Source organism: Flavobacterium endoglycinae (assembly GCF_017352115.1).
Taxonomy (GTDB): Bacteria; Bacteroidota; Bacteroidia; order Flavobacteriales; family Flavobacteriaceae; genus Flavobacterium; species Flavobacterium endoglycinae.
Map to the genome: position 1 here is coordinate 173,015 of NZ_CP071448.1, position 115,343 is coordinate 288,357.

The 115,343-nt window shown below is 34.9% G+C and carries 94 protein-coding genes, 1 pseudogene and 1 riboswitch (1 of these 96 cut by a window edge); of the genes and pseudogenes, 55 read left to right on the plus strand and 40 right to left on the minus strand.

Annotation, left to right across the window (positions count from 1 at the left end; translation table 11 throughout):
* From J0383_RS00720 to J0383_RS00750, 7 genes are all read left to right on the plus strand, one after another.
* Positions 1-827 carry the 3' portion of a hypothetical protein gene (locus tag J0383_RS00720; protein WP_207296545.1) on the plus strand. 7 nt of this gene lie to the left of the window's left edge, so 827 of the gene's 834 nt are visible here — the last part of the coding sequence; its start codon lies beyond the left edge, outside the window; its stop codon occupies positions 825-827.
* A gap of 65 nt (positions 828-892) precedes the next feature.
* The gene (locus J0383_RS00725) at positions 893-1,816 is read left to right on the plus strand and encodes a hypothetical protein (RefSeq protein ID WP_207296546.1); all 924 of its coding nucleotides are present in this window, start codon (positions 893-895) and stop codon (positions 1,814-1,816) included.
* Entirely contained in the window at positions 1,806-3,170 is a 1,365-nt protein-coding gene (locus J0383_RS00730) for an ATP-binding protein (protein WP_207296547.1), read from the plus strand. Before J0383_RS00725 ends, J0383_RS00730 begins: the two co-directional genes overlap by 11 nt.
* Before the next feature lies 1 nt (position 3,171).
* Positions 3,172-3,729 (plus strand): hypothetical protein, encoded by a 558-nt coding sequence (locus J0383_RS00735; RefSeq protein WP_207296548.1) that lies wholly within the window; start codon positions 3,172-3,174, stop codon positions 3,727-3,729.
* 35 nt (positions 3,730-3,764) lie between these two features.
* Positions 3,765-4,043: a hypothetical protein gene (locus J0383_RS00740; protein ID WP_207296549.1), complete on the plus strand. Its 279-nt coding sequence runs from the start codon at positions 3,765-3,767 to the stop codon at positions 4,041-4,043.
* Between the two features lie 16 nt (positions 4,044-4,059).
* On the plus strand, positions 4,060-5,391 hold the full coding sequence (locus J0383_RS00745) for an eCIS core domain-containing protein (RefSeq protein WP_207296550.1): 1,332 nt from the start codon (positions 4,060-4,062) through the stop codon (positions 5,389-5,391).
* A 29-nt stretch (positions 5,392-5,420) separates the two neighbouring features.
* Positions 5,421-7,439 (plus strand): eCIS core domain-containing protein, encoded by a 2,019-nt coding sequence (locus tag J0383_RS00750; protein ID WP_207296551.1) that lies wholly within the window; start codon positions 5,421-5,423, stop codon positions 7,437-7,439.
* Between the two features lie 203 nt (positions 7,440-7,642).
* Here J0383_RS00750 and J0383_RS00755 read toward each other — a convergent pair whose 3' ends face one another.
* On the minus strand, positions 7,643-8,788 hold the full coding sequence (locus tag J0383_RS00755; protein WP_207296552.1) for a DUF5074 domain-containing protein: 1,146 nt from the start codon (positions 8,786-8,788) through the stop codon (positions 7,643-7,645).
* The gene (locus J0383_RS00760) at positions 8,785-10,935 is read right to left on the minus strand and encodes a TonB-dependent receptor (RefSeq protein WP_239023203.1); all 2,151 of its coding nucleotides are present in this window, start codon (positions 10,933-10,935) and stop codon (positions 8,785-8,787) included. The genes J0383_RS00755 and J0383_RS00760 overlap by 4 nt, the downstream gene beginning before the upstream one ends.
* Positions 10,936-10,947: 12 nt before the next feature.
* A riboswitch (cobalamin riboswitch) is annotated at positions 10,948-11,147 on the minus strand.
* Positions 11,148-11,750: 603 nt separating this feature from the next.
* On the opposite strand from J0383_RS00760, the gene J0383_RS00765 reads away from it, so the two are divergent.
* Positions 11,751-13,565 (plus strand): T9SS type A sorting domain-containing protein, encoded by a 1,815-nt coding sequence (locus tag J0383_RS00765; RefSeq protein WP_207296553.1) that lies wholly within the window; start codon positions 11,751-11,753, stop codon positions 13,563-13,565.
* A gap of 52 nt (positions 13,566-13,617) precedes the next feature.
* Complete coding sequence (locus J0383_RS00770; RefSeq protein ID WP_239023204.1) at positions 13,618-15,108, plus strand: hypothetical protein; 1,491 nt, start codon at positions 13,618-13,620, stop codon at positions 15,106-15,108.
* 115 nt (positions 15,109-15,223) lie between these two features.
* Here J0383_RS00770 and J0383_RS00775 read toward each other — a convergent pair whose 3' ends face one another.
* Positions 15,224-17,086: a TonB-dependent receptor plug domain-containing protein gene (locus J0383_RS00775; RefSeq protein ID WP_207296554.1), complete on the minus strand. Its 1,863-nt coding sequence runs from the start codon at positions 17,084-17,086 to the stop codon at positions 15,224-15,226.
* 68 nt (positions 17,087-17,154) lie between these two features.
* Here J0383_RS00775 and J0383_RS00780 point away from each other — a divergent pair, with 68 nt between their 5' ends.
* The 3 genes from J0383_RS00780 (at position 17,155) to ligD (ending at position 21,904) form a co-directional block, all read left to right on the plus strand.
* Entirely contained in the window at positions 17,155-18,639 is a 1,485-nt protein-coding gene (locus tag J0383_RS00780; protein ID WP_207296555.1) for an aminotransferase-like domain-containing protein, read from the plus strand.
* Between the two features lie 206 nt (positions 18,640-18,845).
* Entirely contained in the window at positions 18,846-19,289 is a 444-nt protein-coding gene (locus tag J0383_RS00785) for a hypothetical protein (protein ID WP_207296556.1), read from the plus strand.
* A 26-nt stretch (positions 19,290-19,315) separates the two neighbouring features.
* Complete coding sequence (ligD, locus tag J0383_RS00790) at positions 19,316-21,904, plus strand: DNA ligase D (protein ID WP_207296557.1); 2,589 nt, start codon at positions 19,316-19,318, stop codon at positions 21,902-21,904.
* Here the strand turns inward: ligD and ku are convergent.
* The 4 genes from ku to J0383_RS00810 all read right to left on the minus strand — a co-directional run bounded on the left by ku (position 21,901) and on the right by J0383_RS00810 (position 25,865).
* Entirely contained in the window at positions 21,901-22,680 is a 780-nt protein-coding gene (gene ku / locus J0383_RS00795; RefSeq protein WP_207296558.1) for a non-homologous end joining protein Ku, read from the minus strand. The two genes, ligD and ku, sit on opposite strands and share 4 nt — an antisense overlap.
* A gap of 247 nt (positions 22,681-22,927) precedes the next feature.
* The gene (locus tag J0383_RS00800) at positions 22,928-24,157 is read right to left on the minus strand and encodes a PQQ-dependent sugar dehydrogenase (protein WP_207296559.1); all 1,230 of its coding nucleotides are present in this window, start codon (positions 24,155-24,157) and stop codon (positions 22,928-22,930) included.
* 164 nt (positions 24,158-24,321) lie between these two features.
* Positions 24,322-24,708: a DoxX family protein gene (locus tag J0383_RS00805; RefSeq protein WP_207296560.1), complete on the minus strand. Its 387-nt coding sequence runs from the start codon at positions 24,706-24,708 to the stop codon at positions 24,322-24,324.
* A gap of 143 nt (positions 24,709-24,851) precedes the next feature.
* Complete coding sequence (locus tag J0383_RS00810) at positions 24,852-25,865, minus strand: zinc-binding alcohol dehydrogenase family protein (protein WP_207296561.1); 1,014 nt, start codon at positions 25,863-25,865, stop codon at positions 24,852-24,854.
* Between the two features lie 279 nt (positions 25,866-26,144).
* Here J0383_RS00810 and J0383_RS00815 point away from each other — a divergent pair, with 279 nt between their 5' ends.
* The 10 genes from J0383_RS00815 to J0383_RS00860 all read left to right on the plus strand — a co-directional run bounded on the left by J0383_RS00815 (position 26,145) and on the right by J0383_RS00860 (position 34,913).
* Entirely contained in the window at positions 26,145-26,699 is a 555-nt protein-coding gene (locus tag J0383_RS00815) for a GNAT family N-acetyltransferase (protein ID WP_207296562.1), read from the plus strand.
* A gap of 98 nt (positions 26,700-26,797) precedes the next feature.
* Positions 26,798-27,667, plus strand: coding sequence for a helix-turn-helix domain-containing protein (locus J0383_RS00820; RefSeq protein ID WP_207296563.1), 870 nt, complete (start codon positions 26,798-26,800; stop codon positions 27,665-27,667).
* A 75-nt stretch (positions 27,668-27,742) separates the two neighbouring features.
* Positions 27,743-28,156, plus strand: coding sequence for an OsmC family protein (locus tag J0383_RS00825; protein ID WP_207296564.1), 414 nt, complete (start codon positions 27,743-27,745; stop codon positions 28,154-28,156).
* Between the two features lie 32 nt (positions 28,157-28,188).
* On the plus strand, positions 28,189-29,238 hold the full coding sequence (locus J0383_RS00830; protein WP_207296565.1) for an alpha/beta hydrolase: 1,050 nt from the start codon (positions 28,189-28,191) through the stop codon (positions 29,236-29,238).
* Positions 29,239-29,608: 370 nt separating this feature from the next.
* On the plus strand, positions 29,609-30,043 hold the full coding sequence (locus J0383_RS00835; protein WP_207296566.1) for a DoxX family membrane protein: 435 nt from the start codon (positions 29,609-29,611) through the stop codon (positions 30,041-30,043).
* A 258-nt stretch (positions 30,044-30,301) separates the two neighbouring features.
* Positions 30,302-31,138, plus strand: a complete 837-nt coding sequence (locus J0383_RS00840; protein WP_207296567.1) for a sulfite exporter TauE/SafE family protein — start codon at positions 30,302-30,304, stop codon at positions 31,136-31,138.
* A complete protein-coding gene (locus J0383_RS00845) occupies positions 31,125-31,532 on the plus strand; it encodes a DUF1634 domain-containing protein (RefSeq protein ID WP_207296568.1) in 408 nt (135 codons plus the stop codon). The genes J0383_RS00840 and J0383_RS00845 overlap by 14 nt, the downstream gene beginning before the upstream one ends.
* 116 nt (positions 31,533-31,648) lie before the next feature.
* On the plus strand, positions 31,649-32,671 hold the full coding sequence (locus J0383_RS00850) for an LLM class flavin-dependent oxidoreductase (RefSeq protein ID WP_207296569.1): 1,023 nt from the start codon (positions 31,649-31,651) through the stop codon (positions 32,669-32,671).
* Between the two features lie 222 nt (positions 32,672-32,893).
* Positions 32,894-34,174, plus strand: coding sequence for an acetyl-CoA C-acetyltransferase (locus tag J0383_RS00855; RefSeq protein ID WP_207296570.1), 1,281 nt, complete (start codon positions 32,894-32,896; stop codon positions 34,172-34,174).
* Between the two features lies 1 nt (position 34,175).
* Complete coding sequence (locus J0383_RS00860; RefSeq protein WP_207296571.1) at positions 34,176-34,913, plus strand: hypothetical protein; 738 nt, start codon at positions 34,176-34,178, stop codon at positions 34,911-34,913.
* A gap of 53 nt (positions 34,914-34,966) precedes the next feature.
* Here the strand turns inward: J0383_RS00860 and J0383_RS00865 are convergent, their stop codons facing one another.
* Entirely contained in the window at positions 34,967-35,578 is a 612-nt protein-coding gene (locus J0383_RS00865) for an FMN-dependent NADH-azoreductase (protein ID WP_207296572.1), read from the minus strand.
* A gap of 108 nt (positions 35,579-35,686) precedes the next feature.
* Between J0383_RS00865 and J0383_RS00870 the strand changes: the two genes are divergently transcribed.
* Both J0383_RS00870 and J0383_RS00875 read left to right on the plus strand, forming a co-directional pair.
* A complete protein-coding gene (locus J0383_RS00870; protein ID WP_239023206.1) occupies positions 35,687-36,067 on the plus strand; it encodes a winged helix-turn-helix transcriptional regulator in 381 nt (126 codons plus the stop codon).
* Positions 36,068-36,353: 286 nt separating this feature from the next.
* A complete protein-coding gene (locus tag J0383_RS00875) occupies positions 36,354-39,272 on the plus strand; it encodes a PQQ-dependent sugar dehydrogenase (RefSeq protein ID WP_207296573.1) in 2,919 nt (972 codons plus the stop codon).
* Between the two features lie 67 nt (positions 39,273-39,339).
* On the opposite strand, the gene J0383_RS00880 is transcribed toward J0383_RS00875, so the two are convergent.
* A complete protein-coding gene (locus tag J0383_RS00880; RefSeq protein WP_207296574.1) occupies positions 39,340-40,089 on the minus strand; it encodes a dihydrodipicolinate reductase C-terminal domain-containing protein in 750 nt (249 codons plus the stop codon).
* Positions 40,090-40,494: 405 nt separating this feature from the next.
* On the opposite strand from J0383_RS00880, the gene J0383_RS00885 reads away from it, so the two are divergent.
* The 15 genes from J0383_RS00885 (at position 40,495) to J0383_RS00955 (ending at position 60,762) form a co-directional block, all read left to right on the plus strand.
* On the plus strand, positions 40,495-40,929 hold the full coding sequence (locus J0383_RS00885) for a DUF1810 domain-containing protein (protein ID WP_207296575.1): 435 nt from the start codon (positions 40,495-40,497) through the stop codon (positions 40,927-40,929).
* 150 nt (positions 40,930-41,079) lie between these two features.
* Positions 41,080-41,427 (plus strand): hypothetical protein, encoded by a 348-nt coding sequence (locus J0383_RS00890; protein WP_207296576.1) that lies wholly within the window; start codon positions 41,080-41,082, stop codon positions 41,425-41,427.
* A gap of 160 nt (positions 41,428-41,587) precedes the next feature.
* Positions 41,588-42,283: an ABC transporter ATP-binding protein gene (locus tag J0383_RS00895; protein ID WP_207296577.1), complete on the plus strand. Its 696-nt coding sequence runs from the start codon at positions 41,588-41,590 to the stop codon at positions 42,281-42,283.
* A 1-nt stretch (position 42,284) separates the two neighbouring features.
* Complete coding sequence (locus J0383_RS00900) at positions 42,285-44,735, plus strand: TonB-dependent siderophore receptor (RefSeq protein ID WP_207296578.1); 2,451 nt, start codon at positions 42,285-42,287, stop codon at positions 44,733-44,735.
* A gap of 132 nt (positions 44,736-44,867) precedes the next feature.
* Positions 44,868-46,319, plus strand: a complete 1,452-nt coding sequence (locus J0383_RS00905) for an ABC transporter permease (protein WP_207296579.1) — start codon at positions 44,868-44,870, stop codon at positions 46,317-46,319.
* A gap of 2 nt (positions 46,320-46,321) precedes the next feature.
* On the plus strand, positions 46,322-47,668 hold the full coding sequence (locus tag J0383_RS00910; protein WP_207296580.1) for a DUF3526 domain-containing protein: 1,347 nt from the start codon (positions 46,322-46,324) through the stop codon (positions 47,666-47,668).
* A gap of 235 nt (positions 47,669-47,903) precedes the next feature.
* Positions 47,904-48,524: a hypothetical protein gene (locus J0383_RS00915; protein ID WP_207296581.1), complete on the plus strand. Its 621-nt coding sequence runs from the start codon at positions 47,904-47,906 to the stop codon at positions 48,522-48,524.
* Between the two features lie 234 nt (positions 48,525-48,758).
* Positions 48,759-49,358, plus strand: coding sequence for an RNA polymerase sigma-70 factor (locus tag J0383_RS00920; RefSeq protein WP_207296582.1), 600 nt, complete (start codon positions 48,759-48,761; stop codon positions 49,356-49,358).
* Positions 49,359-49,427: 69 nt separating this feature from the next.
* On the plus strand, positions 49,428-50,531 hold the full coding sequence (locus J0383_RS00925; protein WP_207296583.1) for a FecR family protein: 1,104 nt from the start codon (positions 49,428-49,430) through the stop codon (positions 50,529-50,531).
* A 10-nt stretch (positions 50,532-50,541) separates the two neighbouring features.
* Positions 50,542-53,904: a SusC/RagA family TonB-linked outer membrane protein gene (locus tag J0383_RS00930; protein ID WP_207296584.1), complete on the plus strand. Its 3,363-nt coding sequence runs from the start codon at positions 50,542-50,544 to the stop codon at positions 53,902-53,904.
* A gap of 4 nt (positions 53,905-53,908) precedes the next feature.
* Positions 53,909-55,387 carry a RagB/SusD family nutrient uptake outer membrane protein gene (locus tag J0383_RS00935; RefSeq protein WP_207296585.1) on the plus strand — a complete coding sequence of 493 codons (1,479 nt, stop codon included), beginning with the start codon at positions 53,909-53,911 and terminating at the stop codon, positions 55,385-55,387.
* Positions 55,374-56,843, plus strand: a complete 1,470-nt coding sequence (locus J0383_RS00940) for a hypothetical protein (RefSeq protein WP_207296586.1) — start codon at positions 55,374-55,376, stop codon at positions 56,841-56,843. The genes J0383_RS00935 and J0383_RS00940 overlap by 14 nt, the downstream gene beginning before the upstream one ends.
* Positions 56,844-56,958: 115 nt before the next feature.
* The gene (locus J0383_RS00945) at positions 56,959-58,101 is read left to right on the plus strand and encodes a cytochrome-c peroxidase (RefSeq protein WP_239023207.1); all 1,143 of its coding nucleotides are present in this window, start codon (positions 56,959-56,961) and stop codon (positions 58,099-58,101) included.
* A gap of 343 nt (positions 58,102-58,444) precedes the next feature.
* Positions 58,445-59,095 carry a VOC family protein gene (locus tag J0383_RS00950; RefSeq protein ID WP_207296587.1) on the plus strand — a complete coding sequence of 217 codons (651 nt, stop codon included), beginning with the start codon at positions 58,445-58,447 and terminating at the stop codon, positions 59,093-59,095.
* 77 nt (positions 59,096-59,172) lie between these two features.
* Positions 59,173-60,762 (plus strand): hypothetical protein, encoded by a 1,590-nt coding sequence (locus J0383_RS00955; protein ID WP_207296588.1) that lies wholly within the window; start codon positions 59,173-59,175, stop codon positions 60,760-60,762.
* Positions 60,763-60,801: 39 nt separating this feature from the next.
* Here J0383_RS00955 and J0383_RS00960 read toward each other — a convergent pair whose 3' ends face one another.
* From J0383_RS00960 to J0383_RS00980, 4 genes and pseudogenes are all read right to left on the minus strand, one after another.
* On the minus strand, positions 60,802-62,802 hold the full coding sequence (locus tag J0383_RS00960; RefSeq protein WP_207296589.1) for a heavy metal translocating P-type ATPase: 2,001 nt from the start codon (positions 62,800-62,802) through the stop codon (positions 60,802-60,804).
* Between the two features lie 399 nt (positions 62,803-63,201).
* Positions 63,202-64,464, minus strand: coding sequence for an efflux RND transporter periplasmic adaptor subunit (locus tag J0383_RS00965; RefSeq protein ID WP_207296590.1), 1,263 nt, complete (start codon positions 64,462-64,464; stop codon positions 63,202-63,204).
* Between the two features lie 13 nt (positions 64,465-64,477).
* Positions 64,478-68,890: pseudogene (locus tag J0383_RS00975) on the minus strand (CusA/CzcA family heavy metal efflux RND transporter).
* Between the two features lie 108 nt (positions 68,891-68,998).
* Positions 68,999-69,271, minus strand: coding sequence for a hypothetical protein (locus J0383_RS00980; protein ID WP_207298633.1), 273 nt, complete (start codon positions 69,269-69,271; stop codon positions 68,999-69,001).
* A 366-nt stretch (positions 69,272-69,637) separates the two neighbouring features.
* Between J0383_RS00980 and J0383_RS00985 the strand changes: the two genes are divergently transcribed.
* Both J0383_RS00985 and J0383_RS00990 read left to right on the plus strand, forming a co-directional pair.
* A complete protein-coding gene (locus J0383_RS00985) occupies positions 69,638-70,759 on the plus strand; it encodes a hypothetical protein (protein WP_207296593.1) in 1,122 nt (373 codons plus the stop codon).
* Positions 70,760-70,769: 10 nt separating this feature from the next.
* A complete protein-coding gene (locus J0383_RS00990) occupies positions 70,770-71,543 on the plus strand; it encodes a porin family protein (protein WP_207296594.1) in 774 nt (257 codons plus the stop codon).
* A 2-nt stretch (positions 71,544-71,545) separates the two neighbouring features.
* Here the strand turns inward: J0383_RS00990 and J0383_RS00995 are convergent, their stop codons facing one another.
* From J0383_RS00995 to J0383_RS01015, 5 genes are all read right to left on the minus strand, one after another.
* Positions 71,546-72,127, minus strand: coding sequence for a chemotaxis protein CheB (locus J0383_RS00995; protein WP_207296595.1), 582 nt, complete (start codon positions 72,125-72,127; stop codon positions 71,546-71,548).
* The gene (locus tag J0383_RS01000) at positions 72,109-72,918 is read right to left on the minus strand and encodes a CheR family methyltransferase (RefSeq protein ID WP_207296596.1); all 810 of its coding nucleotides are present in this window, start codon (positions 72,916-72,918) and stop codon (positions 72,109-72,111) included. Before J0383_RS01000 ends, J0383_RS00995 begins: the two co-directional genes overlap by 19 nt.
* 7 nt (positions 72,919-72,925) lie before the next feature.
* Complete coding sequence (locus tag J0383_RS01005; protein WP_207296597.1) at positions 72,926-73,291, minus strand: response regulator; 366 nt, start codon at positions 73,289-73,291, stop codon at positions 72,926-72,928.
* 99 nt (positions 73,292-73,390) lie between these two features.
* Complete coding sequence (locus J0383_RS01010) at positions 73,391-76,966, minus strand: response regulator (RefSeq protein ID WP_207296598.1); 3,576 nt, start codon at positions 76,964-76,966, stop codon at positions 73,391-73,393.
* 18 nt (positions 76,967-76,984) lie between these two features.
* Positions 76,985-78,199, minus strand: coding sequence for a hybrid sensor histidine kinase/response regulator (locus J0383_RS01015; protein WP_207296599.1), 1,215 nt, complete (start codon positions 78,197-78,199; stop codon positions 76,985-76,987).
* A 347-nt stretch (positions 78,200-78,546) separates the two neighbouring features.
* Between J0383_RS01015 and J0383_RS01020 the strand changes: the two genes are divergently transcribed.
* Together J0383_RS01020 and J0383_RS01025 are read left to right on the plus strand one after the other, a co-directional pair.
* On the plus strand, positions 78,547-79,395 hold the full coding sequence (locus J0383_RS01020) for an SDR family oxidoreductase (RefSeq protein ID WP_207296600.1): 849 nt from the start codon (positions 78,547-78,549) through the stop codon (positions 79,393-79,395).
* A gap of 130 nt (positions 79,396-79,525) precedes the next feature.
* Complete coding sequence (locus tag J0383_RS01025) at positions 79,526-79,789, plus strand: SemiSWEET family sugar transporter (RefSeq protein ID WP_207296601.1); 264 nt, start codon at positions 79,526-79,528, stop codon at positions 79,787-79,789.
* 175 nt (positions 79,790-79,964) lie between these two features.
* Here the strand turns inward: J0383_RS01025 and J0383_RS01030 are convergent, their stop codons facing one another.
* Both J0383_RS01030 and J0383_RS01035 read right to left on the minus strand, forming a co-directional pair.
* Positions 79,965-80,783: a hypothetical protein gene (locus tag J0383_RS01030; RefSeq protein WP_207296602.1), complete on the minus strand. Its 819-nt coding sequence runs from the start codon at positions 80,781-80,783 to the stop codon at positions 79,965-79,967.
* Positions 80,784-81,145: 362 nt separating this feature from the next.
* The gene (locus J0383_RS01035) at positions 81,146-81,484 is read right to left on the minus strand and encodes a hypothetical protein (RefSeq protein WP_207296603.1); all 339 of its coding nucleotides are present in this window, start codon (positions 81,482-81,484) and stop codon (positions 81,146-81,148) included.
* A gap of 221 nt (positions 81,485-81,705) precedes the next feature.
* Between J0383_RS01035 and J0383_RS01040 the strand changes: the two genes are divergently transcribed.
* A complete protein-coding gene (locus tag J0383_RS01040; RefSeq protein WP_207296604.1) occupies positions 81,706-84,516 on the plus strand; it encodes a PAS domain-containing sensor histidine kinase in 2,811 nt (936 codons plus the stop codon).
* Between the two features lie 60 nt (positions 84,517-84,576).
* Here J0383_RS01040 and J0383_RS01045 read toward each other — a convergent pair whose 3' ends face one another.
* A complete protein-coding gene (locus tag J0383_RS01045) occupies positions 84,577-85,005 on the minus strand; it encodes a response regulator (protein WP_207296605.1) in 429 nt (142 codons plus the stop codon).
* Positions 85,006-85,231: 226 nt separating this feature from the next.
* Between J0383_RS01045 and J0383_RS01050 the strand changes: the two genes are divergently transcribed.
* Positions 85,232-85,735, plus strand: coding sequence for a pyridoxamine 5'-phosphate oxidase family protein (locus J0383_RS01050; protein ID WP_207296606.1), 504 nt, complete (start codon positions 85,232-85,234; stop codon positions 85,733-85,735).
* A gap of 175 nt (positions 85,736-85,910) precedes the next feature.
* On the opposite strand, the gene J0383_RS01055 is transcribed toward J0383_RS01050, so the two are convergent.
* The 3 genes from J0383_RS01055 to J0383_RS01065 all read right to left on the minus strand — a co-directional run bounded on the left by J0383_RS01055 (position 85,911) and on the right by J0383_RS01065 (position 88,000).
* Positions 85,911-86,624, minus strand: coding sequence for a DUF72 domain-containing protein (locus J0383_RS01055; RefSeq protein WP_207296607.1), 714 nt, complete (start codon positions 86,622-86,624; stop codon positions 85,911-85,913).
* The gene (locus tag J0383_RS01060; protein WP_207296608.1) at positions 86,621-87,355 is read right to left on the minus strand and encodes a DNA-formamidopyrimidine glycosylase family protein; all 735 of its coding nucleotides are present in this window, start codon (positions 87,353-87,355) and stop codon (positions 86,621-86,623) included. The genes J0383_RS01055 and J0383_RS01060 overlap by 4 nt, the downstream gene beginning before the upstream one ends.
* Positions 87,356-87,427: 72 nt before the next feature.
* Positions 87,428-88,000: a YciE/YciF ferroxidase family protein gene (locus J0383_RS01065; RefSeq protein WP_207296609.1), complete on the minus strand. Its 573-nt coding sequence runs from the start codon at positions 87,998-88,000 to the stop codon at positions 87,428-87,430.
* Between the two features lie 188 nt (positions 88,001-88,188).
* Between J0383_RS01065 and J0383_RS01070 the strand changes: the two genes are divergently transcribed.
* A complete protein-coding gene (locus J0383_RS01070) occupies positions 88,189-88,755 on the plus strand; it encodes a hypothetical protein (RefSeq protein ID WP_207296610.1) in 567 nt (188 codons plus the stop codon).
* A 42-nt stretch (positions 88,756-88,797) separates the two neighbouring features.
* Here the strand turns inward: J0383_RS01070 and J0383_RS01075 are convergent, their stop codons facing one another.
* From J0383_RS01075 to J0383_RS01100, 6 genes are all read right to left on the minus strand, one after another.
* Positions 88,798-89,445, minus strand: a complete 648-nt coding sequence (locus J0383_RS01075; RefSeq protein ID WP_207296611.1) for a DUF5661 family protein — start codon at positions 89,443-89,445, stop codon at positions 88,798-88,800.
* An 86-nt stretch (positions 89,446-89,531) separates the two neighbouring features.
* Positions 89,532-89,693: a DUF1328 family protein gene (locus tag J0383_RS01080; RefSeq protein WP_035644678.1), complete on the minus strand. Its 162-nt coding sequence runs from the start codon at positions 89,691-89,693 to the stop codon at positions 89,532-89,534.
* 78 nt (positions 89,694-89,771) lie between these two features.
* On the minus strand, positions 89,772-90,857 hold the full coding sequence (locus J0383_RS01085; protein ID WP_207296612.1) for a DNA topoisomerase IB: 1,086 nt from the start codon (positions 90,855-90,857) through the stop codon (positions 89,772-89,774).
* Between the two features lie 20 nt (positions 90,858-90,877).
* On the minus strand, positions 90,878-91,117 hold the full coding sequence (locus tag J0383_RS01090; protein WP_207296613.1) for a DUF7218 family protein: 240 nt from the start codon (positions 91,115-91,117) through the stop codon (positions 90,878-90,880).
* Positions 91,118-91,344: 227 nt separating this feature from the next.
* Positions 91,345-91,983: a hypothetical protein gene (locus J0383_RS01095; protein ID WP_207296614.1), complete on the minus strand. Its 639-nt coding sequence runs from the start codon at positions 91,981-91,983 to the stop codon at positions 91,345-91,347.
* A gap of 97 nt (positions 91,984-92,080) precedes the next feature.
* Entirely contained in the window at positions 92,081-92,950 is an 870-nt protein-coding gene (locus J0383_RS01100; protein WP_207296615.1) for an XAC2610-related protein, read from the minus strand.
* Positions 92,951-93,412: 462 nt separating this feature from the next.
* On the opposite strand from J0383_RS01100, the gene J0383_RS01105 reads away from it, so the two are divergent.
* Entirely contained in the window at positions 93,413-94,000 is a 588-nt protein-coding gene (locus J0383_RS01105; protein ID WP_207296616.1) for a DUF4142 domain-containing protein, read from the plus strand.
* Positions 94,001-94,107: 107 nt separating this feature from the next.
* On the opposite strand, the gene J0383_RS01110 is transcribed toward J0383_RS01105, so the two are convergent.
* Positions 94,108-94,524 carry a cupin domain-containing protein gene (locus tag J0383_RS01110; protein ID WP_207296617.1) on the minus strand — a complete coding sequence of 139 codons (417 nt, stop codon included), beginning with the start codon at positions 94,522-94,524 and terminating at the stop codon, positions 94,108-94,110.
* Positions 94,525-94,837: 313 nt separating this feature from the next.
* Complete coding sequence (locus tag J0383_RS01115) at positions 94,838-95,710, minus strand: helix-turn-helix domain-containing protein (RefSeq protein WP_207296618.1); 873 nt, start codon at positions 95,708-95,710, stop codon at positions 94,838-94,840.
* Between the two features lie 126 nt (positions 95,711-95,836).
* On the opposite strand from J0383_RS01115, the gene J0383_RS01120 reads away from it, so the two are divergent.
* From J0383_RS01120 to J0383_RS01130, 3 genes are all read left to right on the plus strand, one after another.
* On the plus strand, positions 95,837-96,427 hold the full coding sequence (locus J0383_RS01120) for a TetR/AcrR family transcriptional regulator (protein WP_207296619.1): 591 nt from the start codon (positions 95,837-95,839) through the stop codon (positions 96,425-96,427).
* An 81-nt stretch (positions 96,428-96,508) separates the two neighbouring features.
* Entirely contained in the window at positions 96,509-96,961 is a 453-nt protein-coding gene (locus J0383_RS01125) for a PaaI family thioesterase (protein ID WP_239023210.1), read from the plus strand.
* A 71-nt stretch (positions 96,962-97,032) separates the two neighbouring features.
* The gene (locus J0383_RS01130) at positions 97,033-98,583 is read left to right on the plus strand and encodes a DHA2 family efflux MFS transporter permease subunit (protein WP_207296620.1); all 1,551 of its coding nucleotides are present in this window, start codon (positions 97,033-97,035) and stop codon (positions 98,581-98,583) included.
* Positions 98,584-98,628: 45 nt separating this feature from the next.
* On the opposite strand, the gene galA is transcribed toward J0383_RS01130, so the two are convergent.
* Positions 98,629-101,457: a beta-galactosidase GalA gene (gene galA / locus J0383_RS01135; protein ID WP_207296621.1), complete on the minus strand. Its 2,829-nt coding sequence runs from the start codon at positions 101,455-101,457 to the stop codon at positions 98,629-98,631.
* A gap of 213 nt (positions 101,458-101,670) precedes the next feature.
* Here galA and J0383_RS01140 point away from each other — a divergent pair, with 213 nt between their 5' ends.
* From J0383_RS01140 to J0383_RS01150, 3 genes are read left to right on the plus strand one after another with little or no spacing between them, the layout of a single operon-like run.
* Positions 101,671-102,054, plus strand: coding sequence for a hypothetical protein (locus J0383_RS01140; RefSeq protein ID WP_207296622.1), 384 nt, complete (start codon positions 101,671-101,673; stop codon positions 102,052-102,054).
* Between the two features lie 14 nt (positions 102,055-102,068).
* Positions 102,069-102,935: a chromate resistance protein ChrB domain-containing protein gene (locus tag J0383_RS01145; protein ID WP_207296623.1), complete on the plus strand. Its 867-nt coding sequence runs from the start codon at positions 102,069-102,071 to the stop codon at positions 102,933-102,935.
* A 57-nt stretch (positions 102,936-102,992) separates the two neighbouring features.
* The gene (locus J0383_RS01150; RefSeq protein ID WP_207296624.1) at positions 102,993-103,487 is read left to right on the plus strand and encodes a hypothetical protein; all 495 of its coding nucleotides are present in this window, start codon (positions 102,993-102,995) and stop codon (positions 103,485-103,487) included.
* Positions 103,488-103,633: 146 nt separating this feature from the next.
* On the opposite strand, the gene J0383_RS01155 is transcribed toward J0383_RS01150, so the two are convergent.
* Together J0383_RS01155 and J0383_RS01160 are read right to left on the minus strand one after the other, a co-directional pair.
* Positions 103,634-104,038 carry a lysozyme inhibitor LprI family protein gene (locus tag J0383_RS01155; RefSeq protein ID WP_207296625.1) on the minus strand — a complete coding sequence of 135 codons (405 nt, stop codon included), beginning with the start codon at positions 104,036-104,038 and terminating at the stop codon, positions 103,634-103,636.
* Between the two features lie 89 nt (positions 104,039-104,127).
* Positions 104,128-104,619: a TlpA family protein disulfide reductase gene (locus J0383_RS01160; protein ID WP_207296626.1), complete on the minus strand. Its 492-nt coding sequence runs from the start codon at positions 104,617-104,619 to the stop codon at positions 104,128-104,130.
* Between the two features lie 365 nt (positions 104,620-104,984).
* Here J0383_RS01160 and J0383_RS01165 point away from each other — a divergent pair, with 365 nt between their 5' ends.
* The gene (locus J0383_RS01165) at positions 104,985-105,287 is read left to right on the plus strand and encodes an ArsR/SmtB family transcription factor (protein ID WP_207296627.1); all 303 of its coding nucleotides are present in this window, start codon (positions 104,985-104,987) and stop codon (positions 105,285-105,287) included.
* A 7-nt stretch (positions 105,288-105,294) separates the two neighbouring features.
* A complete protein-coding gene (locus tag J0383_RS01170; RefSeq protein WP_207296628.1) occupies positions 105,295-106,401 on the plus strand; it encodes an NADH:flavin oxidoreductase in 1,107 nt (368 codons plus the stop codon).
* A 198-nt stretch (positions 106,402-106,599) separates the two neighbouring features.
* Here J0383_RS01170 and J0383_RS01175 read toward each other — a convergent pair whose 3' ends face one another.
* The 5 genes from J0383_RS01175 to J0383_RS01195 form a co-directional block, all read right to left on the minus strand.
* Complete coding sequence (locus J0383_RS01175; RefSeq protein WP_207296629.1) at positions 106,600-107,718, minus strand: acyltransferase family protein; 1,119 nt, start codon at positions 107,716-107,718, stop codon at positions 106,600-106,602.
* A gap of 160 nt (positions 107,719-107,878) precedes the next feature.
* Positions 107,879-108,526: a DUF1349 domain-containing protein gene (locus J0383_RS01180; RefSeq protein WP_207296630.1), complete on the minus strand. Its 648-nt coding sequence runs from the start codon at positions 108,524-108,526 to the stop codon at positions 107,879-107,881.
* Between the two features lie 122 nt (positions 108,527-108,648).
* Complete coding sequence (locus tag J0383_RS01185) at positions 108,649-110,865, minus strand: glycoside hydrolase family 3 C-terminal domain-containing protein (protein ID WP_207296631.1); 2,217 nt, start codon at positions 110,863-110,865, stop codon at positions 108,649-108,651.
* A gap of 209 nt (positions 110,866-111,074) precedes the next feature.
* Complete coding sequence (locus J0383_RS01190; RefSeq protein ID WP_207296632.1) at positions 111,075-112,718, minus strand: DUF6377 domain-containing protein; 1,644 nt, start codon at positions 112,716-112,718, stop codon at positions 111,075-111,077.
* A gap of 179 nt (positions 112,719-112,897) precedes the next feature.
* Positions 112,898-115,159 carry an acyl-CoA dehydrogenase family protein gene (locus J0383_RS01195; protein WP_207296633.1) on the minus strand — a complete coding sequence of 754 codons (2,262 nt, stop codon included), beginning with the start codon at positions 115,157-115,159 and terminating at the stop codon, positions 112,898-112,900.
* Between the last annotated feature and the right edge of the window lie 184 nt (positions 115,160-115,343).

The following is a 115,343-nucleotide window of genomic DNA, read 5'->3' on the forward strand; positions in this document are numbered from 1 at the left end:
CTTTATTATTAACTCCGATTTCAACAAAATATGGAATTACCGAAAAGAAAAAATCTGAAATAGATGCCTTAACAAATCAAGTTATAGATACAACCGCAGAAGTACAGCAGCAGCAAGCCATTGTAACATCGCTTGTAGAAAAATCACAAAGATACCAAGGATATTTACTTACTGCAGAAAACAACCGTACACATGCTTTGAGCAATAAGGCATTGGTCGATCAGGTTGTTCAAAACGCTTACAATCTGGCTTATAACTCAGACATCACGTTTAACAAAATGATTTTGTCATCAGCAAGTACTTCGATTGTTTCTAGCAGTATCAGTCAGCTTATTAACCAATTAATTTTTTCTGTAGAATTGGTAAATAAACTGGCCAATCTGGTAGTTCGCAAAAAAGCATTAAATCCCTTGATTTCTGATGATCTGATTGCTAGACTGGCTTCAGCGGGAACAGATGCTAATAATGCCGTTGCGCTTACACTGATTGCTTTAAAATCGACAGTTGCGGCTGAAGCTTCTGTTTTAGAGGCTGAAGCAGTAATAACACTTGAAAACAAACAAGCTGCAAAACTGTATGAAACCCTTACAGGCGAAAATCATGATTTAGCAATTTCTACAAAACCTGTTTCTGGAAATTCACTACAAGCCCTTCTTTACAGAGCCTACGACAATGCTAAAGAAGCGTATGAAAATGCCAAAATAGCAAATGACCAGACGAACAAACAGCTGAATATTGCCAACACTAATTTGAATAAAGCACAAATTAAATTACAGTCTTTACAAGCAGCCCTAGCAGCAGCAAACGCAGCGGCTTTGGCATCTTAATTAACTCAAAATGTCCATTGTACAGTCCTCTGTACAGTGGACTTAAACTCACTAATTTTAAGTTTATGGATCGTATTTATAAAAATTTCTACAGACAATTTTACTTAAAAACAGGAGGATTTATACCCACAAAACCCCTAAATCAAAACCTGTTTCCGGGAGATTATTTTCAGATCAAAAACGGAGAAATCGTTTTACTGGGAAACTTATATCGCAATTCGATTGTAAACTCTCAGGATGTTGATTTAAGCGGTACGATACCACAGAATAGCGCTAATTGGAGTTTTAGCGATGGTATTTCAAAGCCGTATTCGGGAAGAGGACATGGCCAGGCTCCTATTGACGGGCAGTTTGAATTCAGCCGTCAGATATTGGCTTTTGCAAATCCGGGCAGTTTTATTTTTAAAGCAGAACAGCCCGAATCTGTAAAAATTAATAACTGGAACGAAATTCAGCAATCCCTGATTATAAAGCTTACACAGTCTATTTATTCGTTTAGGGAATTGTATGTCGTGACCGAAAGTGCCACAGCCGCCAGCACTACACTTGCTATTGCAGGAGAATCTTCTGCCGAACTCGAACTCGCAAGCGATACCGAAAATTTTGGTCTGGCTGATCTTTTCGGACATTCAAATACCAAAACGATACAATCCAAGGACATCGATTATTATCATCACGAAACCAAACGAAAACCGGCTTATTTTAAAGCTAAAAAACTGATTGTTCAAGAGGAAAAAATTTCCTATTTCATTAGTGATTTTATCAGCAGAAACAATCATTCTTTTGAATGGACAAATGAACTTTTCAATTCCCATTTTGATAATACGGTCGAATTTAATTCAGAAAGAATACTGCAAAACGCACAAGATCATCTTCTGGATATGATGCAGTCGAATGAACTAAATCCAAATACGGCACTACTCTATTTTAAATGGGCAAATGCAAGTCTGGATGACATTGAGAAATTATTTGAAGGGTATGGAAACTAATCAAAATGTAGCTTCGCTGTATGCCGAAATGGATTGGCTGCAAAAGGTTATCGATCAGGTAATCTGCAGTTATCTGCTTCAGGAAGGTCATGAAAACCGATGGCAGGATATTCCCATGCCTGATGGGTTTGATGAAGAAAACAGCGCTTACCACCAAAAATTAAACGAATGGAATCTTAATCTGTACGAGCGCCTTTGTCTGGCCCTTGTTCTGGCTCCTCAAATACGACCTGAAATATTGGATATTTTCTTCAGTAAAAATGCCATGTATGATCGTGGGTTTACGGAGTTTGGAGGTGTTGTCAGCAAAAATCACAGCGGTTTTTTACCCACGGGACAAACTTTTGCTTTTTTAGCAACAGCTGTCGATCCTGAACTACGTGTTGAAATGCTGCAAGTGCTTCATGCATCAAATATTCTAATAAAAGAGCAAGTTATATTTCTTGAAGCTTTGGAAGCAAATGTTCCGCTCTTAAATCAGCTGATTTCAGTAAACGAGCGCTGGCTTCAGTTTTTCCTAACTGGAACATTACCACGTTTGGAACACAGTGTTTCATTTCCTGCCCAACAGATTTCCACCAAACTCAATTGGTCTGATTTGGTATTGGAAGATCATATCATGCAGCAAGTTCTCGAAATCGAAGCTTGGCTGAAATACGGTTCTGTTTTAATGAACGAATGGGGACTTGACAACAAGATAAAACCAGGTTACAGAACACTGTTTTATGGACCGCCCGGAACTGGAAAAACGCTGACTGCAACCTTATTAGGCAAAAGCAGTGATCGCGAAGTGTACAGAGTAGATCTTTCGATGATTGTCTCTAAATATATTGGTGAAACCGAAAAAAATCTTTCGAAAATATTTGATACGGCTCAGCATAAAGATTGGATTTTGTTTTTTGATGAAGCGGATTCTCTTTTTGGAAAAAGAACACAAACCTCATCTTCAAACGACAGACACGCCAATCAGCAGACGGGTTATTTGTTACAGCGGATTGAAGATTTTCCGGGAGTTGTTATTCTGGCTTCCAATTTAAAAGAAAATATGGACGAAGCTTTTTCGAGAAGGTTTCAATCTATGATACATTTTACGATGCCTGCAGCCGATGAAAGATTGCTTTTATGGGAAAATGCATTTTCAGGCAAATGCCAGCTTGATCCTGCTATTGATCTGGAAAATATAGCCGAAAAATATGAGCTTGCCGGAGGTGCCATTATTAATGTACTTCGATACTGCGCTTTGAAATCCATTCAAAAAAATGAAACAATTGTAACCCTTCCCGTTTTAATTGAAGGCATCAGGCGTGAATTTAAGAAAGAAAACCGAACTATAAGTGTCACTCAAATGAACTGATATGAGAAAAACGGATGATAAACCTGCATCAATGGTTTCTAAAAGGCATTTTTATTCGCATGAAATAGAACTGAAACTAGGGAACTGGAAGAAACATTTTGATTTTAATTACAGAAGCACTGTAATCGTAATGGCCTTAAATCATTTCATAAAAGAGCATGAATTAGTCGTAAACGGATATTTAATTACCACCAAAAGTCTTTTTCTAATTGTAAAAACAGAAAAAAAATCAATTGACGAATTGGTCGAAAAAATCGAGCTTCATATCGCTTTTCTGTTAAAAAAATACGACAATAAGTTTACCAATTCAATTTCTAAAGATGATTTTTTAATCGAAATGGAAAACATATTGTACACAGTTCACCAGCCGCTTTTCAAATTAAAAATGATAAAGAGTCATTATTTAATAAAACTTATTACTGGACAAAAAATCGATATTCCGTATTACGATCCAGAACTTGAATATTTAAAACTGCTTATTAAAAACCATCCTTTTTGTTCTTCAATTGATTATTCGGGTGCTTTGGGGCCTGTTGAAGTTACCTTACTTGATGATTAGATTGAAATAATTTACTAACTATTAAAAGAGAAAAAATGGAACCGTACCAAAAAAAGACCGCATTGAGCAATTCTGAAGTTACAGCAGCAAACGCTTCGAACACCAATTCCGCTTCAGTACAATTGAAAGATAACAGACCCGAATCTGTAGCCCAATTTACAAAGGTGCATCACAATCCTACCAAAAAGAAATATATTCCTAAAGCACTTGGAAAGAAACAAGTTGCAGATTCGGCCGCCGCTCTTGCTATAAAAAAAGCAAGTCCAGTTCCAATTAGTAATAAAGAAGCAAGAAGACAAGCTCAGGGAAAATAACTTAAAGTATACTAAAATGGCACTACAGCACCAAAAATCATCCGAACAAAAATCATCTATAACTGCTGCTAATACAGACAGCGGTGTGTCGGCTGTACAATTAAAAGATAACCGGATGCAGTCTGAAGTGCAGCAAAAATTAAGTAATACATCTTCTGAACCTATTCAGAAAAAAGAGAACAAAACGGGTCTTCCGGATCATTTAAAATCAGGAATGGAAAACCTCAGCAATCAAAGTTTAGATCATGTAAAAGTGCATTACAATTCTTCTAAACCTGCAAAGGTACAAGCTTTGGCATATGCACAAGGCTCAAACATTCACATTGGGCCAGGACAAGAAAAGCATCTTCCGCATGAATTAGGTCATGTTGTACAGCAAATGGAAGGTCGGGTAAAACCAAACACAAAAGTTGACGGTATGCCGGTAAACAACGATGCGGGACTTGAACAGGAAGCTACCAATATGGGGAATCGGGCTATTCAGCGTGCAGCTTCTCATTCCCAAAAAAATGTAAATCCTGTTCAGGCAAAAAAATCAAATCCAGACTATACAGCACAATTTCAAAGCATGGATCATCTCGGGATTCCGGGTGTTAACTATGCGGTAATGAACCAAAAGAATTACAACCAGTGGCAGCATACTATTCAGGCAAAATCGGCTCTAAATGGTGTTCAGCATAATGGCGATCAGGTTGTGGTAACTCAGTTTCAAAATTCAGACGAGGTAAAACAGTTTTTTCTTCCCAATAAAGTAGTTGGTGGTCTGGTAATTCTTGAAGGAATATTGTCATTGGCTGCTGGAGTCGCGCTTCTTGTAATATCGCACGGAGCGGCATTTGTCCCGGGTATTGCAGGAATCTCTGTTGGAGTTGCAAAAATTGTCCGTGGTGCCCTTACCATTCATGGAGGTGATAAACCTTCCCCTAAACACAAAGCCGCAATAGACGCGCTTCGTCTTTTTGAAGCTGCTGTAGCTTTAACCGCAGGTGCTATAGGAATGAATATTCCAGGAATTATATTTGGAGTCGCGAAAACACTGCGCTCATTGCTTCACATTTTAATGGACTGCATGGATAAAGATAATCCATCTCTTGCTTATAAAGTTTTCAGTGGCATTGCTTCTGCACTCCATTGGATTGAAGTTGCTGCTGGTTTTGCATCAGGAAGTATTGATGCGCACCATGCTGGAGCAAGTGAAATTGCAACAAAAGCCATTACGGCGACAAATAGCATGAGTGTTTCTACCTCTAAAATTGTAAGAGCTTCAAATCAAACTGCTGGTGCGGTAAAAACCGTTAGAAATAAATCTCAACAGGCGCCAGACATACATTCACCATTACTTGAATAATTTATTGATTTATAATAGCATTAAACAGTATGGAACACATTCAAGATATCAGTGAAAATAAAATACAATCCGTTTCGGCAAGTCTGAATGAAAAGGCTATTCAAAAAAAAGGAAGGATATTGGAAGACAACCGCCCTGCTTCTATTTTACAAAGAAAAGCCAACAATACCGGACTGCCCGATAATTTGAAATCAGGTATCGAAAACCTCTCTGGTCATTCTATGGACGATGTAAAAGTGCATTATAACTCAGACAAACCGGCTCAGCTCAATGCACATGCGTATGCACAAGGTTCTGATATTCACATTGCTTCCGGACAGGAAAAACATCTCCCACACGAAGCTTGGCATGTTGTACAGCAAAAACAAGGACGTGTAAAACCAACCTTGCAGATGAAGAAAGGTAAAGTAAATGTAAATGATGATAAGGGTTTGGAAAATGAAGCTGATGTTATGGGAAGAAAAGCTACTCAATTTATGAATTTACATGAAAAAAACTCGAAAACAAGTTCATTGATACAAAAGCATCCAGATTTACTTAAAACGACTCAAAGAGTTATAATATTCCAAAGAAAAATTACGGATAATTTAATAAAACAAAAAATAAAAAGTCATTATGCAACCCGTAATGTAGATCCAATAGTGCTAAATATACTTTTAGAGGATGCTTTTGATAACACAAATAGTTATGAAACCGCTATCGAAAGAATTGATAGAGGAATCATGCATGACAATGCTATGACTGCTCCAGATAATAACTCTGCAAGGAAAAAAAATACTAATAAAAGAGCTAATATAGATGTTAGTGATACTCGTGCTAGACCTTCTTTTGAATCCAGTGTTCCTGAAATGGAAACATCAGAAGATGAACTAAAAGAAGAATGGAATGAATCCAATACCACAAAATTTTATTCAAAAATCAGGGGAATGTTAAAAATTGCAAGAGATCCAGATCATGAAAATCATAAAGAAACAAAAGAGAAACTAGATAAACTTATAAATGGATACAAACAACATGATTCTGTAAAGAAATTAATTGATGGGGCTGTAAGAGTAAAAGCTACAAAAGCAAAAGGCGCAAGTACAGGAACTGGCTTAGATGAACTTTTCAAAACTTCAGAAACTATGAAATATCTTGAAATGTCCTATCGTCCTCCAAAAGATATGCAGTCTGTTGCAAAATTCGATGGAGAGGAGTTTGACTGGATGGATGCACAGGAACAAATAAGACTTTCTACCGAGTTTATCATTTGGGCAGGTGATCTCGTTGAAGAGATTTCAGGACATACAGGGACATTTCAAAAAAAATATAAAAGTAATTGGATGACCCAAAAACAAGCTGTTATGCATGAAGTAAGGGATGATGCTATATCAAAACGAAGTAATCCTGCTACTGGTATCGTCGAAGCTGTTTCCACTCATTTAAGAATAACGGAAAACGTAGAAGGTCTTGTAAAAGAAAGATATAAAGGTCCAAAAGCTTCTGAAGCGTTAACAAGTGATGGGCATTCTGTAGATGAAAGATATGACGAAATATTAAAGGATCTACAACGTCATCGAAATGTATTGAAGAGTTATATTCAAGATTTTAGAAAAAAAGCTGTTCCTACAGGAAACTCTTCACCATTAATTGCAAGACACGGAGGTTTGGATTATTATCCTGAATCCCCAATGCAATATAGTGAAGATGAAGAGCCAGTGGAAATAAAAAAAACAGGGAAAGTAAATGGAAATCCCTTATTCAACTTGGCTTCACAATGGCGAAAAACTCATGGCACTCCATCAAAATCTATTCCTCCAAAACCTGTAAATCCAGCAATTGCAGAAGCAAGAAAATTTATCAAAGAAAATTGGAGTTCAAAAATGGCTACAAGCATTAACAAGTCCGCAAAACTACAGGCTAAAAAGCTGGGAGAAGATGCAGATCCAGATGAATTCGATAAAGTAATGATTATGAATTATATTGCAAAAATAGAATTGCTGGACTCTAAAGATGGTTTACCCGAAATAATTAAAAATCTAAAGGCAGAATTGGATAAGCTTTCATAAATAGATGCTGTCGAATTACGACATTATCAGGAACAAATACGAACAATCTAAGTGGTTATCAATCTATTGAAACTGCTTGCCAGGATTTCCCTAATACTTATAAATTTTATCACTACCCTGGTAAAAGATATACCAATATAACTAACATCCGTAATTTAGCTAAAGCACTTGTAACAGGTCTACATTAATCAGTTTCTACCATTCTACTTCTTCGTAATAAAAGCAATATGAGCCGGAATATTTCCAGCGGTTGTTTTCCATTTTAATTTTCCATCGGGAGTAAAACAATAGATATATCCTGTTACGACATAGTTTTGAGCATCAGTGATATATATTTCTTTGGTTTCGGGATTTACCTGAAGTCCATACGGAATCATTATTTTTTTGTCGGTACCATCAGTAATAATTTTGTCCGTTACGATTTTCTTGGTTTTAGTATCTAAAATCCCATAACTCACTTTGTTGCTTCCCGTTAAATAACTCCATGATACACTGTAATAATACAATAGATCATCGACCAAACAAGTTCCCGAAACGGGAATATCAAGCTGCATTTTCTTTTCGTCGGTTTTGGTATCAATTACAAAAAGATTTGACGGCGTGTTGTAATAATCTCCTCGTGAACTCACATAAATATCTCCCCTGCTGTCAATCTGCATGCTGTACAAATTAATGCCAACATCAATTTTTTTAATCTCAGTAAAAGTTTCAAGATCGATTACCGAAACGGTTCTGTCGTAATTAGGAACACGATAGCCACCCGAATTGGCCACATACAATTTTCCGTTATGCACTACCATTTGTTCCGGCTGATAACCAACGGTAACTTTACGTTTTATTTCTAAAGAAGTAGTATCAATTTCGGCTACAAATCCAATTTCGGCATTCGGATCAATCGCTACTGGACCTGAATACGAACTTACGTAAGCCTTGTCTCTGTAAAAAGTAACATAACGACAATTGGGAATATCGATTTTCTTAATTCGCTTTGCAGTCCACTTTTCAAGTACTTCAACCTTATTCGAACAGTTTATAACAGCATACACTTTGTTACCATAAATTTTTATATCATTACCTACATCTCCCAGCTCTTTTACAACCGACGGATTTCGTTCTGAATACACATCTGTGGTATAATTTCCGGTTCTATAATTAAAAACATCAAGGCTGGCTCTGTTCATTCCCATATTGCCTTCATTGAGCAGATAAAATCCCTCAATATTTCCATCACTTCGTGGAGCCGCCACATTCGTATCTGAAGAAAGAAAAATCGTTTCATCTTCGCGGCACGAAACCAGATTAAGGATTACAAAAGCGCTTAGTATTATTTGTATAAGGTTCTTTTTCATAATTCGATACTGATTATAAATTTGAAGGTTCTGCCCGGCATCGGATAATTGTAAATCACTTCATATTGCTGATTGAAGGTATTGTTCACTTCCACGGCAGTATTCAATTTGTATTTGCTGAAGAGGAAAGATTTCTGCACAGCCAAATCGTGAGTGTACCAAGGCTGAACTTCATTTACTTTGATATTATTGACATTTCCGTTATACCGTTTTCCAACGTAAATAAAACTGTAATTAAAATTCCATGTTTTGTATCCTGCATTCAAAATTGCCGATCCGCTGTGCCATGGTGTATAGGGAATCTGGTCGCCATAAGATGAGATTTCTAAACCAACAAATTTTGTAAAATCACGACTTTCAGAGTATGTATAAGTAAGATTGGCAGTAAGATTTACTTGGTCAATATGGGCTGCCGCATTCAAAACTGTTTCGATTCCCTTACCTCTCACCTGCCCTATATTGGTCATCATCCAGCGGAAAAGATTTCCGGTTGGTGCAGCGACAATTTTGTCTTTGGTATTCGTGTAATACGCATCGGCTTGAATTGAAAGTCTGTCTAAAAAACTTTCTTTAAAAGGCAGGTTATACGTAAAACCAACATCGTACTGATTCATATATTCCGGTCGTAAAGTACTGGAACCAATCATTGTATAATACAAATCATTGAAAGTAGGCATTCTGAAAATGCGTTTTGCAAACGCTCTTAAATTAAAATCATATTGCTTAAATGGTGTATAACCCAGAAACAAAGCAGGCGTAAATTCGGTTTTATTAGGCGGTTTTGCATTGTAACGAACTTCTTCGATTACACGAGTACCCACAACGCTTCCAAGAACTTTAAATCCGTCATATCGATAGGAACTTGCCAATGAAAATAATGCAGTATAACGCTGTGGAAAAGAAAACTGAGTTTGAATTCCCCTTCTGGTGGCATTTAATTTATTGTATTGCAAATCAGTGGAAAGAGAAACATCCCAATTTTCTAAAATACTGTACATGTTTACTGCCGAAAAATACACTTCCTGCTGATAATAACTATCGTCAGATTGCGCTCCTTCGGTTACAGGTTCTCCTAAAACTTGTGTGGTATCTCTAGCGATATAATGAGTGTAATCGTATGCGTATTTACCTCTGATTTGAAATTTATATTTATCGGAAACATCTTTCGTTAAAAAAGCCTGAGTAAATAAATTCTTGTCAAACTGTCTGAATCCATCTTTAAATTTATTTTCTACAATAGCACCCGGCGCTCCTCTTTCAGAATCATAATAATACACTTTGGCATCCCAAGAGCCATTATTAATTTTTCCATAAAGTCCAGATTCAAAACGAAGCGCTTGTATATCGCTGTTCCAACGCGTTGCTGTAGTGTCATAAGCCGTGCTTCCGTCCTGATTTTTTCTTTTGTATCTAAATTTATACTGACCATTTGATTTAATAAATTCAGAGCTGACACTCATACTTACATCATCGCTCAGTTTTTGTTCCCAACGCAAAGAAGGATCATGGTAATCAATTGACATAGTTTTGTAACGAACGAGCAGATTTGATTTTTTGCTTCCGCTGAAAACAGGTCTTTTAGTGCGTAAATAAATTGTAGATGCCGCTGAAAAGTCTTTTGCCGACTGGAAAATTTCACTTTTTTGTCCGTTATACATCGTAAGTGATTCCATATCGTCTAACGAATATTTCCCAAGATCGGTTACTCCATTCTGTGCATTTCCAAGCTGAATACCATCATAAAAAACACCCACATGATGCGTACCCATATTACGTACATCAACAGTTTTGAGTCCGCCCACTCCGCCGTAATCTTTTATTTGTGTTCCAGCAAAATAACGAAGCGCATCTGCCACATTATGAGCCGACAGATTTTCGAGCAAAACACCCGAAAGGCTTTGTACAGGAATAACTTCCTGATAGGGTTTCGTTTTTAAAACTACTTCTTTTAAAACCCGAGAACTATCAGCCGACGTTTGAGAGTGAAGCAAAACAGGAATCAATAAAATAAAAGCGGTGAAAAAGGTTTTCTTAAAATTGTACATCATTGTTGAATTAAACCAACTTTCTGATGATGATGATATAAAAAACCATAGAAAAGAATCCCGCTGTATATCAGCCGGTAATTTCTTTGTTTTCCACTTCATACCACGAAAGTTTTAAACTATATGATTCTGGCAGGTCTCCTGACTTGTTCCATCTTTAAAACAGCCTTCTCATCCGCGTAAGCGAACAATGGCATAAGTGTCGTTTAAAGACGTAATAGAACTTACAGTAGCGGGTCTGTTCAGGAGTTACACCTGATTCCCTTTTAACTATTCTTCTAAATAAAAAATAGACCAAAATCTGGAGCAAATATAGGGTTATCTTTTAAAAAACGTTTTACTATTTCCACTTTCCTATCGTTTATTTATGTAGAATCAAAAGAAATTTTGAAAGAGTCCAAAATACCGTAAAAGCAGGCATTTCCGTAAGAAGTTACATAATTATCATGTCTAACAACCTAAAAACATGGGAATTATGTAATAATTTAAAAAAATACTGTAAGAATTATACGAGTTTAAATTTTATATTTGTTAAACATGATTTCCAAAGAAAGGTAAAATCTGTAAGATTAGTAATCTTTATGAGCCTTAGTCTAAAAACATTTAAATCGTTTTTTTAAAATATGCCCTAACATAAAAAATGAAAAATGAAAAGAATTATATGCCTAATCCTCTTGTTTTCCCTTTCCGTTTTTTCTCAGACTCCGCCGCCGCCTGGTTTACCTAATCCTCCAACGGGGCCTAATCCACCGGGACTTCCCATAAATGAACTGGAAGGAATATTATTTGCTGCCGGAATCCTATTCGGCATTTTTGTCCTTAAAAAGAAATATAAAATTAAGCTTCTAAAAAAACCATATTTCTAAGCCTTATCATCTCTACTATCTAAAGTATATTCTAAAATAAAAATGAAGTTTATGAAAAAAATTACATTCCTTTTTATTCTGATTTCCATACAAGCTTTTTCACAAATATATGTTGGCGCAAGCACTCCTGTATACGTTCAAAATCAGGTTTTGTACGTGGGTCAGAATATAAATCTCGCTGCTAATTCAAATCTGTATCTGCGAAATCTTTCTCAGCTTGTACAGGGAACCACTGCTACTTCAACCAATTCCGGAACGGGAACCATATCGGTTTATCAAGAAGGAACTTCAGATAATTTCGAATACAATTATTGGTGCTCTCCAGTTGGTATTAACACCTCATCTACCGGAAACAATAACTTTGGAATTACACTTCTAAACAGGCCTACAACTTCTACAGCGTCTACTCCTGCTACAATTCTGTCATTAGGAAATTATGATGGAACCTCAAATCCGTTAGCGATTGCCTCGTATTGGATTTATAAATTGACCAATGCTAATAATTATTCGCAATGGGTTCAGGTAGCGGGCAATACAACAATTGCGCCTGGAGAAGGTTTTACCATGAAAGGAACCAGCGGCTCAGATGCTACAAATCCTGAAGGAAGCGGTGCTAATAATCCCGGAGGAACTGGTGCTCAGAGATATGATTTTAGAGGAAAACCAAACGACGGAAATATTACCGTAACTGTGGGCGCTTCCAATGCTTCTACCCTTACTGGAAATCCTTATCCTTCTGCGCTTCATTTAAATGCCTTTTTATTAGATCCGCTAAATAGTGCCTGCACCGGAATCGCCTATTTTTGGGAACAGGATAAAACTGTAAATTCACATTTTTTAACAGCTTACAAAGGTGGTTACGGAAGTTATTCTCCGGGATCGTTAGGTTCAAATGGTATTTACGTTCCTGCCACTTTTAATACTTACAATCCTGACGGAAGTGTGAATACTACCGGACCATCTTCGGGACTTTCGATTCAACGAAAATATTCGCCTATCGGACAAGGTTTCGTAATAAACGGTGTTATAAACGGAACGGTTACTTTTAGAAATTCATATCGTATTTTTTACAAAGAAGGTTCAGGATTGTCGCAGTTTAACAAACCTGCAAAAGATAAAACTACGGCCAAAACCACTTCTAAAAATACCGAAAATGAAGCTGAAGAAGAAGTTCAGGAAATTCCTCATATTCGAATAAATACCATCATCAACAACCAATTTACAAGACAGCTTGCATTGGCTTTTTTACCAGAAGCCACTGATGGGGTTGACAGAGGACTTGATGCGCTCAATATGGATTCGGCACTTCCTAATGATGCTAACTTTTGGCTGGAAGGAGGAAATTATATCATACAGGGAGTAAATTTTGATACTTCTAAAAGAATTCCACTTATTGTAAAAGCAGAAACAAGTTCTACTTTTAAATTTTCTGCTCCTATAGTTGTCAACTTTGACAACACTCAAAATATTTACCTCTACGATGAATTGGATTCTTCGTATCATGACTTAAAAAATGGAAGTTATGAAGTTACAGTTGCTCCTGGTGTATACACTGACCGCTTCAAAATTACCTTTACCAATTCTACACTTGGTGTTGGTGAAGCAACGAAATCAAACTTCTATATTAGTCAAGATAACACCAATCAGGTTTTAAGAGCTTCAAATCCTGAATCTACAAACTTTAAATCGTTTAGATTATACGATATGCTTGGTAAAGTGGTATTGTTTAAAGACAATCTAGGAGCCGAACAAAACTATGCGTTTTCTACATCTGGTTTAAGCGACGGAATTTATATCGCCGCCTTTTTAACTTCAGATAACGAAAAGATATCACAAAAGATAATTATTACCAATTCAAAAAACTAACTATCAAATACAGCTACAACCTTAATCGACCTATTAACTAATATTAAAAGCTATGATAAACCAGTATATACCTAAAGACTTCAAAACATTCCTAGCATTCTTTTTCATTCTTTTTTCATTTGCATCTCATGCACAAATCGGAATTGGAACTGTAACTCCAAATGCAAGTTCTGTATTGGATATTACTTCTACTACACAAGGAATGCTTACACCACGTATGACCACGGTTCAAAGAACTGCAATTGCTACTCCTGCAGACGGATTATTAGTTTATGATACCGATTTAAAAGCTTTTTATTTCTACTCCTCAGGAACCTCTTCATGGGTGGCCATTAACAGCGGTGTTAGTCCTAGATTAAATTTTAAACGTATTAAAAGTACTGATAATTTAGCCGTAGTTCTAGCAGCAGAATTGGCGGCGGGCGGAGGATCAAAATATGTTCTGAATACCAATACACTGTATGAAATAAACGGTACCATCGTTTTTAACTTTCCAATAGATCTAAATAACGCTTATATACAAGGTCTTGACCCAAATGAGGATGTAATTTTTAGAGCTACCGGAAACATTTTTGAAGGTTCAACGGGCGGAGGTATTAAATCAGTTACGCTTCGTGCTGCAACAGGAAGCGTTTTTAACCTTAGCGGTGCAGCAACAGAAAACCTGATTTTTAGAGATTCTGTTGTAGCCAATTCAGCCAGTGTGGGAACCGTTTCTGGATTTGGTTTGGTATTTCTAAGTATTATTCAATATACCGGAAACACAAATGGTATTACGTATAATAATATCACACAATTACTCTTAAGCAATTTAGGCTGGTTCAGTAATAATACCGGAACTTACGAAAAATTAACCGGAACTTTTACATTAGTAGAAAAACAAGGAGGTTTCAGCCAAGTTGACGGTACAGCAATTGGTTTTGATGTTTCTACCAGCGGATTAAGCATTACCGGAGATGCTGTTCTGGAATCAGTAGTTTTTACAGGTTCAAATACAGCTGGATATGTAAAAGGATACACCACAGGATCATATACAGGGTTTAATTTCAACAACAGCTGGAATGTTAGATCTGCTGGAATCCCAACCGAAAGTGATGCCAGTGCGACAGGAGATTTCGCAATGGACTATCCTGTTGGTAATGGACTTTCAGTTGCTTTCAACACTGCCAATCCTAGTGATATCGTAAAAGTAGGAAGCGGAACACCTACTACCACGTATTCTAATTTATTTAGATTTACAACTGATGCAGCAAACAGGCTTAAATATCTAGGAAAAAAGAAACGAATCTTCCAAATTACAGGATCTATCTCTTTTCAAGTACCTGCAGCGGGAACCTATATCATTTATATTGCTAAAAACGGAAGTGTTTTAAGCCAGTATAAAATATATGGACGAGGTCAGGCAGTCAATGATATTGTCGTTTTACCTTTAAATGCAGGAACTGAAATGGTTAATGGAGATTATATTGAAGTGTATGCACAGAGATATACCGGAACCACAGGAGCGATTGTAGTTCCTAACATGACGATTACTATCAAATAAACGTATAAAACGCTATAAAAACAAAAGGCTCAATTCATACGAATTGAGCCTTTTAAATTTTCCCAAAAAAATGATACAATTCTTCTTTTCAGAAATATTTACTGAAAAGCTGGTCTTAAAAAGTGACAAACTTTGCGCCTAAACTAAACCATCTTGAAGGAAGCGGAATTACTCCTACTTCATAATAAGTGGCATTGAATATATTTTGAGCGTCTAAGAAGATTGTAAATTTCTTGATGGACTGGCTTACTCTAAAATCATTAATCCAGTAAGATGGTCCGGTAATTCTCTCATTAAAACGAGTAGCAAACAATATTGATAAATCTCTGTATTGGTAATCAATTGTATTTGTTACTTGATGTTTTAAAGACGAAATCAAATATTTTGAATAAATCTCTGTACGAGAGCTTTTAAAATCCGAATCTAAATACGAATATCCTAAATTGATATTCAATCTTGAATCTCTTGAAAAATCAATTCTGTATGTCCCACGAAGATTGATTCCGTTTGTGCTTAAATCTCCGGTATTCTGGCTCTGCCATGGCACTGTTGTGAGATTACGCATCCAGTCGATATAATTGGTAATTTTTCTATAAAAATAATTCGCATTAAAAGTAAATGTCTTTTTATTGTATTTAAATCCAATTTCGCTCTGAAAAGCATTTTCAGAATCCAAATTAGCATTTCCAATGTTTCCGGTTTGTTTTAAATACAAATCCGTAAAAGATGGAATTCTCTGGCTTGTTCCTACATTTCCAATAATTTTAAACGAATCTGTGATTTCATAACTAGCATCGATTCCCGGATAAATCTGCCATTTGTAATCCGAATTATAATTTAAATAAGTTCCCAGATTAATATTTAATCTTTCGAAGAAACTTGTTCTGTATTCCGCATACAACCCTACGTTTTCTCGGTCATGATCGCCAATATTCGACGAATGAATATCTTCGTTTCTAAACTCTGCACCAAAACCAATTTCACCTTTAGACAACTTCACTGTTGAGTTCAATTCAGCTGCAATCGAATTGGTGTAATGCTGGCTTCTTCCCACATTTAAATTAGAATTACCTAAATAACGGTAATCATCATAATTGTAACGGTAACTTACTCTCGGCATAATTTTCCAGCTGTCTGTAATAGAATGTCTCGATTGTAAATTCGCAAAAGTAGTTTGCACTCTTTCTGTAGAGTTTTTATCACCCGGCGCCGCATAAAAAGCATTCGCACCAAAACCATTATTAATATAACCTGCAGATCCTAAAATTTCATTAGAATCATTAAGCTGTACATTTCCCTGATAGAATATCTTATTGTTTTCAAAAGCCGTATTGTAGCGGTATCCGTTGCTTTTATCATGAGAAGCAAAAATAGAATGCTGTTGTTTTTCTTTCCCTAAAACTGCTCCTGCCTGAACGCCTGTTCCGTAAAAAGTATCTCCGTTTCCTTCTGTATTCTTTTCAAAATTAGAACCGGCATACGTACTTACTAAAATTCCAGAATCGGTAGGCTTTTTGGTAATGATATTAATTGCTCCCGTTAAACTGTTGATTCCGAAAGTTCTTGCTGCTGGTCCGCGAAGGATTTCAATTCTTTCGATCACTTCTACTGGCAGCGGCAGGTTCAGCATATTGTGCGCTGTCTGCGAATCGATTACTTTAGCTCCGTTTAAAAGAACAACAGTTTGCTCAAAACTTCCTCCGTCTACGCTTATATCGGCTTGACTTCCAAAAGGTCCTCTTTGTCTAATATCTACTCCGTTTGCATATTGCAATACTTCCTGAAGCGTTCTTCCCGGCAGTTTTTTAATATCGGCACTCGAAATCACATATACATTTCGGTTTTGTTTTGAAATTGGCGTACTGAAACGGTTTTCATTAATTATAACTTCATCCATTTCGGTAATGGAATCTCTTTTGGTCTGTGCGTAAAAATTAGTACAAATCACTGTTAAAACAGCAATATAGATTTTTTTCATCTTGGTTATTGTTTTTTTGGCAAAAGTAGTACCTTGCCGTACTAATCAAGTATACCAGTTTTATAATTATGGATAGTCCGGTTGAAATTCCTTTTAAAAGCTTTATTCAGCTTAAGCCAGAAGAAAACACTGCTCTTTACCTACAGATCGTTTTTGAGTTTATAAAGGCTATACAAACCGGATTTTTACCCGAAGGAACCAAACTTCCCGGAACCCGTATTTTATGCAAAGTACTAGCCGTCAATCGAAATACTCTAATCAAAGCTTTTCAGGATTTGGAATCACAAGGCTGGATTGAAACGCTTCCCAACAAAGGAACTTTTATTTTATCGCAGCAAAAGCAAAAAAATAAAACCGATTTTATGGCAGCAAAAGAAATTACGGCAGAAACCAATATTGGCTTCAGCTTTCAGCGTTCCACTATTCTTGAAAATCCAACCGAAATAAGCAATCTCCCGTATCAATTCAATGACGGAATGCCTGATTTACGTTTAATGCAGACCGATGTTCTGGCAAGATTATATGTTTCGAAATTAAAAAGACGAAAAACATTCAAAGCGTATGAACAGATACAGCTTCGCTCGCATTTAAATTTTAAAACGCATTTTTCGAATTATCTCAATCTTACACGCGGTATTCGCATTTCGACATCAAATCTTCTTACGACCAGCAGCCACGAAATTGCTTTGTATCTTGTGACCAAAGTGCTTATTGCACCCGTCGACAAAGTAGTTGTAGCTTCTCCGGGCTATTATATGTCAAATATGACTTTAACCAATACTGGAGCACAGATTATTTCTATTCCTGTTAATGAAGACGGAATCGACACCAAACGTTTAAAAGAAATCTGCGAAACTTCTGTTATTCGGGTTTTATACCTCACTTCGAGTTACCATTATCCCACCACCATTCCGCTCAGCGCTAAAAAACGAATGGAAGTTCTGGAACTTGCAAATCAATACGGATTTGTAATTTTAGAAGACGATTATGATTTTGATTTTCATTACGATAATAATCCCGTTTTGCCTTTAGCCGCTTTCGATTCTAACCAGAAAGTGGTTTATATTGGTTCTTTTGGGAAATCGCTTCCTTCGGGTTTCAGTTACGGTTTTGTCGCGGCACCTTCTGAATTTATTAAAGAACTCGAAAAACATCAAAACATTCTCGAACCTGGAATCGACGTCTTAAAAGAACAAGTTTTAACCGAATGGATTACCGAAGGAGAAGTGCATCGTCTTTCTAAAAAAAACAAAAAAATCTACAAAGAGCGCCGTGACCAGTTTATATCCATTCTCAACGAAAAACTAAACGGCAGTATTACCTTTAAAATTCCACCACGCGGACTGGCAATCTGGGTCGAATGGCTGGATCATTTCAATCTGATTACGTTTCAAAAAGAATGTTCAGACAAAGGTTTGTTTTTGCCTAAAACCATATTGTATCAAACCAAAAATCTTACTGCCACTCGTTTAGGTTTCGGACATTTAGAAAAAGAAGAAATGGAAAAAGCGATTTCTATTCTAAAAGAATGTCTTGAAATAATCACACACTAAGAAACTTGTTTAGTAATTTTTTTTTTAACACATAGAAACATAGTATAGTTTAAAACTTAAAGGATGTTCGATGATTCTATATCTTAAAATTAAATTTGTTGAGTTTATATACTGATAATTATATAATTACAAAATCCAATAGTATAAAGTAAACCAACCTTACTGAATTAACTTTGACTTAGAGTTAATTCAAAAAAAGGCATTTTATGAATTTATATACTATTATACAGCTAATTATAGTTTCAATCGGTGCTACAACGGCTATGACTTTGTTTAGTTATGCAATGTCTAAAAGCTTTAGAGAATTGTATAAAGAACCGGTTTTACTTGGCTATGTTCTAAAGAAAACTCATATAAGCCTTTCCGAAAAATCTCAAAAAACTTGGGGGTGGTTGATACATTACATTATAGGTTTTCTATTTGTTGTGGGATATCACATAGTATGGGCTAAAGATATTGTACCAATTTCACCATTAGGTGCTATCCTTCTGGGAGTTATCAGCGGTGTAATTGGTATAATCAGCTGGGTATTTATGTTTAAATTAACCTCGCAGCAACCCCCAATTGACTTTAACGGTTATTATATTCAGCTGTTCTTTGCCCATATTATTTTTGCTATTGTAGCCACTTTGCTCTACACTCTATTCTAGTAACGTTTTTAATACGAATTCAGCTTATGTCACTGTCTAAATACCAACAAAAAAGAGATTTTAAACAAACCCGCGAACCAAAAGGGGAAATTGAGAAATCAGCAAACGAATTGATTTTTGTGGTGCAGAAACACGCCGCATCGCATCTTCATTACGATTTTAGGTTAGAAATGGATGGTGTACTTAAAAGCTGGGCTGTGCCAAAAGGACCGTCAATGGATCCAGAAGTAAAACGTCTGGCTATGATGGTAGAAGATCATCCGTACAGTTATAAAGATTTTGAAGGCACGATTCCTGAAGGAAATTATGGTGCCGGAAATGTGATTGTTTGGGATAATGGAACGTATACTTCTGATGAAAAAACGGCTTCAGACGAAAAGCAGTTATTAAGCGATTTAAAAAAAGGGCGTCTGAGTTTTATTCTAAAAGGAAAAAAACTTAAAGGCGAATTTTCATTGGTCAAACTTCATGGAAAACAGGAAAATGCGTGGCTTTTGATTAAAAAAGACGATAAATACGCTGATTCGGATATTGATATTTTAGAAAAAGACAAATCCGTTATTTCGAAAAGAAGTCTGGAACAATTGGAAGAAAAATCCAAAAAAGCAGCTTCAAAAGCCGAAAAAACTACCGCAAAACCAGTTGAAACAACATCTGCTAAAACAAAGACCAGCAAAAAATCTGAAAAAGCCGAATTTTTAAAACCCATGCTTGCTTCTGTAAAAGAAAAACCTTTTGACGATGAAGAATGGATTTTTGAAAAGAAATATGATGGCTATCGAACTATTGCCGTTATTAATCGGCATGAAGTAGAATTATTGAGCAGAAATGAAATTTCATTTAATGCGAATTTCAAGCCCATTGCCGAAGAATTAAAAAAATTAGATCATACCGTAGTTCTGGACGGTGAGGTTGTAGTAGAAAATGATGCCGGAAGAGCCGATTTTCAACTCCTTCAAAACTATATGAAAACTGGAATTGGAAACTTAAAATATTACGTTTTTGATTTACTCAATTTAGACGGAAATATCATAACCGAATTGTCGCTTTTAGAACGAAAAGAACTCCTGAAGATTCTTTTTAATAAATACGATTTTTCGAATATTCATTATTCTGAACACACGATTGGCGACGGTATTAAACAGTTTGAAAAAGCCGCTAAAAACAAAACCGAAGGAATTATTGCTAAAAAAGCCGACAGCACTTACACCGTTAATAGAAGAAGCAGCAATTGGGTGAAAATAAAAACAGCCAACGAAGAAGAAGCCATTATTATTGGAATTACAGAACCTAAAAATTCCCGAAAATATTTTGGCGCCATTCTGCTTGGACAATATGATGGCAAAACGCTAACATATATTGGAAAATGCGGTACGGGATTTACAGAAACTGTTCTTAAAGACCTTTACACGCAGCTTAAACCGTATTTTATAGATAAATCTCCGCTTAACGAAAAAGTACCTTTACGCGATAAAATTCAATGGGTTAAACCGAAAGTCGTTTGCCAAGTGAAATTTTCAGAATGGACACAAGACCAGAATTTAAGACATCCGGTTTATCTCGGAATCCGAATTGATAAAAAGGCAGAAGAAGTTTTTTTATCCTCTCCAAATCAAAACAAAACACAACTCAATCCTGAAGAAATGATAGATTTAAAAGACCATAAAACGGAAATCAAAACAGAAAATGATTATGATTTAAAAGTAGGAAAAACAGTTCTGCATCTTACCAATCAAAACAAAGTTTATTTTCCGAAGGACAATATTACCAAAGGCGACATTATTCACTATTATGATGAAGTTTCTTCGTTGATTCTGCCCTATTTAAAAGACCGTCCAGAATCGATGAACCGCTTTCCTAACGGAATTGACGGTCCTAGTTTTTATCAGAAAGACGTTGATGTCGATAAGATTCCGTCGTGGCTGAAAACCAAAAAAGTCTTTTCAGAATCGAATAATGCCAATATTGATTATTTGATCTGCAACAACAAAGAAACATTGCTTTATATGGCCAATTTAGGCTGTATAGAGATGAATCCGTGGAACTCTACTATCAAACATATTCACAATCCTGATTGGCTGGTTATTGATTTAGATCCTGCAGATGATGATTTTACAAAAGTTGTAAAAACAGCTCTTGTCGTTAAAGAAGTTTTAGACGAACTGGAAACCGAATGTTTATGCAAAACTTCTGGAGCTTCTGGACTTCACATTTACATTCCGCTTGGAGCGCAGTATGATTATGACTCTATTAAAATTTTAGGCGAATTAATTGCCCAGGAAGTCCAATCTCGAATTCCGGATATTACTTCGATTGAACGAAGCATTAAAAAGAGAAAAAACAAACTGTATATCGATTTTCTACAAAACCGTCGCGGACAAACTTTGGCAGCGCCTTATTCAGTGCGTCCAAAACCAGGTGCAACTGTTTCAACTCCGTTGGAATGGAGCGAGGTGAATGATAAACTGCATCCTTCTCAATTTACCATTAAAAATGTGCTGAAACGTTTTGAGAAAAAAGGCGATTTATGGACGCCTGTTTTATCAAAAGGTGCCAATATTAAAAAGATCATTCACAAATTAGAAGAAAATCAAAACGAATTAAAATCCAATTAAGAGGATTTTTTCTTTTTCGTTTCAAGACTAGCTTTTAACATCGACATTAAATCGTCGTTTTGTTTGTGAACAACTTTCATTTTTGGAGCTGCTTTTTGTGGTTTTCCTTTGGCTTTCTTTTTAATAATATTCAAAAGTTTAGCAGTATATTCGTCTTTAAAACCTGAAATATCAAATTTCTCAGTCAGCTGATCGATTAATTTTTCGGCCATATCCATTTCTTTAGTTGATTTTTTAGACATGGCAGGCAATTTTAATTCATCAGTTCCTCGAATTTCCTGTTCAAAACGGATTCTGTTTAAAACAATTACATTTTTATACGGTTTTAAAATCGCCAGACTTTCCTTGTTTCGCAATACAAATCGCGTAACCCCCACTTTTCCAGAAGCTTGCAACGCATCGCGCAATAAGCCATACGCATTCATAGCACCTTTGTCGGGTTCAAGGTAATATGGTTGTTCGTAGTAGATACTTTCGATTTCTTTTTCGAAAGCAAAACTTTCAATATCAATAGTTTTGGTTTTTATGGCATCTGCCGCTTCAAAATCAGAATCTTCCAGAATGACATATTTACCTTCTAAATTGTAGCCTTTTACGATATTGGCATAATCAACTTCTTTTCCTGTGTTTTCATTGACACGTTTGAATTTTATATTCGCATGGTCTTTTGCATCCAGCATATCCATATCAAGACTGCTCTCCTGCACTGCCGAAAACATTTTTATAGGAATATTAATTAATCCAAAACTTACTGAACCTGTCCAAATTGATCTCATATCTTTTTCATTTTAAATTACTTATAAAAATAAATCACATTAAGAGATTGTACTTTATAAGATCTTTGGAATGTTTTATAAAATAAGAATCAAACCAGGATCGTATTTTCATTTCAGTATAGATTTGTTTGAAGTATTTTTCAACTGCCTCAATTTCTTTTTTCTAAAGTGTTCTAAAGATAAGTAACCCTAAAATGAAAAATGGCGCAGTATTGCGCCATTTTTACGTATGTAGAAATTTCAAAATCTATTTTTTGTCGATTTTGTATAATCTTCCTTGATCGGTTACAGCATATAAAGCACCGTCTCCTCCTTGTGTAATATCTCTAAAACGCTGGCCTTCGCTGGCAAGAAGTCTTTCCTCACCTACTACTTTATTATCTCTAATAACCAGACGCGCAATGTGCATACCGCTAAGAGCACCAATGAAAAGGTTGTTTTCCCATTCAGGTACGCGATTACCACTGTAGAATGTCATTCCGCTTGGCGAAATAACTGGATCCCAGTAATAAACAGGCTGCTCCATTCCTTCTTTCTGCTGAATCGCATCACCAATTGGCTGTCCGCTGTATTCAATTCCATAGGTAATAGTCGGCCATCCGTAATTCGTTCCAGATTTTAAGCGGTTGATTTCGTCACCACCTCTTGGTCCGTGCTCACTTTCCCAGATTTCTTTTGTTACTGGGTGCATCGCTAATCCTTGTGGATTTCTATGTCCGTACGTAAAGATTTCAGGTAATGCTCCTGCCGTTGGAAAAGTTGGATTTCCAGATGCAGGCTGACCATCTTTTGTAATTTTTATTACTTTTCCAAGACTAGCTGTTAAAGATTGTGCTAAAGGTCTTGTTTGTAAAACCGAACGTTCTCCAGTACTTACTACTAAATTCCCGTTTTGGTCAAAAAGAATACGTCCGCCATAATGCAAATCACTTGGATTAGCGGGACTTGAACGATAAATTACAGTTGCATTTTCAATTGTTTTTTCGTTTGCTGCTAATTTACCTTTTGCTACAGAAGAAATATTACCACCCGCAACAGCTTCTGAGAAAACCCAGTAAATCATTCTGTTTGTTGCAAAATCAGGATCAAGACATAAACCTAATAAACCACCTTGATTCGCAGGATTAACAGCAGGAAGTCCTGTAATAGGTTCACTTACTACTCCGGCAGTTGTCACAATACGCATTGTTCCCGTTGTTTTTTGAGTCACTAAAAGACGACCGTCAGGAAGTACTTTAACGCCCCACGGACTTGTTAATGCAGAAGTTATAATTTCAGCTTTATATTCGGTATTAGTGGTCATACCATTAATTCTGGTTTGTCCGGTAAATGCAGGTTTGTATTGTGTATTTGCCTGACCATTCTCAACTGGATTGGTTACAGTACCTCCACCGTTTTCTGGATCTTTATCGTCACTTGAACAGCTAAAAGCCAGTAAGGCGCTCGAAAGAATGAAAATGTACTTTAATTTTTTCATAGCATTTATTATTTAATTTGGATTTATTCTAACAAATATCTAACTATTAAAACGGAAAAAAATTACATAATTTAAGGAAAGACTTACAGAATTATATCTCTTACACTAAAAAAGCCCTAAATAATCCTATTTAGGGCTTTCAATTATGTTTAAATAGCTAAAGGTTAATCCCAAGTATTTGTTTTGGAAACCGAATATTTACCAGCTCCGGTAAAGAATAATGCGATCGCTCCAAACAGATAAAGCATTAGTAATTCGTTTGCATATCCGCCGTGATCACTAATTGAAAAAATGTCCTGAGCATGTGCCACCGCAACGGCAACAATACAAGTAATGGCTAAAAGAACGGAAGCAATTCTGGTTCTGAAACCTAAAAGAATTGCAATTGGTGCTAAAACTTCACCAATGTAAACAGCATATCCAAAAGCGCCCATATTCTCTACAAGAAAAGAAATACCATGCAGCAGTTTTGCTATACCGTGGAAAAGCATTAATCCACCAACGCTGATGCGTACCAGCAACAATCCAAGATCTGTGTTTTTTGAAATCATAACAATCGGGTTTAAGTTTATGTATAAATTTGGCCTATAAAGCGACTAAAATACATAAATTTAATTACGATACAATTAGATTATTTAAAATTATTCTAAATAATTAAATACAACCTATCACAGAGCAGTTTATTAAATTTAAATTAGAACTTAATCGCAATTTTTCCAATCGTTTTTCCAGATTCCAAAAGTTGATGTGCGCTTTTCAAATTGGCAGCTGTAAATCCGTTTAAGGTTTGATTTAAAGTCGTTTTTAAAACACCTTCGTCAAGTAAATCTGCTACTTTGGTTAAAATATAATGCTGCTCGATCATATCTTCGGTTTGAAACATCGAACGGGTGTACATCAATTCCCAAGAAAACGAAACGCTTTTACTTTTTAATTTTGTTAAAGCAACTGGTTCACTGCTTCCCGTAATCGAAGCGATATGTCCTTGAGGTTTAATTAATTCCACCATTGTATCCCAATAAATGTTGTTGTCTACAAAATCCAGAATATAATCTACATATTCAAAACCAGCTTCACGAACAGAGGAAATTAAATCTTTATGGTTTACCACAAAATCGGCTCCTTGTTTCTGGCACCATTCAACCGTTTCAGGACGAGATGCTGTTGCAATAACCTTTAAACCAGCGATTTTCTTTGCCAATTGAATGGCAATCGAGCCTACTCCGCCGGCACCGCCAATAATCAAAATTGATTTTCCTTTGTCTTTTTCGGCGCTAATTCTGATTCGGTCAAATAAAATTTCCCAAGCTGTTAAAGCAGTCAACGGAATTACCGCTGATTCTTCAATACTCAATGAACTTGGTTTTCTACCCACAATTCTTTCATCAATAATCTGATATTCGGCATTACTTCCTTGCTTGGTAATATCTCCGGCATAATAAACAGGATCGCCCACTTCAAATAAAGTTACTTTTTCGCCTACTGACTGAACAATTCCAACAGCATCCCAGCCTATGATTTTTGGAGTTTCCAGAACTGTGTCTTTTGCACTGCCCTGACGAATTTTAAAATCGACTGGATTTACTGAAACTGCATCAATTTTTACCAATAAATCGTGCGCGCCCGGCACTGGTTTTGAAGTTTCAAATTCAATAAAACTTTCCTGATTTTCTATGGGTAACGAGATTTTAAATCCTATAGCTTTCATATATGTATGTGTTTTTATTTTTAATAACAAAACAAAGATACAAGCTGTCCAAATTTTAAAAGTGGTATAATTCAGTACTATATCGGTACAAATTCGGCAGTTTGTTTTGTTTATTATCTACTTAAATATAATCTCGCAAAGACGCAAAGTCGCAAAGTTTTTTATTTACAACGCTCAAAAACTTTGCGACTTTGCGAGAACATTTAGCTTCGATATAAAAGCTTAAAATTATGCTAAACCAATATTTCTTTAAATTTGCAAAACAAAACTTCCAAAAGAATGATTATCAGAAAAGCCAAAAAATCAGACTCAGCCCAAATTGCGCCAATTCTATTACTTGCAATGGAAGATATCATTTATAAGTTTATTAAAAAAGAAGATTACGCTTCCGCGAAAGATTTCCTGCAGCACTTTATTGAGCAGGAAAACAATCAATATTCCTACCAAAACTGCTATGTCGCTGAAGCTGAGAATGAAATCATTGGTGCTGTAAACCTCTATAATGGTTCTGATTTAGAAGTATTACGAAATCCGATAATTGAATATGTCCGAAAAAATTTCAATCCCGATTTTGATCCTGAATTTGAAACCAGAGCTGGAGAATTTTATATTGACTCATTGGGCGTAAATCCCAATTATCAAGGAAAAGGAATTGGTTCAAAAATTTTGAGGTTTCTTATTGACGAATTCGTACATAAAAACAATCATGTTTTAGGATTATTGGTTGAAGAAGATAATCCGCTGGCCAAAAACTTGTATCTAAAAATAGGTTTTAAAGTGGTAGGCGAAAAAACATTAGTTGGAAAAAAACTAGAGCATCTACAGATAGCTTAAAAATAGAATCTTTTCGATTTTTATTCTGATAAAAAGATCTTAAAAAAAACAAAACAGACTAAAGTCTAATCCTTACATTTGATTTAAAATAAACGCTAATGAACCGCCAAGTATTCGAATCTAATTATAAAAAACTGGGATTTCTGATTTTAAATCAAGAAACAGTCGACGAAATTAATAGTGACGATTACAAAGCGTACATCAAAGTACTTTATTTACCAGAAGATTATCTGATTACGATTGACTTTAAACAATATCAAACCACAAGTCCTTCCCTTTTCTTTATCAACAGCAATCAATACCTTCAAATTACCAAAGAAGGAAAAAAGCAAGGTTATTTCATGTACTACAATCGTGATTTTTATTGCGTGCAGATTCATGATGCCGAAGTGGCTTGCGACGGATTATTATTCAATAATATTTTTGAAATGCCAATGACTGTTCTTCCTGAAAAAGAAGTTGTTTTTATAGAAGGCATTTACGATCAAATTCAAGAAGAATTTGTTTCGCCCGATTCCTCACAGGAAGAAATGATCCGAACGTATTTAAAACAGCTTATCATAAAAGCAACCCGAATCTGGAAAGTACAACAGCTGGGAGTTTTAAATGACGAACCTTCAAAAGAAGTGGATTTCTTCAGAGATTTCAGCCGATTGGTCGAAATTCATTTCAGAAGCAAACACACCGTCGCCGATTATGCCGAAATTCTAGGCGTTGCCCCCAAAACGCTTTCTAATAAATTTAATCGTTTAGAGCTTTCGCAGCCCAACGATATTATTAAAGACCGCATTATTCTGGAAGCAAAACGACTTTTGGGATATTCTTCTTTAAGTGTAAAAGAAATTGCTTACCAGCTTGGATACGAAGATCCGGCTTATTTTAACCGCCTTTTTACAAACAAAGTTGGCGACACTCCATCTAATTTCAAGAAAAAATACCTTCAAGGGAAAAATGTACAATTAGAATAGACTTTTGTCTATTTTTCAAGCCTTACTACCGCCATATCTTTGTCCTATCAAATTATAAATGATAAAACACTAGATATGAAACGTAAAGCACAAGCCGTTTGGAACGGTGACATCAAAACTGGAAAAGGAACTCTGACTACAGACAGTACGGTATTAAATCAAACTCAATATTCTTTCAACAGCCGTTTTGCCGATGGCATTGGAACAAATCCTGAAGAATTACTGGCAGCAGCACACGCCGGCTGTTTTACCATGAAACTAAGTCTAGATTTGGCGACAGCAGGATTTACTGCCGAAGAATTAACTACACAATCTACCATTACCTTAAACGAAGGGAAAATTACACAATCACTTTTAGTCTTAAACGCAAAAGTTCCCGGCATTTCTGAAGAAGAATTTTTAAAAATCGCAAAAGGTGCCGAAGAAACTTGTCCGGTAAGTCAGGCTTTTTCGTTTGAAATTGTATTGCAGGCAAACCTTATTAACTAAAAATCAAATAATTAAATTTAAAACATAACATCATGAAAACAATTAAATCAATTCAAAGAAGTATATTTATAGTAGCATTATTAACTTTAAATACCGTAATTATGGCACAAGAAAGACCTTTTAAAGGACAAAATGACCCAGAAATTTTTACAGAAGTAAGAAGCTTTTTAAATGCATTAAATTCAGGTGACGTAAAACCTCTTGAACAATTATCAGTTGCCGATGCTAGAAATGTTTTGGTTGGCGCACAAAAATCAGTGCAAGTAGATTATTCAGGTATTGAAGAATCTGAAAAAATAATTTCTCAAAATGGGTTAAAAGTAAAAATTCACATTACTAAACCAAAAGGCGCTAAAGCAAATGCACCTGTATTTATCTTTATTCACGGCGGAGGCTGGGTTTTAGGTGATTATCCAACTCACAGAAGATTAGTAAGAGATTTAGTCGTAGAAAGCGGTGCTGTAGCGGTTTTCCCAGATTATACTCCTTCTCCTGAAGCACAATATCCTGTTGCCATCAACGAGATTTATGCAGCAACTCAATGGGTAGCCGAAAATGGAAAAGAAATTGGTGTAGATGGTAAAAACCTTGCGGTAGTTGGAAACAGTGTAGGTGGTAATATGACGGCTGCTATTACTTTAATGGCAAAAGATAAAAAAGGACCTCATATTAAATTACAAGTTCTTTTATGGCCTGTAACCGATGCCAATTTTGAAACTGAATCTTATAATTTATATGCTAACGGACGTTTCTTAACTAAAAACATGATGAAATGGTTCTGGGATAATTATTTACCTGACACTGCAAAAAGAACCGAAAAATATGCTTCTCCTTTACAAGCAAGTTTAGCAGAATTAAAAGATTTACCTCCCGCTTTAGTGCAAACTGCTGAAAATGATGTTTTAAGAGACGAAGGTGAAGCGTATGCCAGAAAACTAAACGAAGCCGGAGTTCCTGTAACCTTAACTAGATACAACGGATTGATTCATGATTACGGACTTTTAAATCCAATTGCAAATGTTCCCGCTGTTCAAACAGCAGTACAGCAAGCAGCAATTGTAATTAAAACTACCTTGAAATAAAACTTTTTTCAGACAATCAAAAAGGGACGGATTTATCCGTCCCTTTTCTTTCCCAATATTTAAAATAGGATTCTACTTTTAAAAGAAGTTCGTCGCCATAAATTCTTATTTTGATACTTCCAAAAAAATAAAAAACAAAAAATCCAGTCACAAATGTAAGGCTTCGGGAAACAGTAAAAATCATTAGAAATAGTGATTTTTACTTAAGTCATTCCTTGTTTAAACTGCTTTTATAATCCAAATCCTATACATAAAACAATTTGAAGCTTATAATGTCGTTATTAAAAATACAATCCATTTTCCACTCGGTATAAATTGAATTTAAAGAGTGGGGAAAAATTAAATACCACTGAATAAATTACTTTACAGAATGAAAAACATAACCATATTAGAAGCAGGTTTAATTTTAAGAATCGTTTTAGGAATCACAATGCTCTCAGCCGTAGCTGACCGATTTGGAATTTGGGGCGCACCGGGATCTACAGGTGTTGCATGGGGAAACTGGGAAAATTTTGTAATCTACACACAAACTCTTAATTCTTTTGCTAACAAAGCAACCGCGGAAATTCTAGGAGGCATCGCTACTTTTTTTGAAGTTTTACTGAGTCTGCTATTATTATTGGGTTTCAAAACCAGAATCGCGGCTTTAGGAGCTACTATTTTAATGTTTCTTTTTGCATTCTCTATGGCCGTTTCCGTTTCGGTAAAAGCACCTCTTGATTACTCTGTTTGGACAAGTGCCGCAGCAGCTTTGTTACTGGCAAATATTGGAAAAACATCTTTTGCTGTTGATAATAGGATATAATTTTTAGTTTTCAGTCGCAGTATTCAGTTTTCAGTTTTTAGTCACAGTACGCAGTCGTGGTCTTTAAATCGAAATTAAAAATTTAATATTGAAAACTGTCACTGAAAACTGTCACTGAAAACTGAGACTGAATACTGAGACTGAATACTGAGACTAAAAAACCATAGTCATAAAAATTTTTAAGGTTTTATTAAGGTCATAATTTTTCTCAAAACAGATATGTATTCGTAAATTAGCCAATACAAAAACATATCTTAAATGACAGTACTTACTTTTACCCTGATTATGCTGCTTGGGGCTTGTTTAGCCGGTTTTATAGGTTCATTATCAGGTTTAGGAGGCGGAATTATCATTATTCCACTCCTTACTATTATTCTTGGTGTCGATATTCATTATGCCATTGGTGCAGCTTTAGTTTCAGTTATTGCGACTTCTTCGGGTTCTGCAGCTGCTTATGTAAAAGAAGGAATTACCAACATGAGACTTGGGATTTTCCTCGAAATCGCCACTACTATTGGAGCCGTTTGTGGTGCTTTACTTTCTACAATCGCTCCAACTTCATTCATCGCCGTTTTATTCGGACTTACGTTAATTTTTTCGGCTATTAATTCGCTTCGAAAGAAAGAAGAACATATTGTATTAGAATCGAGTCCGCTGGCCAAAAAGCTAAAACTTGAAGGCACTTACCCAACGCATGACGGCGAAGTTGTAAGCTACGGAACCAAAAATGTAATTGGCGGTTTTGGTATGATGGGAATTGCCGGTATGATGTCGGGTTTATTAGGAATTGGTTCAGGAGCTTTTAAAGTTATCGCAATGGATAATATTATGCGTATTCCGTTTAAAGTTTCTACCACTACGAGTAATTTCATGATGGGAGTTACCGCAATGGCGAGTTCTGTAATTTACATTCAAAAAGGATATATCGAACCTGGAATTTGTATGCCTGTTGTGATTGGTGTATTGTTTGGAGCTATGGCTGGAGCGAAAGTTTTGGTAAGAACCAATCCGAAAAAATTAAGAATCTTTTTCGCATGCCTGATTTTTGTATTGGCAGTTAACATGATTTATAATGGACTTAATGGAAAAATCTAATAGTATGCAGCACGAAAAATTTGGAGAAAAAGATTTTCAAACCATTATTGGAAACTTATTACGATACGGTGTCTGGATTTCATTATCTGTAGCTTTTATTGGCGGTATTATTTATTTAATGCACCACGGACAGGAAATTGAAGATTATTCTGTTTTTAAAGAAAATGACCGAAATATATTTGAAGTAATTTCAACCGTTATCAGCGGTGTAATTGATGGAAGCGGTGAATATTTGATTTTCTTCGGAATTATATTATTGTTTTTAACTCCTGTATTCAGGGTTTTGCTTTCCTTGTTTTCATTTATGCTTGAGAAAGATTACCTTTATGTGGTTATCACCATAATTGTAATCCTGATTATTATAACGAGTATTTCATTTGGTTTCTCACATTGATAATTTTAGATTTTAGATTGCGGATTTTAGATTGTAGATTTTGGAATTTGGAATTTAAAAAATTTGATATTGTCATTGAATTGTAATTCGGTATTTAAAAAATTGAAAATTTGATCATGGAAATAGGAATAGATAGTTTTGCTTCGGCAATGTATGGTGATAATAACACTTTGAGCAGTGTTGACGCAATGGAACAGCTTCTTCAAAGAATTGAATTTGCAGATCAATGCGGACTTGATGTTTTCGGAATTGGAGAACATCATAAAAAAGAATTTCTGGATTCGGCAACTGCTGTGATTTTAAGCGCGGCTGCGGCTAGAACCAAAAATATACGTTTGGCAAGTGCTGTAACCGTTTTAAGCGCAGCTGATCCAGTACGAGTATACCAAAGTTTTGCCACATTAGATTTAATTTCAAAAGGAAGAACCGAAATTGTTGTCGGACGTGGATCTGCAATCGCGGCCTATCCCCTTTTCGGATATGATCTTAAAGATTATGATGCGCTTTTCAAAGAAAAATTAGAACTGCTGTTGCAGATAAGAGATAACGAATTCATTACTTGGTATGGAAAATTTCGTCCAGAATTGAATAACCTTCCCGTTTATCCAAGAGCTTTACAGGAAAAAATGCCTATTTGGCTTGGAGTTGGCGGTACACCCGAATCGTTTATAAGAGCCGGAAGTTTAGGATTACCTCTAATGGTGGCTGTTATTGGCGGACAAACACATCGTTTTAAACCTTTAGTTGATTTATATCGTCAAGCAGGACAAGCCGCTGGTTTTAAACCGCACGAATTAAAAGTCGGATTACATTCGCCAGGATATGTAGCTGCTACAACCGAAAAAGCTGTTGAAGAATACTACCCAGGTTATGCGGAACTTTGGACTAAACTAGGTTATGAAAGAGGCTGGCCTCCAGTAACAAAAGGCAAATTTGATGGTTTAATTGATGATTTAGGGATTCTAATTGTGGGAAGTCCTGAAAGAGCAGCCGAAAAAATCCTGCGCCACAGCGAAGCCCTTGGTGGCGTCGACCGATTTACTTTCCAGATGGATAATGCTGGATTGACACATTCACAGTTAATGAATGCAATAGAACTGATCGGAACAAAATTAATTCCGTTGATTAAAAAAGGGTAAAATAGCGTTCAGCTTTAGCTGCCTAAATGAATCGAAAAGAAAAAGGCTTTAGCCAAACTGGTACTAGTTTGGTTAAAGCCTTTTTTAATTTTAATTTTAATTTTAATTTTTAGTGAAATTTCTATTTCAGAAACTAAAATATAACTTGTAAAAAGGCATAATAAAACCAAATCTGCTTACCTTTAACTTCGAATTTTTCAATCGAACCCAATCTAAAACAGTATGAATAACACACAAAACATCCGCAAAGTAGCTATTGTGGGCTATAACCGAATTCCATTTGCAAGAGCTAATACTGCCTATTCTAATGTTGGAAATCAGCAGATGATGATCGCCGCTTTAAACGGACTTATTGACAAATACAATTTAAAAGGACAATTGTTAGGTGAAGTTGCTGGAGGCGCTGTAATTAAACATACTTACGATAATAATTTAATACGAGAATGTGTAATGAAAACCACTCTTGATCCTGCTACTCCAGCCTGCGATTTACAGCAAGCTTGTGATACGGGAATTGAAAGTGCTATTTACATTGCCAACAAAATTGCTTTGGGACAAATAGATTCAGGAATTGCAGGAGGTGTCGATTCTATCAGTGATATGCCAATTGCTGTTAGTGAAAAACTGAGAAAAATTTTACTGGAAGCCCGACAAGCAAAATCATTAGGTGGAAAAATTAAAACATTTTTAAAACTTCGTCCAAAAGATTTATCGCCTTTAGTGCCTCGTAATGAAGAAACCCAAACGGGACTTTCGATGGGTGGACATACTGAAATCACTGCAAAATATTATAAAATTTCAAGAGAAGATCAAGATCAATTTGCTTTAAGAAGTCATTTAAATCTGGCAAAAGCGTATGATGAAGGCTTTCTAGATGACATGATCACACCATTTAACGGACTCGAAAAGGATAATAATTTAAGACGCGATAGTACTATTGAAAAACTAGCTAAATTAAAACCTGCTTTCGATAAAGTAAACGGAACGCTTACTGCAGGAAACTCTACTCCATTAACTGATGGCGCTTCGTGCGTACTTTTAGCCAGCGAAGAATGGGCGAAAGAACGCGGACTTCCTATTTTGGCTTATATCACTTTTGCCGAAATCGCAGCTATAGAATATGTCAAAAATCAGCAGAATCTTTTATTGGCTCCGCTATTTGCTGTGTCTAGAATGTTGGAAAAAGCCAATCTAAACCTTCAGGATTTCGATTATTATGAAATTCATGAAGCTTTTGCCGCACAAACTTTGGCCACTTTAAAAATCTGGGAAAGTCCTGAACTGAGTGCCGAAATAGGTTTAAAGAAAACTCTAGGCACAATTGATCGTGAAAAATTAAATGTAAAAGGAAGCAGTCTCGCAACGGCCCATCCATTTGCGGCAACTGGAGGCAGAATAATTGGTGTTATATCTAAACTTTTAAATCAGAAAGGTTCTGGCAGAGGTCTTATTTCAATTTGTGCTGCCGGCGGACAAGGTGTTACTATGATAATTGAAAAATAGAATGAATATTTTACAAAAAATTTTGGGAACAATTTTTCCCCCTTACAAATTCAGCGTTAAACGAAAAGAGCAAAAAATTCTTTTTAACGCCATAATAAATGCTTTACCAGAAGATTTTTCAAAAGATGTATCTTTAATAAAAACACAAACAAAAAATAGTACTTTTTTTGATTTCGGGAAATGGGATCTATTTCCTGAATTTCAATATGTTGTTATGTTTTATAAAAATGAAACCTACTACAAGTTTAAAAAAAGAGGAAACAATTTTAAAATTTCTGGTCTAAGGATATTTTCTAAATTAACGAACAAGTTTGAAGAAATTGAAATTTTGATTCAAGATAACCTAGTTTCTGGTTTAAAGATCCAGAATTCTCATTACCACTTAAATGAATTTAAATTATCGTCTATTGATAACACAAGCTTTTCAATTAGTCATTTTGAATTCCCGCCAAATGATATTGATTATTTCTATGATAATTTAGATAACCAGCTGAAAGAGAAATTAAATTATAATGAATTATTTGATATTGATTATAACGGCAGAACATTTTATGTTATTTATGATTTAGAAGACGGAAATTATATTGCAGTTGATAAAAATCACTCTGTATATTCTTTAGTTCATGATGCTAGACCTGCAATTCAGAAAATGAATACGACATTTCTACAAATTTTAAATGAAATTGAAACCAATCAATTCAATATAAATGATCATCTTGAGTCAAGATACAGAACATAAACCGTTTAAAACAAAAAAATCCCAGTTTTTAAAACTAGGATTTTTTATATCTATTAAAAAGCAAATTCTTCAACCGAAGATAATGCTTTTGGAAGCGCATTTTCGGCAAAATCAGGAATCGCAGTTCCTTCCACGCGGAATGTAGTTACATCAGTCATTCCTAGAAAACCTAAAACAGTTCGCAAATACGATTCCGAGAAATCGTAGCTTTTATACGGACCTTCAGAAAATATTGCTCCTGAAGCGATCGATAAATATACTTTTTTATCGGTTACTAATCCTTTTGGAGAACCATCGGCATAACTGAAAGTCTTTCCTGCTCTGGCAATCTGATCAATCCAGCCTTTTAAAACTGCTGGAATTCCGAAATTATATAACGGCACACCAATTACGATAACATCAGATTCTAATACATTTTTTATCGCTTCATCTGAATATTGAATAGCAGCTGTCTGCTCAGCAGTATGGTTTTCTTCTGGAGTATAAACGGCACTGATATGCAAATCTGTTAAATATGGCAGAGGTGTTTTAGAAAGATCAAGAGTTTGCACCACACTTTGGGGATCTGTTTCTTTCAGTTTTTCGATAACAGCATTCGACAACTGATTACTAAATGAAGTATCGCCTTTGGTGCTGGTTATTATTTGTAGAATTTTTTGGCTCATAATTTTATATTATTTGTTTTACGACACAAACTTATTTACATTTACTTTCCATTTTATAGTACTATCCTCAAGGATAGCGCTATCCTCTAAGATAGTAACGCAGAAAATATGAATACAGAAGAAGATTTACTAAACGAAATTGCAGTAAAAGAATGCAAACCAAAAGAATGTATGGCCGCTTTACTGCCAGTAAGAGATGCATTGGAGATTTTAAGCGGCAGATGGAAGCTTCCTATCCTGATTGCACTTTCGGAACGACCAAAACGGTTTAAGGAAATTTCAAAAGACATAAACGGAATCACTGATAAAATGCTATCCAAAGAATTGAAAGATCTCGAGATCAATAAACTCGTTACGAGAACCGTGTATGATACATTCCCTCCTACAGTTGAATATTCGAGAACTGAACATAGTAAATCACTAACGAATGTTATTATGGCCTTAAAAGACTGGGGAACTTTACACCGAAAAGAGATTATTGGGAAATAGTTTTTTTTAAAGTTGCGAAGTGGCTAAGATGCTAAGTTTTTCTTTGCTTTTGGAACGAAATTTTCCAAAAGAGACCCTGTAAACTGTTTAATCTTTTAAAATTTACATGAAACAGAAACTCTAATTAAACACTACAAAACCTTTACAAAAAACTTCTCATCCTGTAGTAGTGTTGCTCTAAGGAAGTTTCTCATCTTAATTAAAAAAGATAACACTTTAATTTTAACATATTATACAGAAAAAGATTAATTTTGATTACCCAAATCTTTAAAAATTCTGAATAATTATGAAAAAAAAACTACAATTTAATTTCAGGAAGACAAAATTAATTTACCTCACATTACTTCTGACTTTACTGATTTCATCACAATCTTACAGCCAGTACATTACTCAAAATCTTGCTCCAACTGCTGTAATTAAAGAAGGACTTGCCTTAGAACAATCATCAGACGGCAGAATTTTCATTGCAGAAAGAGGCGGTATTGTAAAAGTATTTCAAAACAATGCTGTTTCAACTGTATTTACCGTAAACACGGTTACGGATAATGAACAGGGATTATTGGGAATTACCCTTCACCCTGACTTCGCAACAAATGGTTACATCTATGTATTTTATTCCATTAATGATGGCACTGTAATCCGTCACCGAATTGAACGTGTTCAAATTGACAACACCAATCAGGTGGTAAGCAGACAGGAAATTTTGCTTTTAGAACCCATTGGAGGCGGCTTTCACAATGGCGGTGATTTAAAATTCTTTAACGGCTATTTATACGTTACTGTTGGAGATAGTCAGCAGAACACAAATGCGCAGGATTTAGACACGTACAAAGGAAAAATTCTTCGTATTACCGAAAACGGACTTCCTGCTCCTGGAAATCCCTATTACGGAAGCGGTTCTGTGCAAAGACAAAGCATCTGGGTGTATGGTTTTAGAAATCCGTGGAGATTGGTTGCCAATCCAAAAGCGAACAAATTATTTGTTTTGGATGTTGGAACTTCTTGGGAAGAAATAAACGAAATCAGCAATCCAACAATCCGTAATTATGCTTGGGGACATCCACAAGGAGGAGACGGAAAACAAACCGAAACCAATTTATTTACCAATCCTATCTTTACCTATGCAACAGGAAGTATTGGAAACGCTTTAACAAATGGTGTTTTGTACAATCCTGATGTTCCAAGATACCCAAACATGGATGGTAAATTTATAATTAAAGATTTTGTTCGAAATGCTATCAGATATTTTGATCCAAATATTGCAGATCCCGTTTCGACAGAATTTTACTCAGCTCCGCAGCAGCAAGCTTTAGGTATGATGTTAGGAAATGACGGCTATATCTACTATTGCGCTTATGGAAACAATGGTTCTTTAATCAAATTGGATTATATCGAAACTGCCGCTCCAACAATTGTAAATCATCCGCTTTCTCAAAGTATTATGGAAACCAATCCGGTAACTTTTACCGTTTCGGCAAGCGGAACTGGTCTTACTTACCAATGGTTGTTTAATAATAACCCAATTAATGGTGCGACGGGAGCAAGTTATACTATTGCTAATGTAACCAATGCAAATGCCGGCGATTATAAAGTTGTGGTGACTAATACAGCTGGAAACATTACCAGTAATCCAGCAACGTTAACGGTTACACCATTTAGCAATAAACCAACAGTATCAATCGTTTCACCGCTTCCAAGTTTAAAATGGAATGCTGATGATTTAGTACATTTTGAAGCTACCGCTACCGATGTTGAAGACGGAACTTTACCTGCAAGTGCTTTTTCATGGAGTATCGATCTTTTCCACGAAGACATTCCGGGAGCAGGACATTCGCATCCAGGTGCAAGTCCGCAAGGTGTGAAATCAGGAGATTTTACCGCTTCTAATCAAGGAGAAAAAACACCAAATGTCTGGTACCGATTTACTATAAAAGTAACGGACAGTAACGGATTAACAGCAACAGATTTCGTAGATATTAAACCGAATTTGGTTGATGTTACAGTGACTAGCTCGCCGGTTCCGCTTAATTTAGAATTCAATCAAAAACCTGTTACAGCACCTTCAACCAAACAAGTAGTTGCTAATGCAGCTTTACAAACTTTAAATGCGCCAACTCCGCAATATATTGACAATATTCGTTATGATTTTGATCACTGGAGTCAAGGCGGAATGGCCAATCAAACCTTTAAAGCTCCTGCAGCCGGAACCATAACGTATACTGCTTTTTACAACGCAACGACCTTACAAAATGCACCTTATCAAGGATTAGTTGCTCAAATTCCGGGAATTATAGAAGCTGAAAATTACGATGTTGGTCCGGGAGCATTTCTAGACAAAAACGGTGGTGGTGACACAGCTTACAGACCTGGCGACGGCGTAGGAACTGAAGCCTGCAGTGAAGGCGGATTTAACTTGGCTTATGTTGCCAAAGACGAATGGTTAAAATACACTGCCAGAGTAAATACAACTGGAAATTACACAATTAATTTACGTATTTCAACTCCATACAACACGCGTAAACTGCATTTAGAAGTTGATGGAGTAAATGTAACCGGAATCCTAAACATTCCAAATACGGGAGGATTTCAGGCATGGCAGACCGTTGCTGTTCCTAATATTCCTTTAACGCAGGGCGATCATGTTATTACCTTGTATTTTGATGAAAACGACATCAACATTAATAAAATGGAATTTGTGTTATCAGGAAACAATACTGCTCCTGTTGCCGATTTCGAATTTAGTCCACAAACAGGATGTATTAATGCTGATGTAGTATTTACTTCAGTTTCTGTTGGTACAGTAGACAGTTATACATGGGATTTTGGTACAGATGCACACCCTGAGACTGCAACTGGAGCAGGACCACACACGGTAATGTTTTCTACGGAAGGCACTAGAGAAGTTTCTTTAACAGTGACCAATTCTAACGGAAGCAATACTAAAAAGGTGAATTTTACGGTAAACAATTGTAATCTGGGCATCGAAAATCCGAATGGAGAATCGAGTAAAATCATTGTGTATCCAAATCCATCAAAAGGAATATTCCACTTGTCTAAAGAGCAAAAATGGACGATTTATTCTGTTTTGGGAGCAAAAATTAAAGAAGGTTCAGGAAATATCATTTCAATTTCTGAACAGGCTGCTGGAGTTTATTTCTTAAAAATAGACGGAAGCAGCAAAGCAATCCCAATTAGTAAACATTAAAGTTTCAATCCAATCAATAAAAAAACTCGCTAAATTGTTTCGATTTAGCGAGTTTTTTGATTTTGGATTATACCGCAAAATAAGGCGTTAAAATATCTTCAAAATTGTAGAGTCCTTTTTCTTTTTCTTTTAGATTTTCGGCTACAAAAATAACCCCGTTTCCAAAAGCTTCTCTCGAAATAGATTCGTGTATGAGTCGAACCGTTTGATACGGAAAACCAAAGATGACTTCATGTTTTCCAACGATTCCTCCTGCCCTAACCGAATTGATTTTTTCTTTCTCAATATCCAAAGCTTCGGCAATTTTTACAGCCGTTCCAGAAGTTCCTTGTTTCGTTTTAAAATGTTCTTCATTTACTTCAATATCGACCCATGGAGCAATTTTCTTTAAAAACTTAGCGGCAAATAATAAATAATTTACTCCAAGTGTAATATTCGGCGACCAGAAAACTGTTGTTTTATCGGCCAGTTTTTTCAATAATTTAAGCTCTTTGTCTTTGTAATGAGAAATCGCCGAAATGATTTTGACTTTCTTCTTGGCAGCAGTTTCTCCGTACGTATAAATTCCTTCGTTTGAAGAAAAATCAATAATGACATCAACTGGATGTTTTTCTAATAAATCTTCTACAGAAGTATGAGAACTCGAATAGATTAAGCCGGGTTCATCAGACTGGATTCCAAAAAACTCGGGAACTGATCGGTGTTCCAAAACATTGCTTTGTCTTAAAACCCATTCAAGGCTGAATTTTTTATTTTCTAATAGTATTGAAGCTACTGATTTTCCAGTTTTTCCGAATCCGATTAATCCTATTTTCATAAGCGTATATTTTTTTAAGACGGGCAGAAACCCAATTAGAAGAATTGACATTTTTAAGAGAAGATTCAATCAAAAATTACCATTTGAAAGTCTTGGCAAATGTCCTATTTAGGTAAAAATAGGAAAATTATAACAGGATTACCAACAAAAATGGCTTTATATAACAATATCAAAAGTCGTTAACAAGATTTTTTTGGCTAATTAAAATCAGCCTTTCAAATTCTGTTAGTTTAGAATCATCAAAAAGTAATGTTTTGCAGCTAAATTTCTACAGCAGTTTTTAATGACACATTTTGTTTGTAATATTTTAAAAAATTACCATTAAAAAAAGGATTTCATAATATACAACTAAAGTTATTTTCAGTAGATTTATCACCTGATACCCCAAATTAATATCAGTAAATAATGGCTTACAATAACAATGAATTACTTCGTTTTTTAGACGCTCAAAACAAATTGTATTTAACAGCTCTAGACGAAATTAAAAAAGGTAAAAAACAATCTCCTTGGATGTGGTTTATTTTTCCACAGATAAAAGGAATGGGATCGAGCGACACTTCTAAATTCTACGAAATTAAAAATGCCGATGAAGCAATTGCCTTTTTAGAGCATCCTATTTTAGGAAAACATCTAATTGAAATTACTTCTGAATTAATTAAAAAAGAAGAGGAAAGCGTGAATGATATTTTTGGAACTCGTGATGTCGAAAAGCTAAAATCCTGCATGACATTATTCGCGAGCGTTCAAAACAATCAGCCTGTTTTTCAAGAAGTTATTCATAAATATTTCGACGGCTCGTCTGATTTTCACACACTGCAACTATTGTACAGTAACCTGTAAAACGGTTGTATTGGCAGGGTTTGAGCTGGCTTTATAAAAAAATAAAGCCCTTTTTTACAGCATTTCAAAAATAAGATATTTATATTTGCAACGCTGTTGCGTTTATTTTGTTTATATAAAAACTAAAATTCTGCACAGAAATACCACCGAATGAAAAGAAAAATTGTAGTAGTGAATTTTGTTATGTCTTTGGCAGTATTGTTTGCAATGCTGTTTCAGACTGTTCATTCCTATGAGCATGTTTTTAAGCAGTTATTCGAAAAACACTGTGAACACAAAAATCTTTCTGGACATACACAAATAACACACAGTCATACGACCGAGAATAATTGTCCGATATGCCATTTTGCGTTCAGTACTTTTATTCCACATTCTTTTCAAACTTTTTCATTTCATAAAATAACGGCCGAAACTACTGGTAAATTTTTTTATGCCAGCTTTTCTGCAGCCTATTTCAAAGGGAGTCTATTTGCCCTGAGAGCACCTCCTGCGATTTAATTCAATCACATAATTCTAAGCAAAAATATTAGATGCATTCTTTGATGTGTCCCATCCTATTTTTGACTATTACTTTTTTATTCCAACACAAAACAAAGGCCTTAATCTCTTAATGCCTGAAGTTTCTATTTGTTTTTAAATCACTTATATCCAAATATTTATGCTTACAGCAACAAATCTGACCAAGAAATATGGCGATCATATCGCTTTAAATGCCCTGAACTTAACTATAAACGAAGGAGAAATCTTTGCCCTTTTAGGTCAGAACGGCGCAGGAAAAACCACTACCATTAATCTTTTTCTCGGATTCATTCAACCTACATCGGGAGAATTAGAAATCAACAATATATCCGTTACCGAAAAGGTGCAGGAAACCAAAAAACATGTCGCTTATATTCCAGAAACCGTAATGCTTTATCCTAATTTGACCGGACTGGAAAATCTTAAATTTTTCTCTTCTCTGGCTGGTTTCAAATATTCAAAAGGCGAGCTAACTTATTTTTTAAACAAAGCAGGTTTGCAAATTACCGCACACGATCAAAATCTGGGCGGATATTCAAAAGGGATGCGTCAAAAAGTGGGCATCGCCATTGCTATCGCTAAAAAAGCAAAAGTATTATTGTTGGATGAGCCAACGAGCGGACTTGACCCTAAAGCTTCAAATGAATTTTCGCAGATTTTAAAAGAACTTTCTGCTGATGGAACGGCCATATTAATGGCAACTCATGATATTTTCAGAGCCAGAGAAGTAGCTTCTCACATTGGCATTATGAAGCAGGGAAATTTAGTAACGGTGATCGAAGCAGATAAAATTTCGGCTAACGAACTTGAAGATTTGTACTTACAAACGGTTTAAGATGAAAAATATATTCTCTATCCTATTTTTAATAGGTCTTGTAAATCAGGTGCAGTCTCAAGAAATCAAAGGAAAAGTATTTGATGCCGCTTCAAAAGAAAGCCTAATAGGTGCCTCCGTTCAATTGTTAAATTCTGATCAAAAAGTGAAAACGGATCAAGACGGAAATTTTAAACTTGAAGGTCAAGGAACTTTAGAAATAACGGCTGAAGGTTATAAAACCATGCAAGTTAAAACCGCTGAGTTTTTAAATATTGCTTTAGAAATTGATCGTAATGAACTGCAAACAGTAGAAATTGTGGGACGATCGTCAAAAAAATACAACAGCGATTATTCGTTTGCTGCTACAAAAACGGCGACGCTTAACAAAGACATTCCGCAATCCATTTCTACTGTAACCAAAGAACTTATTGCTGATAAAGCCGCATTTTATCTGGCCGATGCTGTAAAAATGTCCAGCGGAGTAATTCCAGCCAGTTATTACAATCAATATACCATTCGAGGAATCAGCCAAAATGAAGAAGGACAGATCATTAACGGAATGCGAACACGCCAGTATTATTTTCTTCAGCCTTTAACAAGTAATATCGAACGTGTTGAAGTTATAAAAGGTCCGTCGAGTGCCACATTTTCCTCTGTCGATCCGGGCGGAAGTATCAATTTGGTTACGAAAAAACCACTTTCTGTTGATCGAAAAGAAATCAGCATGAGTGTGGGCAGTTTTAGTACACTTCGAGGAACACTAGATTTTACAGGACCTTTAAATGAATCAAAGACACTTTTATACCGCGTAAATGGAGCTTATCAGCAGGCAAAATCATTTCGTGATCTGGTGAACAATAAATCGTTTCTACTCTCACCCTCTTTCAGTTATATTCCGAATGAAAAAACGGCTATAAACACTGAATTGATTTTAAGTGACATGACTGGAATTCTGGATCGCGGACAACCTATTTTTGGTGCTGTTGCCGGAAAAACAAGTTTAACAAAAACTCCAATTAGTTTAAATCTGGGTGCTCCGAGTGATTTCTTCAAATCAAAAGAAATGATCCTAACCACCAATTTTGCACATAAATTCAACTCTAAAATTGGATTTAATGCTACTTACATGAAACAAACCTGGACAGAAGATCTTCAGGAACATCGCACTACAAACGCTTTTGCAGTTGATATGAACAATCAGCCTGTTACCAATCTGGCAATGATGCAATTTGTACAGCGTCAGCAAAACTGGGATATTGACAATCTGAGTGCCTATTTTAATTTCGATTTTAAAACTGGCAAACTCAATCATAAATTATTGACAGGCTACGATTTAAGCAGCTGGAATAAAAACAAAGGAGGCGGACAAAATGCAGCAAGAGGTTATGTATTAAAAGACGGAACGGTGGCCAGCTCTTTTGTATTGGCAAATGCTTCTAACTATCAAACCGTAACTATTGATGGGGTAACTATGCCCAAACCAAATGTCGAATATTTCAATTTAAGTAATCCAAAATATACACTTACAAGTCCTGAAGATTATATACTGAATGTGCGAACAGCGCTTCCATCAGCGTTAACTACCACAAATGCAATTTATATTCAAGATCAGATCCAGTGGGAAAAATTCACTTTTTTATTGGGATTACGAAACGAATGGTTTGAAGATATTACCAACTACGAAACCAGTAATGAATTGACCGTTAAAAAATCGGCATTGCTGCCAAGAATCGGAATTACGTATGCAGTTAACAGTGCTGTGAACATTTACACCACTTATTTAGAAGGTTATCAGCCGCAATCAAACACCGTTACGTTAATGCCTCAAACGGGTTCGCTGCCGGGCGGAAGTTTGTTTGATCCGCTTGAAAGTAATTTGAAAGAAGTAGGTATTAAAACCACATTTTTAAACAATACGATGAGTTTTAATGCTGCTTTTTACGAAATTAACCAGCGCAATATCTTAATGAACGCCAACGATCCTGTTAATCCAGATTTGCTTGTAACACGAGGTGCCGAAAGAAGCCGTGGTTTCGAATGCGATTTAGCAGGTTATATTACTCCAGACTGGCAGATTAATGCTTCGTACAGTTATATTGATGCCGAAATCATAAAAGACAGCAACCCTGCCTTAATTGGAGCCCGAAAGCAAAACACGCCAAAAAACAGTGCCAATTTATGGACGCGGTATAATTTTGCCGGAGATTCTGCTTTAAAAGACCTCGGAATTGGTTTTGGAATTCAGTACCAGAGCAGTAAAATTCCTTGGTTTACACGTGATTTTACACTTCCAGATTTCACCATTTTTGATGCTGCTTTGTTTTATAAACCCAGTAAAAGTAATGTGCAAATTGCTTTAAACGCTGGTAATTTACTTAACAAAACCTATTGGTTAGGCGCACAGAATTATTTACGATTATTTCCGGGAAGTCCAAGAAACGGAAGCCTAACGGTAACTTATAAATTTTAAATCGTTGGGGTAAACATTTTAACACATAGCTATGTGAATTTATACAAGTGAAACGCCTTTTTTAAAATCTTTCAAAAACTATGTTTCTATGTGTTTAAAAAAATTAAACCAACAGATAAATTTTAATTGATCATGAAATTATTACAAACAGAAATTCTTATAGCCCAACATTTTAAAAAATCTGTATTTAAAAATTCGGCTGTATACATTATAACCCTCTTTATTGGCGTACTGCTATTGTTTGCCGCTTTTTCCGGCTGGGATAATTACAAAAACCAAAACGAAACCAGCGAAAAATACCAGCACGAATCACGTGAAGACTGGTTGAAAAATCCCGATAAGAATCCGCATAGAATGGCACATTACGGAAACTTTGCTTTTCGTAAAAGCACTTCTTTAAGTGTTTTCGAATTTGGAATGGAACCCTTTTTTGGAAATGCTATTTTCTTGGAAGCACATAAGCAAAACACAGCCAATTTCTCTGAAGCTGGATTTTCCAATAGTATGCTCCGATTTGGTGAAATCAGCACTGCAATGGTTTTACAGATTTTACTGCCCTTGCTTATCTTTTTTTTAGGATTTAATGCCATTGCTTACGAGAGAGAAAACGGAACCTTAAAACTTCTTTTAAGTCAGGGAATCAGCTGGAAACAGCTTTTATGGGGTAAAATACTCGGAATCGCTAGTGTGATTCTGATGCTTTTTATTCCTATTATAATTGTTTTGCTTTTTATTTGGCTGATGCTTCAAAACTTTACCATTTCGGCAGATGAAACTTTCAAAATGATCTTATTTATTGTATTTCATTTTATTTATCTGATGTTCTTCTGCGTAATTGCTATTCTGGTTTCTGCGTCAAGCAAAACTTCAAAAAAAGCATTAGTTTCTTTAATTGGAATCTGGTTGATATTGACTATTATTCTGCCAAGAACCACCCAGGCAATGGGCGCTTATTTGTATGAAGCTCCTTCCAAAGTAAAATTTGGAAGTGATATCGAAAAAGACATTCTGAAACAAGGCGACAGCCACAACCCAAATGATGTTCATTATAAAGCTATAAAAGATTCTCTGCTGCGTGTTTACAAAGTCGATTCGGTACAAAAACTTCCTTTTAATTATTCCGGATTTATTATGACAGAAGGCGAAAAAATAAGCTCGAAAATTTACAACCAACACCTTGAAGAACTGCTGAAAGTGTATGCTAAGCAGAATAGCTTTTCAAAAGCGGTTTCGTTCTTAAATCCCTATATCGCAATGAAAAATGTATCGATGGGATTATCCAATACAGATTATGATTCCTACATCGATTTTCAAAAACAAGCCGAAATATACCGCTATAACATGGCGCAGAAAATGAATGCGTTACAGGTTAAATACATCAGTAATAAAAAGCCGGGTCCGAATGACAAACCACTCACCATTGGCAAAGAACATTGGGCTGATGTAGAAGAATTTCATTATGAACCAAAAGGAATTACAGAAGTTTTAAAAACAGAAATACTATCCATCATCTCGATCATACTGTGGATTATTATTCTTTTTGTCCTTATCCGTTTTGCTTCCAAAAATCTTAAAGCAGTTTAATTATGTTACAACTCTTATTTAAAAATTTTATACGCTCAAAAGGAACCAAAATCGGATTGCTTTTTTTACTGATTATTGGTTTTATAAGCTTGTTAATCGGGCATCAATTTCAAGAAAAACAAGAAAATAATATTGCCGAAACAGCCGCTTATCAAAAAGAACATATTGCTCGAAATGCCAATTTTCATAAAGACGAAATGGGGCTATTGTTGTACTACATCAAATTTTCTCTAGTCAATAAAACGCTTCCAATAAACAGTTTGTCAATCGGACAGCGCGATGTAAATCCATCAATTCAAAGTGTTACCATTCGCGGACTCGAAGGTCAGAAATACGATTCGGAGCTTAATAATCCGAGTAATCTTCTCGCTGGAAATATCGATTTTAGTTTTGTGCTTTTATACCTCTTCCCTCTCTTGATTATTGCTTTTTCATACAATATCATTTCTGAAGAAAAAGAATCTGGAACTTGGAAAATTGTAGCCACACAAAGCCCTAACACATTTTTGTACATTTTAAAACTGTTTTATGTCCGAATCCTAAGTTTAACTGCACTTGTAACGGTACTGCTTTTAACTGCCGTTTTCTTTCTTAAAATTCCAATTGATCAATCATTTCTAATCTTTTACGGAATTGCTGTTTTATACATCTTATTTTGGTTTGCAGTATGCTTTTTTATTGTTTCGCTTCAAAAAAACTCCAATTACAATGCAGTTATTTTATTAACCATCTGGTTGTTTTTAATCATTATTGTTCCCGCCGCCGTAAACACTTATATCGTGAATAGATACAAAGTTCCAGAAGCTTTGGAACTAACACTTAAACAGCGAAATGCCTATCATGAAAAATGGGATACAGATAAAAATGAAACCATGGAGAAATTCTATAAACATTATCCACAGTTTCGATCGTATAAAATTCCAGCAGATAAAGAATTCAGCTGGCTGTGGTATTATGCTATGCAGCAAATGGGTGACGACGAATCAGCAGCGGAATCAAAAGAACTAGAAACTAAACTAGAACAGCGAAACCGTGCCGGAGAATTGATTGCACAGTTTATTCCAACGCTTCATACGCAGATTCAATTAAACGAAATTGCGAAATCTGATTTACAAAACCAGCTTTTATTTTTAAAAGAAACAAAAACTTTTCATGAAAAAATGCGTTTGTATTTTTATCCCAAAATCTTCAATAATGCTTCAGTAGATCAAGAAAACTGGCAAAATTTTAAAGTGAAAACTTTTACTGATTCAACAAGTGTAAGTGTTCTAAAAGCCTTTTTACCTTTAGCAATTTTAATTTTTTTACTGATTGGTTTTGGATGGCGGAATTTCGTAAAAAACCGTTGAGTTTTTTTTCAAACCACAAAAATAATCCAAAGGTTTGCAAAGTTTTGATAAAACTTTGCAAACCTTTTTTAGGCTGAAACCAACAAATTTCAGTTTTAAAGAGATCAAAATTCATTTTTAAAATTTATCGCAAAAACTTAACATATGCAGGTGTAACTTGAATTAATATTTTACTATTTTAGCAAAATTTTTGAAAAAACATCAACAAAAACAGTATTCGAACAAATTTAAATTAATGAAAAAAGTACTTTTAATAAGCATATTGGTGCTTCTTGTAATTTATGCATTTAGAGAAATCGTATATCAGCCTTATTTGTGGAAAAAAGCGATGCTTACACCAGAACATAAACTGCAGATAGGCAGTTTTCTTTTCAGCAAACAAGTGGGTTCTAATGGCAGTCAGAGTTCAGAAAAAAAATATTTTGTTTTTAAGGTTACCGAAATCAATGGTGACTATGTGCGACTTTCGGTTGTACGGCAATTATCTGAAAAAGGAAAACCAAAATCTTCTGATTTTTCAATGACCCGAGAAACCTACCGAAGCTTAAAACATACTATCAATAAAATAACGGTAACAGGAATTCTTCGCGAGGATTTATATAAAGAAGGAAATGGTACTACTTTAAATGATTATCTGATCCATAAATATCCGGATTTAAAAAGATCCCGTTATTATTATGAAGAACTTCCAAAAGAGGAAACAAATATTAACTCGCCCGTAAATTACTTTAGTCTGGTTTATTCAAAGGAAAAAATTATAGAGAAAAGAAAACTTATTCCGTATGTCATTAGAGAAGGACAAACACCGGAATTAGCCAAAGAACTCTCTGAAAGAGTCAGTTTAATTCTCAATTAAAATTTAAACTCCCAATTCTATAATTGGGAGTTTTTTTTATGCCTTTCTCTCATTATTACTTCATCTTTTGACTCATTTTAAACCTATTCTGAATAAAATTTTTCAAAACCTTCAATAAATGCATTTTATTTAGAACTAATATAAATAAACTTTTATATTTGCCGCTTTCAGGGCAGAATGAAGTAGTTTTTAAAATTTACTTAATATTGCTTTTCCAAAAGTAAATTTCGTTTAATGAACCATAACCATAGTTTCGAATTAAATCTTTTCCATTCCTTTAAAGGCGGAGACGAAACGGCATATGCGTTTTTCTACGATAAATATTTTAGGAGAATCCAATCTTTCAGCTTTCAGTTTATTTACGATCAGGACGAAGCCGAAAATCTGGCTCAGGAAGCTTTACTACACCTATGGCAGAACAGGGAAAATATAGAATCTATTAACGGAATTCAGGCTTTCCTGTTTACATACGCCAAATCAAAATGTTTGAATTTAATTCGTCACAAAAAAGTGAAAGATAAATTCAAAAATGACCTCTTAAACCACAAAGAAAGAGAATTGGATATCGAAATTTTAAATTCGATACAATTCGACACTTTAGAATTAACCGAATTAGAACGAATTATTCAACAATCTATCAGCGATTTACCTCCAAAAACCAGAGAGATTTTTATAAAAAAACGCTTTGAGAATAAAAAAAATGCAGAAATCGCCGAGGAACTAGGAATTTCTTTAAAAGCTGTTGAAGCCCACATGACAAAGGCTTTGAAGATCTTAAAAAGCAAATTATCGGATTATTTGTTTTTAATTTTTATACTTATTTATAATAATTAAGCATAAAAAGATAGGGTATTTTAATTCTGAGGTGTACTTATAAATGGTGAGAAGTTTTAAAACTCAGATATGACATCGGAAATACTACATAAATACCTTTCTAACGAAGCTTCAGAACAAGAAGTTCAGGCACTTTTTGACTGGATAGAAGCATCGGAAGAAAACAAAAACCAATTTATAAAAGCAAAGAAAATCTGTGCATTGACCACACTTTCTTTGGATGCATCAATTGAATCGGCACCAGTAATCCAAATGAAACCCAAAAACAAAATCAAAAGGTATGCACAATATGCTGCTGTGGTTTTAGTGTTTGTAGGATTAGGAACTTCGGTTTATTTATTTAACAGCAAATCAGAAACTTCAAAAGAAATTGTTCTGGAATTGGGCGACGGCCGTCTGGAATATTTCTCAGGGAAAAATGAAACCGCTTTGTTAAATGAAAAAGGTGATTTGATTGCAAAAAAATTTCCGACTGAGATTATCTACTTTGGTAAAGTTCAGGATCAAAAGGTGATTTATAATACCCTTTCTGTTCCTTATGGAAAACGTTTCAAACTTAAACTTTCAGATGGTACTATTGTGAGTTTAAATGCCGGAACAACATTACGTTATCCAGAACAATTTGGCATTAATGGAAATCGAAATGTATACTTAACCGGTGAAGCATTTTTTGAAGTTGCCAAAGACAAAACGCATCCGTTTATTGTGCATGCAAATCAGGCTGACATTGAAGTTCTGGGAACCACTTTTAATGTGAGCGCTTATCCTGAAAATCCGACAGTTAACAGTACATTAATTGAAGGAAGCATTCAAATGTCGGAAGCCGCAAATCCTTCAAATGCCATTCTGCTTACGCCAAATCAAATGGCAACGTGGCAGAACAATTCTAAAAAACTGATTTTAAAAGAAGTTGACCCAGCCCTTTATGCTGCCTGGACAAAAGGCGAACTTGCTTTTAAAGACACTCCGTTTTCTACCATTGCCAAAATTATTCAACGTACGTATGATGTTGAGATTATCAACGAAAATTCTGATTTGGCCAGACAGAGTTTTACAGGTACCATTAAAATCAGCGAATCTAGTGTCGAGAACATTTTAGAGCTGCTAAAGCGTGACACGCCTTTTAATTATTCTATTACACACAAAACCATAACCATTACCAATCCTCGATAAATAAATAAACATGACATTTACGATACCACCCGTTTTAAGAAAAATTCTGTTTTTCTTAGCCATTCTCATATCTGGTTTTAAAGGATTTTCACAAAATAAATTAATTACCATACACGTCAAAAACAAGCCTATAAGCCTAATTATCAAAACTATTGAAGAACAGAGTGACTTTAGGATACTTTATAATACACGAAAAATCAATGCCGATCAGCTGGCGGATTTAGATGTCAGTAATGCAACTCTTGAAACCGCTCTAACGCAATTATTAAAAGACAAAAACATTTCGTTTTACATTCAGAAAAAACAGGTTTTATTGACCAGCTCTGCTCCTGCTGATTCTTCTAATGCTACTTCACAGGAAACGGAACGATTCATAAGCGGAACGGTGTATAATGCAAAAGACAAACAACCGCTTCCGGGAGCCACAATCCGTATTAAAGGAACTGGAATGGGCGCTGTTACGGATTTTAACGGAAAATTTGCATATCAGTTAAAAGGAAATAATATTTCTAATATGGTTCTGGAAGCTGGTTTTCTAGGAATGGAAACACAATATCAAAAAGCAGATAACAAGAAAGATTTTGTTTTTTACCTTCAGGAAGCTACCGATGAGCTAAATCCTGTAATCATTACTTCTTCTTACGGAACTACCAAATTAAAAGAAGAAATCGTAGGAAGTATTTCAAGCATTACGGCAAAAGATATTCCCGTACAGCAGGCTTCTGAAAGTGTCGACAAAATGCTGGAAGGACAAATTGCGGGAGTTTTGATTGAAAATACTTCTGGTGTTGGTGGTCCGGTTAAAATTAATGTTCGCGGACAAGGAACTTTAAAATCTTTAAGCGGTTCTATTTTAGGAACCTCTACGCAACCTTTAATTATCATCGATGGTGTTATTATGACAGAAGAAGTAGGAATCGATAATGACTTTTTTAACGGAAAGGGAAATACCGCAGAAGCTTTTTCGAATCCGCTGGCGATGATTTCTCCAGATAATATTGAAAGTTTTACGGTTTTAAAAGATGCTGCAGCCGTTGGTATTTATGGAGCCGATGGTGCAAATGGTGTTATTTTAATTACGACTAAAAAGGGAAAAAAAGGAAAAGCCAAATTCACTTTTTCCAATCAGCTTGGAGCATCAACAGCAATCAATCAAATTAAATATTTAAACGGAGAGCAATACAATGAACTTCGAAATGATTATTTAAAAAATACAACTTCGGGTTATGTTCCTGTTCCTTACAACGGCATCAATACCAATTGGTTTGACTTATTGAATAATTCGGGTATCTACAACAAATATAATTTTGGTGTTTCGGGGGCTACTTCTAAATTTTCATATCGTACTAATTTGACATATTTAAATATCGACGAGCCGCAATTAGGAAATGAAACCCGACAATTTAATGCAGGAATAAATTTAGGCTACCGTCATTCAAAATGGGATGTAAACCTGTCTTTAAATCCGAGTTATATTAAAAAAGATGCGCCCAATATCTATTATGATTTTGCTTACCTTCCTATTCTTTCCCCATACAATGAAGACGGTTCATATTCTTTAATGGGATTAACAGGACCAACAGGAGGAAATCCGTTAGCGGCTATCGAACAAAATAAAAACGAAACCGAAACTTTTGGCATTTTAGGAAGTCTTAATTTAGGTTACGAATTCAATAAAAATATTAGATTTCAAACTCTATTCGGGATTGATTACAAAGACAAAGTTCAAGATCGCTATTTTTCGGGAGAAAATGAAAGCGGAAGAACAAGCGGTTCTTTTACCTTAGACGGAATTACTTATCCAAATTGGGGAAGACGATTGTTGAACAAACGTAATTCTACCAAATGGAATTGGCAGGGACAAGCACTTTTCAATAAAGAAATAAACCCAAATAATACCATTGATGGTGTTGCTGGTTTTGAACTTTCTCAGGAAAAAACAAACTTCAATTATGAGTCCGCAATAGGTTTTGTTAATCCAAATTCAATTAACAGAATCCAAGATGCTTTACAGGACGATAATTTACAGACTCCGTTAATCGACGAATCAAAAGCCAAACAAATTTACAGCAGCGATATCAATTACAATTCGCGTGTTTCGTTTTTTGCACAGCTTAATTACAATTACAAAAAGAAATATTATGTATTAGGAAACTTCAGACGTGACGAAAGTTCTGTTTTTGGTAACGATAGCAATGTTGCTTTAAACAGTGGCGCAGGTCTGGCGTGGGTGGCCAGCAACGAAAACTTTTTAAAATCAAGTTCGTGGATTGATTTCTTAAAATTAAAAATCAGTTACGGTTCAACCGGAAATTCAAGAATTGGTTCTTACCGTTCAAAAGGTTTGTACACCATTTCTCAAAACGGATATAACGGTAACATTGAATCTTCTCCCAGCGTATCGCCAAACGGAAAATTAAGCTGGGAAAAAAACACCAAATTCAACACGGGTTTCGATTTTAATATTTTTAATGCGATCGAAATGACATTAGAATATTACTATGATGATTTAAGTGATATTATTGCAAGCCGTGAAATCCCGTCTGAAAACGGATATGAAAGTGTACAATTGAATGCTGCCAGCATGTACAACAAAGGTTTCGAATTTAGCACCAGAATTAAATGGTTTCAGCATGGTAAATTTAGATGGACTTCTTCTTTTAATATTTCTACTGTCGATAATAAAGTAACACAGTTAAAAGGTCTTGGAAGTGATTATTCGACAGCAAATCTAGCCCTTGCACAAAAAATTGGTTACAGCACCAGTATTATTTGGGGTGTAAACTGGGTTGGTGTCGATCCGGCAACAGGACGAGATTTGATTAAAAAAGACGGACAGGTTTATGATGCCGCAACATATGCCCGATTATTTTCTGAAGCGGACTGGATTCCAATTGGTGATTCTCAGCCAAAAGCTTTTGGAGGATTTAATAATACTTTCTCTTTAAACAACAGCATTACTTTATCGATTACAGGAGCTTTTCAGTTAGGCGGCGATAAATTAGTATCAGATCAGATTATTTCAAAATACAATACCACTTCAAACCGAAACATGTCTGTAAACGCTTATGATTACTGGAGAAATCCAGGCGATATCGTTTCTCAGCCAGCGCCAAGCAATAACACTCTGATTGCCAATATGAGTAAGTATATATACGATGCTACGTATGTAAAAATCAGCAATATCAATTTGAGTTATAATGTACCCGTAAAAAATACATTTTTAGATTCTTTGACTGTTTTTGCAGATGTATCAAATGCTTTGTATTGGTATAAAGAAAAAAGTCCTGCGGGAAGGAATGGCATTAGAGAATTCAGTTTTACGTATCCACAAGCGAGAACTATTTCATGTGGAATTAATACAAAATTTTAAGAAAATGAAAGACATTAAAAACATAATCCGATTAACATTTCCGATGCTTTTTACTGTTGTTTTTTTGTTCCAAAGCTGCAGTGATTTTTTAGAGCAGGAACCTGGCACCCAGATCTCGATAACAGAACAGTTAAAAACAAAAGAAGGATTTCTTCAAGCCATTTACGGTTTGTACTCACATGTAGAAAGCAATTTACGAACAGAGCGTTTTGCCGTTTATGCTGATTTACAAGGCGGAAATTTAAAATTTACACCATCGTTATTAAGTACAAAAAAAGGCGAAATTAGCGTTCCATCTGTTATTAGTAATATTTATTCATTTGACGATCAAGCCGAAGAATCTAACTTTAGTTCTTTTTATGCTACAAGTTATGATATTATCAATCAGACCAATCTGCTTTTGGAATTTGTAGATGCTTTGCCTGATGCTACTGAAGCAGAAAAAAATCTAATCAAAGCCCACGCTTTAACCATTAGAGCCTATACACATTTTTTGTTGAGTGAAGTTTACAGCCAAAACTACGGTTATACTGAGGACGCTTCACATCTGGGAATTGTTTACAATACACAATCCATTACAAAAGGCATTCAATATCCAGCCAGAGAAACCGCTGCCAATACATATGCGTTGATTATCAATGACATCGAAACGGCATTGCCTTTGTATTCCAATACGGAACTTTTAAACGGGCCTGCCTATTCGTATTTCAACAGCATGAGTACAAAAGCTCTTTTAGCAAGAGTGTATTTGTCTAAAAAAGACTGGCAAAATGCTTACGATACTGCAAATGATGTTATTACCAATTCTGGTGTAACACTAACAAATGCTGCTGATTATATTTCGCAATGGGAACAATCGGATCTGCCAATATCTGAAGTTTTATTAGAATTCTCGATTCCCAAAAATGCTGCAGGAGATGTAGGAGGCTCACTTTCATCTATATTTGGTTATACGTCTGAAACCAGTTATAACAGTTACGTAGCTTCCGAAGATTTATTAAATCTATACGAAAGCACCGATTTACGTCGACAGTTATTTCTGCAACAGCCGCTTTCTACTTTAGTGGAAGGCAATCAGGTTAAAAAAGATTATTATTTTACCAAAAAGTTTCAAGGAAATGCCGGATATACTGCTTTTAGATTAACCGAACAATACTTAATTCGTGCCGAAGCTGCCATAGCTTTAAATCGTTTGGAAGAAGCAAAAACAGATATCAATACCATTCGTTCTCGTGCCAATGCTACTGCACTTAACAGTACTGATAACTTAAACGAGATTTTATTTTTAGAGAGAAGAAAAGAACTTTGTTTTGAAGGACATTTATTCTTCGATATTGCTCGAAACAAAAAAGATGTTACCCGAAATGACGGCTGTATTTCTCTTAGCTGTGCCATGACTTATCCATCTTTAAAATATGTACTTCCAATACCAAGACGCAACATTAATCTTAATCCAAACCTAAAACAAAATGAATCGTATTAAAATTTTATCTCTTTTAGTGGCTGCTGCAGCTTTGTTAAGCTCTTGTTCAAAGGATGATTACAGATTAGATTCTACCGTTGATCCTTTTGTGAGATTCAATTTCTTAACCACATCAGCAGGAGTTCCATTAGAATATCCGGCTGTAAGTACTTCAACTGTTCCATTGAGTAGTTATGAAAATAAATCTGTAAAGACTTTAAAAATTCCGGTTGCGTTAACGCATACCAATTTAAAATCGGCTGTGAGTGCGAGTTTTAGCGCAGTATCATCTTCAAATGATAATGAAAGTTTTACCGTAAATCCAGTTAACGAATTAGTGTTTCAAGGAACTAAATTAACCGATACTATTTTTGTTTCTTTTAATAAACGATGGACAGAAAATCAAAGTATTACTTTAAAACTCGAAACCATTTCTGATCCAAATATTCACATTGGAAATCTAAATACAACCTATCCAAACAATAGTTTTAAAATAGATTTAGGAACTATCGCCACTAATTACACTTTTCCAGTAAACCGAATCGTAATTAAAGGTGAAGCTGGAGAAACGGTTGATTTTAAAGTTAATTTCCCAAACGGTTTTTTCCCATCTGAAATTGATAATCTTGAAATATTCAAGTTTCTGGACGGATTCAATTATTCTTTAAGCCACGATCCTTATGGCGATAACAGAAGTTCTATTACCTATCATTTAACTCTTTTAGAAAGCATTCAAAATGATGATGTCTATTACGAATCTTCCATTTCACTAGTTAATACAGGAAATTATACCGCTACAGGAAACACCATCCTTCAGATTGTGAAACCTATTAAATCAACACGTGATGTAAATGCAAATCCAGCTTCTAAATTTTATGATTTAAGCAATCAGTTTTATTTAACGTATGGCGAAACTTGGTTTGACAAAAGCGGTACCTGCGCTTGGCAGGCATACAATGCTTTTACATTTCCGGTGGTAGTCACAAAAGATCACGAAAATGCCATTTTGTACAGCGATAAAGGCACTACAAATCCAAATGATGATGTTTATCACGATGCCTTCAGAATTGGGTTTAATGTGGCTTCTGGAACCAATACAACAAATTCATTCAACTTAAAAAGATGGTTTTCTAACGAAAGTACAACAGCAGCAAACTCTCCAGGATTCAATATTACATCGGCATTAGAATTTTTCCCAGCAAACGGAAACAGCAAAACCGAAGGAAATGTATTAGTTATTCCACAGTATATAACCATTACAGGAACCAACAAAAACAGTCACAGCATTGCGATATCAGGTTCGGGAACTTACAAAGAAATCAGTTCAGGATTATTTGAAATTACCTTTGAATTAAAACTGATGAATGAAGAACTTTTTGGCGGAACCGTAACCGCACAATACAGAATGTATAACAACAAAACCTATCCAAAACCAGCCGCTTTAAGCATTGAATGTCCTAAAGAAGTTGCACTTTAAAAAAGTTTCAAGTTTCAGGTTTCAGGTTTCACGTCTCGCAATAACTTGAAACCTGAAACTTGAAACGTAAAATCTGAAACATCAATAAAAACCAAAAACGTAAAACACAAAAAAATTGAAAAAACTAATCTTCCCTATTCTTTTCCTGCTAAGCTTAACGGCTTATAAAAGTGTGGAAAATCCTGATTACATCGATATTCAGGAATTACGAAAATTGTATTCAAGCGGAGATACATCGAAATGGCCGGCGGCACAATTACATGAAAACATCGATAAATCGAAATTTGAAGATATCGGCGTACTACCTGCTGTTCCGTATCCTGCATATAACCCGTATTCGAAGGAAAAAGAAAGTCTGGGAAAGATTTTGTTCTTTGACCCGAGATTATCACAAAGCGGACAAATTGCCTGTGCATCCTGTCATAATCCAGAATTGGGATGGACGGATAATTTAACCCGTTCTTTTGGCCACGACCGTCAAACCGGAAAACGCAATTCGATGACGATTTTAAACTCGGCATATGCCACTTCTCTATTTTGGGATGGACGTGCCAAAAGTTTAGAAGATCAGGCGCAATTTCCAGTTCAGGATCCGTTAGAAATGAATGAAAAACTGACAATTGCAGTTGATAGAATTGCTAAAATCAAAGGCTATAATTCGTTATTTACAGATGCTTTTGGAGATAAAAAGGTGACTTTAGAGCGTATTCAATATGCCATTGCCACTTTCGAAAGATCGATTAATAGCCCGAAAAGCAAATTTGACCAATTTGTAAGCGGAAAATCAGATATCTATACAGATCAGCAGGTAAAAGGCCTTCATTTGTTTAGAACAAAAGCGCAATGCATCAACTGCCATAATACGCCTTATTTCAGCGATAATAAGTTTCATAATGATGGCCAGACTTTATTCGGAACTAAAAATGAAGATTTCGGACGTTATAATGTAACCAAAGACGTAAAAGATATTGGCAAATTTAGAACGCCAACAATCCGCGAAGTGGTAAATACAAAACCGTGGATGCATCACGGACATTTTCCAACTTTATTGGATGTTGTTGAATTCTACAATTTAGGAAATCCATCTCCTGTACAAAAGAGATATCTAGGAACAGCAAGAGACACCTTAATTCCCAAAGCAGATCCAATGCTAAGAAAACTAGACTTAAACAAAGAAGAAATTAGTGATTTGCTGGCTTTTATCGAAACATTAAGCACACCAACCCGAAGAATTATAATTCCTGAAATGCCCAAATAATTTAGTTGATGATTTGCATTTGCCCCAAAATCTGCAAATTTATTAAGCCCATTTCTTGTTGTGAAACGGGCTTTTTTGTTTAGAAATAAAATCAACAATTTGCAATTTGATCTCAATTTGTAAATTATAATCTGAAAAGATTTTTCGATAATCTTGCAACAAATACGGTTTGTTTTTTCATAGCTTTATTACATAATTTAAGACACCGTTTAATGCTAATCAATAATTATTTACTATTCTTTTATTGATACATAAAATACCGCTGTAAGCTTTGGTATTACTGGCATTTAGTACATTTGTCTATCACTCAAAAGAAGCCTCTTCTTTTACAAAATTTATAGTTATGAGAATAGATCAGATAGAAATCAAAACAAACGATATTCAAAAAACAAAAGCTTTTTATCAAAACCTTTTTGGACTTTTCATTCTAGAAAATGATCAAAAATCGATAACGTTTCAGGCCGGAACTTCTATTTTAAAATTTGTTGAAGATCCTGGCTTTAATTCTATATATCATTTTGCTTTTAATATTCCTGCGAATCAGCTTGAAGAAGCCATTCAGTGGTGCCAAGATAAAGTTGATTTAATTGTTTTAGAAGATGAAAGTGTTGTAACTCATTTTGAAAACTGGAACGCGCATTCGATTTATTTTTACGATCACAATGGAAATTTACTGGAATTCATCGCCCGACATGATCTTAATAACGAACAAGTTGGCGAATTCAACTCTGCTTCCATTTTAAACATAAGCGAAATTGGTATTGTAACCGAAAACCCTCTGGAACTGGGAAATCAATTAATCGAAGAACACGGATTACATTTCTTTTCTCAAAATACAAATACAGAAAAATTTGCCGCTATTGGCGATCATCACGGTCTATTAATTTTAGTACAACCAACTCGAAATTGGTATCCAACACAAATTCCCTCAGAAAGCAATCCAACCGAAATTACATTAGAGAATGATGAAAATATAATTAATCTTAAATTTTAATATTCAAATGCAATATATTTACCAAGTGTTTCAGATTTAATAAAATATCATAAAGTAAATAAATCAAAGAGTTTTGAATGAAGAAATTATTTAAACAAATCATTTTATTGCTGATTTTCACAAGCAATTTTGCAAACGCACAATTACAAGATTTGATTTTACAAAAGATAATTGATAATAAACTTATTGAGCCAAAACAAATACAAGATTTTGAAAAAAGTCAAAATCGACTACAAACAAAAAACACCACTTCATATTTGTATGGATTATTTCAATGCGAATATAAAAGTACAACCGGAAATTTCTTTTCTGAAATAGGATCAAACGATATTTTTGATTCACAAAAACTAACTGAAGAACAACAAAAAAAAGAAAACGAAAATCTTACTGATTATCTTTTAAAACTTAAAAAATGTGAGCTTCTTACAGAAAAACAGAAGCAGTATTTTCAGCAGAAAATAAACGATAATTCGTATAGTTACAAACTTCAATTTATCAGTGACATTACCTTTAAGGCTTTCAAAGCCGATTATATGGCTCCACATAAACTTAAAGAGTTTGCAGATCATCTTAAGGAATATAGAATAGTAGACACCAAATATCAAGATCTTATTACTGCGATAGATGAGGAAAAAATAAAGGAACCTATTGATTTTCTTCTTTACTGCGAAAAAGCTACAATTATTGATCCTAACAATTATTCCAATAAACCCGAAGAATATTTAGAAGCAATTCATAAACAAACGGCTTCATTATTACCAGAATTGGCTTATACCGATTTTGAATTTAAAATCATATCAGATGATGAAATGTCTTCTGGAGATAGCAATTTTTTAAATTTTATAGTTTCTATCCGATCTAATGGAAAAGTTTATAAGCAAAAAAGTTTTTATAAATACAATAAATTATCTGAAAACGATTTTTTTGAAAATAAAATAGATTATCAAAAGTATTATCAGATATTCAATAAAATTCTTAATGACTTAAATTTTGCCTACAGACTTCATGTAGTTCCTGTATACAATGAAAACAAAACGAATCAAATTTTTGGAATAATGGCTTTAGATAAGGAACAAGGAAAAATTCTGTCTGAACGAATTTCTTATATTATGCCTTATTCGGAAGATTTTAAAAACAAACCAACAAGTCAAGAAATTGAAAATGCACTTGAAGAGTTTACTAAAAATGGTTTATTTTCAAACTTAACAGCTGATGAAATTGAGCGAGGAAAAGAAGTTGTTGCAGAAATGGATATTCAGGAAAATAGTGAAATTGTTTCTGCTTTTCCAAATTTAATTTATTCGTTTGATACAGAACTTGGAAACTTAGAAGATCCATACGCAGAATTAGTGAAAGAATTTGCAAAAATCTCTGATAATGAATTCAATCCTTCTGATATTTCTAACCAATTTGACTTTCCAAAAAAGAAAAAAACAACTTTAAAATTTAAACTGGGAAACAAATCTTATTCTAAAACTTTAAAAATAGATAACGATTGGATTGATTTTAATTTTTTTGATTTCATAAAATCTGTTGTAAATGAAAACAACTTAAAAGGTCAATTTTATAAAATTTATACAGGAGATCAAATTGCTAAAATTGTATATCTCACCAAAAATCAATATAATTATTTCAGAGCAAATAAACTTCTTTTATTTACAGATTGAGTAGAAGAAGATTTAATTTCCTTCTGCTAAAAATTTGCATTAAAACTTCATTCTCTGAATCCTTACCGCATTCAAAATTGCTAACAGCGCTACACCGACATCTGCAAAAACAGCTTCCCACATAGTCGCGAGCCCACCTGCTCCAAGAATTAAAACAAAGGCTTTTACAACAAAAGCCAATATAATATTCTGCCAGACAATCTTTTTCGTTTGTTTTCCAATGTTGATTGCCATTGCAATTTTGCTTGGTTTGTCATCTTGAATTACAATATCGGCGGTTTCGATTGCGGCATCGCTTCCTAAACCTCCCATTGCAATTCCAACCGTACTCAACGCAATTACAGGCGCATCGTTTACACCATCGCCCACGAATGCAATTGTTTCGTTTTTGGCTTTAATTTCGTTGACTTTATTCACTTTATCTTCTGGAAGCAGATCTCCAAAAGCTTTTGTAATTCCGAGTTTATCAGCTACAAACTGAACCACATTCGATTTATCACCGCTGAGCATCGTCAGTTTTACACCTAAAGAATTTAGTTTAGAAACGGTTTCTTTAGCATCTTCTTTAATTTCATCGGCAATTGTTAAATAGCCCGCAAATTTACCTTCGTAAGCAATGGTAATTGTGGTGTAAACGATAGTCGATGGGTCAATATCATACGAAATATTGAATTTATCGAGAAGTTTAAAATTACCAACATACAATTCTTTTCCGTTGTAAGAGGCTTTTAATCCGTGTCCCGAAATTTCTTCAATATCTTTCAATTCAACCGAAGAATCGATTGGTCCGACATGATTATGAATCGCTGTTGCCACTGGATGCGTGCTTCGACTTTCTAAAGCGTTAACCAGTTTTAAGATTTCGCCTTTATCAAAATCAGATTTTATTATGACTTCCTGAACTTTAAAAACGCCTTCTGTCATAGTTCCAGTTTTGTCAACCACTACATTTTGGATTGTCGAAATACTATCTAAAAAATTACTTCCTTTAAATAAAATTCCGTTTTTACTTGCAGCGCCAATTCCTCCAAAATACCCCAGCGGAATACTGATAACCAATGCACAAGGACAAGAAATAACTAAGAAAACCAATGCTCTATATAACCAGTCGCTAAAAACGTAATTGTCCACGAAAAGCATCGGAACTAAGCAAATTGCAATTGCCAAGTACACTACTATTGGTGTATAGATTTTAGCAAATTTTCGAATGAACAATTCTGCTGGCGCTTTTTTGGTTGTAGCGTTTTGTACCAATTCCAGAATTTTAGACAATTTACTATCGTTGTAAGCGGTTGTCACTTTTACTTCGGTAATTGTATTTCCGTTGATCATTCCTGCCAGAACGGTTTCACCTTTCTTTTTAGTATCAGGTTTACTTTCTCCTGTTAAAGCTGCAGTATTAAAGGAAGCCGAATCCGATAATAATTCACCGTCTAAACCTAACTTTTCCCCTGCTTTTAGCTGAATAATCGCTCCAATCTGGACATCTCTGGCCTTGATTTTTACTGCAACATTGTTTTCTAAAACATGAACCTCATCAGGACGTTGATCCAAAAGACTTTTAATGCTTGATTTTGCTCGGTTAACCGCCATTCCCTGAAAGGTTTCTCCAATGGTATAAAACAACATAACCGCAACACCTTCTGGATATTCACCAATGGCAAAAGCTCCAATTGTCGCAATACACATGAGGAAAAATTCCGAGAAAATATCTCCTTTCACAATACTTTCGTACGCTTCACGAAGAACTGGAAGCCCAACGGGAAGATACGCAATCGCATACCACACAATTCTAACATATACTGTAAACCAATCCTGCGGAATATAGTTATCAAAACCAATTCCGATTATCAGTAAAACAAAAGATATAATCGATGGCAGAAACAGTTTAAAAAGCCCTCCTTCTGCATTGTGTTCGTGGTCGTGTCCTCCGTGATCGTGTCCATCATTATCAGAATGTGCAGGTTCGTCATGAGAGCAGCAACAGGTAGGTTTGGCTTTACTTTTTGTGTTTTTTACTTCTTTATCTTGATGTATCATTTTGAATTTCAAGTTTAAAATTTCAGGTTTAAAGTCTCTGAAACTTCATTAAAAATTATGTCCTAAATTTAATCAATTTCTGTCGATTTTTTTGCCACGAAGACACAAAGACTCTAAGTTTTTTTTGTTTCACGCAGATTAAAAAAGATTTAAGCTGATTATGCAGATAATTTTAAATTAAATCTGCTAAAATTTGCAAAATCTGCGTGAAATAAAATCTTTTCAAACTTTCTATCCCGATAATTTTTGAAGTGTACAAAATTTCTTTTTGAATTGCCTCCAGCTAAAGCTGGAGGCAATTCAAAAACTTTGCGTCTTTGCGTCTTTGCGAGCATATTTGACTCCAGCAAAAAAACTAAGCATCTTAGTATCTCAGAACCTCAGCATCTTCAAAAAAAATCAATGCGTATGCTCTCCTCCGCCCTTCATTGCAGAAAGCAGATAAAAAGCACCTTTCGTCACAATTTTAGCATTGAGGGGAACATCATTTACAAACTTAACTTCGGTAAAACCTAAATCAGTTGTTCCTGGAATTACTTCTATTGCTTTAAAATGAATTTCCTCTTCGTGGGCTTCTTCTTTTTCTCCCGCTTTGTGATCGTGTTTTTCTTCAGCATGTCCCTGTTCCTGCATGAAAACGAAATATTTATCAGCATTTCTTACTACGGCGTCTTTTGGCAACGCCGGAACGGTCGCATTCACAATATTAATATTTGCCGAAACGTACATTCCCGGAATCAATCCTTTGGCATCAGCTGGATCAATTTTAGCATGAACAGCAACGGTTTTACTTTCGTTAGAAAAAGATTTATTAATTCCGAAAATCTTTCCTTTAATCGATTTATTGGACTGATTTGTTAATACGAAGTCAATTACCTGACCAATCGAAATGGAACCTAAATCTTTCTCATATACATTCAAATCCAAATGCATCTGGCTGTTGTCGACTACTTCAAAAAGCGAAACTCCTGTATCGGCAAAAGCGCCTTTCGCTATATTGATTTTCCCCACATAACCGTTTATTGGCGAAACAATTGGCACTACCGAAGTTGTTCCTTTTGTATTGACATGCAAAGCATCCAGCTTATTTTTTGCAGCCTGCGCACGCGCTCTTTCTGCTGCTAGTTTGGCTTTTACTTCTTGAAAAGTCTTTCTCGGATTCACATTTTCGTCGCTCAACGTTTTCTGACGATTGTATTCCAATTGCAGATATTCCACATTCGCCACAGCCGATTGGTAATCTTCCTGCATTCCGATAACTTCCAGATTTTGAATAGTGGCCAAAACTTTTCCTTTGTTGACATAGGTTCCTTCCAAAACAAAAATGTCTTTTACCGTTCCGCCAATCAAAGTCGAAACTTCAGCCGAATTTTGCGGAGGAACTGTAGTGTAGCCATTTGCCTTGATGATTTTATTCAGGTTTCGGTTTTCTACCATACCCGTTTCAATGCCTACAGTTTTGTATTGAGAAGCCGTTAAAGCAACTTCTGTCGTTTCTTTTTCTTCTTCCTGCGGCTCTTCGGTTTTCTTTTCATTACAGCTTTGAGAGGTAACCGCAAAGAGCGCTAAGAATACGCAAAGCACACCAAGTTTTATTCCCTTGCGCTCTTTGCGCTTTTCCTTTGTGCTCTTTGTGGTTAAATATTTAGATATATTTTTCATTTTTAATTTATTTTTAATTGCTCTTAATGGTTGGAAATTGAAGTTCGATTGCACTTTGATTGTAGCTGTGCGTTGCCTCTGCAAATTGCTTTTTAATATCAATTGCCTGATTTAGAAAACTGATATACGACCAATAACTCATATCGCCATTGGCATAACTTTTCTGGGCCGTTTCAATAATCTGATTGGCATATTGGGATCCTTCATTTTGAAAATAAGCTAAATTTTGCTGCTGTTTTTCGAAGTTATTTTTCAATTCTTCCTTTTGCAGATTCAACATCATTTTGTTCTTATCTAAAGCCAATTGTGATTGTGAAACACTAATTTCAGCCGCTTTTGCTTTGGTTGTATTCACACCTCCAAAAAGTGGAATCTGCAATCCTGCCGTAAAACCTTGAAATAAAGATTCTGTATTAATGGTTTGCGCAAAATAACCTAAACCTACTTTCGGTGTACGCAACGCTTTAAAAGTTCCCGCTTCTTTTTGATAAACCAAAATCTGTTGCTGATACAAATCGGTCATCAAAGTCTCGGCTTTTGTATTATCCTGATTTTCTATAAAAGTATATTGTAAAGCGGTATTAGAATCAGGAACAATATTTTCATCGGTATGAATAAAAAACTGCAATTGTTTTTGATAAATGGCCAAATCATATTCTAACTGTAATTTCTGCGTTTCAATTTCCTTTACCTTGGCTTTGGCGCTGATCACTTCAATGTTGCCGCTTTCTCCTGTTTTAAAACGCAGTTCGGCATTCTTTAAGAATTTCGTGTAAATATCATTCAATTCTGAATTGAGTTTCTGAATCGAAACGCCATACAAATATTGATAATAGGCCAATGTCACCGCTTTTTCGATTTCATATGAAGACAAAGCTTTTCGTTTTTCAGCCAATTTTGCCAACTCTTCCTGCAATTGTCGGTTGGCTTTTGTGATATTTCCTAACGGAAAAAACTGCTGTACTGAAACATTATGATCGTAATCGGCGCTATTGAACTGACCGCCTTGATACTGCACCTGCAATGGATCGGGCTGAAAAGCGGCTTTTTTAAGAACAGTTTGTCTTTCGATTTCTTTATCGGCTATTTTTAAGTCGATGTTGTTTGATTTGGCCAGTTCTATTGCTTTTTCTAAGCTTATTGATTGTTGGGCAAATGTTATAGTGCTTCCTAATAGAAATGCACTTAACCGCAAAGTTCGCAAAGGTTTTTTCGCAAAGTTCGCAAAGGTTTTAAACTGTATTTTATATATTGAATTCATTCTTTTTCTTTTTAAAATTTCTTAGCGTTCTTCGCGTAAATCTTTGCGAACTTTGCGGTTAAATCCACGCTCAAGCAATAAATACAAAATCGGTAAAACGATTAAGGTCAATAATGTCGCTGAGAGTAATCCGCCGATTACTACTGTGGCTAATGGTTTCTGTACTTCTGCTCCGCCGCTTGTGGATAATGCCATTGGCATAAATCCTAATGAAGCTACGGCAGCGGTCATTAAAACAGGACGTAAACGTGTCTTGGTTCCGATAATAACTCTTTGAAACGCATCTGAAATGCCTTCTGTTTTTAATTGATTGAAATACGAAATCAGTACAATTCCGTTTAAAACGGCAATTCCGAATAAGGCAATAAAACCAATTCCAGCCGAAATGCTAAACGGCATTCCTCTCAGCGAAAGCGCAAAAACACCTCCAATGGCCGATAACGGAATCGCACTAAAAATAAGCAATGCTTGTTTGACGCTTTTAAAAGTGAAATACAACAAAACTAAAATCAATCCTAAAGCAATTGGTAAGGCAACCGAAAGTCTTTGTGAAGCTTCAATCAGATTCTGAAACTGTCCGCCATAGGTTACGTAATAACCCGCAGGAAGTTTAAAACTTTTGTCCAGTTTTGCCTGAATTTCTTCAACAACGCTTTTAATGTCTCTTCCGCGGACGTTTAATCCAACGGTGATTCTTCGTTTTCCATCTTCGCGGCTAACTTGTACAGGACCTTGTTCATATTCCACAGAAGCAACTTGAGAAAGCGGCACTTGCTGGCCACTCGGAAGCGGGATAAACAAATTGCTGACATCGGTAATATCGCCTCGATTGTTTTCATCCATTCGTACCACCACATCAAATCGTTTGCTTTCGTCGTAAATCTTTCCTGCAACCTCACCTGCAAAAGATGAACGGATAATCTGATTGATGTCTGAGATATTCAGTCCATAAAGCGCAATTTTATCATAATCGTATTTGATAGTAATCTGCGGTAATCCTGTTACTTTGTCGGCTTTTAAATCACCAATTCCGTCGATTCCTTTTATTTTCGAAATTAATTCCGTGGCTTTTGCATCCAGAATCTCCAAATCATCACCAAAAATCTTAATCGCAATATCAGATCGGCTTCCTGTCATTAATTCGTTAAAACGCATTTGGATAGGCTGAGAGATTTCGATATTCGCTCCTGGAATAATTTCCATTTCTTTTTTCATGGCATTGGCAATCTCTTCCCAATTGCGGTATTTACCTTTCCATTCCTTTTTGTCTTTTAGAACAATAATCAAATCCCCGCTTTCAAGAGGCATTGGATCGGTCGGAATTTCACCACTTCCTATTTTGGTTACAATAGTTTTTATTTCGGGAAATTTAGCTTTCAGAATCTGTTCGTATTTGGTGGTGGTTTCAACCATCTGCGAAAGCGAACTTCCTGTCATAATGGTGGCATTAATTGCCAAATCGCCTTCTTCGATTGTGGGAATAAATTCGCCTCCCATATTTTGGAAAATGAAAAACGCTAAAGCGAATAATCCAATGGCAACAGAAAGCACGACTTTTTTAAATTCTAAAGCTTTTTTCAATAACGGCGTATAGTGACTTTCTAACCAGACAATCATACGGTCGCTGAAATTTTCTTTGTGTTCTGTTTTTTTCGAAAGAAACAAAGCGCTCATCATTGGAATATACGTCAGTGAAAGAATAAAGGCACCTATAATGGCAAAACCAACCGTCATTGCCATTGGTTTAAACATTTTACCCTCGGTTCCAATCAAAGCTAGAATTGGCAGGTATACTATTAATATAATAATCTCACCAAAAGCGGCACTATTCCTAATTTTTGACGCTGAATTGTAAACCTCAACATCCATTTCTTCCTGCGTCAATTCTTTTTTGTTTTTGAATTTCTGCAGATGATGCATCGTGGCTTCAACAATAATAACAGCTCCATCGACAATAATTCCAAAATCTATCGCGCCAAGACTCATTAGGTTGCCGCTTACGCCAAAGGCATTCATTAAAATCACGGCAAACAGCATCGCTAACGGAATAACTGAAGCTACGATTAATCCTGCACGAAAATTTCCTAAAAACAGAATCAGGACAAAAATTACGATTAATGCTCCTTCTAACAAATTCTTAGCAACAGTTTTAATAGAATTATCTACCAGTTTTCCTCTGTCAATAAAGGCTTCTGCTACGACTCCTTCTGGAAGGCTTTTATTGATTTGTGCCATTTTTTCGTGAACACGATTTACAACGGCGCTGGAGTTTTCTCCTTTCAGCATCAAAACCAATCCAGAAACGATTTCGCCTTTTCCGTCTTTTGTTGATGCTCCATAACGCAATGCTATACCTTCGCGCACCTGCGCTACATTCCGAACCAAAACCGGCGAACCGTTTCGGTTTTTGACTACTACATTTTCAAGGTCTTTTACGCCTTTTGCCATTCCTACACCGCGAATGAAATATGTGTATTGATCTTTTTCAATATAAGCGCCTCCCGTATTTTGATTGTTTTTTTCTAAAGCATCAAAAATTTCGGTAATCGTAACGCCTAAACTATTCAGCATATTGGGATTTACGGCAATTTCGAATTGTTTTAGTTTTCCGCCCCAAGAACTTACTTCGGCAACACCTTTTATTCCCTGCAATTGCGGAATAATAATCCAATCTTGAATGGTTCGCAGTTCGATTGCGCTGTATTTGTTTTCGTAGCCTTTCTTCGCATATACGTCATATTGGTAAATTTCTCCAAGTCCTGTAGAAATAGGTGCTAATTCGGGAGAATTTACATAATCTGGAATGTTTTCTTCGGCTTGCTTTAAGCGTTGGAATATCTGCTCGCGCGCCCAGTAAATATCTACATTGTCTTCAAAAACAACGGTTACCACTGATAATCCGAAACGAGAAATACTGCGAAGTTCTATGACATTTGGAACTGTTTTTACAGCTCTTTCTAAAGGATAGGTAATTAATTGTTCGACTTCCTGACTGGCCAATGTAGGTGCAGTCGTAATAATCTGCACTTGATTATTGGTTACATCTGGCAGTGCATCAAGTGGTAATTTTTTAAGTGAATAGCTTCCCCAAGCAATAAGCGCAAGGGTAAACAATAGTATGACGAATTTATTTCGGATACTAAACTGAATGATTTTATCTAACATTTGAATCTATAATGACGTGAGAAATTAGACAATTAAATTGCCTGTAAACGTGTGGAAAGTCCACAACTCTCTCGCCCGTTTTCGATCTTTATCGAACAGGCTAAATCATTATACTATTTGAGGGGGCTGCCAAATACTTCCGTAGAAATTGGAAATAAAAACAGAATTGTAATTGGGTAACGAAATTGAAATTTGATTGTATGTTTTAGGAAATTCAAAACTTAAAGGAGTTTGATAACTTAAAACCTGCGCTCCGCAACAATTGCACACACAAAATGGAGAACATAAATCACTGGTTTTATCATGCGAGTGATTGTCTTCTGAAGCAAACTGAGCGGTTTTATGCATAGCGCTGTTTACTTCCATATCTGCACAAGGCATATTGGAAAGTGCCAATAGGTAAATTGATAATATGATTGTTATCCATTTCACAATAACAAAAATACTACATATTCTTTTACAAAATAGAAATCGACAATAAAATGATTTTTCTTAAAAGAGGACATTATCAAATAAAACTACCTGATTTTCTTTTTGTTATATTTTTAGTTTCTGAAAAAAAATCTTAAATGTTAAGATTTTTTACTTAACTTTAACACTAATAAACTCATTATTTCTTCAGTTTTAATTTTAAAATCAAATTTTTATACACCTGTAAAACAAGAATAAGCCGACATTCCCTCAGAAAAATTAGTACACATTTATTTTACGCAGTCCGATTAATTAATTTTAAAAACACTCAGACAAATGAAATGTAAACCACTAATATCAGCCTTTTTATTCTTATACAGTTTTCAAATCTCAGCACAAGTCTACACCGAGAAGATTGTGGGAGAAAAAAATAAGCAGCTCAAAGACAGTCTCAAAGTTGCCGATTATCCTTACGCACTTCCCATTTGGGGCGAAAAAGTGGCCAAAAAAGGATATAAACTTCCCTACTCTGCTGGTCTTTCGTTAAATTATTTCTGGCAGGATTCTGAAATTGTAATCAGTAATCTGCAGGTGGGCTTCAACAATGGTCCTATGCATAATTTAGACGAAATTGTTCGTTTTGATAAATCTTCTGTTGAGGCGGGAGCCCTTACTATCCGACCAGATATCTGGCTGCTGCCTTTTTTAAATATTTATGGTGTTTTTGGAAAGTCGAATCCATCTACTAAAATTAATGCAGGAATCTATATTCCTGATGCTGATAATAATTGGTCTGAAATTGCCAATTTCAGCACAAAAGCTAATTTCAGCGCCACTACATTTGGTCTTGGTATGACCCCTACTATAGGAATTGGCGGCGGATGGCTTGCACTTGATATGAATATGGCCTGGACAGATGTTGATGCTTTAGATAAACCAGCGTTTTCGTATGTATTTGGTCCAAGATTAGGAAAAACCTTCAAACTCCGTAAACCAGATCAAAATGTTGCTTTATGGGTTGGTGGTTTTAGAGTTCATATTTCGGGGAATACGAATGGAAATATCAATCTTTCTGATTTGGTGGATTTATCTACTGCTCAGGCAAAAGTAGATAATGGTCTGGCGAAAGTTTCTGAAAACCAGCAAAAAGTCGATACTTGGTGGGACGGATTAACGCCCGCAGAACAAAAAAATCCCGCCAATGTTGCGAAACACAATACGGCCAACCGTGCTTTGGAAAGTGCTGGAAATTTTCTGTCTACTTTAGATGGTGCTTTAAGTACTGCTAATTCTTCATCGGTACAATATTCGCTTCAAAAACGCCCGAAAGACATGTGGAATTTTATTGTTGGATCGCAATATCAGTTTAACAAACATCTTATGTTCAGGGTTGAAGCTGGTTTTCTTGGAACACGTACTCAGGCTTTAGGCGGTATACAATATCGATTTGGATTATAAATTTTGAAAGATGAAAAAAGGTCTACTCGTTTTGATTTTTCTGTTTGGTTTGAATCAAGCCCAATCGCAGGTTTTGATTTCTTTGATCTTTGGAGATAAATTGAATTCGCCTTTTTTAGAATTCGGACTGGAAGGCGGTGTTAATTTCTCTGATATTTATGATATGGAAAGTTCCGGCAGTAATCCAGGATTTAATCTTGGTTTTTATTTTGACATTCGTTCTAAACAAGATCCTGCCTGGATGATTAATACGGGTGTTATTGTAAAATCGCCAATGGGAGCACGTCATATTCCGATGTATTCTTTAGATAATACGAATTTGGACAATACGTTTGCCGGAGGAACTGTCAACAGAGAAATTCGGTATTTTAATGTTCCTATTTTAATCAAGCATCAGTTTAAAAGCGGTGTTTTTGTAAAAGCAGGTCCTCAAGTTGGACTTCTTGCGAGGGCTTTTGATGAATTTAAAGTCGAAGTTGACAAAGATGATGTGGTGTACAAGAAAAACATCCGAGATCAAATTCGTGTTATTGATGCCGGAGTTGCTTTTGGAACTGGATATCATATGAATGTGGGCAACGGATTAAACATTACGGTTCAATATTATTACGGATTGGTTCCGGTAATGAAAGGCGATGGACCAAATGTATACAACAGATCTTTTTATTTAACCGCTGGAATTCCTATTGGAAAAGGAAAAGCTGCACAAAGAAGAGCTGAAAAAGAGGCTGGATTAAACAAAACCATTCTCCCAGAAGATGAAGATCTGAAGCCTAAAAACTGATTTTAGTGATTGATAGAATTCAGGAGATTCAATATTTCATTGTTGTTTAGAATAAAATCAGGTGTTGTAAACAAAATGGCGTTATTGGGCATAAAAGGCATGTCTGCCACAAGGGGATTCTGGACTATAATTTTTCCTCCGTTTGCCTGAATCGCCTTTAAACCTTCTGTACCATCGGTATTTGATCCTGAAAATAAAATTCCAACTAAACTGCTGCCATATATTTCCGCAGCCGATTCAAACGAAACGTCGATACTTGGACGACTGTAGTTTATTTTCTCTGAAATATCAAGCGCCATTGTTTCATCTTTTTCAAATAATAAATGATAATTTGAGGGCGCTATATAGACAAAACCTGCAATAAGCAGTGTTTTGTCTTCTATTGGTTTTACAGCCACTTTAGATTTTAAAATAAGTAATTCTTCTAAAGTCTGGTCGTCTGTACTTTTGCGGTGCAGAACGATTACAATGGCAAAATCGTTTAATTTTTTTAACCCTGGTAAAATCTGCATTAAGGCATTTAAACTTCCTGCAGATCCTCCTATTATAACTAATCTGCAGTTTTTTATTTTATTTTCCTCCATATTTTCTCTTTTTCAAATTGTTTGTATTTGGCTGGAGAAATAGAATACTTTATGGTTTCTTTTGTGCCTAAGGCCAAAAACCCTAAAACAGCTAAACTTTCATCAAACAAATTAATAACCCTTTTTTGAAGGTCATTATCAAAATAAATTAAAACATTACGGCATAAGATCATATCAAATTCATTAAACGATGTATCTGATACTAAATTGTGCTGCGAAAAGACCATTTTTTCGGCCAGTTCTTCATTAAATTTTGCAATACCATAATTGGCGGTGTAATAGGAAGAGAAGTCTTCCTGACCGCCTGCATCGCGATAGTTTTGTGAATATTCCTTCATCATTCTGAGCGGGAAGATTCCTTTTTTGGCGGTTTCTAAAACCGTTGCATTAATATCGGTTGCATAAATTATGGATTTATGCAGTAATCCTGCTTCTTTAAGCATTATGGCCATCGAATAGACTTCTTCGCCTGTCGAACAGCCAGCATGCCATAATCGTATAAAAGGCTTGGTTCCTAATAGCGGTAAAATTTCATTTCTGAGAATGGCATAAAATGATGGATCGCGAAACATTTCGGTTACATTAACCGTAATTTCGTCAATCATTTTTTTATAATATTCTTGGTCAGAACGAACTTTTGACAGGAATTCATGAAAATGGGTAAATCCATCTAAATGATAAACTCTGTTTACACGCCTTTTGAGTGAAGCTCTGGAATAACTTCCAAAATCAAAACCGTAATATTCGTAAACCTCATTAATAAGCGTTTCAAGCTCAATATCCTCAATCATAGTGTATTTAAATTTTACTTAAAATAAGCAGTAATTTATCAACATCAACCGGTTTGGAGATGTATTCATCAGCTCCGGCTTCCAGGCATTTTTCTTTATCGCCTGCCATGGCCTGAGCCGTTACTGCAACTACCATTGTTGATTCTCTTGAAGGAATTTCTTTTATTAACGGAATGGCTTCGTAACCATCCATTTCGGGCATCATCATATCTAACAATACAGCATCGATCTGTTCATTAGAATTCAATATTTTAAGGGCTTCTTCAGCACTTATACAAGACAAACAATCGTACGATTTTACACGTAAGGTGTTTTCTAAGGCGAAGATGTTTCTGGAATCATCATCTACAATTAAAATCTTCTTTTTTTCCATAATGAGACTTATTAATTTAGTCTTATTTTGCCACAGATTAACGGATTAAAATCGCGATAACCTGTGGCTATTTTTTACTATCTATTGTTTGTTTCTGTACTATACTTTGTCATACAGCCACACTCGCAACAACGATAATAACTGGTCAACATCTACTGGTTTGGTAATATAATCTGAAGCTCCTGCTTTAATACATTTTTCCCTGTCTCCGGTCATTGCTTTTGCGGTTACGGCAATTAACGGTAAGTTTAAAAATTTAGGATTAGCTCTGATTTTCTCAGCTGTTTCATATCCGTCCATATTAGGCATCATCATATCGAGCAGAACAATATCAGTATCTTCATTATCATTTAAAACTTTAATGGCTTCTTTTCCATCAAAAGCGGTAATGATATTCATTTTAAATACTTCTAAAGCTTTGGTTAGCGAATAAATATTACGAACATCATCATCAACAATCAATACTTTTTTCTCAAAAAGAATGTTGTTTAACAGATTCAGTTTTTTATGTCCGTCTATTTTATCTTTTCCTTCTTTTTTATTTTCAACTAAGTGCAGGAACAGAGAAACCTCATCTAACATTCTTTGGTACGAATGAGCAGTTTTTACAATAATAGAATCGGCATATTTTTTAATTTTCACTTCTTCTTTCAAGGATAAACTTTTTCCTGTAAAGACAATTACGGGAAGGTTTTCAAGTCCTGGACTTTTCTTAACGCCATCGAGAATCTGGTACGCATGTTTATCTGGAATTCCCATATCGAGAATTACACAGTCAACATCTGTTTTGTTTAGAGATTCCAGACCTTCTGAAACTTCACTTCTAATTTCAGAGTTAATATTATACGTTTCTAAGAAGAAAGCCAGCGCTTTTGCGTGTTTTGGGTTGTCTTCTATAATCAGTACTTTTTGTGCCTCTTTATTAATAATGTGTTCGATTCGTAAAAACACATCTGGAATTTTATCGAAAGCCACTGGTTTGTCTAAGAAATCTACAGCTCCTTTTAGCAAACTTTCCTGTTTCAATTTGTGTGATGACATAATGTGAACCGGAATATGTTTGGTTTCAGCATTATTTTTAAGTTCTTCCAATACTTCCCAACCACTTTTTACAGGAAGTTCGATATCGAGTAAAACACCAACAGGTTTGTACAATAGGGCAAAATTTAAAGCGTGGTCACCTCGCACGGCAACAATTCCTTTATATCCTTTCTTTTGTGTAAATGCCAAAAGTGATTTGGCGAAATTAATATCGTCTTCTACAATTAAAATAACTTTGTCGCCTGCTTTTACTACATTTCGGTCATCTTCAATTTCATCAGGAATTATAGCGCTTATGTATTTTTTAGTTTCTTTTACTTCTGGTTCTTTTTCAGGTTCTACTTCTGTAAAATCTGTTGGAGGAATTTTTTCATAGTTGGCTTTTGCCAGTGCCGTTCCATAAACCGGCAGACATAATGTAAATGTACTTCCTTCATTTACTTTACTATGCAGTTCGATTTCTCCTTTAAGAAGTTTTGCTAATTCCCTGCTGATTGAAAGTCCTAATCCCGTTCCTCCGTATTTACGTTTGGTTGAACCATCGGCTTGCTGGAAAGCTTCGAAAACCAGCGGTTGTTTTTCCAGCGGGATTCCGATTCCGGTATCTTTTACAATGAAACAAATAATTTTATCATCGTCAGAATTTACTTTTATTTCCAAAGAAACTTTTCCTTTTTCGGTAAATTTAATAGCATTCGAAATCAGGTTTTTGAGAATCTGTTCCAAACGCATTTTGTCTGTTTTAATAACAATTGGCGCTTCTTTCGTAATGATTTCAAATTCAATTCCTTTTTCTTTGGCAACAAGATTGAATAAGTTCCAGAGTGTTTCTGTAATTTCTTTGGTCGAAACATCCAAGTATTCCAGTTCCATTTTACCGGCTTCGATTTTAGATAAATCTAAAATTTCATCAATTAAGCCCAATAAACTGTTTCCTGAACTTTGAATCACTTTGGCAAATTCAATTTCTTCGTTGTTCATGCTTTGGTTGTTATTTTCAGATAACAATCGGCTTAAAAGTAAGATAGAATTTAAAGGTGTTCTTAATTCGTGCGACATATTCGCCAAAAACTCTGATTTATAACGCGTTGTCAATTCCAAAGCTTCTGATTTTTTCTGGATTTCGTTGTTTTTTTCTTCCAGTAAAACGCTTCTTTCAGACAATTCTTCATTCGTTTGCTCCAGTTCTTCCTGTTGTACGCGTAATTCTTCTTCAGAAGCTTGTAATTTTTCGGTCTGCGCTTCTAATTCTGCATTTATAGCTTCAAGTTCACTGTGTTGTATTTTAAGTTCTTCAGATTGTGATTTGGTTTCTTCAAGAAGTTCCATAACACGTTTTCTATTTTGAGTAGATCTAATAGCGATTCCAATATTGTTGGATACTGTTTGTAAAAACTCTAAATGAAGATCTGAAAATCCGTAAATGCTAGCCAATTCAACCGCACCTTCAATTCTATTATCTAATAATGGAAATGCAACAATATGAGTTGGTTTTACCTGACCCAAAGCATAATTGATCTGAATATCGTCTGAAGTCAGTGTTTTTAATTCTAATAATTTTGCAGAACTAATGGCCTGCCCAATTAAACCGTCGCCTTTTTTAATACGTTCTCTGGTTTTGCTTGGTATATAACTGTAACCTCCTGCTGCTAAAAGTTCATCGCCATCCAGTACATATAAAATTCCCGCACTGCTGTTAGTATAATTGCACAAAAATTCAATAACATCTTTGGAAAGCTTTTGAAGTGTTTTATCGCCCAGCATGGCATTGTTGAGTTCTGCAACTCCTTTTTGAAGCCATTCTTTCTGCGAAAGCAGTTCGAAAGAGCTTTTTAGTGAAACTCCCATCGTGTTGAGTGATTCTGCCACACTTCCAAGAGCATCCGATTTTGTATCGTCTATACGTATATCGTAGTTTCCTTTTGAAATATTAAGTGCAATTGAACTTATTGCTTCAATTCTCTGAGCTGTTTCTATATCTTTTTTCTCTAGTTCGTGCTGTAAAACGACTCTTTCGTTATAGTCCTTTAAGATTCTGGTTAAGAATATTATCGAAATAAAAAAAGCTATAAAAAATGCTACAGCAATTAAAACCAAACTGTATGTTCCGTAACGCTCTGAATTGGCATTTCGTTCTGAAAGAAGATTTTGTTCGGTAGCTTCAATTCTTTTAATAATGACACGCATTTCGTTCATCATTCTTCGGCCTTCATTCAAATCAAAGATCAATGTTTCTTTGCTTAATCTTTTTTTAACAATTTGGTTATTAAGATATTTAAAGAATCCGGAACGCATATCTCTAAGTTCCTCCAGTAGTTTTTGCTGTGCAGGATTATCTGAAGTAAGTTCTTCAAGTTTGTCAAAATACGTTTCGGTTTTAGCCTGAGATTCTGTAAATCTATCCGCAAATTGCTCATCGCCAGTCAATAAATATCCCCGCATGCTGGTTTGCGCCTCGGTAATGATTGAAGAACCTTCATTTAAATTATAAATAACATCTTGGGTGTGATTGACCCAGAAGTTACTATCTAATAAACTTTTAATACTGATATACGAAGCGATCGAACTAATCGTAAGCACCAGCAGTGAAACTAATGAACTAATCAGAAGGTTTCTTTTAAAATTATTATTCATAATTGGTTAAGTAAATTTTTATTCATATTTTAATGGGAGAACGATAATAAAGCTGGCGCCTTTGCCAACCTCGCTTTTGGCTGTTATTAACCCGTTGTGTTTTTCAATGATTTTTTTAGCGATGGCAAGTCCAATTCCGGTTCCTTCGTAAGTCTGGCGGTCGTTAAGACTTTGAAAAATAACAAAAATGCGGTCGAGATAGATTTCATCAAAACCAATTCCGTTGTCTTTTACAATAATTCTGCAATATTTCCCTTCCGGGGAAGTGGGACTGTCAAACGATTTGTCGAGTATTAACTCTGAAGTAATTTCAATTATTGGAGGTTCGTCTGCACCAGAAAATTTTAACGCGTTTCCTATCAAATTCTGAAAAACTTGTCGCAACTGACTCGGAATACTATCAATCGTAGGAAGTTCTGTAGTTTTTACAATTGCATTTTTTCTTTCGATTAAATAATCAAAATCCGAAAGCACTTCCTGTAAAACGATATTTAAATCTGTAACTTCGGGTTTTACCTGCGCCGAAAGTCTGGAATACGCCAGAAGATCCGTTATCAGCGTCTGCATTCTTTCTGCCGATTTGATGGTTCGGTTTACATAATCAACTCCTTTTGCATCTGCGGTAAGATAAAGGTCTTTGATTATTTTAATAAAAATTTGAATTTTCCGAATGGGTTCATTTAAATCATGAGAAACTACCCAGGCAAATTGCTGAAGCTCGTGATTTTTTAATTCTAGTTCTTCATTTTTTAAAACCAGTTCTTTGGTTCTTTCTGCAATTTTGATTTCAAGATTGTCTTGTGCTTCTTTTCTAATTTTAATTTCTTTAGAAAGCAGATCTTTTATCCCTTTTAATTCATTTTGCTGTTCGTAAATTTTAATAAAGGTTTTTACTTTCAGCATCAGTAAATCGGTATCAACGGGTTTGGTGATGTATTCGACCGCTCCGGTTTCGTAACCTTTGAAAATATATTTTTTCTCAATATTTAAAGCCGAAAGAAAAATTACAGGAATATCCTTTGTTCTTTTATTACCCGAAAGAATTTTAACCACTTCAAAACCGTCTAATCCTGGCATCTGCACATCCATGATAATAAGACAATAGTTTGTCTTTAAAATCTTTTTCAGAGCTTCTTCTCCCGATTCGGCAGTATCTACATCTATGTTATGCAGTTCTAATGTTTTCTTTAGGGCAATAATATTGGCCTTTATATCATCTACAATTAATACCATTTTTTGGTTTTGGGATAATTTTTTAATGAATAAATATCTCTCCTTTTTTTATTAATTTTTTATTAAAAAATGTCGGACAAACTTTCAAATTTATAAAAAAAAGGTAGAGACGCTTTTTAACGAAAAGCAAAATTTATTACATAATTCCCATGTCATGCCTTAAAATTAGGTGGAATGAATGAAAGTCAGCTCATTGTAAAATCTGGGTTTTACAACTTTGTTAACAAAACATAGCCTTTTTCTTTCTTTTCGTTTTATTGAGCTAATCTTAAATTTATTCCGGCTCCTTTTTCTATAAGACTTATCTTAATTTTAATAATCCATTAAATGCTAAAAATTGAAATGTCATGGAAAAAAGAAAGACATTTCCGGAACAGAAACAAGAACTTCCGGGAAACGAATATAAAATGAATCCAGAACCAGAAATTATTCGTGAGAATTATGCTGGAAGCGGTAAACTTTTTGGCAAAACAGCTTTTATAACCGGAGGCGACAGCGGAATTGGGCGTAGTGTTGCAGTTCATTTTGCCCGTGAAGGTGCTAATATTGCCATTGTATATTTTAAAGAAGATAAAGATGCCCGCGATACCAAAGAAATGGTTGAAAAAGAAGGACAGCAATGTTTGATAATAAGCGGCGATTTGAAAGATGAGAAATTCTGTAAAAGCGCCATAAAAAAATGTATTACTACTTTTAAAACCATAAACATTCTGGTAAACAATGCCGCCATGCATGTCCCACAGAATGATCTTGAGAAAATAACTGCAACGCAATTGCACAAAACATTTGAAACCAATATTTACCCGTTTTTTTATATCACCAAAGCGGCACTTCCTTATTTAAATGAAGGAGATGCGATTATCAATACAAGTTCTGTAACTGCATTTAGAGGCAGTGAACATCTAGCTGATTATGCCAGTACAAAAGGTGCTATTGTAAGTTTTACAAGATCATTATCGTCGATGTTATCCAAAAGAAAGATTCGTGTAAATGGTGTGGCTCCTGGTCCTATCTGGACGCCATTGATTGTTGCCAGCTTTGATAAAATTTCTGAATTTGGAAAAGACAATCCAATGGGAAGAGCCGGACAACCTTCTGAAGTTGCTCCTGCGTACGTATTTCTGGCCTGCGAAGACAGCAGTTACATTACAGGACAGTTTATTCATGTAAACGGCGGCGAATTGGTTGGCGGTTAATTTTGATTTGCCACACAGACACAGACACATACAATTTCATTTAAACATTTATGTTTCACAGAGTCGCAAAGTAAATTATAAACTAAAAAACTTAGCCTCTTAGAACCCCAGAACCTTAGCAACTTTAAAAATGAATTACATAGACATCATCGGTTTATTTGCTGGAACATGCATAACACTATCAACAATTCCACAGATTTTAAAAGTTTGGAGAACTAAAAAAGTGAAAGATATTTCGCTTAAAACATTTAGTATCCTGACATTTGGAATTTTGGTTTGGATCATTTATGGTATTTTGAAAAATGATCTTCCAATTATTATTACCAATAGTGTTTCACTCTGTTTAAATCTGCTGATGATTTATTTTATTATTTATTACGAGAAAGAGTCTTGAGTAAGGTTCTGAGATACTGAGGTTCTGAGATACTGAGGTTCTAAGATGCTAAGATTGAACTGATTTGGCTAAGACTTCGGTTACTGATCTTCATATTCAAACTTTAAACAATAAAAAAAACAGCTTCTTTAGGAAAAGCTGTTTTTTTCGTAATAGTAGTTATATATTGTGCTTCTTAGCTAGCTAATTTTTGATTGTATGGTTTTAATGTCCAGTGGTATTTTGATTTCAATAATTTTGGCAGATTACGTCCGGCATATCCTGCTGCAGCTACTACTTCTGCAAAATTCATTGTTGACAATTTTTTAATTTCATCGATTTGTCTTCTTGCGATATTGATTACAGGCGTAAAGGTTTTCAAATAATTAAAACTGTGCTGTTCAATTTCCATTTCGACAATGTTGTTCAAAATGTTTTTTCTTAACAAAGTTCCTTTGTTTCCTTTATTGGGTACGGCATTATATTCCTGAAGCTTTTCATTTATTTTTGGATTTCCTTTCCCCACATAAATGTAGTTTCCTGAATCGTTAGTAAATCTTTGTCTGATTTGAGAAACCAGTTCTGTATTTTTACTTTCCATGGTTGGCATTCCCAATAAAGTAAATTGAATACGTTTGTGGCTTTCAAAATACAAAACACTATTAATTACAGATGAGTTATTTAAAACTGCCGACTGATTTTTGCTTAACATTTTTCTGTCGCCGTTTGCTCCAAAACTATGGCTTACGTTTCCGTTTTCACAATACACAAAAAACACAGGAGAATTATGATTTGATTCAATGCTTAAACTTACTTCTTGATGAAATTCAAGATCAAAATGCATAAAAAGCACTTTGTCATCAAAGCGAGTTCCTTTAATAGAACCTTTTGTCCATTTTGACTGAATATCCAATTTGTATTCATTACTCCTAGTGGTAAGCGTACCGCTGAAGTTTTCTTTAAGATCGTTAAAGACAGCATCAAATCCGCCTGTATTTATGTAAAGTTTTTTCATTTTGCTTCGAGTTTTTAAAAAGTGTTACTTCTTATTTTGTATACAAAATCAACATTGGTTTTATCCTCATTTTGTATAAGTCAAATTTCGTACTTCTTGCAAACCAAAACCTTATACAATTTCAATCAGAAATTTCATAATTTTTATTTGGTGAGGAATAGAGGTTTAAAGCCGCAAAGGTTCAGAGTTTTTTATTCGTTCGTTTATTGTGAATAATCAAAAAAGGCTCAAAAGCCATTAAACAACCTTTGAACCTTTGAACCTTTGCAACTCTGTAACCTAATAAAAAGGAAAAACAGCTGCTCCAGATAAATCTGAAACAACTGCTCCTCAGCAAAATAAAAATACTTATCTATTTTATTTTAAGTAAGTTCATTAATGTCTGCATTTTTTGAATAATTTTTCTTTGGTATATCTTTAAAGAATTCGGCTTCCTCTAGGTCTGCTGTTGGGCCATATCCTAATAAATGTGTTCCCTTCTGCTGATCTTTAGTTTCAATTACGTATAAAATTGACATATCATCAGGATTGCTCATGCCTTCATATCGATGATGGGCTACGATATAGATTTCATCAGGTTTATACCTATATTTTGTTTCAGAATCTATCAGGCATCCATCTTCAAATAAGTAATTTCCAGTATACCCTTCATCTTGATATTTCTTTATATAATCTGTTTCGTGTTTTTGTTCTTTCTTCATGATTCGGTTGCTTTTAGTAGGTTAGAATCTTTGTTTATTCAAAGTTCTTTATATGAGCTTTATAAAATTAACTCAATAGATTTAAATGTTACCTCATTCAAAAAAGGCTGAGAATACAAAATTTATTTTTTATTAATTTTAATCTTCGGTTGAAAACTTCACTTACAAGTCCTATATTTATTACAAATTTCAGTTTCAATCAGAAAGAAAAACAAATTTTAATGAACAATACTAATCACGATTTCTTAGCTAAAGGAGGCGAAATGGGTGAATTAACCCGTGCCAAAAATTGGAGCGAAACTTCTGTTGGGCCAGTCGAAAGCTGGTCACAAAGTCTTCGCACCACGCTGGGAATTCTTCTAAATTCAAAGTTCCCTATGTTTCTATTCTGGGGACCTGAACATACTTGTTTTTACAACGATGCTTACCGCCCAAGTCTGGGAAAAGATGGTAAACACCCCGATATATTAGGAAAAAATGGCGCTCAATGCTGGCCGGAAATTTGGGATTTTATTGGACCGCTTATTCAAAATGTAATGGATACCGGCGAACCCAACTGGCACGAAGACCAATTAGTACCCATTTATAGAAATGGAATATTAGAAGATGTTTACTGGACATTCAGTTACAGTCCCGTAATTAACGACGATGGAAAAATTAACGGGGTTTTGGTCGTTTGTACCGAAACAACAGACAAGGTAACTATTCGAAAAAATTTAGAAGAAAGCGAAAAAAAATTCAAAAACATTGTAAAACAGGTTCCGCTGGGCATTGTAATCTTGAAAGGAGAAGATTTGGTTGTTGAAATGGCCAATGAAACCTACTATCAAATTGTAGACAAAACCGAAGAAGAAACCCTTTACAAACCTTTATTTGATTCTGTTCCCGAAACCAAAAATATTGTTTATCCACTGCTTTCTAAAGTCTATCATGAAGGAACGCCATACTTTTCAAACGAACTGTTAGTGACTTTAAACCGCTTTGGACAATATGAAGACTGCTATTTTAATCTGGCTTTTCATCCGCTTCGAAATGAAAATGCTATCGAAGGCGTTATGGTAGTAGCTTATGAGGTTACAGAACCTGTAAAAGCAAAACATTTTTTAACCGAAAGCGAAAAAGCGTTTAGGAATCTTGTCCTGCAGTCTCCTATTGCTATGACCATTTTTAAAGGAAAAGAATATATCATTGAACTCGCAAATAAAACCATGCTAAATGATATTTGGCAGAAAAAGAAAAGCGAAGTAATTGGCAAACCTGCTTTAGAAGTGTTTCCGGAGCTTTTAAATCAAAAATATCCGCAGCTGCTAGACAAAGTATTATCTGAAGGTAAAATCATTCAGGAAAACGAAGCTTTAGCCTATATTGATATTCGAGGAAAATTAAAAAAATATTATCTGGATTATCAATACACCCCTTTGTTCGAGCAAAATGGGGAAATTTCAGGCATTATGATTACGGTTACAGATGTTACCAATAAGGTTTTGGATCGAAAAAAAGTAGAAGAAGCCGAAGAAAGATCCCGTTTAGCCTCAGAAGTTGCCGATATTGTTACGTGGGATTTGAATATTCCAACCCAAGAATTGATTTATTCGGAAAATCTGCCGGCTCTTTTTGGTTTTAAAAAAGGCCAGCGATTATCTCGTCCGCAGATTCTTGAGCACATATATTTAGAAGATCTCGCTGTAATTGAAAAAGCTTATGAAGAGGCATTAAAAACGCATATTTACAAATACGAAGCACGTGTTATAAAAGACGATGGAACTCCAACATGGATCAGGGTGCATGGCAGAATATTCTTTGATGAAATGAAGAATCCTGTCAAAATGCTGGGAACTGTAATTGATATTACCGATGAAAAAATCAGTCAGGAGATTTTAAAGAAAAGCGAAGAAAAATTCCGCCTTCTGGCTGATTCGATGCCTCAGTTTGTATGGACAAGTGATGCTATGGGAAATCTGAATTATTTCAGCCAATCACTTTATGATTTCTGCGGACATACCAAAGCAGATATTGAAAAGAATGGCTGGCTGCAAATTGTACATCCTGATGACCGCGAGGAAAATATTAACCGCTGGATGGAATCGATAAAAACTGGAAATGAGTTTATGTTTGAGCATAGATTCCGTCGTTATGATGGTCAATACCGATGGCAATTCAGCAGGGCAATGCCGCAAAAAGATGCTGAAGGAATCATTCAAATGTGGGTAGGTACAAGCTCTGATATTCAGAATCAAAGAGATTTTACAAATCAGCTTGAAAGACAAGTTCATGATCGTACTGAAGAACTAGAACAGAAGAACAAGGATTTGATTGATATGAATATAGAACTGCAGTCATTTGCATATATTTCGAGTCATGACTTACAGGAACCTCTGCGTAAAATTCAAACCTTCGCAAGTCGTCTGGCTGAACTAGATGACAAGAATATTTCAGAAAAAGCCAAATCATATCTGGAACGCATCGAAGTTTCTGCCAAAAGAATGCAGACGCTTATTCAAGACCTTCTTACCTATTCTAGAACCAATTCGGCCGAAAGAGTTTTTGCAAAAACCAATCTGGATGAAATTGTCGAAGAAGTGATTATGGATTTCTCTGAAAGAATCGAAGAAAAAAATGCCATAATCGACCATCATCCTTTAGGAGAAGGTACTGTTATGCCTTTTCAATTCAGACAATTAATGCATAATTTAATTGGAAATGCCTTGAAATTTTCAAGGAAAGATGTTCCGCCGAGGGTTGAAATAAAAGCGCGAAGAGTTTTGGGTAAAAAACTGGGTTTTAAAGTTCAGTATCCCGAAAAAATATATTTCTGTCTGCGTATTTCCGATAACGGGATTGGGTTTGATGATGAATACAAAGAACGCATTTTTGAGGTCTTCCAGCGTTTAAACACTGAAAGTGAATTCTCAGGTACCGGAATTGGACTTGCGATCGTAAAAAAGATTGTAGAAAACCACAAAGGCATTATTAAAGCGCACAGCGAAAAAGGCCAAGGTGCTACTTTTAAGATCTTTCTGCCAGAATTATAAAAAAAACACCAGATTTATTTTCAGCAATAAATCTGGTGTTTTTTCTACAATTTCGTGTAGTTATGTTTTATATACAAAAGTTCTGCTGTCTGGAATAAATTCTTTCCAGTTTATGGCGATAGCATATTCTATCGACTTTATAATATCCTTCATTAAAACGGGTTTGGTAATAAAATAATTCGCACCTAGCGCTAGACATTTTGCTATTATTCCGGGTTCGTTTGAGGTTGAAAAAATAACCACTGGTATGTCTTTATTTTCTTCTGAACCTTTGAGTTCGTGCAACACATCGAAACCATTTTTTCCAGGCATATTCAAATCTAAAAAGATCAAATTAGGCCTGGGCGAATAATTAACGGCATTTAAAAGTTTTTCCCCTCCCGAATAGGTTTGTAGATCAACCTGCTGCGACAACAATTCGACCGCATCTGAAAAAATGCTTAAATCATCCTCATCATCATCTGTGTAGAATATTGTTAATTTTTTCATGAAATAGTGGGTTTAAACTTGTTTTTCTGTAAAGATAGTCTAAAACAGCGCTCAAACAATACATTTTGTTTAAAAATTCTGACAAACCCATAAATTGAAATCTAATAATTTCTAATTATAATTCTATAATTCATTTTATTTTAAAAATGCAAACTTTGTAAAAGAAGATTTTCAAACCTATAGAAATCAAATATTTATATCACAATATTTTTAAAAAGATAAAGTCATGGGAGATCATAAAGACCTTACAGAAGAATTAGCAGTCAGCAAAGTAAAAGAACTGGCTGAAAAAATTAAAATATGCATGTTTTGTACCTACAATAACGAAAACAAACTGCAGTCTAGACCAATGTCTATCCAAGAAGTTGACGAACTGGGACAATTATGGTTTTTATCTGACCGAAATAGTGGTCAAAATGCTGAAATTACCATGAATCCTCAGGTAGAATTATTTTTTGCTGAGCCACACGACAAGTTTTTAACGCTACACGGAACGGCTTCGATTTCATACGATAGAGCAACAATTGAGAAATTATACGACCCTATTGTAAAAGTCTGGATGCCAGGCGGAATAGATGACCCAAATTTGAGCGTAATCAAAGTAATTCCAGAAGATGGTTATTACTGGAACAACAAACACGGAAAAATGGTTGCCATTGCAAAAATGACCGCTGCCTTTGTAACCGGACACACTATGGATGACGGAATTGAAGGAAATTTAAAATTATAATACTTACCACTTTTTGTAACCGCAAAATCAGCAATGGTTTACGCATGGTGCGCTGGGATTTTTCTAGGTGCTGTGCGGTCATTTCGCTGTTGATTCTGCGGTTATTTTTTTTATTAACCGCAAAAGAACACTAAGTTTTACGCAATGTTCGCTACGTTTTTATTTAAACTCTACGTTAAATCATTAACTTCTTCATCTCCAATGCATTCAGAATTCCAGCTTCGCTTGCAGTATTATTAAAATACAAAAATCCTGATTTTAAACAAATTGCATTTTTTATTTGAAGTAATTCTTTAGATGAATAACTAGAGTAAAACAGCTTTGGGGTTCCATGTAAACGAATATAAATTAACGGAAATTGTGTGAAAATTGTTTGTGGTAAGTTCGGATAACTTACACTGCAGAAGGTAATGCCGTTTTTTAAGAAAATCTCCCAGACTTCCTCATTCCACCAGCTTTCATGGCGGAATTCAATTACATTCTTAAATTTTAAGTCTAGGTTTTGCACGATAGTATGCAATCGTTCTGGCGTAAAAGTATAACTTGGCGGAAATTGAAATAATACACATCCCAGTTTTTCTTTTAAGCTCAATTCGCATACTTGATAAAATTCCGAAAGCAGGTTTTTGCAATCCATAAATTTCTTGATATGGGTAATTTCTTTGGGCGCTTTTACCGAAAAAATAAAATTTTCAGGCGCTTTATTATACCAATTTTCAAATATTCGAATGGTCGGAAACTTATAAAAGCTTCCGTTGAACTCATAGGTGTTAAAGTACTGGTAATAAAACTGAAACATATCCTTACCTGCCATGTTGTCAGGATAGAAAATTCCCTTCCAATAGCGATTATTATAGCTGGAACATCCTATTAAAATTTTATTTTTCATATGTGAAGCTGCTGACAGTTGGTACAGAAAAAACTACGTCGCTTTTTCTTCCCTGTCTGTTTTTTAATGAGTGGTAATTGGCATCGTTTACACTCTTTTTTGGTATGAGCGAGCCAGTGTTTTTTAAGTTCGTTTTTCTTTTTCCAGTATAAAAATTCAAAACTGTAAATCGAACATTCGGCTATAATTTCATCTAACTTTTCGGGCGGGATTTTACCAACTAAAGATTCAGGATGCACATAACATCTGTACAAAACTTCGTTTTTGATAATATTTCCTACTCCAGAAAAAATATTCTGATCTAAAATAGCATCGCAAATCATTTCTTTTGGAATCTTTTCAAGGCTTAGTTTTGCTTTTTTGGGATTCCAATTTTCGTTTAAAACATCCTCACTCCAGTCATAATATTGATTAATAGGACCCTCCAGAATCTTAACGGAACAAGTATAAAAATTAATTTCACCACTAGAAAAGCCTAAATGCAACCTTGGTGCAATATTGTTTTTTTGCTCGTTAATTCGGTAAGTCCCAAACATTAGAAGATGGATTTTTACAGTAAAATCTTCAAAACAAATCAGAAAATGTTTTCCCCAGGTTTTAAATGATAGGATTTTTTTATCTTTCAAACGTTCTAATTCTATCGAACTGTTTCCAGAAACTTCAATTACTTTTTTACCTGCAAACTGCTGTACTTCTTCTTTTAATATCAATATTGATGGACCTTCGGGCATAGTTTTTTATTTTAATTTTTAAATGAAAAAAGTGCAGCTTCAAACTGCACTTTTTCCGGGATTTATTTTTCTTTACTCTGCTTCTGCAGCCTCAAGGTTTACGGCATTTACAGCAACTTCGGTCAATAATTTGTCAGCTCCTTTTTCTTCGTCAAGAGTTTGTTCCAATAAAGTAGCCACATCTTCTAATCCAAGTGTTTCAGCAAATTGTCGCAATGTTCCATAAGTAGCAATTTCGTAATGTTCGATTTTTTGGCTGGCCGCAATAATTCCGGCATCTCGCACTACTCCAATTTCAGTTTCTTCTAGAATACCTTTTCCTTCTTCAATTAAACCTTCCATGGCATCACATTTTTTTGCAGTTGGTTTTTTCCCAATAATTTCAAAAACCTTTTCTAAACGGGTTACGTGTTCTTCAGTTTCAGTTAAATGATTGTTGATGGCATCAATTAATTCTTCTGAAGTCGCATTTTTAGCCATAGTCGGCAATGCTTTTGTCAATGCTTTTTCTGCCCAATAAATATCTTTTAGGCTTTCTTCAAATAATTCGGTTAAACCTGCCGCAGCATTTGATTTTGGTTTTGTAACTCCTCTTTTTACCGTTTGTTTCGGTGTGGTTTCTTTTTTACTATCAGTAGTTTTCATGGTAATAATTTTTATGATTAATATTCTCAAAATTACTTCTATAACAAACCGAAACCGTTATAGGATTTGTCAATTAAATTGCATTCTAAACATCTGTTAATTATAGAATTACATGAAATAATTCTATAAGAGAAACCGTAATTTTCAGAAGTAGATTTGTAAGTATATAAACATTAAAACTAAACGTCATGAATACTACCGATAATAAAAACAGAACTTTTATTAGAGATCCGAAAAATCCAGATACTGATAGAAACACCAATATGAATGAGGAACTTTATGATATTAATGACATGAAGGAAACCGATAGTAACGAAGAAGCCATTAATCGCGGTTATACAGTACGAAATGGCCATAATCCGAACAAACCTAACCCTGAAGAGGATTCCGTGCGTTATGAAGATGATTTGGATGATTTAAGTGATGATTTTCATTCTGAAAAAGATCTTGAAGACAATGATAATGATATTTACGAAGTTGAACTTGAAGATGAAAACGACTTAGATGATGAAGATGAATATATCGAAGAAGACCTTGACGAGGATTTAGATAATGACGAATTTGACAATCCTTCTGACACCTTTGCCAATGATTTTAATGAAACTGAAGATGCCTTAGAAGACATCGATGATGAAGAGGAAGACGAAGATTACGAGGAAGAAGAAATCGAGGAAGAGGAAGAAAACAACGATTATGTCGAAGATGATGTTCAGGAAGAAGAGGATTATCCTGATAATGATCCTAGAAAATTCTAAAATAAAAAAACCGTTAATTGCTTAACGGTTTTTTTATTGTTTTTAGTCTCCAATAATACTTAATGCTGGAATGTCGTCCATTTTTTTCAAACGTTCTGCCAAGCCTGCCCTCGCCTTTTGCAATTCGATTTCGGCTCGACCTAATTCTTTGTACCAGTCTTCATTTCCGGTTGGCGAATTTTCAAGCTTTCGAACAATTTCATAAATTTCTCCTTCTGCTTCCATTACTTTCAAACGTTTGTAATAAGTAAGGCTTTCTGTCATATGTGCCAAGGCAATCATTGCCGTCAAAAACGGATGATTGTTGGTAACATTCACATCTTTTATTTTTCCATGTTCCAATTCAACTTTTAAGGCAAAAGCAAATTCTTCCATATTAAAAGCCCTGTGTCTGCTATCTGGATTTAAATACGCTTTTATGGCTTCGACATTATTCATTGTCGAAAGATCAACATCAGTTTCTCTAGAATCCAGTAAATCTTTGTAAACCACATTGGCAATTGCTGTGTCTTCTGCAGTTGTGGGATCATTTTCAGGATTTTCAAAATCTCTAACTGACCAATCCCAATTATCTGGATGAACGGGTTTTATGTACTTTTCACAAAAATCTGTAACATCCTCTTTTAAGCTTACCATAACCTCATCTCTTTTGACATAAATATCTTGATAAGCGCCACTTTTTGTTCCCATAATTTTGTAATTTTTTAAAATATAAACGACACATTTACCGAGATAGATGTGTCGTTTAATTTGTTTTTATGTATTGATTTTCTGTGTTATACGCTTCTTCTTCCACTGATAAGTGAAATAATAAATAACACTAAGAAAATAAAGAATAAAATTTTTGCTATACTAGCGGCTCCGGCAGCAATTCCACCAAAACCAAATATTCCTGCAATAATTGCCAGAATAATAAATATGACTGTCCAACGTAACATAATAAATGATTTTTAATTAAATAATGATTTTGTTTGCTCATTTCATGCTTTTAAAGAGATGCATGAACTCTTATATATTTAAACCAAACTGATTTGATAATTCTGAATTAGTTCTGCAAAAGCACTTTCGCTTGGCGAAAAATACTTTTTGGTACTTCGGCTTCTTTTTACTTTATCGAAATACTGCTGAATGGAACCATCTTCATAAGTTGTAACCAATAAAGGGTGTACATAATAATTCTTGCAGACATTTCGAGTATTTCCGAGTGCTTCAGCTGTGGCGTCGTAAGCGGTTAGAATGTTCTTTTTGATTTCTTTTTCGTCTGATGTAGTTCCTAACTCCATCAGATTTTCAAAAAAGACAATCGATGCAGCCCAGGTTCTAAAATCTTTGGCGCTGAAATATTCTCCTGAAATTTCATGAAGATATACATTGACCATGTGGCTGTCGAGTACTTTTCGCTCGCCGTTTGCATCGTAATATTTAAAAACTTCCCAGCCTGGAATTTCTTCACAGCGGCTCACCAGTTTGATTAATTGTTTATTTCGTGTGGTAATCGTATGCTGTTTTCCTTTTTTACCAATAAACTCAAATCGAAGTGTGTTTTTATTGATATTGATATGACGTTTACGAAGTGTTGATAGTCCGTACGATTTGTTGCTTTTTGCATACTTTTCGTTTCCGATTCTGATATGCGTTTCTTCCATTAATCGGATAACAAGCGCTATAACCTTGTTTTTAGTCCATTCCTTTTGTTCTAAATCCAAATCGACTTGTTTCCTTATTGAAGGCAGTTTTTGTCCAAATTCGGCGATTTTATAAAATTTAGTTTGATTGCGGATTAAATTCCATTTTGGATGATAACGGTATTGTTTTCTGTTTTTAACATCAAGTCCAACTGCTTGTAAATGACCGTTTGCCAAATCTGAAATCCTTACATTCTCCCATGCTGGAGGCAATACTAAACTGTTGAAACGTTTCAATTCACTTTTCTGTTTAATACATCGTCCGTTTTTTTTGTAGACAAAACCATCTTCACTTTTACATCTTTCGATGGGTAAGTTTTGATTGTTTACATAAACTAATTCCAGTTTTTTAAGCACCAAATGTGGTGTTTTAATAAGCTGTTGCGCTAGTTTATCATGAGATAGTTTTGCCTGCATGGTATTATACAATTTAAATTCTAATTTTTTCGTAACGATTCTATAAGTCCCTTTTTGTTCATGTAAGAACGTCCTTTTATACCTACTTTGCTAGCTTGTTTTAAAAGTTCGTCTTTTGTCCATTCTTCATAAGGCTTCGCTTTTCCGCCTTTCTTTCCAGCATCTGGAGTATTAGCAATACGAGCTGATTTCTCTTTGCTGTATCCTTTTTTTACCAATGCTTCATATTGTTCCTCATTCTTGATTCTTGGATCTGGCATGACATATTAATTTAGTTTGACATTCAGAAATCTTGATATACCAAAATTCCTCAAAAAGAAGGATTTTCCTGTTATAGAATTTTGCTTATAACTTTCATAGTTTTTAGTTGGCGGTTTTAGCAGTTCACAGTCTATAGTTTGAAAACTGAAAACCAGACTGAGACTGTAAAATAAAAAATCCCGACTCGTAAGGAATCGGGATTTTTTAAATCAATTGAGTTATTTAACTATTCTGTATAAGAGATTTGAATTGAATCATCTTTTTTTGAAGCATCCCAATAAACAAAAGGTTCAGCTTTTTTAATTCCTGCAAGATCCTTTTCAAAATTATTCTGATAAGTGACCAAAGTTTTAACATCTTTATCAGACATTTTAACAGCATTTTCATTGAAAACTATATTTCCAACATATAAGATTTCTCCTTTGTTTACTTTAAAAGGGATTAAAAAACCATTTACATTGTCAGTTCTTTGAAGAAGTGCAATACCACTGTTTGTAAAAAGTCTAATATTTGATATTGCATATTCACCTTCTGGTTTTTCAACTGCAAAAAGATAAGTAAGACCATTGTCTAAATCTCCTTTGTGTCTCATTCTTGTAATTTGTGCTGGAGAAAAATGCACTTCTTTTGAATATTTTCTAGCAATTTTAGGATCAGTTGATTTATAACTTATCAGTAAAAAATATCCATTAAACTTCGCTTTTTCTTCTGGAAAGGTAATTGATCCGAAAATCAGCCCATTGTCTGTTTTCTTGGGATTATAAGTCATTTTCTGAGCTGTCAATGTTGATACCATACAAAATGAAATAAAAACCGATAAGAATAAAATACGAGTGAAAAATTTAATTTTTGAAGTAGTTTTCATAAAGTGATTTGTTTTTGATGCTTCGAAAATATAAAATATTATCATATAAATACAATCCACTTCGTTGAAGAAACAAACTTACTTTTTTATCAAAAATTTAATCGCATTTCACCTTTTTAAGACCGCCTTTCTTTTGGTCGTATTCAAGACAGGTTTTCTTCACCAAAATCATTTTATTATTGGCTACTTTATATTCAGCATCCATTTGACTTGCGCCTGCACAGCATTGGCTATGCTCGTAAATCCTTCTTGTCTTACTGTCAAATTCTAAAGAACTGCCGCTAAAACTGCTTTCGAAATATTTTCCTGTTTGAGGATTATATAAAAAATACAAGCTTGTGCTATCTGGCCCAGCCGTACCGCCTTCGTAAACTGAAAAATCAAGAATTCCATCAAAATTATAATCATCAATACTGATATTGTTTGTTCCTAAAAGCTGGCATTCAACATTAAATTTCTGGATTAATTTGTCGGTCTTTTTTTCGATGATTTTAACCGCTGTTACTTTTGCTTCGAAATCGTCTTTGCTTTTAGAGAGAACCACTTTGAAATATTTATCTTTAAACGAAACGGATTGTAAAATTTCTTTTCCGCTCCAATCTATTTTTTTATCATCTTGAAGATCAAAAACTCTATTTAAGATGATTTTTAATTCTTTACCCAAATTGTCTTTCCATGTTCCGCTTAATTGGTTGCTTTTTGCATTGTAATTTTGAAGGATGAATTTGGCACTTTGTTTTCCATTTTTATCTTTTTCGATTAATGTCAACGTTTTTCCGCTTAGTTTGGCATCCAAAGCAATTGGTGTATCAAAATTAGAATACATATAAACGGCGCTTCCTACTCCATCAGAATAAACATCGGTAACCAACTCTATTGGATATTTATCAATAAAGCCTGTGTAACTTATTTGGGCTGATGCGAGAGTTGTTGTAAGGAAAGTAAATAGTAGTGTTATGCTTTTCATTAATACTTGTAAATAGGTTTATTTCTTTTTTTCTTTTTGCGGATAATTTCTTGTTCATCTTCGCTTCTCCTTCTTTCCCTCTCTTCCATATCTTTTTTATACAATACATATGACATTCCAGACAAAGCCAACATTACAAAAAGAAATAACAAATGTATCGTTTCCATTCAATGTTCCCCCAAGATGCACCTCTTTTAGAATAGGTCATTCCTGAAAAAGATATGTCTAAAACATTCATTATTTAATCCAACTGTTATTAAAATTAAACATGCAAATAAGCATAATTTGTAAAAGTCTTTGAGTATGGTTTGGAGTTTCAAAATTGAATTACGAAAATAGCTTTTTGAGATTAATTCTGAGAAAAAGTCAGATACAAATCATATAACAATCTATAATAATCCTGTAAGATATTCTTACAGCTTCTAAATAATTTTACACTTATAACATTAAACTATTACAATCATGAAAAAGATATTATTAGCCGGTAAAGCGATTTTAGGAGCAGGACTTATTATTATATTCCTAAATTCTTGTAAAAATGAAACGAAACAAGAAGATCCAAAAGAAGTAGCAGAAGATGCTAATGAGGCTAAATTTGACACTATTGACAGTAAAGAAGATGACTCTGAATTCTTGGTAGATCAGGCTGAAATTAATTTAGCTGAAATCGAAATCGGGAAATTAGCACAGCAGAAAGGTACAGATCCTGAAGTGAAAAAGTTTGGTAAAATGCTTGTTGATGAGCATACAAAATCAGCTTCGGAAGTAAGTGCTTTAGCAAAAGCTAAAAACTTTACTTTACCAACTTCATTAACCGAAGAAGGTCAAGATGAGTATAAAAAATTAAATGAAAAATCAGGTACAGATTTTGACAAAAAATTCGCCGATATGATGATCGACGGACATGAAAAAGCGATTAACAAACTTGAAAAAGCTTCAAAAGATGCAACAGATCAAGATGTAAGAACTTGGGCTTCTAACAATATCGCCAATTTAACAGCGCATTTAGAACATGCTAAACTGTTGAAACAAAATTTGGACAAAAAGTAAAATAAATTTAATTGGTTATTATTTATTTGTAAGAAACCCCTCAAGAGTTGAATTGCTTGAGGGGTTTCGTTTTTATATACTTTAAGAGTTATTACTAAATTTGCAGCTTAGAATCGTAAAGCTTCTAGATTCTGTAAATACTCCTCATCGGTTACACTTTCAAGCCAAGTTCCATGACCTTTGTTTACTTCTGTAACAATAGTGATATGTGAGTATTTTGTTTTTGGTGTTGCCCCATACCAATGTTCAATTCCAGGCAGAACGGTAATTACTTTTCCTTTTTCAATAAGATTAATCTGTCCTCCTCTTTCCTGATAATAGCCAACTCCATCAGTAACAATAATTAACTGAAGACTTGCATTAATGTGCCAGTTGCTTCTAGAGCCCGGTTCAAAGGAAACTTCTTTAATTACAGTATTTTCAGGATGAATATTACTGGTCTGCTTTTTATATGACACTTCACCTGTCATATAAGTGTTTGGAATTCTTCCTTCTTCGGTCACGGCGGTGTTATGTGTCGACATAATTTGTAGTTTTTAAGGTTAATAATTTATTTATAAGCTTTTTGTAATTTTTTTCGATATAATAATCAGAACGTCGAATCTCTTTTAGTAAAGGGATTTCTATTTAATTGATTCTTAAAATGATCTCTATTTTTTCTGTAAACAGAATTTAAAACCAAACTATAAAGCTGAACATCGCTTTTGTGAAGTTGTTGTTTAGTCTTTTAAAAACTGATACAAGGAATTTTATTGTTTATTTCGGGAACAAATGTAGTGTAATACTCCAATCCAGAAATAACAATATTCAAACAAAAAATTATGAAATTGAAACAATTTACATTCTGAGCGATTTTGGAACCGTTCCTGTAAGTCTTTTAAAGTAATTATTAAAGTAACTTGGATATTCAAACCCCAATGAATACCCAATGTCCGAAATACTCCAATCCGTATGCTGCAATAAGGCTTTGGCTTCTGTAATAATTCGATCCGTAATATGAGCAGTTGTGGGTCTTCCTGTTACTTCTTTTACAGAACGATTTAAATGATTTACGTGAACCGAAAGGCTCTGCGCATAATCCTGCGGCGTTTTTAAACAAAGCGGCTGATCTTTGGTTTCAATTGGAAATTGTCTTTCCAGCAGTTCTAAAAACAAAGATGTTATGCGAGATGAAGCATTTTTATGTCTGAAGAAATTCTCCGACGGCTGCATTTTCATCGATTCATGAATAATCAAATTGATGTAATTGCGCATCAAATCGTCTTTGAACACATAATCAGTTTCGTATTCTTTGATCATTTTTTGAAAAAGCGAATCGATAAATACCTTTTGTTCAGGAGTTAATGAAAAGATTGGCGTTCCTCCTATTTTAAATAACGGCGATTCGTGAAGCGTTTCGGAGCGATCTTTGGCTTTTAGGAATTCTTCTGTAAAAACACACGCATACCCTTCATATTCCTGAGAAATAGTTTCCCATGAATACGGAATTATTGGATTACCGAAAAAGAGAATTGTTCCGTCCGTTTCTATTCCGCGATCCGCATAATGTATACGGCTTTGGCTGGTATTGATGCAGATTTTGTAAAAATCCCTTCTGCTATACACCGGAATTTTACTAATATCATCATTCAATTTATAAACTTTAAAACCTTTCAGCATTAAATCTGAGGAATTAAAATCGCAGTTCTGATTATCCATTTGATTATTCATTTGACAAAGTTATGAAAATCAAACAATACTTTTATTTTTTTGTTTTAACGTATTTTTAATTTGAAAGAAGAAAACTTGTAAAATTATACCAATCGGTATATATTTGCAATATCAATTTAGATCATCATGAGTAAAGCAGAAAGAACCCGACAGTTTATTATCGAAAAAACAGCCCCTATTTTCAATACTAAAGGGTACAGCGGTACTTCTATGAGTGATATTATGGAAGCAACTGGACTTTCAAAAGGAAGTATTTACGGTAATTTCGAAAACAAAGATGAAGTAGCGATCGCCGCTTTCAGATTTAACATCAAAAAACTTATTGCAATTTTTGATACTGAAATCGACAAACAAAAAACTTTTAAAGACAAGCTTTTAGTATATCCCAGACTGTATTCTGATTATTATAATTTGAGAGTCACTGCAGGTGGATGTCCGATTATTAATACTGCAACTGAGGCCGACGACACACATCCAGTTTTGAAGAATAAAGTGGAAAGAACCATTCTAGCCTGGAAAGACAAATTGATTGCTTTAATTGAAGGTGGAATTACTTCTGGAGAATTCAAAGCAAAAAACATCAATCCCGAAAGGACAGCTTTATCTATTATTGCTACTATCGAAGGCGCCATCATGATTGCCAAAGTAACCGGAAATTTATCTCACTTATCTTCCATAATGGCTGCTGTATCTAAAACTATAGAAGACTTAGCATAAGAGTAATCTTTAATGATTACTTTTTTTATTCCCAAAAATATACCGATTGGTATAATAATTAAAATCTAAATATCACATTACATGGAAACAAAAACAAGATTACAAGTATTACAAGATTACATAGGCCGTGAATTTACGGTTTCACCCTCACCTTTTATGCTTTGGATGAACCCGATTGTTCTTGAAGCAAAGGAAAATGGTGTCGCATTTCAGTATATAATCCGTGAAGAAATGTCGAATCCAGTGAAAAGTCTTCATGGTGGCGTAACCGCCGCTATTGCTGACGACTGCATTGGTGCGATGATGTTTTCGCTGGATGAAGAAACTTTTTATACCACGATAAATCTTGTGATAGATTATTTTACTCCTGCTTTTGTTGGTGATACTATTATTGCCAGAAGTTCTATGGTGCGAAAAGGGAAACAAATGGTGAATGCACAATGTGAAATCTGGAATCATAATGAAACCCGTTTGATTGCCAGAGCTACTTCTAATCTTTTAAAAACCAATTTGGTAAAAAAAACGCTTCAATAATTTTTACAACTGATTACCAGAATCCCTTTTTTTTATCTTTAAAAATATACCGATTGGTATAAATTAAAATTATGACACCATTAATTCGTAAACTACTCATATTTACTGTAATCCTTGCTGCGATTATGGAATTAATCGATATTTCGATTGTAAATGTGGCGCTTTCGCACATGAGCGGTAATCTTGGTGCAACGCTCGAAGATACTTCTTGGGTAATCACAGCGTATGCCATTGCCAATGTAATTATTATTCCCATTACAAGTTTTTTGAGCGGTAAACTCGGAAGACGTAATTATTATATTGGTTCGATTGTTTTATTCACTTTCTGTTCTTTTATGTGCGGACATTCGTCTAATATCTGGATGCTGGTTTTCTTCCGATTTTTGCAGGGAATCGGCGGAGGCGCTTTATTATCAATTTCGCAGGTAGTTGTTTTCGAGCAGTTTCCAAAAGAAAAACAGTCCACAGCTGGAGCATTATTTGGTGCAGGAGTTTTTATAGGTCCAACGATTGGCCCTACACTTGGCGGATATATAACTGAAAACTACGACTGGCCTTGGATTTTCTTAATCAACATTCCAATTGGGATTTTTGTTGCTATTTCGTGTTACTTTTTGCTTCGCGAACCAGAAATAAAACCACCAACTGCAAAAGTCGACTGGACTGGGATTGGTTTACTGGCTGTTGGCGTAGGTGCTTTACAAACGGTTTTAGAACGAGGCGAAGTCGAAGACTGGTTCGAAACCCGATATATTGTTGTATTAACCGTAATTGCTGTCACTACCCTGCTCTTCTTTATTTATTGGGAATTATCAATTGAAAATCCCGTTGTAAATCTTCGGGTTCTTAAAAGTAAATCCTTAAGTATCGCAGCCGTTCTGACTTTTGTAACCGGTTTTGGAATGTTTATTTCTATTTATATAAGTCCAGTAGTGGCACAGCGTCTTTTGAGTTTTTCTCCGTATCAAACAGGATTGTTACTTCTGCCCGGAGCTATATTGGCTTTAGTCGCCCTAAAAATATGCGGTACTTTGCTTCAAAAAGGCGTTTCTCCTGCAATTGTTATTGCTATGGGATTTATCATTTTTATTTACTTCAACTGGCGAATGTCGGGAATAACGTTAAATACCAGCGGTGCAGAAGTGGCTGCTTCGCTTATTTTCAGAGCAATTGGGATGGCTTTACTCACGGTTCCCTTAACCATGCTTGCGGTTTCTTCTCTTGAAGATAAAGATGTTGGACAAGGCGCCGCACTTAATAATATGATGCGTCAGCTGGGTGGTTCGTTTGGTGTATCGATTATCAATACATACGTCGCCCATAGATTTGCCGAACATCGGAATGTATTAGTTTCAAATGTAAATCCAAGCAATATTAAAGCTATGGATCGACTGAACGCTTATATCACGTATTTTCAATACAGAGGATTTACATATAATGAAGCACGCGCTAAAGCTTTAAAACTTATGGAAAACATTATTCTGAAACAGTCTTCTCTGCTCAGTTATCGCGATGCGTTTTTCTTTGTAGGTTTGTTTTTTATTGCGGCGCTGCCGTTATTATTATTTGTGCTCAGCAAATCCAAAAAACCGCAGACCAATCTGGTTATTTCGGATCATTAAAATCAAAAAGCAGTAATCTGGCATTTTAAGATTACTGCTTTTTAATTATTTCTTAAACCCCATATTTAAAGTTCCCGTTTTTAAACCGTTAGCGAAAGCTGAAAGAATAACCTCTTTTGCATTTTCTTCTTTTTGGATAATAATCTGAGCATATCCATTAAAAAGCTTTCTTTTCCAAGGTTTGGCAGGCGTTATCACTTGAATAATTCCAGGATCTGTATTCATAACGTCCCAGTCTTTTATTTTTTGTAAAGGTGTTGCGGCAATATAAATTGCGTTTTTACCTTCTTTTAAAACTGTAAAATCCAAAACATATTTCTGAGAATCTTCAGCACTTGGATTTATTAGGTGTCCGTTGACAAAAACTACTGTTTCAATTCCTATTTTCTTATAAAAGAAACTCACCGTATTTGAAGCCGAATACTTCTTTAAATCAAATTCTCCTCTATAAATATGCGATGGCGCTTGTTTTTTATAATCACGGTCTTGAAAAGCTGTAATCCATTCATTTTCTGGATAGCTAGATAATTCATTTGGCAAAGATGCCGATGTACCTTTCTGTTCCTGAAAATGCGTTATAGAAACCAATTCAACATCATCCAGAAACTGATCTTTTTCTAAAGAAGTTGGATCGCCATTTCCTACTCCTAAAATCTTTCCTCCTTTTATTGAAAATGTAATTTCATCATTTGCAGTAGGAACATGTAAGCCGTTTTTATCGGTAACCTCAACCGTAACAACCTTAACATTTCCTTCTGAAAGATTTTCTTGGTCTGTTGATAGTTTTATGTTTTCAGCTTTTCCAGTTGTTTTTTGAACTTCGGTTAAAATCTTTCTTCCGTTTTTATATCCAACAGCTTCTAAAGTTCCGGGCACATACTTTACTTTCCATTCTAAATGACTGTTGATTTCCATCTTCTTCTTACCCAGACTTTTTTTGTTTAAGAAAAGTTCCACTTCATCACAATTCGAATGCACCCAGACCTCAATTTCTTTGCCTTGCATTCCGTTCCAGTTCCAATGCGGCATGATATGCAAAACAGGTTTGTTTGTCCACCATGATTTCAAATAAAATACGTTGTCTTTCGGGAAACCGCAGACATCCATCATTCCAAAATAAGACGTAACCGACGGCCAGCCGTACGGAGTGGGTTCGCCTCGATAATCAAATCCTGTCCAAATGAACATTCCTGCCAGGTAAGGTCTTTCGGCATAAAACTTCCAGCCTTCTTCTATACTATAAAATGTCGGACGTGGTTTTCGATCATAAGCACTTTGATAATGTTTGGCATCATCTGTAAAATAAATGCCTCTTGTAGCAAAAGTCGAACCTTCTTCTGTCCCCATTCCCGGCTGATTTTTAAATTCATTTCTATGGGCATCAATATCTCCGTTTCCGAGATAATTATATCCCATAATTTCAACCACAGATGAAATGCCGCTTTTAAACCCGCTGCTGATTCCAACCGTTACAGGTCTTGTTGAATCAATGCTTTTGGCAAAATCCTGCATAACATTTGTAATTCTTTCGCCCACAATGTTACCTTCTATATTCCATTCTTCGTTTCCAACTGACCAGCAGAAAATACTTGGATGATTTCGATCGCGTTTCATCATTCGCTCCAAATCATTCAAATGATAATCGTTAATTCCCATTAAGCGCGTTTCGTCTATAACCAGCATTCCCAGTTTATCGCAGGCTTCCAACAATTCGGGTGTTGGCGGATGATGCGAACAACGATACGCATTCGAACCCATTTCTTTTAGTTTCTGGATTCTGTAATATTGAATTTCATCAGGCAGAGCCGTTCCAATTCCGGCATGATCTTGATGATTGTTGGTTCCTTTTAATTTTAAAGATTTTCCATTTAGAAAAAATCCTTTTTCAGCATCAAATTTGATTGTTCTAATGCCAAAAGAAGTTTCATAACGGTCTATTATTTTCCCGTTTTGTTTTAATTCTGTCACTAATCGATACAAATTTGGCAAATCAATATCCCACAACTTCGGATTGTGAACAATCAATTTTGATTTGTAATTGGCTGATTTATAAAACTCAGGAACCGTTATACTTTCAGAAGTATTTGCATTTTGTTTATCCGAAGCATCAAAAATAGTCTGAATCACTTCGACTGAACCTTTGTAATTTCCTTTATTTTCAATTGTAATTTCGGCTGTAACTTCAGCATTATCAGCTTTAACTTCAGAAGTTACATACGTTCCGTTTAACGCAATATGAACTGGATTTGTTTTCTTTAAATATACGTGTCTGTAAATTCCAGCACCTTCATAAAACCAGCCTTCTTCCATAGAGGCATCGGCACGGACCACAATTGTATTTTCTCCTCCATAATTAACATAAGCCGTTACATCATATTCAAATCCGTTATAACCGCTTTGTTCTGTCCCAAGGTAATAACCGTTGAAGAAAACTTTTGAATTTCTAAAAACGCCATCAAATTGCAGGGAGATTATTTTTCCTTTATCAGTTTCTGGAATCGTGATTTTTTTTCGGTACCAGCCAATACTTTTTTCAGGAAAACCTTTTCCAGCCATTTTAAATCCGTGGCTGAAACTTCCGTTTTCGCCAAAAGGCTGTTCTACTGCCCAATCATGAGGGAGATCAAGCTTTCGCCATGCGCGGTCATCAAAATCTTTTGACGCAGGTCCGTCTCCAAAACCGGTTTTCGTCAAATAAGAAAAATATCCTTCAGCGTGTCCAAAATCTTTTTTGGTATCGTATAAATGTCCAAATGAAAAACGCCAGTCTTTATCAATTACAATCCATTCCCGATCTGATTTATTCTGGGCAAAAGTCAGGTTGTACATGACAATAAAAAACAGCGTAAAGATTTTAGAAACTATAATTTTCATAAAAGTGGTTGGTCAGTTAGAATGTTTAAAAAGATAAAATTAAGCTATAAAGCCGGTTTAAATTAATAGTATTTTGTCAAAACACTCACACTTACTTTATTTTAAGGGGTAAAAATGAAGGGCAAAAATTTAGAATCATTCTATTGGCTATACTTTTTAAAATAATTTTCTTTTGGTGTAATTTTATATTAAATTTTTAAAAGCAGAGAGAATATGAGTGTTATTAAAGATGAAAAAAAGCTTCTGAACACCATTAAACGAATCGATGAAAAGATCGATAAGATTAATGATCAAAAGATAGTTGCCTTTTTTGAATCTCTTGGATTAACAGAAAGAGAGGACGTTCCCAAGAATTTTCTGGACTGGGAAACGATTCTTATTATCGTTCCCGACCGCCACATTTCGCATGAACTAAAATATTATAAATTCTCTATATCACGACTTTTTTTCGTAACCAATCCTTATGCCGACAAGATTCATATTTATGATTTTGACCAATGGAAAAGCGTTACGCGAAATAAAACTCAATTTCAAATTAGGGAAATGATGAAGACGAATTTTGGCGGTGTGAAAAACCTATCCAAAGATCAAGACTAAATCAAATTATTATCATGAAATGGATCACACGGGAAAGGCCCAAAATTGACAGAATTGCGTGCCCTTGGCTTATTAAAAAATTTATCGATTCTGAGGCTGAATTCCTGTATGTTCCTTTCGATGATGTTCTCAATAAAGCAAAGGAACTAAATGCCGTTCCGTTTGATATTCCAAATGTAGAATACAGTCATTACAATGAAGAGTGCACCTTTGACTATATTGTAAAAAAACATCAAATTACAGATCCTGCTGTTTTAATAATGGCAAAAATTGTTCGTGGCGCCGATACAGATCGTCATGACCTTGCAAAAGAAGCTGCTGGACTCTGGGCAATTTCAGCCGGATTAGCTCATAATATAACTGATGATCAAGAACTTCTTGAAACTGGATTAAAGCTTTATGATGGGCTTTACAGCTGGGCTTCTTATTTATACCATCAAAATCATCTTGAAAATAGTCCTTTCGAAAGTCTGCTTCAGGAAGTATACAAAAAGTTTCTTTCTGAAAAGAAATCCAGTAAAAAAACACCTTCGTGGGTCAAAGAACTCAAAGAAATTATACAGGATCAAATCGATACCCAGTTTAATTTTGATCTGAAAAAGATTTCAAATGATTTAGAATTAAACCCATCTTATTTATCAAGAGAGTTTTCAAAGTATTTTGAAGATTTAAATTTTGGTGAATATGTTCGTAAATTACGAATTGAAAAAGCGATCAATTTAATTCAAAATTCGGATCTTACTTTAACTGAAATTGCTTATATGACAGGATTTTCAGATCAAAGTCATTTTACCCGAATATTTAAACTTCACACTGGAAAAAATCCTTCTTCATACAGAAAAAACGCTTCAAAAAGTAAACCAGATACAAAAGGTAAATAGTGTTCTATTTACTGAAGTTGTAAATATATAGCTTTGTTTTACTAAACAAAACTATTTATGACTACCAGGCTTTTTTATTTATTGATCTTATTTGTTTCAGCAAATATGTATTCTCAAACAGTTTATCCTAAAATAACGGGATATTTTGGCATTATGCATCCTATTGTGACTGTTAGCAGTGAACAAACCAATGTAAATTTTCGAGATTATTATGCTGTAGGTTTTCCAACGGGAATTAATATTTGGAAAAATCAAAAAATAGGATTTTCATTTGAAGTAGTTCCTAATATTAAAGTTCAAGGCGACAGCGATAAAGTAACCAACTTGTTATTTCACCCAGGTGTTTTAGTGGCATTGGGAAATGGTTATACCTTTGCTGGAAGAGCTGCTTTTGAAAGCGGCGGAAGATATGGAGTAACGCCTGTGTTTAATAAAACTATTATCAAAAGTGAAAGCTGCAGTTATTATGCGGCGATTCCGCTTCCAGTGCGTTTTGGCAATGATCATCCAACTTCGTTTACAGTTGGTTTTCAATTTGGGATCGCTTTTTAAATTCCCCGAATTTCAAATTAGAAAATGTTGAAGACAACTTTGGCGGATTTAGGAAACGAACACGGAAACAAGTAACTAAATTTAAAAAATTAAAGGCCCATTTCTTTATTGATTTGGGCTTTTCTATTTTCTCGTTAATCCTAAAACTAACCTTTTTGAATAAGCTCTTTTACTCTGCCAAAAACAAATTTTGCCTGCTCATCATAAATAATCATATCAAAATCTTGTGTTCCTTCAATAAAATTTCCTTCCTTTTTGGTATCTGCATATACTTTTTGAAAAAACTGATCTCGTTTTTTAAGCCATGCTAATTGTTCTTTCTTTAGCTTTGATTGTTCTTTTGAACTCATCTTAGCTTTAAGATTTTTATACGATACATTCAACAAACTATCAGACTGATTGTAATACTCAAGAGCACAATTTCGCATATTGTTACCTTTATCCAGACACTTTTGGTATTTTGATTTTAATTTATAAATCGTTTCAAGCGTCTGTGAATTTGATTTCAATGAAATAAATACCAACAATACTAAAAGTGCTTTTTGAATCATAATATCTTAATTTAAGTATTCGTAAGATTTTTTCATATTAAAAAAACAAAAATATATAAGCATTAGCTAGCTTACACGTAATAAATTTATTATTGTGCTAATTGATTTTGAATCATATCTTCTAAAGCTTTCCCATGGATATTCTTTGCCAGGATGATTCCGTTTTTATCTATCAGGAAATTCAAAGGAACTGACTGCAGCATATAATCTCCCACAACTGGTGAAGTCCAGTATTTTAAATCACTTACATTTGTCCAAGGCAGTTTCCCTTTTGCAATTGCAGCTAACCAAAGCGGCTTTTTTGTATCCATAGAAACACCATAAATCGATAATTTGTCAGGATAAGCATTGTGCAGTTTTAATAATAAGGGCTGTTCTTTGATGCAAGGTCCGCACCATGAAGCCCAAAAATCAACTAAAACCAGCGAACCTCTTAAAGAAGAAAGCGCTACATTTTCTCCCTTTGTATTTGGAAGATCGATTTCTGGAGCAATATCACCAACATCGACACCTATAACCTGTGCTTTTGAACTGGTGATCACACAACATAAGAATGCTACGATAAGTAAAGTTTTTTTCATAATTAAGTTTAAAATTAGATTATAGGGCTGAAATTTATCTCTCGTAAAGTCGCAGAGTCGTCAAGTTTTAGATCTAAGTTTGAATTATTCGGCTAAAGCCTTCCTCTTTTACTCTTTTTTAACCTCCAGCTAAAGCAAAAGGCAATTCATAAAAACTTCTTGACTCTGCGTCTTTGCGAGATTATTCTAAAAACAAATATAAAATTTTCTTTGACAGAATTCCTTGACCTGCGAAAACTTTCTTCTTTCTTCTTTACTCTTTACTCTTTACTCTTTACTCTTTACTCTTTACTCTTTACTCTTAAAATTATCCTAAATATTTTTCTCTTAATTGATATATCGGGAAAAGTCGATATATTTGCTTCATGGAACCGATAGAAATTTTTAAAGCATTATCTAATAAGTCCAGATTGCAAATGCTGGAATGGCTAAAAGAGCCTGAATTAAACTTTCCGGGACAGCTTGAACATGCCGGATTTGAACATGGTGTGTGTGTTGGACAAATTCAAGCCAAAGCCGGTTTAACACAATCCACAGTATCTGAATATCTCTCTATTTTACAGCGCGCTGGTTTTATTGAAGCCAAACGTGTTGGACAATGGACGTATTATAAACGTAACGAAGGTGCCTTTGAAGCACTCAGTAAATTAATTCAATCTAATTTGTAAAATTACTATGAGTACAAACAACCTGTTTTCACCATTTAACTTAAAAACGTTAAATCTGAAAAACCGAATCGTAATGGCGCCAATGACGCGCTCTTTTTCTCCTAACGGAGTTCCAACTGATGATGTAGCCGCTTACTACCAAAAAAGAGCGGAAGGCGAAGTTGGATTAATTTTATCTGAAGGAACTGTTATTGACAGAAAATCTTCTTCTAATGATGCGAATGTTCCTCACTTTTATGGCGACTTAGCTTTAAGCGGATGGAAAAAAGTAATTGATGGAGTTCATGCTGCGGGCGGAAAAATGGGACCGCAGATCTGGCATATGGGAATTATGGACAATCACCATTCTGGATGGGTGCCGCCTGTTCCATTTGAAGGTCCGTCTGGTTTAAACCGACCTGATTTTAGAAATGGTATTGCTATGTCTGAAAAAGATATTGAAAATACTATTTTGGCTTTCGGAAAAGCTGCTGCTGATGCAAAAAGATTAGGTTTTGATACCATCGAAATTCATGGAGCGCACGGTTATTTAATCGACCAGTTCTTTAGAGCCGAAACGAATTTGCGAGACGATATTTACGGAGGAAAAACACTTCCAGAACGTAATCGTTTTGCTATTGAAGTCATAAAAGAAATCAGAAAACAAGTAGGAAATGATTTCGCCGTAATCATGCGTTTTTCTCAGTTCAAACCTTCAGATTACAATTATAAACTGGCTAAAAATCCACAGGAATTAGAAGCTTGGCTTACTCCTCTTGTTGATGCGGGTGTTGATATTATTCACGCTTCACAACGTCGTTTCTGGGAACCAGAATTTGAAGATTCTGATTTGAACTTTGCTGGATGGGCTAAAAAAGTAACAGGTGCACCAACTATTACAGTTGGTTCTGTTGGACTTTCTGGCGATTTCTTTGGTGCATTTGCAGGAGAAAGCTCTCAACCTACTTCATTAGACGAATTAAACAGACGTTTCGACAGAGGCGATTTTGATTTGGTTGCTGTGGGAAGACCTCTTTTATCTGATCCAAATTGGGTGGCAAAAATCAAAGCTGGAAAAACTAATGAATTAAAAGGTTTCAGCAAAGAAGCTTTAGGACAATTGGTTTTGGAATAATTTTTTTAACATACAAAGTTACAAAGGTTCAAGGGACAAAGTTTCTACATGGACTTTAAAAAGTAAAGGGATAACAATTAAGTTTATCCCTTTTTTGAATATCTATAACTAACAAAATTAGAAATTCAATATTTTTATTAAGGTTCAGAGTTGCAGAGGTTCAAAGGAACAAAGATTGCCTTTGCCTCTTTGTCCCTTTTAATTAACTATTTTTTGAAATTTATTCTGAAGCCATTTACGAACTGGTTCGTCATATAATTTTAAACATAAATAAGCAAGAACAATACTGGCAACTAAAACACCAATTCCTACTCCGTATCCTTGATTTATAGTTACTTTATTATCTACAACCCAAGCCGTAAACCAATAAATAAGTGGATAATGTGTAATGTAAATTGGGTATGAAATGTCGCCTAAAAGTTTACATACTTTGTTTGAGAATTGGCTTTTAATCTGACCGCCTGCTCCAATTGCCACAATAATAGGAAATACTAGAATAATGCAGAATGATTCGTATAGACCATTCATCCACAAAGTATTTTCATCTCCAAATCTAGGAAGTGCCAAAACAATTGTGATTAATATACTGCAAATCCAGAATGCGCCTTTTATATGAATCAATTTTCCTAAACGAGATAATAAAACTCCAGCAAAAAACGGATATAATAATCGGGTAAAGCCAACATTCATTTGCGCTATGTTCAGCGACCAGCCTCCTATCACATCTCCTTTGGGTCCAAAAACTGTATAGTTAATTAACAGTCCGGCAAATATCAGCACAAAAACTGATAATACTTTGTTCGAAAATTTACGGAAAAACAGGGCGTACAAGATGTTTGCAATATATTCGAAAAAAAGTGACCATGCCGGACCATTTAAAGGATGCATTTCGCCCCAGCCTCTAATTTCCATAGAAGGCGGAATTGGCAGTAAAGTAAAACCAATAATCATGGTTAAAATTACTTTCCAAACCGGCATTGCAGCAATCTGAGGGAATAATATGTCTGATGCTTGAAAATAGTAAAAGAGAGCCCCAATGATCATTCCAAGGATCACCATTGGTTGTAAACGAATCAATCGGCGTTTGTAGAATTCCCATTGCGTCATGTTTCCCCAGCGGTCATCATAGGCATACGCCACCACAAATCCCGATAAAAGAAAAAAGAAATCAACAGCCAGATAGCCGTGATTGATAATTTGTATAAAACGGTTTCCGCCGCCAAAAGCTTCAAAAATATGAAACGCCACTACTAAAATAGCCGCAACTCCGCGCAGACCGTCTAGAATCTCGTAATGTTTTTTAGGTTGAATATTCATTTTGGGTTGATAGTTTATTGTTGATGGTTGATGGTTGATAGTTGATGGTTTATTGTTGATGGTTAGTCAAGCAATTTTTAATTTTTAATTTTTAATTTTTAATTTTTAATTTTTAATTTTTAATTTTTAATTTTTAATTTTTAATTTTTAATTAAAACAATTACTGATGATTTTTAAGCCATTCTAATCTTCTTTGGTCTGGTAAATGCTTTACGGTGAAGTTTTCGAATTTTGCTTCAAAACCTTTTCCATCAGGAGAAGCAGCCATTAATCCTACCATTACTGGTTTATTATCTTCTAAAGGTGCATTTCTCGTCAAAATGTAGTTTTTATCATCCAAAGAATAAAAGACCTCAATAGCATCTAATCTTCTAACTACTTTAATCCAGATAAATGGAGGTGCTTTTTCTAAAGTAGTAACGCTCCAATCGCTTTTTTCATGTGTTACAACTGTACTCACATTGAATTTTCCATCAACAAACTCTACTCCTGTTTTAATGTAGTTTTTTTCATCTGTACGAATCATTAAACCCATCTGGTCAAAACGAGCAATATAATTTCCGGTTAGTTTTACTTTTGCTTCAAATTCACCACCATAATTCGCATAATAAAACGGAGCATCGTCTACTGTAAAACCATAATGCGAAATTCTCCAGTAATCACTATTTGCAGTAACATTCATAATTAGGGCATTGTTTTTAATTTCCCATTTTTCAGGTTCATTGAACCACTGCATTTTACTTAATGTCTGCGCTGAAAGATTTTGAAATAAAATAAAGATTGTACTCAGTAATAGTATTCGTTTCATGATATGTTTTTTATGAGATTGATGATATTAAAAATATTTTACTTCTAAATTAAACGATAAAGCAAAGCTGCAAATTTTACACTTGCAGCTTTACAACCAACCAAATTTAGAAATAATGAAATTTATTGAAGTGAGAATTCCACTTTAGATTTTATGTCTGCAGAAGATGCTCCGATTACTGCTTCAAAAGCTCCCGGTTCAGCAACCCAGTCGTGTTTTTTGTCATCGAAGAAACTTAAAGCTGTTTTATCGATTGTAAAGGTTACTGTTTTTTCTTCTCCTGCTTTAAGAGCTACTTTTTCGAAACCTTTTAATTCTTTTATCGGACGTGGCAATGAAGATTTTAAATCACTGATATACAACTGAACAACTTCTGATCCGTCACGGCTTCCTGTATTTTTAACAGAAACTGAGAATGTAATTTTATCTCCCGCTGTTATTTGTTTTTTATCAGCCGTTACTTTTCCATAAGCAAAAGTCGTGTAGCTTAAACCGTGACCAAATGGAAATAATGGTTTGATTTTGTTTTTGTCTGCCCAACGGTATCCAACAAAAATTCCTTCGTTGTATTTTACGTCATCTCCACCTGGAAATTCTCCTAAAGCGTGAGCTCCGTTATCGTTTAATTTTACTGGGAAAGTGAAAGATAATTTTCCAGAAGGATTCACATCTCCAACTAAAACATTTGCTAAAGCGTTTCCAGCTTCAGTTCCTAAAAACCATCCTTGAACAACTCCTGGAACTTCTTTAATCCAAGGCATTGCAACAGCATTTCCAGAGATATTTATAAAGACAATATTTTTGTTAACCTTTGCTAATTCGCTGATTAATTTATCTTGACCATAAGGCAGGTTTAATTCTTTACGATCGTGACCTTCGTCATCCTGATTTGGACTTTTGTTCAAACCTCCAATGAAAAGAACGATATCAGCATCTTTGGCAATTTTTAAAGCTTCTGCAGTTAATTCAGCCTGCGGACGTTTTTCTTCTAAGCTTACTTTTGCTACAACTCCATTATAGTTACTCGTAGGATCTCCTACGTACCCTCTTGCGTAAACAATTTCAGCTTGGTTTCCAATTCTTTTCTTTAATCCTTCAAGAGGTGTGATTTCGTATCTTGCTTTTAGAGAAGAACTTCCTCCTCCAACTGTCATCATTTTGATAGCATTTTCACCAATTACAGCAATCTTTTTCGTTTTAGAAAGATTGATTGGCAGAATGTTATTGTTGTTTTGTAATAATACAATTCCTTCTTCGGCAATTTTACGACCTGCTAAAGCGTGTTCTTCTGTTCCAAAAGATCCAAACGGACGGTTTCTGTCCATTGTAGTTAAGAAAGCCAAACGAAGAATGCGACGTACTTTTTCATCTAATTCTTTAGTTCCAACTTCTCCTTTTTTAATCATTTCAGAATATGGTTTTGCTAAATAATAGTTATCATAAGCATTGCTTGTTCCCCATGAAAGACCATTTGTCCAAGAACCAAATTCCATATCCAAACCATTGTGAATAGCTTGTTTCGTATCGTTTACTCCACCCCAGTCAGAAACCACGACTCCTTTGAAGCCCCATTCTCCACGAAGAATATCGTTTAACAAATATTCGTTGTGGCAGCACTGCTGACCTTTATATTTATTGTATGATCCCATGATAGACCAAACTTCACCTTCTTGAACCGCTGCTTTAAAAGCCGGAAGATAGATTTCGTATAAAGCACGATCGTCTACGATTACGTTTACAGAGTTACGGTTTGTTTCTTGATTGTTTAATGCAAAGTGTTTTACACAGGCAGCAACCCCGTTTGATTGTACTCCTTTAATATAAGGAACTACCATTTTGGCAGCCAGGAACGGATCTTCTCCCATATATTCGAAGTTACGTCCGTTTAATGGGCTTCTGTAGATGTTTACACCAGGTCCTAATAATACGTTTTTGTTACGGTAACGCGCTTCTTCACCAATAGATTTACCATATAAAGAAGACAATTCTTTGTTCCAAGTTGAAGAAAGTGCTGTAAGAGCTGGGAAAGCAATACAAGAATCGTTTGTCCATCCTGCCTGATCCCATTCGTCCCATTTTACTTCAGTACGAATTCCGTGAGGACCATCTGTCATCCAGTTTTCTGGAATTCCAAGACGTTTTACACCTGGAGAACTAAATTTAGACTGCGCATGAATCATGGCAATTTTTTCTTCGGTTGTCATTCGCTTAAGCGCATCCTCTACACGCTCACTAATTGGCTTTTTATCATCAAGATAAACCGGAACTTTATTTTGTGCATTCAATCCGAATGAACTCAATAAAACTAAAACAACGATTGTTTTAACGTTTTTAAACATAACTATTATTATTTATTTTAAGCATTCAATATCGATAAAAGTACTAGTGGTCAGAAGTACCTTTTTATAATATTGTAAAACTAAAACGTTATCGTACATGTTACATTTTTGAACGCAAAAAAGTAGTGATTTAAAAAATTAAAATATTGATTTACAATTACATAAATAAAAAAAAGCACTAAAAAAAGTAGTGCTTTTAAAATATTTTTCTAGGATTTCAATGCCATAGAACCTATTTTCATGACCATTTCTTCGAAATCATTTCGCGAAACTGCGGCTTTATTTCGACCTCGCGTTCTATAATTGTAAATTGTGCTTAAAGAATAACGAAGAAATGCCGCTATCTTAACGCTGTCTGTAATTCCAAGTCGGATTAAGGCAAAAATTCGAAGTTCGGTATTTAGCAACTCGCCTTGTTTTAAAACAATCTGCTCTTCGGGAATTAAAAGGGCATTAAAATCTTTTACAAAAGTGGGATACAAATTCAAAAAGATAATATCGAAGTTTTTGTAAAGTTCTTCGAGTTCATTATCTACTAAAGTGGTTGATTTTAATATTTTATAAATCTCATCAAACTGTTTTGCCGTCGCTTTTTTATTTAAAATGATACGGTAATTCTCTAGTTTGTTGATGTAAGTCGAGCAAAGACTGAAAAAATGCGCAATGTATTCTTCTTTAACATGATTAGATTCAGATAATTGCGAATTGGTTTCCTGAAGCTGCTCATTCGTTTGGGTAATGTCTTTGTTCAATTCAGCTAGTTTCTGGCTTGTTTCATATAATTCGCCACGAATTCTTGAAACCTTTTTCATTTGTTTGTAAACATAAATTACCGCAGCTACTAAAAAAACCGACAATAAACTGATACACAACAAATAAAGCTGTAATTCGGTTTTTCGCTTGGCTTCTTTTTCTAAATAAACGGTATTGATAATCGAATAAACTTCCGACATTAAAAGGGTTCGAAACTGCACATTACAATACAAAGCATCTTCAATTGCCGACTGTGTAAGCTTATACGCCATATCAACATCTCCTATTTCGTAAAAAACCAACGCTAATTCCTGTAATGAGGCATTATCTTTATTGGCATTTTTAAGATCTGAAGTGGCCGAAAGTGCGTAATATTTCTTTCTAAGTTCCAGGTTATTAGTCGCTTCATTAATTTTTCCCAGCAAATAGGTAATCATCGCATATTGCGGATTTTCTTCGGGAGTAACTTGCAATAGATCTTGTAATTTCTTCTGCGTGTTATTAAATTTTTTATGGAATATATCCTGTTGAATGCGGTTTATTTTATAATCTAAAGATTTAGGGTCTAGAATGGTAAGCAGTGAATCTCTGTATTTGATGATTTGCTGGCGGTATTCTTCATTGTAACTATTAGCCGCGTAATGTTCAAAAAACTCTCTGTATGAAATATAATAGGTTGGCAGTAATTGTGCAGAAAGTGTTTTTTTATTGATGCTTTTCAGAATGGCTTCAGATTCGCGGTATTTTCCTGAAGATGAATATAAGGTGACTAATTGCAGCCGAGCCAAAGTTAAAAGGTCTTTATTCTGAAGTTGTTCAGCAATATTGATATTTTTTTTTACATATCGAATCGCCGAATCTGAATTGAATTTCTGATATTCTAAGTATAAGGTTTTGTTGTAATTGTACTCCTGCTCTTTGGTTAAAGTTTCAGATTTTATTTTTTTAAAGTTTAAAATACGTTCTTCTTTGAGTTTAACGTAATGCTGTTTGTTTTTAATAGCATTGTTTAATTTATCCAAAATAACATCTTCGCTATCCAATGCAAAAACTGGAAAGCAGCATAAAAAAGCACAAAGCAGTAAAAGGTGGTTCTTCACTGGAAAAAAGATAGATAGTTTTTGAGCAAATATATAAAAAAGGTTCTGAGGTTCTAAGTTACTATCCCAATAGTGATGGGATTCAGTTTTTCTTTTGGCCACGAATTACGCCAATGAACACAATTTTTTAAAATCTTAAATTAGTGAGAATTAGTGCAATTCGTGGCAAAAAAAACTTTTTAGCAATTAGCAATTGGCGCCGCTAAACAGCTTTCGGGAATATCAAAAGCATTTACAAGAGCAACCGCATCCGGACGAATGTCCCAACATAGCTGATTAACCATTTTTCGGATTGCTTTTGTTTTCACGGCTTCCATATAACCATCTTCCAAATACCAAGCTTTATTTTTTTCCAGTTGAGAAAGAGCAAATAATTGATATAATCGGGTTAGGATTTGTTTTGAATTTTCGTCTTCAATAGCTTTTAAAGCTTCCTGAAACTGTTCTAAAACAATACGTTCCAAATAGGCCTGCGCCACATCAATCATTTGATGCTGTACAACATTGAAGGCATCATAAGCTTCTAATCCGCCATCAACTAATTTTTTGATACGTCTGGCAGCAGAAGCTAATATTGTTTTTTCTCTATGTACGAATGCCTGTAAATGGAATTCACTGTCCAGTAAATGTTCGTCTTCTGTTCTTCTGGTTGCAATTGGATTTTTTTCGGCAAGAGCCGTTTTAGCATTTTCATATACATAGTTAATAATGCCTAAAGATCCCATTTCTCCAAATGATTTTCTAAATTCAGACAAACGGTTTTTTGCTACCAATTGCATTAAAACGGTATTATCACCTTCAAAAGTGGTGTAAATTTCAGTATCATTTTTCAAGGCGTCAATTCGGTTTTCAGATAAATATCCTTTTCCTCCGCACGCTTCACGGCATTCCTGCAAAATATCTCTTGTGCTCCAAGTTGAATATGATTTCATACCGGCTGCCAAAGCTTCGATTTCCTGCATTTCTGCTTCGGTTCTGTTCAAAAATCTATTGGTTAAATATTGAAGCGCAAAATGGACTGCGTAGGTTTTCGCCAAATGTGGCAATAATCTTCGCTGATGCATTCTGTAGTTTAAAATCGGAACTTCTGATCCGCCTTCAGGTCCGAATTGTCTTCTCTGGTCGCTATAGCGAATGGCAATTGTTAAGCCTGATTTGGCTGCAGCCAAAGCTGATCTTGGTATTCCGATTCTTCCTCCCACCAAAGTTCCTAACATCGTGAAAAATCTTCGATTGTCACTCGGAATCGTACTTTCGAATTCTCCTTTTTCATTTACTGAAGCAAAACGATCCAGCATATTTTCTTTTGGAATTACAACTTTGTTAAAACTTATGGTTCCGTTATCAACGCCGTTTAATCCCATTTTATGACCGCAATCTCCAATCGTAACTCCGTTTAGAACATTTCCTTCAGTATCACGTAACGGCACTACAAAGGCATTTACCCCATAATCATGACCGTCAATAATAAGTTTTGCGAAAACAGTTGCCATTTGTCCGTGAACTGCAGCGTTTCCGATATATTCTTTCTGGGCGTTTTTATTTGGCGTGTGAATGACAAACGTTTGATCTTTATGATTATAAGTTGCTGTGGTTTCCAAACCTTTTACGTTTGATCCGTGATGAGTTTCGGTCATGGCAAAACAACCTGGAAGTTTTAATGAACCAATATCTTTTAGATATTTTGCATAATGTTTTTCGGTTCCAAGCGACTGAACGCTCATTCCCCAAAGGCCAAATTGTACTCCAAATTTAATCACTAAACTCAGATCATGATAACTCAGCGTTTCCATAATGGCAAAATAATCTTCTACATTTCCCCCTCCGCCGTATTCTTTAGGATAAGCCATATTTCCTAAATTTTCATCGGCTAGAATTTTACACCAATTGTAAACTGTTTCACGAAATACATTAATATCAGTCGATGTTTCATATGCAAATTCTGGTCGGGAAATAACCGATTTTACTTTTTTAATAATTGGCGCTTCTTTTCCATCCAGAAATTCGGTGATCTTTTTTATATCGAAGTTCTTAGAAGTCTGTGAATTGGCTGTAAACGAACTTGCTTTTGTTTTGAAATTCTGAAGTGCTTCTTCGCCTAAAATCCCAAGATCATTTTCTAATTTTCTAAAATCGGCTTCAATTGGCCCTACATCCAAATCATCTCCCGAAAGTGCGTTTGCAATATCAAAAATGGATTTTATAGAGGATTTATCTGCAATACTTTTTTCAATATCCTGTTTCCATTGTGTCAGTTCATTTCGCGAAGGCGGATTTGCAATATCTACTTTTGAAAGCAGAAATTCTTTTTCATCATCAGACAAAGCTGGCAATGAGTTGATAAATCCTTTTAAAGTGACAAATTCCTTATGCGTCAGTAAATCATCTGACCACACTAAATAAAATAACGGAGTAAAGGCTTGAAGTTTGGTATTTTTCATAAATATTTGATTTGGATAATTTTTATCTGCTACAGATTTTTCGCCACGAATTCACGAATTTTTTCAATTTAAATTTTAAAGTAATTCGTGAATTCGTGGCGAATCTTAAGACAAAGAAATTAATTCTTTTAATCTGTATAATCTGTGGCTTTATTTATTTTACTGCATAAAAAAACAGGAATGA

Coding starts and splice junctions, on each gene's coding strand:
- J0383_RS00725 (WP_207296546.1), top strand. CDS start 893: ATGGATCGTATTTATAAAAATTTCTACAGACAATTTTACTTAAAAACA.
- J0383_RS00730 (WP_207296547.1), top strand. CDS start 1,806: ATGGAAACTAATCAAAATGTAGCTTCGCTGTATGCCGAAATGGATTGG.
- J0383_RS00735 (WP_207296548.1), top strand. CDS start 3,172: ATGAGAAAAACGGATGATAAACCTGCATCAATGGTTTCTAAAAGGCAT.
- J0383_RS00740 (WP_207296549.1), top strand. CDS start 3,765: ATGGAACCGTACCAAAAAAAGACCGCATTGAGCAATTCTGAAGTTACA.
- J0383_RS00745 (WP_207296550.1), top strand. CDS start 4,060: ATGGCACTACAGCACCAAAAATCATCCGAACAAAAATCATCTATAACT.
- J0383_RS00750 (WP_207296551.1), top strand. CDS start 5,421: ATGGAACACATTCAAGATATCAGTGAAAATAAAATACAATCCGTTTCG.
- J0383_RS00755 (WP_207296552.1), bottom strand. CDS start 8,788: ATGAAAAAGAACCTTATACAAATAATACTAAGCGCTTTTGTAATCCTT.
- J0383_RS00760 (WP_239023203.1), bottom strand. CDS start 10,935: ATGAAGTGGAAAACAAAGAAATTACCGGCTGATATACAGCGGGATTCT.
- J0383_RS00765 (WP_207296553.1), top strand. CDS start 11,751: ATGAAAAAAATTACATTCCTTTTTATTCTGATTTCCATACAAGCTTTT.
- J0383_RS00770 (WP_239023204.1), top strand. CDS start 13,618: ATGATAAACCAGTATATACCTAAAGACTTCAAAACATTCCTAGCATTC.
- J0383_RS00775 (WP_207296554.1), bottom strand. CDS start 17,086: ATGAAAAAAATCTATATTGCTGTTTTAACAGTGATTTGTACTAATTTT.
- J0383_RS00780 (WP_207296555.1), top strand. CDS start 17,155: ATGGATAGTCCGGTTGAAATTCCTTTTAAAAGCTTTATTCAGCTTAAG.
- J0383_RS00785 (WP_207296556.1), top strand. CDS start 18,846: ATGAATTTATATACTATTATACAGCTAATTATAGTTTCAATCGGTGCT.
- ligD (WP_207296557.1), top strand. CDS start 19,316: ATGTCACTGTCTAAATACCAACAAAAAAGAGATTTTAAACAAACCCGC.
- ku (WP_207296558.1), bottom strand. CDS start 22,680: ATGAGATCAATTTGGACAGGTTCAGTAAGTTTTGGATTAATTAATATT.
- J0383_RS00800 (WP_207296559.1), bottom strand. CDS start 24,157: ATGAAAAAATTAAAGTACATTTTCATTCTTTCGAGCGCCTTACTGGCT.
- J0383_RS00805 (WP_207296560.1), bottom strand. CDS start 24,708: ATGATTTCAAAAAACACAGATCTTGGATTGTTGCTGGTACGCATCAGC.
- J0383_RS00810 (WP_207296561.1), bottom strand. CDS start 25,865: ATGAAAGCTATAGGATTTAAAATCTCGTTACCCATAGAAAATCAGGAA.
- J0383_RS00815 (WP_207296562.1), top strand. CDS start 26,145: ATGATTATCAGAAAAGCCAAAAAATCAGACTCAGCCCAAATTGCGCCA.
- J0383_RS00820 (WP_207296563.1), top strand. CDS start 26,798: ATGAACCGCCAAGTATTCGAATCTAATTATAAAAAACTGGGATTTCTG.
- J0383_RS00825 (WP_207296564.1), top strand. CDS start 27,743: ATGAAACGTAAAGCACAAGCCGTTTGGAACGGTGACATCAAAACTGGA.
- J0383_RS00830 (WP_207296565.1), top strand. CDS start 28,189: ATGAAAACAATTAAATCAATTCAAAGAAGTATATTTATAGTAGCATTA.
- J0383_RS00835 (WP_207296566.1), top strand. CDS start 29,609: ATGAAAAACATAACCATATTAGAAGCAGGTTTAATTTTAAGAATCGTT.
- J0383_RS00840 (WP_207296567.1), top strand. CDS start 30,302: ATGACAGTACTTACTTTTACCCTGATTATGCTGCTTGGGGCTTGTTTA.
- J0383_RS00845 (WP_207296568.1), top strand. CDS start 31,125: ATGGAAAAATCTAATAGTATGCAGCACGAAAAATTTGGAGAAAAAGAT.
- J0383_RS00850 (WP_207296569.1), top strand. CDS start 31,649: ATGGAAATAGGAATAGATAGTTTTGCTTCGGCAATGTATGGTGATAAT.
- J0383_RS00855 (WP_207296570.1), top strand. CDS start 32,894: ATGAATAACACACAAAACATCCGCAAAGTAGCTATTGTGGGCTATAAC.
- J0383_RS00860 (WP_207296571.1), top strand. CDS start 34,176: ATGAATATTTTACAAAAAATTTTGGGAACAATTTTTCCCCCTTACAAA.
- J0383_RS00865 (WP_207296572.1), bottom strand. CDS start 35,578: ATGAGCCAAAAAATTCTACAAATAATAACCAGCACCAAAGGCGATACT.
- J0383_RS00870 (WP_239023206.1), top strand. CDS start 35,687: ATGAATACAGAAGAAGATTTACTAAACGAAATTGCAGTAAAAGAATGC.
- J0383_RS00875 (WP_207296573.1), top strand. CDS start 36,354: ATGAAAAAAAAACTACAATTTAATTTCAGGAAGACAAAATTAATTTAC.
- J0383_RS00880 (WP_207296574.1), bottom strand. CDS start 40,089: ATGAAAATAGGATTAATCGGATTCGGAAAAACTGGAAAATCAGTAGCT.
- J0383_RS00885 (WP_207296575.1), top strand. CDS start 40,495: ATGGCTTACAATAACAATGAATTACTTCGTTTTTTAGACGCTCAAAAC.
- J0383_RS00890 (WP_207296576.1), top strand. CDS start 41,080: ATGAAAAGAAAAATTGTAGTAGTGAATTTTGTTATGTCTTTGGCAGTA.
- J0383_RS00895 (WP_207296577.1), top strand. CDS start 41,588: ATGCTTACAGCAACAAATCTGACCAAGAAATATGGCGATCATATCGCT.
- J0383_RS00900 (WP_207296578.1), top strand. CDS start 42,285: ATGAAAAATATATTCTCTATCCTATTTTTAATAGGTCTTGTAAATCAG.
- J0383_RS00905 (WP_207296579.1), top strand. CDS start 44,868: ATGAAATTATTACAAACAGAAATTCTTATAGCCCAACATTTTAAAAAA.
- J0383_RS00910 (WP_207296580.1), top strand. CDS start 46,322: ATGTTACAACTCTTATTTAAAAATTTTATACGCTCAAAAGGAACCAAA.
- J0383_RS00915 (WP_207296581.1), top strand. CDS start 47,904: ATGAAAAAAGTACTTTTAATAAGCATATTGGTGCTTCTTGTAATTTAT.
- J0383_RS00920 (WP_207296582.1), top strand. CDS start 48,759: ATGAACCATAACCATAGTTTCGAATTAAATCTTTTCCATTCCTTTAAA.
- J0383_RS00925 (WP_207296583.1), top strand. CDS start 49,428: ATGACATCGGAAATACTACATAAATACCTTTCTAACGAAGCTTCAGAA.
- J0383_RS00930 (WP_207296584.1), top strand. CDS start 50,542: ATGACATTTACGATACCACCCGTTTTAAGAAAAATTCTGTTTTTCTTA.
- J0383_RS00935 (WP_207296585.1), top strand. CDS start 53,909: ATGAAAGACATTAAAAACATAATCCGATTAACATTTCCGATGCTTTTT.
- J0383_RS00940 (WP_207296586.1), top strand. CDS start 55,374: ATGAATCGTATTAAAATTTTATCTCTTTTAGTGGCTGCTGCAGCTTTG.
- J0383_RS00950 (WP_207296587.1), top strand. CDS start 58,445: ATGAGAATAGATCAGATAGAAATCAAAACAAACGATATTCAAAAAACA.
- J0383_RS00955 (WP_207296588.1), top strand. CDS start 59,173: ATGAAGAAATTATTTAAACAAATCATTTTATTGCTGATTTTCACAAGC.
- J0383_RS00960 (WP_207296589.1), bottom strand. CDS start 62,802: ATGATACATCAAGATAAAGAAGTAAAAAACACAAAAAGTAAAGCCAAA.
- J0383_RS00965 (WP_207296590.1), bottom strand. CDS start 64,464: ATGAAAAATATATCTAAATATTTAACCACAAAGAGCACAAAGGAAAAG.
- J0383_RS00980 (WP_207298633.1), bottom strand. CDS start 69,271: ATGCCTTGTGCAGATATGGAAGTAAACAGCGCTATGCATAAAACCGCT.
- J0383_RS00985 (WP_207296593.1), top strand. CDS start 69,638: ATGAAATGTAAACCACTAATATCAGCCTTTTTATTCTTATACAGTTTT.
- J0383_RS00990 (WP_207296594.1), top strand. CDS start 70,770: ATGAAAAAAGGTCTACTCGTTTTGATTTTTCTGTTTGGTTTGAATCAA.
- J0383_RS00995 (WP_207296595.1), bottom strand. CDS start 72,127: ATGGAGGAAAATAAAATAAAAAACTGCAGATTAGTTATAATAGGAGGA.
- J0383_RS01000 (WP_207296596.1), bottom strand. CDS start 72,918: ATGATTGAGGATATTGAGCTTGAAACGCTTATTAATGAGGTTTACGAA.
- J0383_RS01005 (WP_207296597.1), bottom strand. CDS start 73,291: ATGGAAAAAAAGAAGATTTTAATTGTAGATGATGATTCCAGAAACATC.
- J0383_RS01010 (WP_207296598.1), bottom strand. CDS start 76,966: ATGAATAATAATTTTAAAAGAAACCTTCTGATTAGTTCATTAGTTTCA.
- J0383_RS01015 (WP_207296599.1), bottom strand. CDS start 78,199: ATGGTATTAATTGTAGATGATATAAAGGCCAATATTATTGCCCTAAAG.
- J0383_RS01020 (WP_207296600.1), top strand. CDS start 78,547: ATGGAAAAAAGAAAGACATTTCCGGAACAGAAACAAGAACTTCCGGGA.
- J0383_RS01025 (WP_207296601.1), top strand. CDS start 79,526: ATGAATTACATAGACATCATCGGTTTATTTGCTGGAACATGCATAACA.
- J0383_RS01030 (WP_207296602.1), bottom strand. CDS start 80,783: ATGAAAAAACTTTACATAAATACAGGCGGATTTGATGCTGTCTTTAAC.
- J0383_RS01035 (WP_207296603.1), bottom strand. CDS start 81,484: ATGAAGAAAGAACAAAAACACGAAACAGATTATATAAAGAAATATCAA.
- J0383_RS01040 (WP_207296604.1), top strand. CDS start 81,706: ATGAACAATACTAATCACGATTTCTTAGCTAAAGGAGGCGAAATGGGT.
- J0383_RS01045 (WP_207296605.1), bottom strand. CDS start 85,005: ATGAAAAAATTAACAATATTCTACACAGATGATGATGAGGATGATTTA.
- J0383_RS01050 (WP_207296606.1), top strand. CDS start 85,232: ATGGGAGATCATAAAGACCTTACAGAAGAATTAGCAGTCAGCAAAGTA.
- J0383_RS01055 (WP_207296607.1), bottom strand. CDS start 86,624: ATGAAAAATAAAATTTTAATAGGATGTTCCAGCTATAATAATCGCTAT.
- J0383_RS01060 (WP_207296608.1), bottom strand. CDS start 87,355: ATGCCCGAAGGTCCATCAATATTGATATTAAAAGAAGAAGTACAGCAG.
- J0383_RS01065 (WP_207296609.1), bottom strand. CDS start 88,000: ATGAAAACTACTGATAGTAAAAAAGAAACCACACCGAAACAAACGGTA.
- J0383_RS01070 (WP_207296610.1), top strand. CDS start 88,189: ATGAATACTACCGATAATAAAAACAGAACTTTTATTAGAGATCCGAAA.
- J0383_RS01075 (WP_207296611.1), bottom strand. CDS start 89,445: ATGGGAACAAAAAGTGGCGCTTATCAAGATATTTATGTCAAAAGAGAT.
- J0383_RS01080 (WP_035644678.1), bottom strand. CDS start 89,693: ATGTTACGTTGGACAGTCATATTTATTATTCTGGCAATTATTGCAGGA.
- J0383_RS01085 (WP_207296612.1), bottom strand. CDS start 90,857: ATGCAGGCAAAACTATCTCATGATAAACTAGCGCAACAGCTTATTAAA.
- J0383_RS01090 (WP_207296613.1), bottom strand. CDS start 91,117: ATGCCAGATCCAAGAATCAAGAATGAGGAACAATATGAAGCATTGGTA.
- J0383_RS01095 (WP_207296614.1), bottom strand. CDS start 91,983: ATGAAAACTACTTCAAAAATTAAATTTTTCACTCGTATTTTATTCTTA.
- J0383_RS01100 (WP_207296615.1), bottom strand. CDS start 92,950: ATGAAAAGCATAACACTACTATTTACTTTCCTTACAACAACTCTCGCA.
- J0383_RS01105 (WP_207296616.1), top strand. CDS start 93,413: ATGAAAAAGATATTATTAGCCGGTAAAGCGATTTTAGGAGCAGGACTT.
- J0383_RS01110 (WP_207296617.1), bottom strand. CDS start 94,524: ATGTCGACACATAACACCGCCGTGACCGAAGAAGGAAGAATTCCAAAC.
- J0383_RS01115 (WP_207296618.1), bottom strand. CDS start 95,710: ATGAATAATCAAATGGATAATCAGAACTGCGATTTTAATTCCTCAGAT.
- J0383_RS01120 (WP_207296619.1), top strand. CDS start 95,837: ATGAGTAAAGCAGAAAGAACCCGACAGTTTATTATCGAAAAAACAGCC.
- J0383_RS01125 (WP_239023210.1), top strand. CDS start 96,509: ATGGAAACAAAAACAAGATTACAAGTATTACAAGATTACATAGGCCGT.
- J0383_RS01130 (WP_207296620.1), top strand. CDS start 97,033: ATGACACCATTAATTCGTAAACTACTCATATTTACTGTAATCCTTGCT.
- galA (WP_207296621.1), bottom strand. CDS start 101,457: ATGAAAATTATAGTTTCTAAAATCTTTACGCTGTTTTTTATTGTCATG.
- J0383_RS01140 (WP_207296622.1), top strand. CDS start 101,671: ATGAGTGTTATTAAAGATGAAAAAAAGCTTCTGAACACCATTAAACGA.
- J0383_RS01145 (WP_207296623.1), top strand. CDS start 102,069: ATGAAATGGATCACACGGGAAAGGCCCAAAATTGACAGAATTGCGTGC.
- J0383_RS01150 (WP_207296624.1), top strand. CDS start 102,993: ATGACTACCAGGCTTTTTTATTTATTGATCTTATTTGTTTCAGCAAAT.
- J0383_RS01155 (WP_207296625.1), bottom strand. CDS start 104,038: ATGATTCAAAAAGCACTTTTAGTATTGTTGGTATTTATTTCATTGAAA.
- J0383_RS01160 (WP_207296626.1), bottom strand. CDS start 104,619: ATGAAAAAAACTTTACTTATCGTAGCATTCTTATGTTGTGTGATCACC.
- J0383_RS01165 (WP_207296627.1), top strand. CDS start 104,985: ATGGAACCGATAGAAATTTTTAAAGCATTATCTAATAAGTCCAGATTG.
- J0383_RS01170 (WP_207296628.1), top strand. CDS start 105,295: ATGAGTACAAACAACCTGTTTTCACCATTTAACTTAAAAACGTTAAAT.
- J0383_RS01175 (WP_207296629.1), bottom strand. CDS start 107,718: ATGAATATTCAACCTAAAAAACATTACGAGATTCTAGACGGTCTGCGC.
- J0383_RS01180 (WP_207296630.1), bottom strand. CDS start 108,526: ATGAAACGAATACTATTACTGAGTACAATCTTTATTTTATTTCAAAAT.
- J0383_RS01185 (WP_207296631.1), bottom strand. CDS start 110,865: ATGTTTAAAAACGTTAAAACAATCGTTGTTTTAGTTTTATTGAGTTCA.
- J0383_RS01195 (WP_207296633.1), bottom strand. CDS start 115,159: ATGAAAAATACCAAACTTCAAGCCTTTACTCCGTTATTTTATTTAGTG.